Raw genomic sequence first — 113,515 nt, forward strand, 5'->3', positions numbered from 1 at the left:
ACACCTTTGCAGCATGCCCGCTGAATCCCTGCACGGCCTTTCGCTACACTTCGTTTCACAGTTGCTTGTTTCCTTCGTCCGAAGGAGTCTGCGAGTATTCACGCGGCCGCCCGGCCGCGTTTTTTTTGCGTCGTTGGCGACAAGCGGCATGCCGCGCGCGAATGCGTCTTTCCGGAATATCGAGCATCACGAATCGTTTTTCGTCTCGCTCCGGTCGCGGCCGACGCGCGTACCGACGGTTGCCTGGACCCGACCGCGTACTCGGCATGTTGTCACGATGCGTGTAATACGTTATTGCGCGAACCCCGGTCGACACGCGCTGTCCCGCGCAGGAAAATGATCGCGTGCTGTCGTGACTGGAAAGTGAACCGTGCCGGCCCGTCTCCCGATGCCCTGCCCGCCCCGCCCCGTCCGTGTTCGCCCGCTGCTGGCGAGTCTCTGCTCCGTCGCTGCCCTCTACGGCGCGCCCGTCGACGCGCAGGAATTCTCGCTGTTCGCCGGCCCGCTGTGGGGCGGCGGGCAGCGCACGTATTCGTGGGCGTTCGATTACCAGGAAGGCTTGAGCGCGCATACCGCGCTCGGCTTCACGTGGTACAACGAAGGCCATATTCCGAATCACCATCGCGATGGCCAGGCGGTGCAGTTCTGGGGCCGCATGCCGCTCGAGCATCGCCGGCTGGTGCTGTCGGCCGGCGCGGGCCCGTATCGTTACTTCGACACGGTGCCGGCCGGCGAAGGCGGCGGTGACTCGCGCAGTTATTCGAACACGCATGGCTGGGGTGTGCTGATGAGCGTGCGTGCCGCGTACTACACGTCGCACCGCTGGATCGCGCAGCTTCAGGTCAACCGCGCGCAGGTGTTCAGCGGCCCCGACACGACGTCCGTGATGTTCGGCATCGGCTACCAGCTCGATGCGCCCGACACGCCGGGCCCGCGCGACACCGCACTGCCGCGCACGCGCAAGGTCACGCACAACGAAGTCACGGCGATGCTCGGCGAGACGATTCTCAACAGCCGCTCGTCGCCGTCGACGCTCGGCGGCAGCGTCGAATACCGGCGCGGCCTCGCGCGTTCGATCGACTGGACCGCGACATGGATGTACGAAGGCGCGAAGCAGGCGGTTCGCCGCAACGGGATCGCGTCCGAGCTGTGGCTCACGCGCGCGTTCCTGAACGACAAGGTCACGCTGTCGGCCGGCGCCGGCGCGTATTTCACCGTCAACCAGCGCAACCGCGAAGGCCAGCCGGGCCCCGGCGACGGCCGCCTGTCCGGCATCGTGTCGATCTCGGCCAGTTACCGGCTCTCCGACCGCTGGCTCACGCGCATCACATGGAACCGCGTGGTCACGCGCTACGACCGCGACACCGACGTGATCCAGGCCGGTCTCGGCTACCGGTTCTGACGGGCGCACGCACCGAGCGCCGTCCGCGTCACGCGCGGTAACCCGGATCGATCCGGTCGACGATCCGCTGCAGCGCGTCGAACGCGTCCTGCCCCGCGCCATGCTTCGGATCGAAATTCAGCGAATCGCGCACGCACCCTTCGAGCACGGGCGGCGCGATCGGCAGCGCATCGCCGATCGCGTGCGTCGCGACCTGTACCTCGCACGCACGGTTGAGCAGCCACATCAGCGAAAACGTCTGCGCGAGCGTCGCGCCGATCGTCACGGGTCCGTGGTTGCGCAGCAGCAGTACGGGCCGCCCGCCCGCGCTGTCGACGATGCGCCTGCCTTCGTCGAGATGCACGGTGATGCCCTCGAAGTCGTGGTACGCGATCTTCCCGTACAGCTGCGCCGAATAGAAATTCGAGAACGACAGCCCGTCGCGCGAACAGCACACGGCCATCGTCGGCGTCGTGTGCACGTGCATCACGCAGTGCGCATCGGGCAGCGCCGCATGGATCGCGCTGTGGAACGTGAAGCCGGCCGGATTGATCGGCCAGTCGGAATGGCCGATCACATTGCCGTCGATGTCGATCTTCACGAGGTTCGACGCGCACACCTCGCGGTAATGGAGCCCGAACGGATTGATCAGGAAATGACCGTCCTCGCCCGGCACGCGCAGCGAGATATGGTTGTAGATCAGCTCGGTCCAGCCCAGATAATCGAAGATGCGGTAGGCGGCCGCGAGCTGCACACGCGCCTGCCATTCGGCTTCGGAGAAGCGCGCGGGACGCGTGAACGGCTGGTTCGGTACACGTTGCATGGGGAACTCCGGTTGCGGCGGCGCGCGGCCACGGCGAGCGGCGGTGCGCATCGTCCTCGTCTGCCGGCGCCGCAAGCGACGCGTGCGGCGCGTATGGCGCACGTACGGCGCGCCGTTCCGGACCGCATTGCGCGAGCGATCCGCCGGCACGCTTCACGACACCCATATAGTTGCGCGCACAACCATATCATCTTTCCCCGCGCACCGGTATCGCGGGTTTTGCCGGAGCCGTTCCCGCCCTTACAACTGGTCGTCGACCGGCAGCAGCGTGAAAATGCCCGTCATCACGTTGCGCAGCAGCCCCGCATGCGGGTCGACGTGATAGGTGGTCGTCTGGCCGCCTTCGGTGCCCGTCCATTCGAGCGCGGGCGGGCTGCCGTCGGTCCGCTTCGCGAGCGTGACGCGGTAGCTTTCGTCCGGCTGCGTCACACGCGCGAAGATCGCCGCGGCCTGCTGCGCGAGCACCGGGCTGTGGATCACGAGCGCGAGCTCGGTGTTCAGGTACGCGGAACGCGGGTCGAGGTTCAGCGAGCCGATCACGAGGATTTGCCGGTCGATCACGTACGCCTTCGCATGCAGGCTCGCGCGCGAGCGCGACCCGAACAGCCGCGCGGGCTGCTGGTCCGGCTGCGACTTGAATTCGTACAGCTCGACGCCGCGCTGCAGCAACGGCACGCGGTACGGCGCATAGCCGGCCTGCACCGCGACCGCGTCGGTCGCCGCGAGCGAATTCGTGACGATCGCGACGCGCACGCCGCGCGCGGCCGTATCGCCGAGGATCTTCACGCCGGCGTCGTGCGGCACGAAGTACGGCGAAAACGCGAGGAATTCCTTCTGCGCGCCGCGCGTCAGCTCGGCCAGGCGCTGCATCGGCGGGCTCACGTAGGTGCCGGTCGGCCGCGCGACCTTGGTCGGCGCATCGACCTTGAATTCGGCCGGCGCCCACACGAGTTCGAGTTCGTCGCGCGCGATCTGCCGTGCGAGCGGCGTCGCGTTCAGCGGCTTCGCGTTGTACGGATCGGCGTTCTTGCGCCAGTGGTCGCGCAGCTCGTCGCGCATCGCATCGAGATCCTTCGGATCGAACCTCTGATGATTGAGCACGCGCAACGGATAGCTGCTCGCGCTCGCCCAGTAGTCGTCGAAGCTCTTCGAGATGTCGTGGGTCACGGGGCCGGCCGCCAGCACGTCGAGATCGCGGAACTGGAGCGTCGGGCTCGCGCTGAAGTATTCGTCGCCGAGATTGCGGCCGCCGACGATCGCGAGCTGGTTGTCCGCGATCATCGCCTTGTTGTGCATCCGGCGCGTGAAGCTGTCGATTCGCGTGAAGAAGTTGGTCGTGCGCTCGACCACGCCGCGCTGCGATGCGCCGAACGGGTTGAACACGCGGATCTCGATGTTCTGGTGCGTATTGAGCGCAGCCATCACGCGGTCGATATCGTCGAAGTTCAGGTCGTCGACCAGCATCCGCACGCGCACGCCGCGATCGGCCGCGTACAGCGCCGCGCCGAGCAGCAGCTTGCCGGTCGTATCCTCGGTCGCGATGTAGTACTGCATGTCGAGCGTCTTCGTCGCCGCCCGCGCGAGCGCGATGCGCATCTGCAACGCGGTGGCGCCGTCGGCCAGCAGCCGGAAGCCCGACTGCCCAGGATGCGCGGCTTCCGGTGCGGCCAGCGCGGCGCGCAACGGCGTCGCGGTATCGGCCGACAACGCGTGGGAGACGGGGCGATCGAGCGAGGTGGCGGGCGGATGCGTCGCGCACGCGGCGAGCGGCAGCAGCGCGCAAACGACCAGCGCGCGGGCCTGGCGGCATGCGGCGCGCCACGACGGCGCGGCCGATGCGCGCCGGATCAGGGACGTGAGCACGAAAGCTTCCTCGACAGTCGGATCAATGGGCACGTCATCGCCGCGGCGCGCGGCTGACAGGCGGCTGCGGTCGATTCTAGAGGGCGCCCGACGAACCGGTCAATCGGGAGGCCCCGCAGGCCATCGCAGCCGCTGGTCCGACCAATCTCATGACGCGTCGCCGCTGCGCTCGAAATGGCTGCGCACGTAGTCGATGTGCGTCTGCATCGCGGTGCGCGCCTCTTCGGGGCGGTGCGCGCAAATCGCGTCGCACACCACCCGGTGCTGCAACAGGAGCAATTCGGATGCCTGCTCGTCCTCCGTCGTCATCCCGGCCACGTTGATCGAAATATGCTCGCGCAACATTCCGATCACGCTCGTATGCAGGTGCAGGAACATCGTGTTGTGCGACGCGAGCGCGATCGCCTCGTGCAGCTTCGCATCGGTCGCGGCTTCGACGGCCGCATCGTCGTTCGCATGCGCGGTTTCGAGCTCGCGCAGCAGCGCGCGGATCCGGCGCCGGTCGTTCGCATCGGCCCGCAGCGCGGCGAAATAGGCGGTCGCGCCTTCCAGCACGCGGCGGAATTCGAGGATGTCGTCGCGCAGCGCCGGATGATCGGCGACCAGTTGGCCCCACGGCGACGCGATGCCGGCGCGCAACTGGTCGGTCACGTAAACGCCCGCGCCGCGCCGGCTCTGCAGCAGCCCGCGCGCGACGAGCCGCTGGGTCGCCTCGCGCACCGTATTGCGCGCGACGCCGTACTGCTGCGCGAGCACGCGCTCGGCCGGCAGCCGCGCGCCGGCCGGCCACGTGCCGTCGAGCAGCGCCGTCTCGATCTTGCGCATCACCACTTCGGTCCGGCCCCGTGCCGTCATCGCCGCCATCGTCGCGTCTCCTCGCGGAATGCGTGCCGCCCCCGATTGGCCCAACCAATTTGAGCTGCGGCGCGGACGGGGGAATTATGCAGCGAAATCGACGCTCCGCACGCCGGGCCGTCGCCTCTGGAGCGAGACATGAATCCACGGCCTTACCCCACCGCCCCCACGCACGTCTATCTGTTCGCGACCTGCCTGGTCGACCTGTTCGTCCCCGAAGCAGGGCTCGACGCAGTCCGCCTGCTGGAACGCGAGGGGCTGACCGTCCACTATCCGCGCGGCCAGAGCTGTTGCGGGCAGCCGGCCTACAGCAGCGGCAATCCCGACGAAGCGCGCCGCGTCGCGGCCGCGCAGCTCGACCTGTTCGCGCAACCGTGGCCGGTGATCGTGCCGTCCGGTTCGTGCGCGGGCATGATCCGGCACCATTGGCCGGCGCTGTTCGCCGACGATCCCGTTCACGGCCCGAAAGCACGCGCGATCGCGGAGCGGACCTACGAACTCGCCGAATTCCTCGTCCATGTGCTCGACGTGCAACTCGACGCGGTCATGACCGACGCCGGCCCCGACGAACGCGTCGTGCTGCACACGTCGTGCGCGGCACGGCGCGAGATGGGCACGCGCGTGCACGGCGTCGCGCTCGTCGACGCGCTGCCGGGCGTGACGCGCATCGAACACGAACGCGAATCGGAATGCTGCGGCTTCGGCGGCACGTTCTCGCTGAAGCATCCGGACATCTCGGGCGCGATGGTGCGCGACAAGGTCGCATCGGCGTGCGCGACGGGCTGCGACCGGCTCGTGTCGGCCGACTGCGGCTGCCTGCTGAACATCGGCCACGCCGCGGCCAAGGCCGGCGCGGCGCTGCCCGTCGAACATCTCGCGAGCTTCCTGTGGCGCCGCACGGCCGGCGCCGGCTCGCTGCGCGGAGAGTCGAAATGAGCGCACGCGACGCGATCCTCGCGCGGCTGCGCGCCGCCGCACCGGGCGTCGCGACGAACGCCGCGCCTGCGCTCGATGCGCGCATCGACGCGCATTACGACACGCGCCGTGCATCGGCCGGCCGCGCCTCCGATGCACGCGTGCAGGCGATGCAGACGGCGCTCGCCGCGTCGCACGCCGAAGTCTGGTGCGCGAGCGCCGACGCATGGCCCGCGCAGCTCGCCGCGCGCCTGGCCGACGCCGGCGTGCGCCGCCTGCTGCTCGACCCGGCCCGCGCCGAATCCGCGGCGCTCGCCCGCGCGCTGCCCGGTACGGTCGCGCCGGTGCCGTTCGACCGGCCGATCGACGCGTGGAAAACCGAACTGTTCGACACGATCGACGCGGGCTTCACCGTCGCACGCTCGGGCATCGCGGCCACCGGCACGCTGGTGCTCGCGCCCGATGCCGGCACGCCGCGCACGGTGTCGCTGGTGCCGCCGCTGCACATCGCGCTCGTGCATGCGAGCACGCTGCATGCGGACCTGCACGCCGCCGTGCACGCGGAGCACTGGCAAGCCGGCATGCCGACGAACCTCGTGCTGGTATCGGGCCCGTCGAAGACGTCCGACATCCAGCAGACGCTCGCCTATGGCGCGCACGGCCCGCGCCGCCTGTGGGTCGTGATCGTCACCGATTCGGCCGCGCCGCCGGCCGCCCCCGCTTGCGAGGACCTGCCGCGATGAGCGACCACCCGCTGCAATTCGTCTCCCCCGGCGACTTCAAGACCCGTGCGCGCGCCGCGCTCGACGATCCGGCGCTGCGCCGGAGCTTTCGCGGCGCGATGGACTTCCTGCAAGGCAAGCGCGCGACGCAATTCCCCGACGACACCGAGCTGCAGCACCTGCGCGATCTCGGCGAAGCCGTCCGGCAGCACGCGCTCGCGCAACTGCCCGCGCTGCTCGAACGGCTGGAGACGAAGCTCACCGCAGCCGGCGTGCACGTGCACTGGGCCGAGACGGCCGCCGACGCGAACGCGATCGTGCTCGGCATCGCGCAGGCGAAGAAGGCGCGCCGCGTGATCAAGGGCAAGTCGATGGCGAGCGAGGAAATCGAGCTGAATCATTACCTCGCGGAACACGGTGTCGACTGCATCGAATCCGACATGGGCGAATTCATCGTGCAGCTCGCGGGCGAGAAGCCGTCGCACATCGTGATGCCGGCGATCCACAAGACCCGCGGCGACATCGCCGAACTGTTCGAGGCGCACCTCCCCGGCACGCGCTACACGGAAGACGTCGACGAACTGATCCAGACCGGCCGGCGCGCGCTGCGCCGCGCGTTCGCGGAAGCGGACATCGGCCTGTCGGGCGTCAATTTCGCGGCGGCCGACACGGGCACGCTGTGGCTCGTCGAGAACGAAGGCAACGGCCGCCTGTCGACGACGGTGCCCGACACGCACGTGGCGATCATGGGGATCGAGAAGGTCGTCGAGAAGCTCGAGCACATCGTGCCGCTGTCGAGCCTGCTCACACGCTCGGCCACCGGCCAGGCGATCACGACCTACTTCAACCTGATCTCGGGCCCGCGCCGCGACGGCGAACGCGACGGCCCGCGCGAGCTGCACCTCGTGCTGCTCGACAACGGCCGCACGCAGGCGTACGCGGACGAACAGTTGCGCGCGACGCTGCAATGCATCCGCTGCGGCGCGTGCATGAATCACTGCCCCGTCTATACGCGCATCGGCGGCCACGCGTACGGCACGACCTACCCGGGCCCGATCGGCAAGATCATCTCGCCGCACCTGCTCGGCCTCGACGCAACGGCCGACCTGCCGACCGCGTCGACGCTGTGCGGCGCATGCGGCGAGGTGTGCCCGGTGCGCATCCCGATCCCGCAATTGCTCGTGCGGCTGCGCACCGAAGCGAACCGCAAGCCCGACGAACCGGTCGCGCATCCGCTGCGCGGCCAGGGCGCGAACTACCACCGCGCGGAAGAACTCGTGTGGCGCTTCTGGTCGGGCGCGTTCGCGCATCCGCGCGCGTACCGCGCATTCCGCTGGGCCGCGACCCGCCTGCGCGCGCTGACGCCCGCGAAACAACTGGGCTGGACGCAGCACCGCACGCCGCTCGAACCGGCGCCGCGCAGCCTGTCCGACCTGCTGCGCGCCCGCGGCCAGCCCGAATAGCGCATCCGCTTTCAAACCCGTACCCCGATAAATCCATGGAGGAGACAACCATGCAGGTTTGGCATCAGATCTACACCCCGCTCGGCAGCCTCGGGCTGTCGGCACTCGTCGCCGCGATTCCGATCGTCTTCTTTTTCGTCGCGCTCGCCGCGCTGCGGATGAAGGGCCACGTCGCGGCCGCGATCACGCTGCTGCTGGCGCTCGGCGTCGCGATCGTCGCGTACGGCATGCCCGTGCCGCAAGCGCTCGCGGCGGCCGGCTTCGGCTTCGCGTACGGCCTGTGGCCGATCGCGTGGATCATCGTCGCGGCGGTGTTCCTGTACAAGATCGTCGTGAAGACCGGCCAGTTCGACATCATCCGCGCGTCGGTGCTGTCGATCACCGACGACCAGCGGCTGCAAATGCTGCTGATCGGCTTCTCGTTCGGTGCGTTCCTCGAAGGCGCAGCCGGCTTCGGCGCGCCCGTCGCGATCACGGCCGCGCTGCTCGTCGGCCTCGGCTTCAAGCCGCTGCATGCGGCCGGACTGTGTCTGATTGCAAACACCGCGCCGGTGGCGTTCGGCGCGATGGGCATCCCGATCATCGTCGCCGGGCAGGTGACGGGCATCGACGCATTCCACATCGGCGCGATGGCCGGCCGCCAGCTGCCGCTGCTGTCGCTCGCGGTGCCGTTCTGGCTCGTGTTCATGATGGACGGGCTGCGCGGCGTACGGCAGACGTGGCCGGCCGCACTCGTCGCGGGCGGCAGCTTCGCGGTCACGCAGTACTTCACGTCGAACCACATCGGGCCGGAGCTGCCGGACATCACGTCGTCGCTCGTCAGTCTCGTGTCGCTCGCCGCGTTCCTGAAGGTCTGGCAGCCGAGCAGCGCGAAGCAGACGGCAGGCGCAATCGTCGCGTCCGGCGGCGGCGCGGCGCTCGCCGGGTTCGGCGCGGGCGGCAACGGGGCGGGCACGAGCCGCCAGGCGTCGCCGTACACGTTCGCGCAAACCGTGCGCGCGTGGTCGCCGTTCCTGATCCTGACGGCCGTCGTCACCGTGTGGAGCATCGCGCCGTTCAAGGCGCTGTTCGCCGCGCACGGCGCGCTTGCTTCGACCGTGCTGAAGTTTCACGTGGCCGGGCTCGACCAGCTCGTCGTGAAGACCGCGCCGATCGCCGCGACGCCGAAGGCGCTCGACGCGGTGCTGAAGATCGATCTCGTGTCGGCGGTCGGCAGCGCGATCCTCGTGACCGCGCTGATCTCGATGGCGCTGTTGCGGATGAAGCCGCGCGACGCGCTCGTCACGTTCGGCGAGACGCTGAAGGAACTGACGCGCCCGATCCTGTCGATCGGCCTCGTACTCGCGTTCGCGTTCGTCGCGAACTACTCGGGGATGTCGTCGACGCTCGCGCTGATGCTGGCCGCGACCGGCGGCGCGTTCCCGTTCTTCTCGCCGTTCCTCGGCTGGCTCGGCGTGTTCCTGACCGGCTCGGACACGTCGTCGAACGCGCTGTTCTGCTCGCTGCAGCAGGCCACCGCCCATCAGCTCGGCGTGCCCGAGACGCTCGCGGTCGCCGCGAACACGACGGGCGGCGTGACCGCGAAGATGATCTCGCCGCAGTCGATCGCGGTCGCGTGCGCGGCGACGGGCCTCGTCGGCAAGGAATCCGAGCTGTTCCGCTTCACGGTGCGGCACAGCCTGCTGTTCGCGGTGATCGTCGGACTGATCACGCTCGTGCAGGCGTACGTGCTGCCGGGGATGGTGCCGTAAGGCGCGACGTGCACGCCGAACAAACAAAAAACCCACGCCCGAACGAGCGTGGGTTTTTCACTTCACCTGCCGATCGCCGGCGCGGACGGCCGGCGATCCGTTGCGCGATCAGCTGCCCTTCGCGATGCGATCCTGGATGTGCTGCGCACGGCTCGACGACGACGGATGCGAGCTCATCATCGAGCTCTTGCCGCCGTCCAGCTGCGCGAGCTTCTGGAACGCGGTGACGAGGCCCTTCTGGTTCATGCTCTTCTGCTTCATCAGGTCGAACGAGTAGTCGTCGGCCGCGCTTTCCTGCGTCTGCGAGAACTGCGCGTTGATGAACTTCTCGGTGATGTCGCCGAGCTGCGAGCTCGTCAGCGCCGCCACGCCCGGCGAAGCCGCGCCGGCCGCGGTACGCGCCGCGCTCACCGCATATGCCGTCTGCATCGCCTTCTTCGAGTGGCCGAGTGCGACGTGGCCCATTTCATGGCCGATCACGCCGCGCAGCTCGTCGTCGTTCATCATGTCCATCAGGCCGCTGTACACGCGCACGCAGCCGTTGCCCATCGCCCACGCGTTGACGTCCTTGGTCATGTAGACCTTGTAGTTGATCTTCTGGCCGTTCAGCGTCATGTCGCCGAAGCCCTTCATCACCTTCGTCAGGCGCTTCGCGTACGCGCTGTTCGCCGGCGCGATCTTCGATTCGGCGTCGCTCGACTTGCACGACTCGTTCGACAGCGCGGCGATGTCGCTGTCCGACAGCGTCGCCGCCTTGTACAGGTTGGTCCCCGCCGACGTCAGGCTGTTCGCGTCAAGGTTTTGCACCCCGCCGCATGCGCTCAACAGAAACGCCACGCCACATGCCGCCACCGCTTTCTTGAGTTGCATCCCGGAATCCCTCGATAGTTGTATTTGGGAGCGGCGATTTTGCATAATCCGGCAGAAAATTACCAGTTGTTTACATCAGATGACACGCTCATTACTCAGCGGATCGACATGATGCGGCGATCCGGCCCCGGATTGACGGCGAACGGCGTGGCAATCGCCGCGCCCGGCACGGCGACCGGGGAACGGAAGCGGACCGACCTGCGCTCAGGCCGTCTGGTCGCGGCGCCGCGTCAGGCGGCGCGCGACGAGCATCGGCAGCCGCATCGCGAAGCCGGTGAACAGGCGCAGGTGCATCCACGCGAGCAGCGCGTTGTCGCGGCCGTAGTGAAAATGCGACACGCCGCCTTCGTGGCGGCCGAAATAGCGCACCGGGGCGTCGATCCGGATCGGGCGCACACCGGCCCAGCACAGCCGCACGGCCGCTTCGGGATCGAAGTCGAAGCCGCGCATCCACGGCTGGCGCCGCATGATCGCCGCCAGCGGCGCGACCGGATACACGCGAAAGCCGTACAGCGAATCGCCGATCCCGGCCCACAGCGTCTCGAGGTCGGCCCACGCGTTCGACAGCCGGCGCCCCTGCACGCGCAACCGCGGCGCGCTCGCGTCGAACTTCGGCACGCCGAGCACCATCGCGTCGGGCGCGGCCTGCGATGCCGCCATGAAAACGGGAATCAGGTCGGCCGGATGCTGGCCGTCCGAATCCATCGTCAGCACGTGCGTGAAGCCGCTCGCGGCGGCCGCGTCGAGCCCCGCGAGCACCGCAGCGCCCTTGCCGCGATTCTCCGGCAGCACGATCACGCGCAGGCCGGGATCGCGCTCGGCCATCGCCTGCAGCCGTTCGGCGCTGCCGTCGGTGCTGCCGTCGACGACGACCCACACCGGATTCCACTGCGCGCGCGCATTGCGCACGGTCGTGTCGACCTTGGCGCCCGGGTTGTAGCTCGGAATCAGGACGAGATGGGTGGACGACGCGTGCAGCTTGGACATGGAAACAGCCGATGGGGAAGACGGGGAGCCTGACAAAAGTGTATGACTTGCCGGCGAACGCCGGCACGCGTCGTCGACGCCGGCCGCGGGCCGGACCGGCTGCCCGATCGCGAGGCTCTCGCGCTTCATGACAGCCACTCCATCGCATGACCGGCGCTGGCCTCGATCTCGACCAGCAGGTCGTCGCGACACACGTCCGCATGCACGAACAGCGGCCGCACGTGGGGACCGGCCGCGTCGCGCAGCACGCGGCCGATCGCGGCCAGCGCCGCGGTATCGCCGGCGTCGCGCACGTAGACGCGATAGCTCAGGTCGGCGAGCGAGAACGGGCCGTGCCCCTGCCGCGCGGCCTGCTCGAGCACGGCCGCGAGGTTCGCGACCGTCTCGCGCGTCTGCGCGACGACGTCGCCGCGATGCACGGTACGGTGCCCGACGATGCTCGCGGTGCCCGATACGAACAGCACCGGCGCCGCATGGCCGTCGGCCCACGCGGCGGCGCGCGCGAACGTCGGCGCACGCGGGCCGTACTGCGCCGGATAGTGATACGCGCTGACTTGGCGCGGGTTCTCGATGGAATCGGCCGGCGTACGGCTCGCGAGGAAATGAATCGCGAGCGGCGCGGCCGGCGATGCATCGCCCCCGACCGGCACGACCGAGCCGAGCGCGCACGCAGCCGGCACGCTGCCCGTGAGCGCGCGTCGGCACGCGTCGAACGCACGCTGACGGCCGATATTGAACTGACGATAGCGCTCGAGCCCGCCCTGCACCGCATTGATCGCCGGCACGGTGTTCCAGATCCGCAGCGGATGCGGCATGCCGAGCGTATCGAGCAGGCCGAACAGCGCGCGGTACGCGTCGAACGTCGCGCGTTCGAGCGGCGTGCCGTCGTCGTGCGGCGCGTCGTACGCCGCGTCCGTCTCGTGCACGACGAGGCTGCCGAACACGAGCCCCGCCGTTTCGCTGTAGCGGTAGTGCAACGCACCGTGCCGCGCGCCGCGCAGGTCGTGCGCATCGCATTGCCACAGTTCGCAGACGGCATCGCCCGGCGCGACCTCGGTGCCGAGCAGCGCCATCTGTACCGGCGCGACCGGCAGGCCGGGCGCGGCATCGGTCAGCATCCGCGCCATTGAGTCGGCGCGCGACTCGTCCGGTGCTCCCGCCGCGCCGATGCACACCGCGCCCAGCGCGCCGGGAAACACGCGATCCAGTTCGTCGCCCCGGCTGCGCGCGTCGTGCAGCAGCGCGACGAGCCGCGCGTCGCGCATCTGGACGAGCCGCAGCGCGGGCTCGCCGCCGTGCGCGAACGGCGCGGCGGAGGGCAACAGCGGACTCGGACGCCGTTCGGCGTGGGCTGGATGCACGGACACTTCGATTTCCTCACTATGCGGCGCAGGCCGCGCGGCAACGCGGCACCGCACCGTGTTGCGTTACGTCAGGCCAACGCGGCGCGCGTCGTCACGCGAGCCCGCCGTTGACGGACAACACCTGCCCCGTCACATAGGCCGCGGCGTCGGATACCAGGTACGCGACCATCGCCGCGACTTCGTCGGGCCGGCCCGCGCGCTGCGCGGGCACGAGCTGCTTGATGCGTTCGGCGGGAAACGCCTGTTCGGCCATCGGCGATGCGATGATGCCGGGCGCCACCGCGTTCACGGTGATGCCGCGCGACGCGAGCTCCAGCGACAGAGACTTCGTCGCGCCGATCAGCCCGGCCTTCGCGGCCGCGTAGTTGGCCTGCCCGCGATTGCCGGTCACGCCGGCCACCGACGCGATGTTGACGATCCGGCCGTGCCGCGTGCGGATCATCGGCAGCAGCAGCGGCTGCGTGACGTTGAAGAAGCCGTTGAGCGTCACGTCGATCACGCCGTGCCATTGCCGGCGCGACATGCCGGCCATCGGCGCGTCGTCGTGAATGCCCGCGTTGTTGACGAGGATCTGCACCGGCGCATCGTCGATGAACGGCTGCAGCGCCGCGAGCGTCGCATCGGCGTCGGTCACGTCGAACGCGATCGCGTGCGCGGCGCCGCCGGCCGCGACGATCTGCTGCGCGACGGCCTCCGCCTGCGCGAGATGGCGGTTCGCATGCACCCACACTTCATGGCCGGCCTGCGCGAGCGCCGTGCAGATCGCCTGCCCGAGTGCGCCGCTGCCGCCCGTCACGAGCGCCCGCATCGAATTGCTCCGTTCATCGCGTTCTCACCTCGATCGACGCGGCCGCGCGTCGTCCGTCGAGCGCCGCCGTCACTTCGTGCGATGGGCGGCGACGTAGGCCGCCAACGCACCGAGCGTCGCAAAGATCTTTTGGTTGTCCGGATTGTCCGAGCGCAGTTCGAAGCCGTATTTCTTCGAAATCAGCAGCGCGATTTCCAGGATGTCGATGGAGTCGAGCCCGAAACCTTCGCCATACAGCGGAGTGTCGGCCGTCACTGTGTCGAGCGGGACGTCTTCGAGATTCAATTCGCCGATGATCAGCGTGGCGAGCTCTTGTTCCAGTGCGTTCATCATGGGTGCGTGCAGGCGGCCCATCGCGGCGGGAGGTGCACGGAAACGGCAACCGTCGGGCACGCCCGGCGCGTGCAAAATCTCCGTCCCTCCGGCGTCTGCCGGCTTCCCCGCCTGCGTTATCGGGGGATCGTTTGTAAAAGTTACGCGGATTCTAGACGAAGGGTATCGGGTCGTATACCGCGAATGGTTACAAGACTGGCGAGCCGTCGCCGCGGCCCGTTTCGGGCGCGAATACACGAGACGCTTGAGCCGCTTTGGACGGAAATGGACCGACCCCGCGAAATCGTTCGTCCGGTGCCATACAATCGGTTACAAAACCCGGTCGCGGCCACCCCGAACGCGCGCTGCCGCGGCCCTAAAATGAGCGTGCCCGGACCGCGTGCCGGCCACCATTCATATGATGTTTGACGGCCCGACCATCGCGTCCGGCCACGATCCGCCCGATGTTTCCAGTCATGCCGCATCCGCCCTTGCGCTCCGTTCCGGTTCGCCCGCCCGTCAGCCGCTGCAGCCCGGTCGCCGAGCGCTGCGCGCGCCGCGCGCCCGGAGGCCGCCGATGAGCCGGCTGCTGGCCGTCGTGCGCGGTGTCGCAGCAGTCGGCGCCGTAGCCGCCTACCAGGCCGGCGCGCACTACGCGAGCGCCACGCCCGGCGCGCATGGCTTCGGCCTCGCGATGGCGCTCGTGCCGCCGCTGCTGCTCGCGCTGGGCGCGGCGCTGCGCTCGCCACGGCGCGCGTGGCTCGTGCCGGCCTGGCTGCTGGTTGCCGCCGCGCTGTGGGCCGCGCGCGCGCCGCTCGCGCAGCATTTCGAATGGGGCCTGTATCTGGAGCACGCGAGCTTCAACGTCGCGATGGCGCTGCTGTTCGGCCGCACGCTCGCGGCCGGCCAGGTCCCGCTGTGCACGCGCTTCGCGGCGATGATCCACGGCACGGTCACGCCGGCCGTCGCGCGCTACACGCGGCGGATCACGCTCGCGTGGACGCTGTTCTTCGTCGCGATCGCCGCCGTGTCGACGCTGCTGTTCGCGACCGCGCCGATCGTCGCGTGGTCGACCTTCGCGAACTATCTGTCGCTGCCGCTCGTCGCCGTGATGTTCGCGGTCGAGCATGCGTGCCGGCGTTTCGCGCTGCCGCACGAGCCGCGGCCGCGGATGGTCGACGCGGTGCGCGCGTATCGCGCGTCGACCCACGCATCGCAGGGCTCGCGATGAATTCATGACCGGCGCGGCCGCGCCGGCCTTCGTTCCCGTCTTGACCGATTTATGCCGACTCACCCGCTGGTATTCCATTCCTCGCCGGACCAGACGATCGCCTGGCGCGACGGCTCGCCCGTCACCGTGCGCGCCTTCGTCGCCGACGTCGCGCGCGTGGCCGCCGCGCTGCCCGCCGGCGGCCACGTGTTCAACGTGTGCCGCGACCGCTATCGCTTCGCGGTCAGCCTGTGCGCGGCGCTCGTCGCCGGCAGGATCAGCCTGCTGCCGTCGACGCACACGCCGGAAATGGTTCGCCAGCTCGCGTCGTTCGCGCCCGACGCGTTCTGCCTGCACGACGCGCCCGATTGCACGATCGACCTGCCGCGTTTCGCGTATCCCGACGCCGCGCCGGGCGAACCGGCGAGCGACGCGCCGTTCGCAGTCCCGCAGATCGATGCGGCGCGGATCATGGCCTACGTGTTCACGTCCGGCTCGACCGGCCAGCCGGTGCCGCACCGCAAGACCTGGGGCTTCCTGGTCGCCTGCGTGCGCGCGGCGGCCGATCGCCTCGGGCTGCTCGACGGCCGCGCGGCCACGCTGATCGGCACGGTGCCCGCGCAGCACATGTACGGCTTCGAGTCGACGGTGCTGCTCGCGCTGCTCGGCGGCCTCGCGTTCAGCAACCGCCAGCCGTTCTACCCGGGCGACATTCGCGACGAACTCGACGCGATCCCGCAGCCGCGCGTGCTCGTCACGTCGCCGATCCACCTGCGTGCGCTGCTGTCGGCCGGCCATGCGCTGCCGCGCGCGGCGCTCGTGCTGTCGGCCACCGCGCCGCTGTCGGAAAAACTCGCGCGCGAAGCCGAGGCCGCGCTCGACGCGCCGCTCGTCGAGATCTACGGCAGCACCGAGACCGGCCAGATCGCGACCCGTCGCACGTCGCAAGGCGCGGCGTGGGCGCTGTTCCCGGACATCCGGCTCGACGCACGCGACGAACCGGGCGGCGACGACAGCGGGCCCACCGTATGGGTATCGGGCGGGCACGTCGAGGCGCCGGTGCCGATGGGCGACGCGCTCGAACTGCTCGGCGACGGCCGGTTCCTGCTGCACGGACGCAAGGCCGACCTCGTCAACATCGCCGGCAAGCGCACGTCGCTCGCGTACCTGAACCATCAGCTCAACGCGATTGCCCAGGTGGTCGACGGCGTGTTCTTCATGCCCGACGAAGCCGGGCCCGCGCACGGCGACACGGCGCGCGAACCGGTCACGCGGCTCGTCGCGCTCGTCGTCGCGCCGACGCTCGCGGCCGCCGATCTGCAACGCGCGCTGCGCGAGCGGATCGATCCCGCGTTCATGCCGCGCCCGCTCGTGTTCGTCGATGCGCTGCCGCGCAACGAAACGGGCAAGCTGCCGCGCGACGTGCTGGCCGCGCTCGTCGCGCATCATGCACGTGCGACGGCCGCGACGGCTGCAACGGCTGCAACGGCCGCGCCGGCCGGGCGCGACCCGGCCGGTCCGCCCGCGCTCGCGTTCACGATTGCCGCCGACCATCCCGCGCTGCCCGGCCACTTCCCCGGCCATCCGGTCGTGCCCGGCGTCGTGCTGCTCGATCACGCGATCCAGACGATCGGTGCGGCGCTGAACCGTCCGCTGCATGCGTGGCGGCTCGGGTCCGCGAAATTCCTGAGCCCGGTCGCGCCTGGCGAGCCGCTCGCGCTCGCGTACGACGCCGCGGCCAGCGGCGCGATCCGCTTCACGGTGCGCGCCGGGTCGCGCGAGGTCGCGACCGGCGTGCTGTCCGCACCGCCGGCCGCGCAGGACGGCGTGCAGCGATGAAGCGCACCGCATGGGCCGAGCGCCAGGAGCGCAGCAATGCGAGCCTGCTGCGCGCGATGACGTGGATTTCGCTGCGCTTCGGCCGACAGCGCGCGCGCATCGTGCTGCACCTGATCGCGACGTATTTCGTGCTGTTCTCGCCGGCCGCGTGCGCGGCGTCGCGCGACTACCTGCGCCGCGTGCTCGGCCGCCCCGCGCGCTGGCGCGACGTGTACCGGCACGTGTTCACGTTCGCGGCGACGATTCACGATCGCGTCTACCTGATGAACGGACGCTTCGACCTGTTCGACATCCGGCTGCATGGCGAAACGCTCGTCGACACCGCGCTCGCGGATGGGCGCGGCGCGTTCCTGATGGGCGCACACCTCGGCAGCTTCGAGGTCGTGCGCGCGATCGGCCGTACGCGTCCGGACCTGCGTGTGGTCGTCACGATGTACGAGCAAAACGCGCGCAAGATCAACGCGACGCTCGCCGCGGTGAACCCGGCCGCACAGCCGGAGGTGATTCCGCTCGGGCAGGTCGACTCGATGCTGAAGGTGCGCGAGCGTCTCGACGCGAACTGCATGGTCGGCATGCTCGCCGATCGCACGCTGCTCGACGACGCGGCCGCGTCGCTGCGGCGCGTGCCGCTGCTCGGCGCGCCGGCCGCGTTTCCGCTCGGGCCGCTTTACATGGCCGCGATGCTGAGGCGCCCGGTGATCTTCATGACGGGCCTCTATCGCGACGGCAACCGCTACGACGTGCACTTCGAAACGCTCGCCGATTTCTCCGGCGTGCGGCGCGACGCGCGCGCGGCGGCGGTCGACGCGGCGCTCGCGCGCTACGTCGCGCTGCTCGACAAGTACTGCCGCATGGCGCCGTACAACTGGTTCAACTATTTCGATTTCTGGAAGGGCGGCGATGCCGCGGCCACGCGCCGCGAGACGGTGCACGCCGGCGCCGACCTGACCGCCGCGAGGGATTCCGACGCATGACCGCCGTTCGCCGCCGCCCGTTCCCGTTCTCGTCGCACCGCATCGTCCGCGTGGCCCGCGTGCTCGCCGCCACCGCCGCCGCGATCGTGCTGGCGATGCCCGCGCACGCAACCGATGCCGGCTCGGCGTGGACCCTCGACCGGCTGATGTCGACGCTCGCGCAGCACAAGTCGGGCCGCGCGACCTTCACCGAGACGAAGACCCTGTCGATCGCCACGCAGCCGATCGAATCGTCGGGTGAACTGATGTTCGTCGCGCCCGACCATCTGGAAAAACACACGCTGAGCCCGAAGCCCGAACACCTCGTCGTCGACGGCGACATGCTCACCGTCGAGCGCAACAACCGCAAGTACACGCTTGCGCTCGCGCGCTATCCGGAGCTCGGCGCGTTCATCGACAGCATCCGCGCGACGCTCGCCGGCAACCGCTTCGCGCTCGAACAGGTGTACAAGGTCGCCCTTTCCGGACGCGGCGACGATTGGACGCTGACGCTCACGCCGCTCGATTCGCGGATGCGGAAGGTCGTCAGCACGATCACGCTCGACGGCACGCGCGACGTGTTGCGCAGCGTCGCGATCCGGCAGGCCGACGGGGACCGTTCGGTGATGCGCCTGCAACCCGTCGCGGCGAACGCGAACTGATGGACGATCGTACGCACCCCTCCCCCGTCGTCCGCCGCGTGCCCGCATGGCGGCAGCGCGCGGTGCTCGTATGGCTGCTCGCGCTCGTCGCGTGCGGTGTCGCGATCGGGCGCGCGCACTTCACGGCCGACCTGTCCGCGTTCCTGCCGAATGCGCCGAGCGCCGGGCAACGCGTGCTCGTCGACCAGTTGCGCGACGGTATCGTGTCGCGTCTGATCCTCGTCGCGATCGACGGCGGCGACGCGCGCACGCGCGCCGCGCTGTCGCGGCGCGTGGCCGGTACGCTGCGCACCGATCCGCAGTTCGCGGCGGTGCGCAACGGCGAAACCGCGAACGACGCACGCGACCGGCAATTCATCTTCGACCATCGCTATCTGCTGAGCCCGGCCGTCACGCCGCAGCGCTTCAGCGCCGACGGCCTGCACCAGGCGCTCGGCGACAGCCTCGACCTGCTGGGTTCGTCGGCCGGCCTCGTCGCGAAGGCGATGCTGCCGCGCGACCCGACCGGCGAAGTCGCCGCGCTCGTCGACGGGCTCGACAGCGCGGCCGAACCGGCGAGCCGCGACGGCGTGTGGGCGTCGCGCGACGGCACACGCGCGGTGCTGGTCGTGCAGACGGCCGCCGCCGGCTCCGATACCGACGCGCAGGCCCGCGCGATCGACGCCGTGCGCCGCGCGTTCGCGGCCGCGACGCAGGCCGTGCCGAACGCGAACGCCGCGACGCTCGCCATGACGGGCCCCGGCGTGTTTTCGGTCGCCACACGCGACACGATCCGGCACGACGTCGAACGATTGTCGACGGCAAGCGTCGTGCTGATCGTCGCGCTGCTGCTCACGCTGTACCGTTCGCCGCGCACGCTCGCGCTCGGCCTGCTGCCGGTGCTGACCGGCGTCGCGGCCGGGATCGCGGCGGTCGGCGTCGCGTTCGGCACGGTCCACGGGCTGACGCTCGGTTTCGGCACGACGCTGATCGGCGAAGCCGTCGACTATTCGATCTACCTGTTCGTGCAATCGGCGCAGGCCGGCACGCACGGCGCGGCGCGCCCGGCCGACGCGACGCGCGCGTGGGTCGCCGCGTACTGGCCGACGATCCGGCTCGGCGTGCTGACGTCCGTGTGCGGCTTCGCGTCGATGCTGTTCTCCGGCTTCCCGGGCCTCGTGCAACTCGGGCTCTATTCGATCGTCGGGCTGACGGCCGCCGCGCTCGTCACGCGCTTCGTGCTGCCGCACCTGCGCGGCGAGCGTGTCGCGATCCGCGACGTATCGCGCGTCGGCGCCGTGCTCGCGCGCGCGGCCGACGCCGCGCCGCGGCTGCGCTGGCCGCTCGCGGTGCTCGTGGTCGCCGCGTGCGCGACGCTCGCGCTGCATCGCGACGGCCTGTGGAGCCGCGAGCTTGCCGCGCTCAGCCCGGTGCCCGCGCCGGCGCAGGCGCTCGACGCCCGGCTGCGCGCCGATGTCGGCGCGCCCGACGTGCGCTACCTCGTCGTGATCGCCGCGCCGACCGAACAAGCCGCGCTCGAAGGCGCGGAAAAAGTCGCCGCGCAGTTGCAACCGCTCGTCGACCGGGGCGCGCTCGGCGGTTTCGAAAACCCCGCACGCTACCTGCCGAGCGATGCCGCGCAGCGCGCGCGCCAGGCAAGCCTGCCGGATGCGGGCACGCTCGCCGCACGGATGCGCGATGCCGTCGCGCACCAGCCGATCGCGGTGAAGCCCGACCTGTTCGCGCCGTTCCTCGCCGACGTCGATGCGGCACGCCACGCGCCGCTGCTCACGCGCGCGGACCTGCGCGGCACATCGATGGCGCTCGCCGTCGATGCCCTGCTGACCGAGCGCGACGGCCGCTGGAGCGCGATGCTGCCGCTGCGGACACCGGACGCCACGCGCGCCGCGCAGCCGTCGTCGAGCCTCGACGCCGCGCCGATTCGCGCGGCCGTCGCGCGCGCGGGCGTGCCCGATGCGCTGTTCGTCGACATGAAGGCCGAAGCCGATCGCCTGTACGTGAGCTACGTGCACGAGGACATCCGGCTGTCGCTCGCGGGTTTCGCCGCGATCGCCGTGCTGCTGGTGATCGCGCTGCGCTCGCCGCGCCGCGCCATGCGCGCCCTCGCCCCGCTCGTCGCGGCCGTGCTGGTCGTGACGGCCGGCTTCGCGCTCGCCGGCGTGCCACTGACGATCCTGCACCTCGTCGGGATGCTGCTGATCGTCGCGGTCGGCTCGAACTACGCACTGTTCTTCTGCCGGCGCGACGACGCGCAGCCCGTCACGCCATACACGCTCGTGTCGCTGCTGATCGCGAACCTCGCGACGGTCGCCGGCTTCGGGCTGCTCGCGCTGTCGCGCGTGCCGCTGCTCGAAACCTTCGGGCTGACCGTCGGCCCCGGCGCGATGCTCGCGCTCGCGTTCGCGGCGATTCTCGCGCCGCGCGCGGCGGGGACGGCGGCGCTCGGCAAGCGTGAACGAGGAGGCCGCGCATGAACGTGCCGCCTGTCATTTCGCCGCGCGATGCCGGCGACGCACGGCGCTGGAAGCCGACGCCGCTGATCGCGGGCGCCGCCGCGCTGCACGCGGGTGCGGCCGCGGCCGTGATCGCGCAACCTGCCGCGTGGCCGTGGGCCGTCGGCGGCGTGGTCGCGTCGCATCTCGCGGTGACTGCGGCCGGCCTGTGGCCGCGCAGCACGTTGCTCGGCCCGAACTGGACACGCCTGCCGGCCGGCGCGGGCCGCCGCATCGCGCTGACCATCGACGACGGTCCCGACCCGGACGTCACGCCCCGCGTGCTCGACCTGCTCGACCGTTACGACGTGCGCGCGACGTTCTTCTGCATCGGCGATCTCGCGCGCCGCCATCCGCGGTGGATCGAGGCGATCGTCGCGCGCGGCCATGCGGTCGAGAACCACAGCCAGCGGCACCGCCATACGTTCTCGCTGTCGGGGCCGGCCGCGCTGCGGCGCGAGATCGCGGCGGCGCAGCAGACGCTGACCGACATCGCCGGCACGCGCCCGCTGTTCTTCCGCGCACCGGCCGGCCTGCGCAATCCGTTTCTCGAACCGGTGCTGTGCGAATTCGGCCTGCAACTGGCGAGCTGGACGCGGCGCGGCTTCGACACGCGGGCGCACGACGCCGCGACCGTCACGCGCCGCCTGCTGCACGGGCTCGATGCGCGCGACATCCTGCTCGTGCACGACGGCCACGCGGCGCGCGATGCGCGCGGCGAACCGGTCGTGCTCGACGTGCTGCCCGCGGTGCTGCGCGCGGCCGCCGACGCGCAGTTGCACTGGACCACGTTGCGCGCGGCGCTCGCGCCCGAACCGCCCGGCCAGCCGGGCGTTCCGGCCCCCCCGTTTGATAAAATCTGAACTCGAGCGGCGCGCGTGCCAGCCCTGCTGCAGCGCCCGTTCCGGCCACCGGATGCGACCCTCGTGAACCCTCTCCTGCTCTCGCACTTCACCGCCACCAGCTGCATCGGCCGCGGCCTCGACGTGACCCTCGATGCGTTGCGCCACGCCCGCGGCGGGCTCGCGCCGTGCCACTTCGAGCGTGCGGATCTCGACACGTGGATCGGCGCGGTGGACGGCGTCGATGCGCAGCCCGTGCGCGCCGATCTCGCCGACTTCGAATGCCGCAACAACCGCCTCGCGCAACTGGGCCTCACGCAGGACGGCTTCGATGCGTGCGTCGCGGCGGCGGTCGCGCGCTACGGTGCCGCACGCGTCGGCGTGTTCGTCGGCACGAGCACGGCCGGCATCCTCGAAACCGAACGCGCGTACCAGCACCGCGACCCGACGAGCGGCGCGCTGCCGGCCGACTTCCGCTATGCACACACGCACAACCCGTATTCGCCGGCCGCGTTCGTGCGCGCGTATTTCGCGCTGCGCGGGCCGGCGATGGCGATCTCGTCCGCGTGCTCGTCGGGCGCGAAGGTGTTCGGCTCCGCGCGCCGCATGATCGAGGCAGGGTTGATCGACGCGGCCGTCGTCGGCGGCGTGGATTCGCTGTGCCTGACCACGCTGTACGGCTTCAATTCGCTCGAACTGCTGTCGCGCCGGCCGTGCCGGCCGTTCGATCGCGCGCGCGACGGCATCTCGATCGGCGAAGCCGCCGCGTTCGCGCTCGTCGAACGCGTCCCCGCCGCGGTCGACGGCGACGCGATCCTGCTGCTCGGCATCGGCGAATCGAGCGATGCACACCACATGTCGTCGCCGCATCCGGAAGGGCTCGGCGCGCACGCCGCGATCGAGCAGGCGCTCGCTTCCGCCGGCCTCGGCGCGCACGATATCGACTACGTGAACCTGCACGGCACCGCGACGCCGAGCAACGATGCAGCGGAAAGCCGCGCGCTCGGCGCGCTGTTCGCCCGCACGCCGTGCAGCTCGACGAAGGGCGCGACCGGCCACACGCTCGGCGCGGCTGGCGCGCTGGAGGCGATCGTCGCCGCGCTCGCGCTGCGCGAGCAGTTCGTGCCAGCCGGCGTCAACACGACGCAGCCCGACCCGGCGCTCGCAGCCGATTACGTGCTCGCGAGCCGCGACACGCGCGTGCGCGCCGTCCTCTCCAATTCGTTCGGCTTCGGCGGCACGAATTGCAGCCTGATCCTCGGCCGCGCCCAGAGCGTGGCCGGTCGCGCCCGCCGTTGAGGCCCGCCATGACGCTCACCGCCTTCATCGAAAGCATCGGCCTCGTCGGGCCGGGATTGAACGACTGGCCGCATGCCGCCGACGTGCTCGCGGGCCGCGCGCCCTACGTGCCGGCCCGCACCGAGCTGCCGCCGCCGGCCGGGCTGCCGTCCGCCGAACGGCGCCGCACGGGCCCCGTCGTGCGCGCCGCGCTCGCGGTCGGCCACGAAGCGGTGGCCGCGAGCGGCCGCGACGCCGCGACGCTCGCGACCGTGTTCAGCGCGTCCGGCGGCGACGGCCAGAACTGCCACGCCATCTGCGAAACGCTGGCCGGCGACGATCGCCAGCTGTCGCCGACCCGCTTCCACAATTCGGTGCACAACGCGCCGGCCGGCTACTGGAGCATCGCGACCCGCGCGACGGCGACGTCGAACGTGCTGTGCGCGCACGACGGCAGCTTTGCCGCCGGCCTGCTCGAAAGCCTGTGCCAGGTCGTCGTCGATCGCGTGCCGAGCCTGCTGATCGCGTACGACACCGACTATCCGGAACCGCTGCGCACGGTGCGGCCGATCGGCGACGCATTCGGCGTCGCGCTCGTGTTCGCGCCGGAAGCGAGCGAACGCGCGCTCGCCCGCATCGACGTGCAGCTCACCGATGCGCCCGCGACGACGCTCGCGCACGCCGGACTCGACGCACTGCGCGCCGGCAATCCGGCCGCCCGCGTGCTGCCGCTGCTCGATGCGCTCGCCGCGCGGCGCAAGACGCGCGTCGTGCTCGACTACCTGGACGATACGCGCGTGCAGGTCGACGTCGCGATCTCCGATTCCTTCACGGAGCGCGTGCGATGACCGCTCCGGTCGGATTGACCCCACCGCTCGACCACGCGTGGATTGCCGCGCACATTCCGCACGCCGGCGCGATGTGCGTGCTCGATTCGGTCGACGCATGGGACGCCGAACGAATCCGCTGCACCGCGACGCGCCACCGCGATCCGCATAACCCGCTGCGCGCGCACGGGCGGCTCGCGTCGGTCTGCGGCATCGAATACGCGGCGCAGGCGATGGCCGTGCACGGCGCGCTGCTCGGCGCGTCCGAAGCGCGCCCGCGCGTCGGCTATCTCGCGAGCGTGCGCAACGTCGACGCGTTCGTCGACCGGCTCGACACGTTCGAAGCGCCGCTCATCGTCGACGCGCAACGGGTGAGCGGCGACGGCCGCTCGGTGCTGTACGACTTCGCGCTGCGCTGCGGCGAGCGCGTGCTGCTGTCCGGCCGCGCGGCGGTGATGCTCGACGCATCGGCCGCCGGCGCGTTTCAACCGGCGCCTGCCGGCAACACGAATCCTCGATGACGAGGCTTACCTCAAGGAAACCGGTCGTGAAAGTTCGTCAGTTCATTGGCGCCGCGCTCGTTCTGGCGCTGCTCAGCCCGCTCGCACACGCGGACATGTCGGAAGTGAAGCAGGACATCAAGCGCGATTCGAAGGAAGCCGCGCACAAGACCGGCGAGGCCGCACGCAGCTTCGGCCACGCGACCGCGAGCGCCGCGAAGGCGGTCGGGCACGGCGTCGCCCACGCGTCGCGCGAAGGCTGGGAAGCCACCAAGCGCACGACGAAGCGGATCTTCCACAAGAACGACTCGGGCGAGTCGGCTGGCAAGAGCGAAAAGAACGACTGATCGCGCGTCCCGCGCGCTACCGACGGCATGCGAGCGGGACGTGACCGCTCATCGGCCGCTCGACTGTCGTTCACCGCTCACGACGCGGCCGGCGCCGCGGTCAGCGTGCCCGGCGCATGCGGCGCAGCGACCTCGCCGGCCTGCGCGCGAAGCACTTGCCGTACGCGCCGAACCGGCAATCGCGATGATCGAAGTTCCGCAGCAGCCGCGCGCGGCGCCGTTCGAGCCAGTAGAGCGAGATCGCCATCGTCAGCGCGATGGCCAGCGCCGAGCCGCCGATCACCAGCCCGATCCAGGTGTCGCCCATGCGTTCTCCGGAATGCGAGGCCGAAGCGGCGCGCCTGCCGCCGCTCCGGCGCGGGATAGGGGGAAACGCGGCCCGCGCGGGCGCGAACGCCGAGCGGGCCGCCGCACGTCACTGCATGTGCTGACCGCCGTTGATCGCGATGTTGGAGCCCGTCACGAAGCCGGCCTCCTCCGAGCACAGATAAGCGACCAGCGCCGCGACTTCCTCGGGCTTGCCGAGCCGGCCCGCCGGGATCTGCGGGAGGATCTTCGTGTCGAGGATGTCCTGCGGGATCGCGGTGACCATCTTCGTCGCCAGATAGCCCGGCGACACCGTGTTCACCGTCACGCCCTTGCGCGCGACCTCGAGCGCGAGCGATTTCGTGAAGCCGTGCATGCCGGCCTTCGCGGCCGCGTAGTTGGTCTGGCCGACCGAACCCTTCGAGCCGTTCACCGACGAGATGTTGACGATGCGGCCCCAGCCGCGCTCGACCATGCCGTCGCAGACCGGCTTCGTCATGTTGAACACGGAATCGAGGTTCGTGCGGATCACCGCGTCCCAGTTGACCTTGTCGAGCTTGCGCAGCGTCATGTCGCGCGTGATGCCTGCGTTGTTCACGAGAATGTCGACCGGGCCGACGTCCTGCACGATCTTCTCGATACATTGCTGGCACGAGTCGTGATCGGCCACGTCCACCGGGTACGCATGGAATTCCCGGCCGGCCGCATGCATCTCGGTCAGCCAGCGGTCCGCGCCGGCGTTGTTCGGCGAATACGTGACGACTACCCGGTGACCCGCGTCGTTCAACCGGATGCTGACCGCCTCGCCGAGGCCGCCCATCCCACCTGTCACAACTGCGATTCGCTTAGTCATACTATGAATTACCGACAAAAAAGTAATCGATGAAAGGCGGGCGGCGGCATCGCACACGCTGCCGCCCCACCGCTTCGATGCGCCTCCGCCCGCGTCGCGGGCCAGCACGCACCGGCACCTCGCGCGTGTTGTTGTCTGCCTGTGTTGCGCGAAAACCGCCTGGCTCGCCCGCGACGCCGATTCGCGCCGGAGCGAACCGTATCGTCAGCCGCTGCTCAGATGCGCTCGACCGCAAGCGCGACGCCCATCCCGCCGCCGATGCACAGCGACGCCAGCCCGCGCTTCGCGTCGCGCTTGACCATCTCGTGCAGCAGCGTCACCAGGATCCGGCAGCCCGACGCGCCGATCGGGTGGCCGATCGCGATCGCCCCGCCGTTCACGTTCACCTTCGACGTGTCCCAGCCCATCTGCTTGTGCACCGCCAGCGCCTGCGCCGCGAACGCTTCGTTGATCTCCATCAGGTCCAGGTCGCCCGGCGTCCAGCCCGCGCGCTCCAGCGCACGGCGCGACGCCGGCACCGGCCCCATGCCCATCACGCTCGGATCCACGCCCGCGTTCGCATACGCCTTGATCCGCGCCAGCGGCGTCAGGCCCAGCGCCGCCGCCTTCTGCGCCGACATCACCAGCACCGCCGCCGCGCCGTCGTTCAACCCCGACGCGTTCGCCGCCGTCACCGAGCCGTCCTTCGCGAACGCCGGCTTCAGCCCGGCCAGCGACTCCGCCGTCACGCCGTGACGCACGAACTCGTCGGTCGCGAACTGCAGCGGCTCGCCCTTGCGTTGCGGGATCGACACCGGCACGATCTCGTCGTCGAAACGCCCGGCCTTCTGCGCGGCTTCCGCCTTGTTCTGCGACAGCGCCGCGAACGCGTCCTGCTCTTCGCGCGTGATCCCGTATTCCTTCGCGACGTTCTCCGCCGTGATGCCCATGTGGTACTGGTTGTACACGTCCCACAGCCCGTCGACGATCATCGTGTCGACCAGCTTCGCGTCGCCCATCCGGAACCCGTCGCGCGAGCCCGGCAGCACGTGCGGCGCCGCGCTCATGTTCTCCTGGCCGCCCGCGATCACGATCTCCGCGTCGCCCGCGACGATCGCGTTCGCCGCCAGCATCACGGCCTTCAGGCCCGAGCCGCACACCTTGTTGATCGTCATGCCCGGCACCGCGCTCGGCAGCCCCGCCTTGATCAGCGACTGCCGCGCCGGGTTCTGCCCCGAGCCGGCCGTCAGCACCTGGCCCATGATCACTTCGCTGACCTGGTCGGGCTTCACGCCCGCACGCTCCAGCACCGCGCGGATCACCGTCGCGCCCAGTTCCGGCGCCGCAATCTTCGCGAGCGAGCCGCCGAATTTGCCGACCGCGGTCCGCGCGGCCGATACGATCACTACGTCCGTCATGTTCAGTTCCTGCATCGAAATCAGTTCGTCGGGGTGACGCCGGCACGCGGCGGTCGCGCGTGGCGATGGCGGGCGTCGATTCAACCGGTGCGATGGCGGTCGCACGCCGCCGCATGGCGGGCGGCCTCCGTCCGCACCGGCGGCACGGCACACCGCGGCACGGGCAACCGTGCACGGGCGTCTGGCGGCGACCCGGACGTTTGCCGGCCCCCCGCGTGGCACACGCGGCGGCCGACGCCATCCGGCGCCGATCAATCGTGTCGCGCTCGCACGCGACACGCATTCACGCGGTTACGCAGCCGATTCGCGCGCAGCCGCTGCGTCCTTGCGGGCGGCCGCCGCCGTCTGCTTCGCGCCGCGCGTGGCCGTTTCGCTGACCGCATCGAAGCCGCTCTGCGCGGCTTCGATCGCCTGCCCCGTCGCTGCGCGCACGGAGTCGGCCGCGGCGCTCGCCGCGGACAGCGCCGAATTCAGCACGGCCACCACCGGCGCCGAGCCGGCCGGCGCATGCTTCGACAGTTCGCCGAGCACGTCCTTCAGGCGTTTGTCGTTCTGTTCGTACTGCGCCTGCGCGACCTTCGCCCATTCGGACTGCGTCGACACCGCGATGTCGAACAGATGGCGGCCGTACGACGCGACCTTGCCGGCCGCGTCCTGCGGCGCCACGACCTGCTGCACGAAGCCCGCGGCAGGGTTGTTGCTGCTGAACGCGTGCTTCAGCTTGTCCTCGTATTCATCGAGCGCCGTCCGGGCCGCTTGCAGGTTGAGTTCGACGACAGCCTCGAAACCGTGGATCGCCGGACGGGCGATCGCAAACCACGCGGCGATACCGGATTGATAATCGGCGGCGAGTTTTTCGGGGGCAAATACGGACATCGGGCACGCTCCTGTTGGCAATGCGAGAGACGACGTAAAGAAAAATGGAAGCTTGATCGACCGCTGCTTCCTTATTGACAGCCCGCACCTGTTTGCACACGGGCAGTGGAAGGAAGTCATTCTAGATCGATTAATTGTCAATTAAATAGCATTAATGATAGGTGTAAACCCTTATTACCCTTTTGATCGACCGACGAAGCCGCAGGAGCGTCGAAATCTCAGACAAGACGTCGCCCTCACCGATCCGCCATGCGTTTTTACCTTTTTGCAGCATAGCGCATCATGACGTGGCGCAATATTTGCCAATTCATTATTCCGCTTATTAGAAAACCGGCCCCCATTGAAAATGGAGCAATTATTTATGTAATATTTTTTCCGGATTTGTTATGAAATCGTTTTCTCGATTATTAATGACGAAATCAATAATCGGACGAATTGCCGGTCGCAACAAAAACAAGGCCGCTCGAAGCGGCCTCGGTCGATGCGGTCACGCGCGCGATCAGCCGGCCAGTTCGCGATGCAGCGCGCGGAACTCCTGCGCGAGCTTGTGCGCCGGTTCGAGATGGATCACCGGCATCGACTGCTGATGCGATTCGCGGATCTTCACCGATGCGGACAACCGCGACGCGAGCACCGGCAGCCCTTCGTCGACGAGTTCGTCGACCAGCCGTTGCGGCAGGCTCGCGCGCGGCTGGAACTGGTTGATGACGATCCCTTCCACCTCGAGCGCCGCGTTGTGGTCCTGCTGGATTTCCTTCACGTTCTCGAGCAGCGTGTACAGCGCGCGGCGCGAGAAATCGTCGCAGTCGAACGGGATCAGGCAACGCTCGACCGCGATCAGCGCCGAGCGCGTATAGAAATTCAGCGCGGGCGGCGTGTCGATGTACACGGCGTCGTACATGTCGAGCTCGTTCAGCGCGTCGCGCAGCTTGTAGATCTTGTAGCGCGATTCGAGCTTGCCGTGCAGCGTGTCGAGATCCGGATGCGCGGGCATCACGTCGAGCCCGTCGAACGGGGTCGCATGGATGAACGACGCGACGTCGACCGGACGGAAGTTGAAGGTCAGCGCGGTTTCGAAGAAGCCGGCGACCCCCGGTTGCGCATCGGCCGCGGCGTCGCCGAGCAGGTAGCGTGTCGAGTTCGCCTGCGCATCGAGATCGATGACGAGCGTGCGCAGGCCTTCGCTCGCGCTGATCGCCGCCAGGTTGCAGACGATCGTCGACTTGCCCACGCCGCCCTTCTGGTTGAATACGACCCGCCGCATGGTGCCTCCTCGATCGAAACGTCGAAACGGCCAGCTTAGCCGATCAATAATGGCGACCGCGTGACGCAGGTCGAATCGGGCGCGATTGGGACGGGACGTCTACGCGGCACGCGTCAGAGACGCGGCACCGCGCCCGACACATACCGGTTGCCGGGCACGCTCCACCGCCACGGCAGATCCCGGCCGACGCGAATGCCGATGCGCGGCCCGCCCGCCAGATCGACCGGCGGCGCCATCCCGTCGTCGACGATCGCGAACCCGTCGCGCCCGCCGACCAGGTCGACGCCGTCCTGCGCACCGCCGATCCCCATCGCCTGCGCCAGCCGGGCCGGCCCGCGGCACAGGTCGCGATCGCGCGTGCGCGGCGGCCGCGCCGCCCGCATCTGGTCGAGCCCGTGCAGCGGCTCCAGCGCACGGATCAGCACGCCCGTTCCCGCGCCGTCCGGGCCGCACACGCAGTTGCAACACCAGTGCATGCCGTACGTGAAATACACGTAGAAGTGCCCGGGCGGCCCGAACATCGTCGCGTTGCGCGGCGTCTTGCCGCGATAGGTGTGCGCGGCCGGATCAAGCGCGCCCGCATACGCTTCCACTTCGACGATACGGCCGGCCCGGCCGTCCGCCGCCGCGAGGATCTTGTTGAGCAGCTGCGGCGCCACCTCCGTGGCCACGCGGTTGAAGAATGCGCGCGGCACGATGGCGCCCGGCCATGGCGCCGGCGTCTTACCGCGTCGCATCGTGCCGCTCCGTCATCGCCGCGAGATGAAGCTCGCGATACGCATCGACCAGATCGTCGAGCCCGAATGCGAGGTTTCTGCCGCTGGGGTTCGGCAGCACCCACACGCGCGCATGCCCGATGCGGGCCGGCTGCAACCCCCACGCGACTTCGCGTTGCCCCGACAGCGCCGAATACGCCGCCTTGCCGAGAAACGCGACGAAGCGCGGCGCATGCTGCGCGACCTTCTGCTCGAACCCGGCGGCCGCGGCTGCGAATTCAGCGCGCGACAGCTGATCGGCGCTCGCGGTCGGCCGCGGCACCACGGCCGTCAGCCCGCAGCCGTAACCGAGTATCGCCCGATCGTCCTGAGGCGAAAGTTCCGTCGGCGTGAAGCCCGCGAGATGGATCACACGCCAGAAGCGGTTGTTTCGCCCCGCGAAGTGATGGCCGGTCGCGGCCGCGAGCAGGCCGGGATTGATTCCGCAGAACAGGACGTCGAGATGGGGTGCGATGAGGTCGGGAAGTGCGTCAGCCACGTTTCATCCGGAGAGCGGCGTGCAGGCACGACGTAAACGAAGCAAGGCCCGAAAACCCGGGCCAAGCGATTGGCTTGACTCGGACGTTCGGGCCCATCGTGATGCGAGGGGTGCGACTGGCGATCAGAACGGAATGTCGTCATCCATCTCGTCGAAGCCGCCGCCTGCCGGCGCGCTCGGACGGCTCTGGCCGCCGCCACCCGCACCGCCACGCGCAGCGCCGCTGGCACGGCCGCCGCCGCCACGTTCCGCCTGCTCGCCGCGACCGCCGCCGCCACCACCGTAGCCGCCGCCATAACCGCCTTCGTCACCGCCGCCACCGCCGCCGCCCGAACCGCCGCGGCCGCCGAGCATCTGCATCTGTTCGGCGACGATTTCGGTCGAGTAACGGTCCTGGCCGTCCTGGCCCTGCCACTTGCGCGTGCGGATGCGGCCTTCGATATAGACCGACGAACCCTTCTTCAGGTATTCGCTGACGATCTCCGCCAGACGGCCGAAGAACGCGACGCGATGCCACTCGGTCATTTCCTTGAAATCGCCGCTTGCCTTGTCCTTGTAGCGGTCGGTCGTCGCGAGACGGATGTTCGCAACCGCGTCGCCGCTCGGCAGGTAACGGACTTCAGGATCGGCGCCGAGATTGCCGACGAGGATGACCTTGTTGACGGATGCCATGTGTTTCTCCAGTAAATTCGATGCCGGGCCGCCCGCGTGTATCGCCGGAACGGCCCGCCGGACAGGCCGGCGCGCGGCCGATGCCCGCCCGAAACAAGATTCAGGCCTTGCGCGGCGGCGCTTTCATGCTGGCCGCGATTATAAGCCACGCGGCAACGAGCCCCGAGCACGTATAAAACACCGTGTTCGCGCCGCCGTGCTTCAGCAGCCAGCCGCCCACGATGCCGCCGAGCGCGAGCCCGATCGACTGCGTGGTGTTGTAGACGCCCGTGGCCGCGCCCTTGCGCGAACCCGGCGCGAGCTTCGACACGAGCGACGGCTGCGACGCTTCCAGGATGTTGAACCCGAGGAAGTACACGAACAGGATCGCCGCCACAATCAGAATGGTATGCGGTGCGCTGCCGAGCAACAATTGGCCGATCAGGATAGCCAGAATGCCGCCGAGCAGCACCGGCTTCATCTTGCCCCGTTTTTCCGCGACGATGATCGCCGGCACCATCATCACGAACGCGAGCCCCATCACCGGCAGGTAGACCTTCCAGTGCGCGGCGACCGGCAGCCCGCCGTCCACCAGGAGGCGCGGCACGACGAGGAACAGCGCCGTCTGCGTCGCATGCAGCACCAGCACGCCGAAGTTCAGGCGCAGCAGTTCGACGTTGTGCAGCACTTCGGCGAACGGCGCGGGCACGTGCACGGGCTTCGCCGCGTCGGGCACGATCCACAGCACGACGCCGATCGCGAGGATCGACAGCACGCCGACGATCGCGAACAGCCCGCTCATCCCGACCCAGTGGAACACGATCGGCGCGCCGACGATCGCGACCGCGAACGATACGCCGATCGAGCCGCCGACCATCGCCATCGCCTTCGTGCGGTTCTGCTCGGAGGTCAGGTCGGCGATGAACGCGAGCACCGCCGACGACACGGCGCCCATCCCCTGGATCACGCGGCCGACGATGATCCACGTGATGTCGTGCGCGAACGCGGCGACGAAGCTGCCGAGCGCGAAGATCACGAGGCCCGTGGCGATCACCGGCTTGCGGCCGAACTTGTCGGACGCCCAGCCGTAGAAGATATAGAACAGCGACTGCGTGACGCCGTAGGCCCCGAGCGCGATCCCGACGAGCAGCACGTTGTCGCCGCCCGGGATGGTTTTCGCGTAGACCGAGAACACCGGCATGATCATGAACAGGCCGAGCATGCGCAACGCGAAGATCGCCGCGAGCGACGTGGTCGCGCGCAGTTCGGGCGCAGTCATGCGGGAAGACGTGGCGGACGGATTGGACATCGGGAATGAATTTCGAATGATCGGAATGTCCGCCCGGCGGCGGGCGGCGGAAGATCAGGACCGGCGGCCAGGCGGCCTTTCGGACGACACGTCGGGGCCGGATGCAGGCGGCCTGCGGGCCGCGCGGAACGTGCGGCGCGACCGCTTTTCCCGGCGCAGGTGTCGCCTTGCTGCCACCTGCTGTAAAGGCTGGGGGCCGTAAACGACGGTCTCGAAAAGCCGTTATAGTAGCAGGTTTGGTTCCCTCCATTTTCGCCAGGTTCATGGAACAGATCCGTATCCGTGGGGCACGCACCCACAACCTGAAAAACGTCAATCTCGACCTGCCGCGCCACAAGCTGGTCGTGATTACCGGGTTGTCCGGGTCGGGCAAGTCGTCGCTCGCGTTCGACACCCTTTATGCCGAGGGCCAGCGCCGCTACGTGGAAAGCCTGTCCGCGTACGCCCGCCAGTTCCTGCAGCTGATGGAGAAGCCCGACGTCGACCTGATCGAGGGGCTGTCGCCGGCGATCTCGATCGAGCAGAAGGCGACGTCCCACAACCCGCGTTCGACCGTCGGCACGGTCACGGAAATCCACGACTACCTGCGACTTTTGTACGCACGTGTCGGCACGCCATACTGTCCCGACCACGATATCCCGCTCGAGGCGCAGAGCGTGTCGCAGATGGTCGACGCGGCGCTCGCGCTGCCCGAGGAAACCAAGCTGATGATCCTCGCGCCCGTCGTCGCGAACCGCAAGGGCGAGCACGCCGAGCTGTTCGAGGAGATGCAGGCGCAGGGCTTCGTGCGTTTTCGCGTGCGCTCGGGCGGCGGCGCCGCGAACGAAGGCGTCGCGAAGATCTACGAGGTCGAGTCGCTGCCGAAGCTGAAGAAGAACGACAAGCACACGATCGACGTCGTCGTCGATCGCCTGAAGGTGCGTCCGGACATGAAGCAGCGGCTCGCCGAATCTTTCGAGACGGCGCTGCGCCTCGCCGACGGCCGCGCGGTCGCGCTCGAGATGGATACCGATCGCGAACACCTGTTCAGCTCGAAGTTCGCGTGCCCGATCTGCTCGTACTCGCTGCAGGAGCTCGAACCGCGCCTGTTCTCGTTCAACAACCCGATGGGCGCGTGCCCGGAATGCGACGGCCTCGGCCAGATCACGTTCTTCGACCCGAAGCGGGTCGTCGCGCACCCGTCGCTGTCGCTGGCCGCCGGCGCGGTGAAGGGCTGGGACCGCCGCAACCAGTTCTACTTCCAGATGCTGCAGAGCCTCGCGGCGTTCTACGAATTCGACATCGACGCCGCATTCGAGGATCTGCCCGAAAAGATCCGCAAGGTGCTGCTGTTCGGTTCGGGCAAGCAGACGATCCCGTTCTCGTACATCAACGAGCGCGGCCGCACGACGATCCGCGAGCACGTGTTCGAAGGGATCATCCCGAACCTCGAACGCCGCTATCGCGAAACCGATTCGGTCGCGGTGCGCGAAGAGCTGTCGAAGTACCAGAACAACCAGCCGTGCCCGTCGTGCGATGGCACGCGCCTGCGCCGCGAGGCGCGCCACGTGCGGATCGGCACCGGCGACCATGCGCGCGGCATCTATGAAATCAGCGGCTGGCCGCTGCGCGACGCGCTCGGCTATTTCGACGGGCTGACGCTCGACGGCGCGAAGCGCGAGATCGCCGACAAGGTGATCAAGGAAATCGTCGCGCGCCTGACGTTCCTGAACAACGTCGGCCTCGACTACCTGTCGCTCGAGCGCAGCGCCGAGACGTTGTCGGGCGGCGAAGCGCAGCGGATCCGGCTCGCGTCGCAGATCGGCTCGGGGCTCACGGGCGTGATGTACGTGCTCGACGAGCCGTCGATCGGCCTGCACCAGCGCGACAACGACCGCCTGATCGCGACGCTCAAGCACCTGCGCGATCTCGGCAACTCGGTGATCGTCGTCGAGCACGACGAAGACATGATCCGCACGGCCGACTACGTCGTCGACATGGGCCCCGGCGCGGGCGAGCACGGCGGCGTCGTGGTGGCCGAAGGCACGCCGAAGCAGGTGCAGTCGAATCCGCAGTCGCTGACCGGCCAGTACCTCGTCGGCAAGCGCGTGATCGAGTATCCGGACGAGCGCATGTCGCCCGATCCGGAGCGGATGCTGCGCATCGTCGACGCGCACGGCAACAACCTGAAGCACGTCGATCTCGAGCTGCCGGTCGGGCTCTTGACCTGCATCACCGGCGTGTCGGGCTCCGGCAAGTCGACGCTGATCAACGACACGCTGTATCACGCGGTCGCGCGCCACCTGTACGGCTCGTCGGCCGAGCCGGCGCCGCACGAGGCGATCGAGGGTCTCGAGCACTTCGACAAGGTGATCAACGTCGACCAGTCGCCGATCGGCCGCACGCCGCGTTCGAACCCGGCCACGTACACGGGCCTGTTCACGCCGATCCGCGAGCTGTTCTCGGGCGTCCCGACGTCGAAGGAGCGCGGCTACGATCCGGGCCGCTTCTCGTTCAACGTGAAGGGCGGCCGCTGCGAATCGTGCCAGGGCGACGGCGTGCTGAAGGTCGAGATGCACTTCCTGCCGGACGTGTACGTGCCGTGCGACGTGTGCCACGGCAAGCGCTACAACCGCGAAACGCTCGAAGTGCAGTACAAGGGCAAGAACATCAGCGAAGTGCTCGACATGACGGTCGAGCACGCGTACGAGTTCTTCAGCGCGGTGCCGGTGATCGCGCGCAAGCTGAAGACGCTGCTCGACGTCGGCCTCGGCTACATCCGCCTCGGCCAGTCGGCCACGACGCTGTCGGGCGGCGAGGCGCAGCGCGTGAAGCTGTCGCTGGAGCTGTCCAAGCGCGACACCGGCCGCACGCTGTACATCCTCGACGAGCCGACCACCGGCCTGCACTTCCACGACATCGCGCTGCTGCTCGAAGTGATCCACCGGCTGCGCGACCAGGGCAACACGGTCGTGATCATCGAGCACAACCTCGACGTGATCAAGACCGCCGACTGGGTGATCGACCTCGGCCCCGAAGGCGGCGCCGGCGGCGGCCAGATCATCGCGCAGGGCACGCCCGAGCAGGTCGCGAAGACCAAGGCGAGCTTCACCGGCAAGTACCTCGCGCCGCTGCTGAAGCGTCCGACCCGCAAAGTCGCGACCGGCTGACGCCGGCTCCGCCCTTCCCGCGCGCGGCCGCCCGGTCGCGCGCCCGTCGCGGACGGCCGCGCCCCCTCGTTTTCCCTTCTGCGTTTACACCACGCGCCAAACGGCCCGTTTGCGGACCATAATGGCAGCTATACTTTACGGCCGTAAGGTTCGCCATCCGCACCAATCCGGTGCGGCGCCGGGCGACCCGCGTTCTGCCGCGTGCTCCGCGGCACGACACAGGGACAACAGGAATCGACGATGGAGAAGCAACAAGAGTCGCGCGACACGCAGAACCGCGAACCGCACCTGCGCAGCGTGCGGCTGACGAGCGACTTGAGCCTGCCGAAGCTGTCGGCGCTCGAGATCGGCAGCTATCTCTTCGCGCTCGTCATGATGTGGCTCGTCCTCGAGCTCAAGCTGCTCGGCGGGATGCTGGCCGGCCTGCTCGTCTATCAGCTGATCCACACGATCGCCCCCGCGATCGAACGCCATACCACCAGCATGCGCGCGCGCTGGGTCGCCGTCGTGCTGTTGTCGATCGCGATCGTCGGCGCGCTCACCGGCCTGACGCTCGCCGTCATCGAGCATTTCGAGCACACGGTGCCGAACCTGCAGAGCCTGCTCGGCCAGCTGATGCAGATCGTCGAGCAGACCCGCGCACGCACGCCGGCCTGGATCGCCAATCTGCTGCCCGTCGACGTCGAACAGATGAAGACGAAGGCGGCCGTGCTGATGCACTCGCACATGGACCAGCTCCAGCAAAGCGGCAAGAGCGTCGCGCGCGGCTTCGGCCACGTGCTGTTCGGGATGATCATCGGCGCGATGATCGCGATCGGCGTCGAGCAGGGCAAGGTGCGCCGGCCGCTGTCGACCGCGCTCGTCACGCGCGTGTCGCGCTTCGCCGACGCGTTCCGCCGCATCGTGTTCGCGCAGATCAAGATCTCGGCGATCAACGCGGCATTCACCGGCATCTACCTGCTCGTCGCGCTGCCGATCTTCCATCAGCGGCTGCCGCTGTCGAAAACGCTCGTGCTCGTCACGTTCATCGTCGGCCTGCTGCCCGTGATCGGCAACCTGATCTCGAACACGCTGATCGTCGCGGTGTCGCTGTCGGTCAGCATGGGCACCGCGATCGCGTCGCTCGCGTTCCTCGTGGTCATCCACAAGCTCGAATACTTCCTGAACGCGAAGATCATCGGCGGCCAGATCGAGTCGCGGGCCTGGGAACTGCTGCTCGCGATGCTGATCATGGAGGCCGCGTTCGGGCTGCCGGGCGTGATCGCCGCGCCGATCTTCTATGCGTACCTGAAACGCGAGCTGTACTTGCTGCGGCTGATCTGAGCCGCGCGCTCGCCACGGCAAACAAAAACGCCGCGCCCCGTGAAGGGCGCGGCGTTTTCGCTTGCGAAGCCAGCCTTTCGGAGCCGACGGATCAGCGGAACACGACCGTCTTCGTCCCGTTCAGCACGATCCGGTGCTCGACGTGCCACTTCACCGCCCGCGCGAGCGTCACGCATTCGACGTCGCGGCCGATCGCGGTCAGCTGGTCGGGCGTCATGCTGTGGTCGACGCGCTCGACTTCCTGCTCGATGATCGGGCCTTCGTCGAGATCGGTCGTCACGTAGTGCGCGGTCGCGCCGATCAGCTTCACGCCGCGGTCGAACGCCTGGTAGTAAGGCTTCGCGCCCTTGAAGCTCGGCAGGAACGAATGGTGGATGTTGATCGCGCGCCCGGCGAGCTGCTCGCACATGTTCGGCGACAGGATCTGCATGTAGCGCGCGAGCACGACCAGATCGGCCTGGTGCTCGTCGATCACTTCCAGCACGCGCGCTTCCTGCGCGGCCTTCGCGGCATCGGACGAACCGCCGATCAGCGGGAAGTGATGGAACGGAATGTTGTAGCTCGCCGCGAGCTGGTAGAACTCCTTGTGGTTCGACACGATCGCCGGAATCTCGATCGGCAGCTGGCCGGTGCGATAGCGGAACAGCAGGTCGTTCAGGCAGTGGCCGATCTTCGACACCATGATCACGACGCGCGGCTTCACGGCCGCATCGTGCAGCTCCCAGCGCATCGAGAACTGTTCGGCGAGCGGCGCAAATTCCTTGCGAAGCGTGTCGAGCGCCGACGCGGCATCCTCGCCGCCGCCGTCCTGCTCGAAGTGCACGCGCATGAAGAACTCGCTGGTGCGGCTGTCGCCGAACTGCGCGGAATCGAGGATGTTGTTGCTGCGCTCGAACAGGAAGCCCGAGACCGCATGGACGATGCCGTGCCGGTCGGGGCACGACAGTTTCAAGATAAAGCTGTGATCGGTCGGCATGACCGCTACTCCCATTGTTTCCATATTCGTCAAATTGCCCGTTCGCGCCGCTCGGTGCGCGTCGCGGCGCACGTCATGCGGCCGGCACGAACAGCGCGTCGATGCCGGCGGCGTCGGCCGCCGATATCCAGCGGTGGCGCAGCAGCGTGTCGAGCGTCGCGAGGCTCGCATCCATCGTCGCGCGGCCTTCGCGCAGCCAGCCGATCACCTCGGGCACACCGGCCAGCAGGTGCTCGGCCACTTCGCCGTCCTGGTTGCGCGGCGCGAAGTCGTGCGGCAGCGGCAGGTCGTACACGAAGATCAGTTCCGACTGCGTGCCTTCCGGCAGTGAGTTCAGCACCTGCACCGTGCGGCCCGCGATCGCGCGCGCCGCCAGGTCGGCCGGAATCCCGGCTTCTTCCCAGCATTCCTTCGCGAGCGTCTCGTAAACGCCGAGCCCCCAGCCGATCCCGCCGGCGACGACGTTGTCGAGCATGCCGGGGTCGGTCGCCTTGGTCGCGCTGCGACGGCCGAGCCACATCTTCGGCGCAGCCGCGGCAGGCGGCTCGCCCGGCGTAACCGCATATTCTACGATGCCGTTCACGTGCACCGCATAGGTCTGCGTGCCGAAGAAGCGCGACGCGGCGCGCTCGATGTACGCGAGCGGCGGATCGTCGAAGCGGTTGCGGATCGCGTAAATCTCGTCGCGCCAGCCGGGAATCGCGCCTTCGGCCGCCAGCGCGCCGATCGCGCCGGCCAGCGCCATGCTGCGCGCGTCGACCGAATCGTAGCGCGACGACAGCACGACCCGCTCGGCGGTCAGCTCGAACACGTCGGGCCAGCGCGCGAGCTTCGCGACGTCCTGGCGGCGCACCCAGCCGACCGCCTGGCCGGCGATCTCGAAACGCAGGTGCGCGGCCGGATCGAAGCGGCGCGCGGCCGCGATGCACGGAAACGTCATCGCGCTCAGTCCTTCAGCGCGACACGGATGCCGATCGCGATGAACGTCGCGCCGGCGATCCGGTCGAGCCACACGCCGGCCTTCGGGCGGCGCTTCAGCCATGCGCCGATCATGCCCGCGCCGACGCCGAACAGCGAGAAGACCGCGGCCGTCTGCAGCATGAACAGCGCGCCGAGCTCGAACATCTGCAGCGTCACGCCCTGCGCGCCGTGCGGATCGACGAACTGCGGCAGGAACACGACGAAGAACAACGTGACCTTCGGGTTCATCAGGTTGCCGATCACGCTCTGCCGGAAGATCGTGGCGAGCGGCTGCGGCGGGCGCGCATGCGCGTTCGCGAGCCCCTGGCTGCGCAGCGCCTTGATGCCGATCCACACGAGGTACGCGGCGCCCGCGAGCTTCAGGATCTGGAACGCGACCGGCGACGAACGCAGCACGGCCGCGACGCCGAGCGCCGCGAGCGTCGTGTGGAACAGGATTCCCGCCGTGAAGCCGAGCGCGGCGACGAAGCCGGCCGCGCGGCCCTGCGAGATGCCGCGTGCGAGCACCTGCAGGTTGTCGGGACCCGGCGCGAACGTGATCGCGATCGACGTGGCGAGAAACAGCATGAAGTTGGGCATCGTGACCTCGCTGCGGAATGTGAACCAAGCGTGAATCAAGGCAAGCCGCGACGGCCGGCCCCGACGGACCGGCGTTCAGTGGCCGGAGAATTCGGTGACGGTATAGACTGGCAGTCCGGCGTTGCGCAGCAGCGTCGAGCCGCCGAGATCGGGCAGGTCGATGATCGCCGCGCCTTCGACGACCACCGCGCCGAGCCGCTGCAGCAGGTTGCGCCCCGCCATCATCGTGCCGCCGGTCGCGATCAGGTCGTCCATGATGATCACGCGGTCGCCGGGGCGGCACGCATCTTCGTGGATCTCGACCGTCGCGCTGCCGTATTCGAGGTCGTACGATTCCGAACGCGTCTTGTACGGCAGCTTGCCGACCTTGCGGATCGGCACGAAGCCGACGCTCAGCTCGTACGCGACGATCGGCGCGATGATGAAGCCGCGCGCGTCGAGGCCCGCGACGTAGTCGAGCTTCGCGTCGACATAGCGTTCGACGAACAGGTCGACGAGGATGCGCAGCGCTTTCGGGCTCTGCAGCAGCGTCGTGATGTCGCGGAACTGCACGCCCGGCTGCGGCCAGTCGGGCACCGTGCGGATCTGGCTGTGGATGAAGGCGACCGGATCGAGCGGTGCGCCCGACGACGAATGCGGCATGAAACTCTCCGAAAAAAACGGTGCGCGAAGATCGGGCACCGTTTCTGATCAATACGGGTCAGGTTGTGAATCGCGGCTCACGCGGCCGCGGCCGGCGGATCGCGTCGATGGCGCGACAGCCGCTCCTCCGCGAGCGCGAGCGCCTCGGGTAGCCCGCGCAGCACCACGATGTCGCTCGCGCGCAGCTTGGTCTGCGGATCGGGTTCGACGCCGCGGATGCCGTGCCGGCGGATCGCCGTGACTTCCAGCCCGAGCGCGTACAGCCCGAGTTCTTCCAGCGAACGTCCGACCGCGTCCGCACGCGCGTCGACCGGCACCGATTGTAGCCGCACCTGCTCGTGATCGTCGTCGTCCGCATCGTCCGCGCCGCGGAAATAGCCGCGCAGCAGGCTGTAGCGCTCGTCGCGCATCTCCTCGACGCGCCGCACGACCTTGCGCATCGGCACGCCCACCAGCACCAGCGTGTGCGACGCGAGCATCAGGCTGCCCTCGACGATCTCCGGAATCACCTCGGTCGCGCCGGCCGCGAGCAGCTTCTCGAGATCGGCGTCGTCGACGGTGCGCACGATCGCCGGCAGCGTCGGCTCCAGCTCGTGCACGTGATGCAGTACGCGCAGCGCCGACGGCGTGTTCGCGTAGGTGATCGCGACGGCTGCCGCCCGGTGGATACCGGCCGCGAGCAGCGACTCGCGGCGGGCCGCGTCGCCGAACACGACCGATTCGCCGGCCGTCGCGGCCGCGCTGACGCGATCAGGGTCGAGGTCCAGCGCGACGTACGAAATGCCTTCCTGCTCGAGCATGCGCGCGAGGTTCTGGCCCGCGCGGCCGTAGCCGCAGATGATCACGTGGCCGCGCTGCTTGAGGCTTTGCGTCGCGATCCGCGTCATCTGCAGCGACTGCTGCATCCATTCCGTCGACGATAGCCGCATCACGATGCGGTCCGCGTTCTGGATCAGGAACGGCGCGGCGAGCATCGACAGCAGCATCGACGCGAGGATCGCCTGCAGCAGCGTCGAATCGACGAGATGCCGGTCGAGGATCAGGTTCAGCAGCACGAAGCCGAATTCGCCGGCCTGCGCGAGGCCGATCCCCGTGCGCATCGCGACGCCCGGCGTCGCGCCGAACAGCCGCGCGAGCCCGGCGATCATCGTCGCCTTGAACAGGATCTGCCCGACGAAGAAGCCGAGCACGATCAACGGATGCTCCCAGATCACGCGCGGATCGAGCAGCATCCCCGTCGTCACGAAGAACAGGCCGAGCAGCACGTCGCGGAACGGCTTGATGTCCTCCTCCACCTGATGGCGGAACGGCGTCTCGGAAATGAGCATCCCCGCGATGAACGCGCCGAGCGCGAGCGACAGGCCGAAGCGGTCGGTGATGAACGCGGCGCCGAGCGTGACGAGCAGCAGGTTCAGCACGAACAGCTCCTGCGAGCGGCGCCGAGCGACGACGTTGAGCCAGCGCGTCATGAAGCGCTGGCCGATGACCAGCAGCAGCGCGAGCGCGATCACGATCTTGACGGCCGCGAAGCCGAGCGTGAGCGCGAGATCCTTCGACGATTCGGCGCCGAACGCGGCGATCACGATCAGCAGCGGCACGACCGCCAGATCCTGGAACAGCAGCACGCCGAAGATGTTGCGGCCGTGCTCGGTCTCGATCTCGAGCCGCTCGGCGAGCATCTTCGACACGATCGCCGTCGACGACATCGCGAGCGCGCCGCCGAGCGCGATGCTGCCCTGCCACGTGATGTGCACCCAGTGCTCGAACAGCGCGCCGAGCACGAGCGCGAGCACGAGGGTCGCGACGACCTGCAACAGGCCGAGGCCGAACACGAGCCGCTGCATCGCCCTCAGCTTCGCCAAGGAGAATTCGAGGCCGATCGAAAACATCAGGAACACCACGCCGAATTCCGCGAGGTGCTCGGCCCGTTCGAGATCCGCGGCGACGCCGAATGCGTGCGGGCCGACCAGGATGCCGACGGTCAGGTAGCCGAGCATCGGCGGCAGGTTCAACGAGCGGAATACGACGACGCCCACCACCGAGGCCAGCAGCAGCAGCAGGGTCATTTCGAGCGGGGAAATCACAGGCGAAGCATCCTCGTTCGTCGGGGCCACGGCAAGGCGGGCGCGGGTGGTGGCGGTGGACAGGCGACCTCGGACGAGTCCGAAGGCGCGGCGCGGCGAACAAACGCCTTTGCTATACTCCGCGCATGATAGCGAAAATCAATGATGATCGGGCGCTCGCGCTCGCCCGCGACGTGCTCGACATCGAGGCGGACGCCGTGCGCGCGCTGCGCGACCAGCTCGACGGCGGCTTCGTCGAGGCCGTGGCGCTGCTGCTCGGCTGCCGAGGCCGCGTCGTGGTCTCCGGGATCGGCAAATCGGGGCATATCGCCCGCAAGATCGCGGCCACGCTGGCCAGCACCGGTACGCCGGCCTTCTTCGTCCACCCTGCCGAGGCCAGCCACGGCGACCTCGGGATGGTCACCTCCGACGACGTCTTCATCGGCATCTCCTATTCCGGCGAATCGGAAGAACTCGTCGCGATCCTGCCGCTCGTGAAGCGGATCGGCGCGAAGCTGATCGCGATCACGGGCCGCGCGGGGTCGAGCCTCGGCACGCTCGCCGACGTGCACCTGAACGCCGCGGTGTCGAAGGAAGCGTGCCCGCTGAACCTCGCGCCCACCGCGAGTACGACCGCCGCGCTCGCGCTCGGCGACGCGCTCGCCGTCGCCGTGCTCGACGCGCGCGGCTTCGGCTCGGAAGACTTCGCACGCTCGCACCCGGGCGGCGCGCTCGGCCGCCGCCTGCTCACCTACGTGCGCGACGTGATGCGCTCGGGCGACGACGTCCCGTCCGTCGGGCTCGATGCCACGCTGTCGGACGCGCTGTTCCAGATCACCGCGAAGCGCCTCGGCATGACGGCCGTGGTCGACGCCGGCGGCAAGGTCGCCGGCATCTTCACGGACGGCGACCTGCGCCGCGTGCTCGCACGCGACGGCGACTTCCGCACGCTGCCGATCACCGAAGTCATGACGCGCAACCCGCGCACGATCGCGCCGGATCATCTGGCCGTCGAGGCCGTGGAACTGATGGAGCGCCACCGGATCAACCAGATGCTGGTCGTCGATGCCGACGGCGCGCTGATCGGCGCGCTGAACATGCACGACCTGTTTTCGAAGAAGGTGATCTGATGAGCGCAGCGCTGACTGCGGCCGAACGCGCGAGCCGCGTGAAGCTGATGATTTTCGACGTCGACGGCGTGCTGACCGACGGCGGCCTGCTGTTTACCGCGGCCGGCGACGCGATGAAGTCGTTCAATTCGCTCGACGGCCACGGCGTGAAGCTGCTCGGCGAAGCCGGCATCGCGACCGCGATCATCACGGGCCGCCGCTCGGAGATCGTCGCGGCGCGCGCGAAGGAAATGAAGATCGCGCACCTGTTCCAGGGCGTCGAGAACAAGCTCGCCGTGTTCGCCGACCTGATCGCGTCGCTCGGCCTGACGGCCGACGCATGCGGCTACATGGGCGACGACTGGCCCGACCTGCCGGTGATGCTGCGCTGCGGCTTCGCGACGGCCCCCGCGAACGCGCACCCCGAGGTGATCGCCCGCGCGCACTGGGTCGCCGAGGCCCGCGGCGGCCACGGCGCCGTGCGCGAGGTCTGCGATGCGATCCTGCGCGCGCAGCGCCGCTACGACGCGCTGCTCGCCGCCGCCTGCGGAGCCTGACCGATGAGCACGCATTTCCGCTGGACCCAGATGCTGCCGCTCGCCGCGGTCGCCGCGCTCGCGGGCGTCACGTGGTGGCTGCTGCAGGCCACGCTGCCGCCGCCCGGCGAGGGCGTCGCGCAGCCGAAGCGCCACACGCCCGACTATTTCGCGGACAACTTCTCGGTCACCGAGCTCGACCAGACCGGCACGACCCAGTACCGGCTGACGGCCGCGAAGCTGGTTCATTACGAAGACACCGAAGGCAGCGACCTGACCGATCCGGCCATGCGCGCGTTCCAGCCCGGCAAGCCGGTCGTGACGACCACCGCGAAGCGCGGCACCGTCAACGGCGACGTGTCGATCGTCGATTTGTACGACGATGCGCGCATCCTGCGTGCGGCCGGCGGCGGCGATCCGCAGATGCAGGCCGATTCCCAGCATTTCCGGATCTTCGTCAATGACGATGTGATCCAGACCGAAAAGCCGGTTAAACTTCAGCGCGGCCTGTCGCTCGTCAACGCGACCGACGGCATGAAGTACAACAACGTCACCCGGGTCATCGAGCTTTACGGCAACGTGCGCGGCACGATTGCCGCGGCGGACACGTCCGGCGGCTCGAAAGGTCAACCCAAGTGACGCATCCCTCACGTGACTGCATGAACGAACCGTTCCCTCGACTGATTTCCGGCGGCGCTGCGCGCGCCGTCCGCGCCGCGCTCGCCGCGACGCTCGTGGCGCTCCCGCTCGTCGGGCTGGCGCCGCTCGCCCATGCCGAGAAGGCCGACCAGAACAAGCCGATCAACGTCGAGGCCGACAACCTGACCTACGACGATCTGAAGCAGGTCACCGTCGCGACCGGCAACGTCGTGATCACGAAAGGCACGATCATCATCAAGGGCGATCGCGTCGAAGTGCGCCAGGACCCGGAAGGCTATCAGTACGCGACGTCGTTCGGCAGCGGCAAGAAGCACGCGACGTTCCGCCAGAAGCGCGAAGGCCTCGACGAGTACATCGACGGCGACGCCGAGCGCATCGACTACGACGGCAAGCAGGACCTGACCACGCTGACCACCGCCGCGACCGTGCGCCGACTGCAGGGCACGTCGACGGTCGCCGACACCGTGCACGGCAGCGTGATCACGTACGACGGCCAGCGCGACTTCTACACCGCGAAGGGCGGCAAGGACGTCGCGGCGCCGGGCAACCCGAACGGCCGCGTGCGCGCGATGCTGTCGCCGAAGAACGGCGGCCCCGCGCCGCTGAACGGCGCGCCGGCCAAGCTGTCGCCGTCGACCACGATCCAGGGAGCACCGGGCCAATGAACGCGCTTCCGAACCGCCAGCCGGCCGGCACCACGAGTTCGCTCGTCGTCCGCAATCTGAAGAAGCGCTACGGCTCGCGCACGGTCGTCAAGGACGTGTCGCTCGACGTGAAGAGCGGCGAAGTCGTCGGCCTGCTCGGCCCGAACGGCGCCGGCAAGACCACGTCGTTCTACATGATCGTCGGCCTCGTGCCGACGGACGCGGGCGAAATCTCGCTGAACGGCAGCTCGATCGGCCTGCTGCCGATCCACAAGCGCGCGTCGCTCGGCCTGTCGTACCTGCCGCAGGAAGCGTCCGTGTTCCGCAAGCTGACCGTCGAGGAAAACATCCGCGCGGTGCTCGAGCTGCAGTACGGCGAGGACGGCAAGCGACTGTCGAAGGACGCGATCTCGTCGCGCACCGAAGCGCTGCTCGACGAGCTGCAGATCGGCCACCTGCGCGAGAATCCCGCGCTGTCGCTGTCGGGCGGCGAACGGCGCCGCGTCGAAATCGCGCGCGCGCTTGCGACCAACCCGAGCTTCATCCTGCTCGACGAACCGTTCGCCGGCGTCGATCCGATCGCGGTGCTCGAGATCCAGAAGATCGTCAAGTTCCTGAAGCAGCGCAACATCGGCGTGCTGATCACGGACCACAACGTCCGCGAAACGCTCGGCATCTGCGACCACGCGTACATCATCAGCGACGGGTCGGTGCTGGCCGCCGGCGCGCCGAGCGAAATCATCGAAAACGAAAGCGTGCGCCGCGTGTACCTCGGCGAACACTTCCGCATGTAACGTCCTCCTCGTGGCTGGCTGCACCCCGCCCGGCATCGCCGCGCGGGGCTGCGCCCCGCTTTGCATCCACGCCCGCGGCCCTGCCCGCGGCCGGGCGGCGCGCCGCGCGTAATCGCGGATGGCTCAATGCGCCTGGGTCGTGGCAAACTGCCGGTATGACTCCCTCCTTGCCATGAAAGCCAGCCTTCAACTCCGCCTGTCGCAACATCTTGCGCTGACGCCTCAGCTGCAGCAGTCGATCCGGCTCCTGCAGTTGTCGACGCTCGAATTGCAGCAGGAAGTCGCGATGGCCGTCGCGCAGAACCCGCTGCTCGAGAACGACGACGAATGGATCGCGAGCCCGCTGCGCGTCGCGGCCGACGGATCGCTGATCGCGCAGACGCCGCCCGCACCGAACACCGAGCCGGCCGCGACGAACGGCAGCAGCACGTCCAGCGATCGCGCGGAGCGCGACGAGCCGGCCGGCGCCGACGAATACGACGGTTACGGGTCCGGCGACGGCAACGACGGCCCGCAGTGGAATCTCGACGAATACGGCCGCTCGAGCGGCGCGTCCGACGACGACGACCTGCCGCCGCTGCAGGTGCAGGAAGCCGCGACGTCGCTGCGCGACCACCTGTCCGCGCAATTGCGCGTCACGCAGGCCGGCCCGCGCGATCGCGCGCTCGTGATGTTCCTGATCGAGTCGCTCGACGACGACGGCTACCTGACCGCCACGCTCGACGAAGTGCTCGCCGACCTGCCGCCCGAACTGGAAATCGACTGCGACGAACTGAACGCGGCGCTCGCGCTGCTGCACAGCTTCGACCCGGCCGGCGTCGGCGCGCGCTCGGCCTCCGAATGCCTGAAGCTGCAGCTGCTGCGCCTCGATCCGTCCCCCACGCGCACGCTCGCGCTCGAGATCGTGTCGCAGCATCTCGAACTGCTCGCGGCACGCGACTTCACACGGTTGCGCAAGCACCTGAAGGCGACCGACGACGCGCTGCGCGATGCGCACGCGCTGATCCGCTCGCTGGAGCCGTTCCCCGGCGCCGCATACGGCAAGGCCGAGGCCGACTACGTCGTGCCCGACATCATCGTGAAGAAGGCCGGCCAGGGATGGCTCGCGGAGCTCAATCCGGAGGTCGTGCCACGCCTGCGGATCAACAACCTGTACGCGAACATCCTGCGCAACAGCCGCGGCGATCCGTCGGCCGGATCGCTGAAGCAGCAGCTCCAGGAAGCGCGCTGGTTGATCAAGAACATCCAGCAGCGTTTCGACACGATCCTGCGTGTCGCGCAGGCTATTGTCGAGCGTCAGAAGAATTTCTTTGCGCACGGTGAAATTGCCATGCGCCCCTTGGTTTTGCGGGAAATAGCTGATACGCTGGGCCTACACGAGTCGACTGTCAGCCGTGTGACAACCGGGAAGTACATGCTGACCCCGTTCGGGACGCTTGAATTTAAGTACTTCTTCGGATCTCACGTCTCGACCGACACCGGTGGCGCCGCCTCGTCGACCGCCATCCGAGCCCTCATCAAGCAACTGATAGGAGCTGAAGACCCAAAATCGCCACTTTCGGACAGCCGCATTGCCGAGCTGCTGGCAGAACAGGGTTTCGTGGTCGCGCGCCGCACGGTTGCGAAATATCGCGAAGCCCTCAAGATCCCGGCAGTGAATCTGCGCAAGTCTCTTTAAGCCTGCTGCCTGCCCGGCGGCAGGCGTGTCCCGACCACCGCGCACACGGGGAACAGGCCGGGCGACCTGTCCGCGATACGCCGCCTTCGCGCGGCACGGGCAAGTCGACCGGAGCGCCGCCTCGATGCGGCCGGGTGGTCACTCGCTTGGAGAAGCACTATGAACCTGAAGATCAGTGGACATCATCTCGAAGTCACGCCTGCAATTCGCGAATACGTGATCACCAAGCTGGACCGGGTGCTACGGCATAGCGATCAGGTGATCGATGGCACTGTGATCCTCTCGGTCGACAACCACAAGGAAAAGGACAAGCAGCAGCGCGCGGAAATCAACCTGCACCTGAAGGGCAAGGACATCTTCGTCGAAAGCGCGAACGGCAACCTGTATGCCGCGATCGATCTGTTGATCGACAAGCTGGATCGTCAGGTCGTCAAGCACATGGAGCGCCTGCAAACGCATGCGCACGATCCGATCAAGCTTCAACCGTCGATCGACCAGATCGAACTGCCGCCGCAATAACCGTCACCGCAACACGCACGCCGCCCGGTTCGCCGGGCGTTTTTTTTGCCACGCCAAGCGCGAGTGCGACCGGTCCGCCCGTGCTGCGCCACGCACGCGGCTGTGCTCTATAATGTTCCGGTTATCGCCGGGGGGTGTTGGATGCGGTAGCGGTGTTGCAGGTTGCCATGCCACATGCCTTGATATCGCCGAACATGGAAAATCAGTCCGCCGCCGCAAGGAGACCCCAGGCCGCCCAATCGCCTGCCAACATGAATCGCCTAGCCAAAATCCTGCCCATAGAGAACGTCGTCATCGACCTCTCGGTCACCAGCAAGAAACGCGTCTTCGAACAAGCCGGGCTGATGTTCGAGAATCAGAACGGCATCGGCCGCAGCACCGTCACGGACAACCTGTTCGCGCGCGAGCGCCTCGGTTCGACCGGGCTCGGCGAAGGTGTCGCGATTCCGCACGGTCGCATCAAGGGCCTCAAGCACCCGCTCGCCGCGTTCGTCCGCCTCGCCGATCCGATCCCGTTCGAAGCGCCCGACGGCCAGCCCGTCGGCCTCCTGATCTTCCTTCTCGTCCCCGAGCAAGCCACCCAGCAGCACCTCGAGATCCTGTCGGAAATCGCGCAACTGCTGTCCGATCGCGACGCGCGCGAGCGTCTGCACAACGAAACGGATATCGCCGAGTTGCATCGCCTGCTCACTCAGTGGCAACCTTGAGTTGTTCCGGGCGGAATATTTCCCCGTACGAGGCGGCACGTGCCGCCGTCCAGGGCCGCCCGGCGCCGGCCCGGCATGGCGACGTCCGTCGCCGCGCGCCCGCACCGGCCCATTGGAGTGACGAGAGTCATGGATACGTCCAGCATCAACGCCCAGAGCATCTTCGACGACAACGCGGCTACGCTTAAACTGAGCTGGCTGACGGGGCATGAAGGCTGGGAACGCGGCTTTTCGGCCGACACAGTCGGCAACGCAACGTCGAGCGCCGACCTCGTCGGCCACCTGAACCTGATCCACCCGAACCGGATCCAGGTGCTCGGCGAAGCCGAGATCGACTACTACCAGCGCCAGACCGACGAAGACCGCTCGCGTCACATGGCCGAGCTGATCGCACTCGAACCGCCGTTCCTCGTCGTCGCCGGCGGCGCCGCGGCGCCGCCCGAACTGGTGCTGCGCTGCACGCGCTCGTCCACCCCGCTGTTCACGACGCCGATGTCGGCCGCCGCGGTGATCGACAGCCTGCGGCTCTACATGTCGCGCATCCTCGCGCCGCGTGCGACGTTGCACGGCGTGTTCCTCGACATCCTCGGCATGGGCGTGCTGCTGACCGGTGATTCCGGCCTCGGCAAGAGCGAACTCGGCCTCGAGCTGATCAGCCGCGGCCACGGCCTCGTCGCCGACGACGCGGTCGATTTCGTCCGTCTTGGCCCCGATTTCGTCGAAGGGCGCTGCCCGCCGCTGCTGCAGAACCTGCTCGAAGTGCGCGGCCTCGGCCTGCTCGACATCAAGACGATCTTCGGCGAAACCGCGGTGCGGCGGAAAATGAAGCTGAAGCTGATCGTCCAGCTCGTGCGCCGCCCCGACGGCGAATTCCAGCGCCTGCCGCTCGAAAGCCAGACCGTCGACGTGCTCGGCTTGCCGATCAGCAAGGTCACGATCCAGGTCGCGGCCGGCCGCAACCTCGCGGTGCTCGTCGAGGCGGCCGTCCGGAACACGATCCTGCAGTTGCGCGGAATCGACACGTTGCGCGATTTCATGGATCGGCAACGACTCGCGATGCAGGATCCCGACAGTCAGTTCCCCGGCAAACTGGTGTAACCCGCGCGCGCCGGCCGCGCAACGCCGACGCGTCGAGCCGGTGCTATGATGAAACGTCAGGATTCTCTGTTCCCATGCGCATCGTCCTCATCACCGGCATCTCCGGCTCAGGCAAGTCCGTCGCGCTGAACGCGCTCGAAGACGCAGGCTATTACTGCGTCGACAACCTGCCGCCGCACGTGCTCCCCGAACTCGCCCGCTACCTCGCGCAGGACGGCCAGCGCCGGCTCGCGGTCGCGATCGACGCGCGCTCGAGCGCGTCGCTCGATGAAATGCCCGGCCTGATCCGCGAGCTGTCCCGCGAGCACGACGTGCGCGTGCTGTTCCTCAACGCGAGCACCCAGGCGCTGATCCAGCGCTTCTCCGAAACGCGCCGCCGCCATCCGCTGTCCGGCTCGCGGTCGCACGATGCGGACGTCGGCCTGCTGTCGTCGCTCGAGGAAGCGATCGAGCGCGAGCGCGAGCTCGTCGCGCCGCTCGCCGAATTCGGCCACCAGATCGATACCAGCACGCTGCGCGCGAACGCGCTGCGCACCTGGGTCAAGCGCTTCATCGAGCAGAAGAACAACGACCTGATGGTGATGTTCGAATCGTTCGGCTTCAAGCGCGGCGTGCCGCTCGACGCCGACCTGATGTTCGACGTGCGCGCGCTGCCGAATCCGTACTACGACCATGAGCTGCGCCCGCTCACCGGGCTCGACCAGCCGGTCATCGCCTTTCTCGACGCACTGCCGATCGTCCACCAGATGATCGACGACATCCATGCGTTCCTGATGAAATGGCTGCCGCACTTCCGCGACGACAACCGCAGCTACCTGACCGTCGCCATCGGCTGCACGGGCGGCCAGCATCGCTCGGTGTTCATCGCGGAAACGCTCGCCGCGCGCCTCTCGCGCGACGCGAACGTGATCGTGCGGCATCGTGACGCGCCAGTGGATGTCGACGCGTCGTCGCGGCTCGTCTCCGAGGTCGACCGACCCTAGCGACACCGCCCCCACGCCCGCGCGCCATGTCCTCCCTATCGACCACCCTGATCGACCTGCCGCTGTTTCCGCTGCACACGGTGCTGTTTCCCGGAGGACTGCTCCCGCTCAAGGTGTTCGAGGCGCGCTATCTCGACATGTCGCGCGCCTGCCTGCGCGACGATGCACCGTTCGGCGTGTGCCTGCTCAAGAGCGGGCCCGAAGTCGCGCAGGATGGCGCGGTGTCGGTGCCCGAAACCATCGGCTGCATGGCGCGCATCACCGAGTGCGATACCGGCGAATTCGGGATGCTGTATCTGCAGGCGGTCGGCACGCAGCGTTTCGAGCTGCTGTCGTATCGCGTCGAAGGCAACGGGCTGCTGGTCGGCATCGCGGAGCCGCTGCCCGACGACATCCCGCTCGAAGGCGAACAGGCGCTCGCGCAGTTCGGCTCGTGCGCCGAGGTGCTCGAGCGCATCATCGACGCGCTGAAGAAATCCGATCCGCAGAAAATGCCGTTCGGCGAACCGTTCCGCCTCGACGATCCGAGTTGGGTATCGAATCGCCTCGCGGAACTGCTGCCGCTCGACCTGCGCGCGCGGCAGAAGCTGATGGAGTTTCCAGACGTCGGCGCGCGCATCGACGCCGTGCACCACGTGCTCGACCGGCACGGCTGGCTGTAGCTACCGCGCCCGCCCAAACGCCGTTCCGGCGCGCGACGCTCCGCGCCTTCCCGAATGCGGCCCGCGTCGCGCCCTTCCCCGTTCGTTACAGCAGCGGCCCGCTCAGCGCATCGAGCAGCTTGCGCACGGGCGCCGGCACGCCGTACGCGTCGAGCCGGCTCAGCGGCACCCATGCGGTGTCCGCGTCCCGCGCCTGCGACGGCAGGCCGCCGCCGTCCGCCAGATCGCTCAGCCGCGGCTCGATCTCGAGCCGGAAATGCGTGAACGTATGCGTGAGCGGCGCGAGCGGCACCGTGCCGCCGCCGCCGAAGCCACGCGCGAGATCCGCGAGCGCGGCATCGCCGTCTGCTTGCGGCAGGCTCCAGAGGCCGCCCCAGATGCCGGTCGGCGGCCGTCGCTCGAGCAGCACCGCGTCGCCGTCGCGCAGCACGAGCATCCAGGTCTTGCGGGTCGGCACGGCCTTCTTCGGCCGGGCGGCCGGCAGTTCGCGCTGGCGGCCGGTCGATTGCGCGACGCAGTCGCCCGCGAACGGGCAGCGTGCGCAGTCGGGCTTGCCGCGCACGCACAGCGTCGCGCCCAGATCCATCAGTCCCTGTGTATACGCGCTCACGTCGGCCGCGTTCGCGGCATCGGGCAGCAGCGATTCGGCGAGCGCCCACATGTCGTTCTCGACGCGCTTCTCGCCCGGAAAGCCCTCGACGCCGAATACCCGTGCGAGCACGCGCTTCACGTTGCCGTCGAGGATCGTCGCGCGCGCGCCGTATGCAAACGACGCGATCGCGGCGGCCGTCGAGCGGCCGATGCCGGGCAGTTCGGCCAGCGCGTCGGGCGTCGCCGGAAACGCGCCGCCGTGCTCGGCGACGACGACCTGCGCGCAGCGGTGCAGGTTGCGCGCGCGCGAGTAGTAACCGAGCCCCGCCCACAGCGCCATCACGTCGTCGGTCGGCGCGGCCGCGAGCGCGGCGACGTCGGGGTAGCGGTCGAGAAAACGTGTGTAATACGGAATGACGGTCGACACCTGCGTCTGCTGCAGCATGATTTCCGACAGCCAGATCCGGTACGGATCGCGGGTGTTCTGCCAGGGCAGGTCGTGGCGGCCATGCTCGCGCTGCCACGCGACGAGACGCGTGGCGAACGTGCGGTGCAGCGGCGTGACGGGGAACGGAGCGGGGGCGATGCGGGGCGGCTTCAAGTTGTCTGATCGTGGAAAAGGGTTTCAACGCTGGCACGTCGGGCAGAAATAGGTCGACCGCTGGCCCTGCACGATCTGGCGGATCGATGTGCCGCATACGCGGCACGGCTGGCCGGCGCGATCGTAAACGAAGCAGTCGAGCTGGAAGTAGCCGCTTTCGCCGTTGCTGCCGACGAAATCGCGCAACGTGCTGCCGCCGCGCTCGATCGCGTCGGCGAGCGTCGCGCGCACCGCGTCGGCCAGCCGCTCGTAGCGCGGCAGCGAAACCTTGCCGGCGGCCGTCGTCGGCCGGATGCCGGCGCGAAACAGGCTCTCCGACGCATAGATGTTGCCGACGCCGACGACCATGTCGCCCGCGAGCAGCGCCTGCTTGACCGACACCGTCCGGCCGCGCGTGCGCGCATGCAGCAGCGCGCCGGTGAACGCCGGCGAGAACGGCTCGACGCCGAGGCTCGCGAGCAGCGGATGCGCGTGCACGTCACCGGCTTCGCGCGGGTGCCACAGCACGGCGCCGAAGCGGCGCGGATCGCGGAACCGCAGCACGAATTCGTCGAAGATCCAGTCGATGTGATCGTGCTTCGCGGCGACCGGCACGCCGGCCGCGGGCAGCACGCGCAGCGTGCCGGTCATCCCGAGATGGACGATGAACCAGCCCGCATCGACTTCGAACAGCAGGTACTTGCCGCGGCGCTCGACGGCGAGCACCTCGCGCGCGCGCAACTGCTCGGCGAGCCCCGCCGGCACGGGCCAGCGCAGCATCGCGGTACGGACGTCGACACGCTCGACGCGGCGGCCCGCGACAAAGGGCTCGATGCCCCGGCGCGTGACTTCGACTTCTGGCAACTCTGGCATGTTTTGCGGGTCTGAGGCTACGGTCTGCTTACATGGGGAACGCGCATGCGCCGCCGCGAAAACGGCCGTTTTCGCGGCGGCCCCGAATTAAACACGGGAATGCCCGAAATCGCCGGCCTGGCAGCACGCGAGGCGGGCGATTTCGGGCATTCGCATGGGGGTTCCGCAGGTAAACGGACCCTATCACGATCGTGCGTGTATTGTAGCGAGCGCGTTACAATCGGTTGAAACATCGAACGGATTTCCATGACCCTGCCCTCGAAGCTGCTTCAGGAGCGCCCCGCCGCCGTGCGCGGCGCGCGCGCCTTCCCGGTCCGTCGTGCACTCGGCGCCGCGCTGTTTGCCGCCTGGACCCTCACCGCCTTTCCGGCCCATGCGCAGGATCCGGCATCGGACGACGCGGCGCCGCAGGGTGCGTTCGAGCATGTGATGCCGGACGAGCAGAAGAATCTCCCCGGCGTGCCGCTGACGAGCCAGATCGTCTACCAGGTGCTCGCCGCCGAGGTCGCGCTCCAGCGCAACCAGCCGGCGCCGGCGTACCAGACCTATCTCGCGCTGGCCCGCGACACGCGCGATCCGCGCATGGCGCAGCGCGCGACCGAAATCGCGCTCGGCGCGCAGAGCCCGGCCGACGCGCTGTCCGCCGCGAACCTGTGGCGTCAGTACGCACCGGATTCGAACCGCGCGTCGCAGGTCGACGCCGCGCTGCTGGTGCTCGCCGGCAAGCCGGCCGACGCGCAGCCGATGCTCGCGCGCGAGCTGGCCCGCGCGACCGGCGACACGCGCGGCCCGGCGATCCTCGCGCTGCAGGCGCTGCTCGTGCGCGGCCCCGATCGTGTCGGCGGCCTTGCGGTGCTGAAGGACATGCTGAAGAACGACATGAATCGCCCCGAGGCGCAGCTCGCGATCGCGCGGCAGCAACTCGCGGTCGACGACAAGGACGGCGCGGCGCAATCGCTGAAGCAGGCGCTGCAGATCCGCCCCGACTACCTGCCGGCGGCGCTGATGCTGTCGCAGATGGGCCCGGCGGAACGCGCGGCGGGCATTGCGTCGTTCGAGAAGTATGTTCAGCAGAATCCGAAGTCGCGCGACGCGCGGCTTGCGCTGTCGCAGCTCTATCTCGCCGACGATCGCCTCGACGACGCGCAGAAGCAGTTCGAGACGATGCGCAAGCTCGACGCGAAGGATCCGACGCCGCTGATGGCGCTCGCGCTGATCAAGATCCAGCAGAAGAAACTCGACGAGGCGACCGGCTACCTGAAGCAGTACGTGCAGCTCGGCGACAAGCAGCCGAACCTTGACGTCGGCCAGGGCTACATCTACCTCGCGCAGATCGCGATCGACCAGAACAACGACGCGCAGGCGTCGCAATGGCTCGACAAGGTCGACCAGACGAGCCAGCACTACCTGCCCGCGCAGATCACGCGGGCGCAGCTGCTGCAGAAACAGGGCAGGACCGACGAGGCGCGCAAGGTGCTCGACAACCTGCCGATCTCCGATCCGCGCGACGCGGCCGTGGTCGCGCGCACCGATGCGTCGATCCTGTTCACCGCGAAGCGCTATCCGGAAGCGGAAGCGCGGCTCGGGCAAGCCGTCCAGGACTTCCCGGACGATCCCGACCTCCGCTACGACTACGCGATGGCGGCCGAAAAGACCGGCCACTACGCGACGATGGAAAAGCAGTTGCGCGAGCTGATCCGTACGCAGCCCGACAACCCGCAGGCCTACAACGCGCTCGGCTATTCGCTCGCCGACCGCAACCAGCGCCTGCCCGAGGCCAGCAAGCTGATCGACAAGGCGATGGCGCTCGCGCCGAACGACGCGTACATCATGGACAGCCTCGGCTGGGTGAAGTACCGGATGGGCGACACGGCCGGCGCGACGAAGGTACTGCAGCGTGCATACGAACTGCAGCCGAACGCGGAAATCGGCGCACATCTCGGCGAAGTGCTGTGGAAGAGCGGCGCGCAGGACGACGCCCGCAACGCGTTGCGGGCCGCGCAGAAGCTCGAGCCCGACAACGAAACGCTCGTGCAGACGCTCAAGCGCCTGCAGATCAACGGCCTTTGATGCGGATGTCCCCGATGTTTTCCCTGTCCTCCCGCGCGCGGCGCACGCTGGCCGCGGCCGGCGCGGCGCTCGCGCTCGCCGGCTGCGCGAGCACGCCGCCGGCGGCCAACGCGCCGACGGGCGCCGCGCTGCAGACGGCGGCGACGCATGCGTACCATGGCCGCTTCGCGGTGCGGTACGACGATCGTCTCGGCAACCCGCAGAACGTGTACGGCAACTTCGACTGGCAGGAGCACGGGGACGACGTGTCGCTCGAACTGCGCAGCCCGCTCGGCCAGACGCTCGCGGTCGTGAAATCGTCGCCGCGCGCGGCGTCGCTCGAATTGCCGAACCGCCCGATCCAATATGCGCCGGACGTCGGCGACCTGATGCAGAAAACGCTCGGCTTCGAACTGCCGCTCGCGGGCCTGCGCTACTGGCTGCTGCCGATCGCCGCGCCCGCGACGCCCGCGGAAACCGTGCGCGACCCGGCCGACGGCACGCGCATCAAGCAGCTGCGCCAGGACGGCTGGACGATCGACTACCTTGCCTACGCGGATGCCCCGGCCACGGGCGTCAAACGCGTCAACCTCGTGCGCGCGACGCCGCCGCTCGACATCAAGCTCGTGCTCGATCAGTGAGCACGCGCGCCTAGCCCCGATACCCGCATGACCGATTCGACCCGCTCGCTGCGCAACTGCCTGGCGCCCGCGAAACTCAACCTGTTCCTGCACATCACCGGCCGTCGTTCGAACGGCTATCACGATCTGCAGAGCGTATTCCAGCTGCTGAACTGGGGCGACACGCTGCATTTCACGCGGCGCGACGACGGCCGCGTCGCACGCGTCACCGACGTGCCCGGCGTGCCCGAGGAAAGCGATCTCGTCGTGCGCGCGGCGAACCTGCTGAAAGCGCATACGGGCACCGCGCACGGCGTCGACATCGAAATCGACAAGATCCTGCCGATGGGCGCCGGCCTCGGCGGCGGCAGCTCCGACGCGGCGACGACGCTGCTTGCGCTGAACCGCCTGTGGCAACTCGATGTGCCGCGCGCCGAACTCCAGTCGCTCGCGGTCAAACTCGGCGCCGACGTCCCGTTTTTTATTTTTGGAAAAAATGCGTTCGCAGAGGGTATCGGAGAAGAATTAGCTGAGGTACAATTGCCGACTCGCTGGTTCTTGGTTGTGACGCCACGCGTTCATGTCCCGACCGCTGAAATATTTTCAGATGAGTTGTTGACAAGAGATACGAAGCCCGTCACAATTGCTGACTTTCTTGCACAGCAAACCAGCGATGCGGAATGGCCAGATAGCTTCGGCCGGAACGATATGCAGGAAGTTGTAACAAGGAAGTACGCGGAAGTTGCGCAGGCGGTCAAATGGTTGTATGATGTGACCCCCGCGAGGATGACCGGCTCCGGAGCAAGCGTGTTTGCAGCGTTTCACAGCAGGCACGAGGCAGAAGCGGCGAAAGCCAAGCTGCCCGCCAGTTGGAACGGCGCAGTTGCCGAGAGTCTGAACGAGCATCCGCTCTTCGCTTTCGCGTCATGAAGTTTTACTTTGCCGAACGGCCTACACAAGTTCGGTGAAGTTATCAGTTAAGTGTAGGGGAGTCGCCAAGTTGGTCAAGGCACCGGATTTTGATTCCGGCATGCGAGGGTTCGAGTCCTTCCTCCCCTGCCAAAAATTTTCCCGCATTTCCCGCCCAAGCCTGAAGCAGGTGCACGATGAGCAGCCACAGCCATGATGGCCTGATGGTCTTTACTGGCAACGCGAATCCCGCGCTCGCCCAGGAAGTCGTCAGTATCCTTGGTATTCCCCTCGGCAAAGCGATGGTCAGCCGTTTCTCCGACGGCGAGATCCAGGTCGAGATCCAGGAAAACGTGCGCGGCAAGGACGTCTTCGTCCTGCAATCCACGTGCGCACCGGCGAACGACAATCTGATGGAACTGATGATCATGGTCGATGCGCTCAAGCGCGCATCCGCCGGCCGGATCACCGCTGCCATCCCCTACTTCGGCTACGCCCGTCAGGATCGCCGCCCGCGTTCGGCGCGCGTCGCGATCTCGGCGAAGATCGTCGCGAACATGCTGGAAATCGCCGGCGTCGAGCGGATCATCACGATGGATCTGCACGCCGACCAGATTCAGGGTTTCTTCGACATCCCGGTCGACAACATCTACGCGACGCCGATCCTGCTGGGCGACCTGCGCAAGCAGAACTACGCGGATCTGCTCGTCGTGTCGCCGGACGTCGGCGGCGTGGTGCGTGCCCGGGCACTCGCGAAGCAGCTGAACTGCGATCTCGCGATCATCGACAAGCGTCGTCCGAAGGCGAACGTCGCCGAAGTGATGAACATCATCGGTGAAGTCGAAGGCCGCACCTGCGTGATCATGGACGACATGGTCGATACGGCGGGCACGCTTTGCAAGGCTGCACAAGTGCTGAAGGATCGCGGCGCGAAGCAGGTTTTCGCCTACGCGACACACCCCGTGCTGTCGGGCGGCGCCGCCGAGCGTATCGCTGCATCGGAACTCGACGAACTGGTCGTCACCGATACGATTCCGCTGTCGGCCGAATCGCTGGCGTGCTCGAAGATCCGCTCGCTGACGAGCGCGAGCCTGCTGGCCGAGACGTTCTCGCGGATTCGCCGCGGCGATTCGGTGATGTCGCTGTTCGCGGAATCCTGATCGCGAATCGACGGAACAAAGCATGCGCGGAAAGCGAAGCGGCAACGCTTCGCTTTTTGCACAATCGGACGGGATAGACGAAACCCCGGCCGTTTCATCGGGGGCCGCTTGATGGCCCCGTTTTACTGCCTGGTCGCGGGCAGCAAATGGAGAATCACATGAAAGTCGTCGCTTTCGAGCGCCAACAGCAAGGTACGGGTGCGAGCCGCCGCCTGCGCAACGCCGGTAAGACCACGGGTATCGTCTACGGTGGCGAAGCCGCCCCGCAAAAGATCGAACTGGATCACAACGCGCTGTGGCATGCACTGAAGAAGGAAGCCTTCCACTCGTCGATCCTCGACCTGGAAGTCGCTGGCCAGTCGCAACAGGTTCTGCTGCGCGACGTGCAATACCACCCGTTCAAGCAACTCGTGCTGCACGTGGACTTCCAGCGCGTCGACGCGAAGAAGAAGCTGCACACGAAGGTGCCGCTGCACTTCCTGAACGCTGAAGTCAGCCCGGCCGTGAAGCTGTCGAGCGCAATCGTCTCGCACGTCGCAACGGAAATCGAAGTCGAGTGCCTGCCGTCGGCCCTGCCGGAATTCCTCGAAGTCGATCTGTCGAAGATCGAAGCCGGTCAGTCGCTGCACGCGAAGGACATCGCGCTGCCGAAGGGCGTCGCGCTGGTCGCGCACGTCGACGCGGAAAACCCGGTTGTCGCATCGGCGACGGTCCCGGCGGGTGCCGTGTCGGACGCAGCAGAAGGCGAAACGCCGGCTGCCTAAGCGGCTGCCTGCACGCCCCATCGATCCGTTTCGCGAAACGGTCGACGCAACCCGCCGCGGCTTGCCCGGCGGGTTTTTCTTTTTCTGCGCCCAGGCGGCCGCCGCCGCCTTCGAAACGTCATGATCAAACTGATCGTCGGCCTCGGCAATCCCGGGGCGGAATACACCGCGACGCGCCACAACGCCGGTTTCTGGCTGATCGACCAGCTCGCCCGCGAAGCCGGCACGACGCTGCGCGACGAACGCCGCTTCCACGGCTTCTACGCGAAAGCGCGCCTGCACGGCGAGGAAGTTCATCTGCTCGAGCCGCAGACCTACATGAACCGCTCCGGCCAGTCGGTCGTCGCGCTCGCGCAATTCTTCAAGATCCCGCCCGACCAGATCCTCGTCGCGCACGACGAGCTCGACCTGCCGCCCGGCACCGTGAAGCTGAAGCTCGGCGGCGGCAGCGGCGGCCACAACGGCCTCAAGGACATCTCCGCGCACCTGTCGTCGCAGCAATACTGGCGGCTGCGGATCGGCATCGGCCATCCGCGCGACCTGATTCCGGAAAGCGCGCGCGCCGGCGCGAAGCCCGACGTCGCGAACTTCGTGCTGAAACCGCCGCGCCGCGAGGAACAGGACGTGATCGACGCATCGATCGAACGCGCGCTCGCCGTGATGCCGATGGTCGTCAAGGGCGAACTCGACCGCGCGACGATGCAGCTGCATCGCAACTGACCGCACCGCGCACCGGCCCGGTGCATCGGCGGTCCGGCGCAACCTGGCGGCCTCGCCCGCCCCACCGAGACGCACACATGCGGTAATCTGGACGTTTTGCCCGACAGGAGCCAAGCGGTGAGCCGTTACTGGAGCGACGTCGTTCAGCAATTGGTGCCTTACGTGCCGGGCGAACAGCCCGCGCTCGCGCACCCCGTCAAGCTGAACACCAACGAGAATCCCTATCCGCCGTCGCCGCGCGTCGTCGCGGCGATCGCACGCGAACTCGGCGACACCGGCGACACGCTGCGCCGCTATCCCGACCCGGTCGCACGCGCGCTGCGCGAGACGGTCGCGGCCCATCACCGCATCCAGCCGGAACAGGTGTTCGTCGGCAACGGCTCCGACGAGGTGCTCGCGCACGCGTTCCAGGCGCTGCTCAAGCACGACCGGCCGCTGCGCTTTCCCGACATCACGTACAGCTTCTACCCGACCTACGCGCGCCTGTACGGCGTCGAGACCACGGTCGTGCCGCTCGCGGACGATTTCTCGATCCGCGTCGACGACTATCTCGACGACGCCGGCGGCGTGCTGTTTCCGAACCCGAATGCGCCGACCGGGCGCGCGCTGCCGCTCGCGGACGTCGAGCGGATCGCGGCCGCGAATCCGTCGTCGGTCGTCGTGATCGACGAAGCGTACGTCGACTTCGGCGCGCAGTCGGCCATTACGCTGATCGACCGCCATCCGAACCTGCTCGTCGTGCATACGACGTCGAAGGCGCGCTCGCTCGCGGGCATGCGCGTCGGCTTCGCGTTCGGCGATGCGGCGCTGATCGACGCGCTGAACCGCGTGAAGGACAGCTTCAACTCGTATCCGCTCGACCGGCTCGCGCAAGTCGCCGCGCAGGCCGCGTATGAAGACACCGACCATTTCAACGCCACCTGCCGGCGCGTGATCGACAGCCGCGCGCGGCTCACGCATGCGCTCGGCGCACTCGGCTTCGAGATCGTGCCGTCGGCCGCGAATTTCGTGTTCGCGCGCCATCCCGGGCACGATGCGGGCGCGATCGCGGCGAAGCTGAAGGAACGGGAAATTTTCGTGCGGCACTTCCGGCTGCCGCGGATCGACCAGCATCTGCGCATCACCGTCGGCACCGACGCCGAATGCGATGCGCTCGTCGCGGCGTTGCGCGAGCTGCTGGGCTGACACGGAAGAACCGGCGCCGGGCGGCGCCGATCTGAAAGGAAGCGCGATGCGCGCGCCCGTCAATCGAAGCGCGCGCGTCAGCGCAGCATCACGATGCGTCGTCGCCCTTCACGGCGATCAACGCGTGGTACTTCTCCATCAATTGCGCGTGCGATTCGTCATGCTGCGGATCGCGCGGGATGCATTCGACCGGACACACCTGCTGGCACTGCGGTTCGTCGAAATGGCCGACGCACTCGGTGCACTTGTTCGGGTCGATCACGTAGATATCCGGGCCCATCGAAATCGCGCCGTTCGGGCACTCGGGCTCGCACACGTCGCAATTGATGCACTCGTCGGTAATCATCAAAGCCATACTGATCTCACTTCTTCAGGCCGGCGGCCGGCTTCGCGACGAAACCGGCCGGTGCCGCGTCACGCGGCAGGGCCTCCCATCGCAGTGACTTTCTCGGTCAGCCACTTCTCGACGGACGGAAACACGAATTTGCTGACATCGCCGCCCAATTGCGCGATTTCGCGCACGATCGTTCCCGAGATGAACTGATACTGGTCGGACGGCGTCATGAACATCGTCTCGACGTCGGGCAGCAGATAGCGGTTCATCCCCGCCATCTGGAACTCGTATTCGAAATCGGACACGGCGCGCAGCCCGCGCACGATCACGCGCGCATTGTTGACGCGGACGAAATCCTTCAGGAGGCCGGTGAAACTCATCACCTTCACGTTCGGATAATGGCCGAGCACCTCGTTCGCAATCGTCAGACGTTCTTCGAGCGAGAAAAACGGCTTCTTCGCGCGGCTGTCGGCAACGCCCACCACCAGCGTATCAAAAATGCTCGACGCACGCCGCACGAGGTCTTCGTGCCCGCGCGTCAGCGGATCGAACGTACCGGGATACACGGCGACTACCATGTCGCTCCTCCTGTCATCACGCAAACGGGATGGCAGCCGTGCGATGCACGCGCCGCTGCCGAGATGGGCATGCGTCGCCTTTGCGGCGCGCCGCCTCGTATGGAACGCGCATTATTCATCATTTTCGCGCCGCAGCAAATGATAGTGAACCGCACCGGCCTTGCCGTGCTTCACGACCTGCCAGCCCGCGAGCGCGTCGTGCGCGGCCGGATCGAGTTCCGCCCCCGTTTCGACGTACAGCGCGCCGTCCGCCGCGACGAGCGGCGCGGATAGCGCGATCGCACGCTCGAGCACGGCCAGGTCGTCGAACGGCGGATCGAGGAACACGACGTCGAACGCGCCCGGCGTGAGCCCGGCCGCAAGCCGCAGCGCATCGGCTTCGGCGATCTCGACCGAACGGGCGCCGAGCTTGTCCTTGATCGCACGCAGCTGCTGCGCGGCGCGCGGGTGGCGCTCGACCATCACGACGCTCGCCGCGCCGCGCGACGCGGCCTCGAAGCCGAGCGCACCGGTGCCCGCGAACAGGTCGAGGCAGCGCCAGCCGTCGAGATCCTGGCCGAGCCAGTTGAACAGCGTCTCGCGTACGCGATCGGGGGTCGGGCGCAGGCCGTCGAGATCGAGCACCGCGAGCGGCGTGCGTTTCCAGTCGCCGCCGATGATGCGGATCGTGTGCGGCTTGCCGCGACTGGAAGGGGCCGCCGGGCGGCCGGAAGAGGAACGGGACATACGGGATATCGACAACGGAGGGACCGGGCGCGCGCAGGGGGCGCCGCCAAACAGGCGCACGTTACCACAGCGGCGACGCGCACTGACGCGAGTGCCGCGCCGCACTGATAAAATGCACGGTTTCGGCCGCCGAGCGCCGCGCCCACGCGAACGCAGAACGGCCCGTCCGGCGCCCCGCCCTCGGCGGCGGCCCGCCCTCTTCCCGACGTCAGACCATGTTCAGTTTCTTCAAACGATTCAAGAAAACGCAGGAGCCCGATCCGGCGGAATCGCAATCGGCCGACGCGCAGCAAGCGGACGAAGCGTCCGACGCCGACGCGCCGGCGGCCGACGTGCCGCAGGCGACCGCGCAACCGGCCGCGCCGGCCGTCGTGATGACGGTCACGCCGACCAACGACGGTCGCGACGAAGTGGTCGAGACGGTCGAGATCGTCCCGCCGCCGCTGCAGGACGCGTCCGCAAAGCAGTCGTGGCTCGCGCGCCTGAAAACGGGGCTTGCGAAGACGGGCTCGAGCATCACCGGCGTATTCGTCAACACGAAGATCGACGAAGACCTGTACGAGGAGCTCGAAACCGCGCTGCTGATGTCCGACGCGGGCGTCGACGCGACCGAATACCTGCTCGGCGCGCTGCGCGAGAAGGTGCGCGCGGGCCGGCTGACCGATCCGCAGCAAGTGAAGAATGCGCTGCACGACCTGCTCGTCGAGCTGCTGACGCCGCTCGAGAAATCACTGATGCTCGGCCGCGCGCAGCCGCTCGTGATGATGATCGCCGGCGTGAATGGTGCGGGCAAGACGACCAGCATCGGCAAGCTCGCGAAGCATCTGCAGAGCTTCGACCAGTCGGTGCTGCTGGCCGCCGGCGACACGTTCCGCGCGGCCGCGCGCGAGCAGCTGGCGGTCTGGGGCGAGCGCAACAACGTGACGGTCGTGCAGCAGGAAAGCGGCGATCCGGCCGCGGTGATCTTCGACGCGGTCAGCGCCGCGCGCGCGCGCAAGATCGACGTGATGATGGCCGACACGGCCGGCCGCCTGCCGACGCAGCTGCACCTGATGGAAGAGCTGAAGAAGGTGAAGCGCGTGATCGCGAAGGCGCACGACGGTGCGCCGCACGAAGTGCTGCTCGTGATCGACGCGAACACCGGCCAGAACGCGCTCACGCAGGTGAAGGCATTCGACGACGCGCTGGGCCTGACCGGCCTGATCGTCACGAAGCTCGACGGCACCGCGAAGGGCGGGATTCTCGCGGCGATCGCGCGGCAACGGCCGGTGCCCGTCTACTTCATCGGCGTCGGCGAGAAGGTCGAGGACCTGCAGCCGTTCAGCGCGGTGGAATTCGCGGACGCGCTGCTCGGCTGAACGCCGCCGGCTCGCATCGCGCGGGGCGCCTTCGGGCGCCCTTTTTCATGCGCGCCCGATCATGCTCGCCACGGGGCCGCCGCGCTCATTCGGCGCTCATTCGGCGTCCGGCTGCACGCCCGGCTCGGCGGCCTTGAACGCATCGATCGTCGCCGCATGGTCGACGATCCGCTGGATCGTCGGGAAACGCGTCGTGTCGATCGAGAAGCGGTTCGCGTTGAACACCTGCGGCACGAGGCACACGTCGGCGAGCGTCGGCGTGTCGCCGAAGCACAGCTTGCCGGTGCGCGGATCGTTCGCGAGACGCGTCTCGAGCGTGTCGAAGCCCGCCTCGATCCAGTGCCGGTACCATGCGTTCTTGGCGTCCTCGGACACCTTCAGCGTGTGCTTCAGGTACTTGAGCACGCGCAGGTTGTTGAGCGGATGGATTTCGCACGCGATCTGCAGCGCGACCGATCGCACGTACGCGCGATCGACCGGCTGCTTCGGCAGCAACGCCGGCTCGGGATGGGTTTCGTCGAGATATTCGATGATCGCGAGCGACTGCTGCAGCGTCGCGTCGCCATCGACCAGCGTCGGCACGACCCCATCCGGATTCAGCGCGCGATACGCGTCCTTCAGTTGCTCGCCGCCGTCGCGCAGCATGTGCACGGGCGCATAGTCGAACGGCAGCCGCTTCAGGTTCAGGGCGATCCGCACGCGGTACGACGCGGAACTGCGGAAATAGCTGTAGAGCTTCATGGGATGTCTCTCTTTTGATCGTATTCGGCCGGCGGCGGCACGGGCGCGGCGCAGCCGGTGCGCGCGCCGCCGGGAACCAGAGTGTAGCGCGGCACGGTGCGCGGCCGCGCCCGTGCGATACTCGGGGCATTCCTCACCGCTCACCGCGCGGCCCGATGCCGGCCGCCCGCCCCACGTTCCGATGACCGCTTCCCACGATCCCGCCGCCGCTCCATTCCCCTGCGCCCGCTTCATCAAGGAAATCGGCCGCGGGCCGAACGGCGCGCGCGCCCTGTCCGCCGAGGACACGTTCGAGCTTTATCGCGCGATGCTCGATGCGCGCGTGTCGGACGTCGAACTCGGCGCGATCCTGATCGCCTATCGGCTGAAAGGCGAATCCGCCGACGAACTGGCCGCGATGCTCGCCGCCGCGCAAGCGTCGTTCGAACCCGTGCACGTACAGGACACCGCGTTCCGCCCGGTGTCGATCCCGAGCTACAACGGCGCGCGCAAGCAGCCGAACCTCGTGCCGCTGCTCGCGCTGCTGCTCGCGCGCGAAGGCGTGCCGGTGCTGGTGCACGGAGTGGAGCGCGATCCGGGCCGCGTGACGAGCGCCGAGATCTTCTCGGCGCTGTCGCTCGCGCCGTCGACGTCGCACGATGCGATCGAGGACACGCTCGCCGAGCGCCGCGTCGCGTTCGCACCGATCGACGTGCTGGCGCCCCGCATCGCGCACCTGCTGTCGATGCGCCGCGTGCTCGGCGTGCGCAACTCGACGCATACGCTCGTGAAGATCCTGCAGCCGTTCGCGCCGGCCGGGCTGCGGCTCGTCAACTACACGCACCCGCCGTACCGCGACAGCCTCGCGCAGCTGTTCCGCGATCATCCGGACGCCGCGCGGGGCGGCGCGCTGCTCGCGCGCGGCACCGAAGGCGAAGCGGTGGCCGATACGCGGCGCCAGGTGCAGGTCGACTGGCTGCACGACGGCGTGTGCGACACGCTGATCGACGCCGAACGTTCGTCGACCGACGCGCCGCCCGTCGCGCTGCCCGAGTCGCGCGATGCGGCGACCACGGCGGCATGGACGGACGCGGTGCTGCGCGGCGAGGTGCCGGTGCCCGACACGGTCGCGCGACAGGTCGCGACAATCGTGCAGATCGTGCGCGTCGCGCGCTGACGGCGCGACGACGACCTGGCCCTTTATCCCGACATTTGACACGCGAGCGCATCCTGGCATAGAGTGGCCGTCATGCGTTCCTTTCCGAACACCCTCCGAATTACCTCCGGCCGCCTAGCGCGGCCGCTATCGCTACGACTAGCCTAAGGCTGTCGTAGCGCCGTGTGCTGTTCGCACGGTCCTCCCAGCAGTTCCTCGCCGTACCCCTCTCGCAGTTTTTACAACCCGAAGTCGTCAGCATTCGTCCGTCCATCCGTCGGCCGATTCGCGAAGATCATCCGCATCCGCGGCGCCATCGCGCGCCGGATGCGAGGCAGCGCCAACCGGCGCCCGTGCCGTGCGTCTTCGCTCGCGACTTGAGACCCGAGGTCCAGAAGATGATGCGCAATCCGCAAGACAAGTACCGTCCGTTCGAGCCCGTCCGCCTCAATGGCCGCCGCTGGCCGGCCCGCACCATCGAGCGTGCGCCCGTGTGGATGAGCACCGATCTGCGCGACGGCAACCAGTCGCTGATCGAACCGATGAGCATCGAGCAGAAGCTCGAGTTCTTCAACATGCTGGTCGCGATCGGGTTCAAGGAGATCGAAGTCGGTTTTCCGTCGGCGTCGCAAACCGACTTCGATTTCGTCCGCAAGCTGATCGACGACAAGCGGATTCCCGACGACGTGACGATCGAAGTGCTCGTGCAGTCGCGCGAAGACCTGATCGCGCGCACGTTCGATGCGCTCGAAGGCGTGCCGCGCGCGATCGTGCACCTGTACAACGCGGTCTGCCCGTCGTTCCGCCGCATCGTGTTCGGGATGTCGAAGGACGACGTGAAGGCGCTCGCGATCGACGGCACGCGCATCATCAAGGCACACGCCGCCGCGCGCCCCGACACGCACTGGACGTTCCAGTATTCGCCGGAAACCTTCAGCATGACCGAGCTGACGTTCGCGCGCGAGATCTGCGACGCGGTCGCGCAGACGTGGCGCCCGACCCGCGACCACAAGATGATCGTCAACCTGCCGGCCACCGTCGAAGCCGCGACCCCGAACGTGTTCGCCGACCAGATCGAATGGATGGACCGCAATCTCGCGTATCGCGACAGCATCGTGCTGTCCGTGCATCCGCACAACGATCGCGGCACCGCGGTCGCGGCGGCCGAACTCGCGCTGCTTGCGGGAGCCGACCGCATCGAAGGCTGCCTGTTCGGCAACGGCGAGCGCACCGGCAACGTCGATCTCGTCACGCTCGCGTTGAACCTCTACACGCAAGGCATCGACCCGGGCCTCGATTTCTCCGACATCGACGCGGTGCGCCGCGTCGTCGAGCGCTGCAACCAGATTCCCGTGCATCCGCGCCACCCGTACGCGGGCGACCTCGTATTCACCGCGTTCTCGGGCTCGCACCAGGACGCGATCCGCAAGGGCTTCGCGCAGCAACGCCCCGACGCGGTCTGGGAAGTGCCGTACCTCCCGATCGACCCGGCCGATCTCGGCCGCAGCTATGACGCGGTGATCCGCGTGAACAGCCAGTCCGGCAAGGGCGGCGCGACGTTCCTGCTCGAACGCGGGATGGGCTTCACGCCGACGCGCCGCGTCCAGATCGAGTTCAGCCATGCGGTGCAGACGCTCGCCGACGCGTCGGGCGAGGAAGTGACGGGCGACGCGATCTGCGCGCTGTTCGCGCGCGAATTCTTCGAGACCGACGGCCCGGCCGCGCGCCACGGCAACGGCGCGCGTTGGCAAAACCGCGAGATCGCGACGGCGCCTGCCGCCGATGCGACGCCGGACGACGCGGCGCGACATTTCGCCGCGGCATTTGCGGCGGCCGCCGGCGCCGCGATCGAGGTCGCGTCGTGCGAGCACACGCGCGCCGCGGACGGCCGCATCGCGGTATCGGTCGGCTGCCGGGTCGGCGACGCGCCGCTGCGGCATGGGGTCGGCGTGCACGCCGATGCGGCCGTCGCGGCGCTCGATGCGGTCGTCGGTGCGATCAACCGCTCGGCATGGCACTGCGCGGACCACCGCGCGGCGGCCTGACCGCCGGGCTGCGATGCCGGGTTGAAACGTCAGCGAGCGGTGCGTGACCGCCCGTGCGCCGCGCGATCCGCGCCGCACGAGGCAGCAAAAAGCGGCTCAGAAGGCCGCTTCGATCGACACATGAAAAGGGGCGCCACCCGCGCTCAAGTTTCGGTCGCGCACCGCGTCGCCTGCCACGCGAACAGGCACCAGCGGCCCTGGTCGTGCGTGTGGACGGACGTATAGGCAATCGGAAAGACGAGGCCGCCGTTGTTGGTTTCCATCTCGATCAACGCGCGCCCGGTGACGACGCAGGTGGCGTCGCCGACCGGCAGCACGTCCTGCGACTGGATTTCGATCTGGCGATAGCGGCGGCGACCGGCGACGATGGCGTCGATGAACTGCTGCTTGGTTTCGCGTTTGCCGTTGGTGTGGACGAAAAACACCTTGTCCGACAACAGCGCGTCGAGCGCCTCGCCGTCGCCGTCCACCATCGCCCGGAACCGATCGCGCTCGAGCGCGCGGATCGCATCGACCACCTTCGCCATCGCCTGACTCCTCGGCAACGCGCCCGCCGTGCGCCGGCGTGCGGATCAGAAGTTGTACTGCACGTAGAACTGGTGGAAATTTATACCAGGATTCGGCTCTTTGATACCCGCGTTAGACACATGTTGGAAACGGTAACCCACCTGATACTGTTGCCGTTCGCCGAACTGCGCGCCGACGCCGACGACGTCCGCGAACTGGAACGATGTCGACAGCGACAGATTGTTCGAGATCGTTGGATGCGTGAGGAACCGGATGCCGGCGCCGGCTTCGACGAACGGACGAACCTGGCCCGCGCTCTTGATGAAACGGAACATCGGCGTCGCGCCGAATTCACCGATGTTGGCGTGCACGTTGCCGCCGGTGTGCCAGTAGCCGACATGGCCTTCCATCACGAACGCGAAGTGCCAGCCGCCGATTTCCCACCAGTTCCAGCCCGGATCCCAGACCACGCCGAGATCGGCCTTGTCGATCCCGTGGCGATCGGAAAAGCCGCCGCCCGCCTGGATCCCCCATCGGTCCGCGAAAGCCGCACCCGATCCGCCCAGAAGAGACGCTGCCAGCATCGCATGCAGCACCAGCCGGCTGCGGGGCCGGCGATTCTTCTTATTGTTCATCTGACACTCCAACTTTGTGGGTTGAATGGAGCCTGCGGCAACGGCCGGGGCCCGAGCGAACTGAATGGTATGGTAAAGGACTTTTCGAATCGGCATCACGAAGCGAAATGGCTTGCTTCCAAAACGACAAAAATCGAAATCGTCTACTGATTCCTATCAGAAACAACGGCTTACGGAACTTCATGGCCGAGCCCCTGTCGCAGAATAGACTATCGGTTCGACCCATCCGATAGAAAAATGGGGAACTCCGATGCCCCCGCCCGCTCTAAGGAATTAGCACTCGTATTGCGGGAGTGCTAAGATGACCACGGAATCTCATCCGAGACCGGGGTTTGTCCCTGATTCCAAAGGAGTTTTTAGTGAGCAACGCCCTGACCCTCCCGAACACCCTGAGCCCGACGCCGGCCAAGGCCGAATCGGCAGGCTCGCTGGCGCTCGCAGCCCAATCGATGTTGCCCGGCCAGCTCGGCAACATCGACGCGTACATCCAGGCCGTCAACCGCATTCCGCTGCTGACCGCCGAGGAGGAACGCCGGTATGCAACCGAATTCCGCGAAAACAACGACCTCGACTCGGCGCGCCGCCTGGTGCTGTCGCACCTGCGTCTCGTCGTGTCGATCGCGCGTAACTATCTCGGCTACGGCCTGCCGCACGGCGACCTGATCCAGGAAGGCAACATCGGCCTGATGAAAGCGGTGAAGCGGTTCGATCCGACGCAAAACGTGCGCCTGGTGTCGTATGCGATTCACTGGATCAAGGCCGAGATCCACGAGTACATCCTGCGCAACTGGCGCATGGTGAAGGTCGCGACGACGAAGGCGCAGCGCAAGCTGTTCTTCAACCTGCGCAGCCACAAGAAGAGCATGCAGGCGATGACGCCCGAGGAAATCGACGGCCTCGCGCAGGAGCTCAACGTCAAGCGCGAAGAAGTCACGGAGATGGAAACGCGCCTGTCGGGCGGCGACATCGCGCTCGAGGGCCAAGTGGAAGACGGCGAGGAATCGTACGCGCCGATCGCCTACCTGGCCGATTCGCACAACGAGCCGACCGCCGTGCTCGCCGCGCGCCAACGCGACATGTTGCAGACGGACGGCATCGCGCAGGCGCTCGACGCGCTCGATGCGCGCAGCCGCCGCATCATCGAGGCGCGCTGGCTGCAGGTCGACGACGACGGCTCCGGCGGCTCGACGCTGCACGATCTCGCTGCCGAATTCGGCGTGTCGGCCGAACGCATCCGCCAGATCGAGGCGAGCGCCATGAAAAAGATGCGCACCGCCCTCGCCGAATACGCCTGAATCCCGGCGACCTAAAGCGCCTCATCGAAAACCGCTGCCCGACCGGCAGCGGTTTTTTTTCGTCCGGTTTCCCCGTGCTTTTCGGCCGTTTCGCTCTCCGTTTTTGCGTCGATTAATTGAACTGATTCATCGGGCATTACGCCATTTGCGGCGCCCTTCCGCATAACCTTGATCCACCTCAATTTTTACCCCCTGTTTCGCGACGGTCTGCCGCAGCGCAGCACTCGGCATCGGAAAGCAGTCCTTTTAAAATTGGCATGTCAGGCGCAAAAGGATTAAAACAGCTTCACGGCCGTCATAAATCCGACGTAAAGTCGCCCCCAATCCGACGTAAATCGATTCAGGATAATCGCCTTGATCTCGATCAATAAAGAGCCTGCGCCGCCTTCGCGGCCGGCCGGCACGATCGGCTGGCGCGCACGCATCGCCGCATGGGCACGCGGACCCACCCTCGCCCGCGACATCACCCTGGTGCTGATCGTCAAGCTGACCCTCCTGATGTCGCTCAAATACGCATTCTTCAATCATCCGCAGGCCGAGCACATGTCGTTGCCGCCTGCCGCCGTGGCCGAGAAGCTGCTCTCGGTGCCGGCGCCTGCATCTACCGAGGGAGACCATCATGATAAGTAGCGAAGTCGTCGATCTGTCACGTCTGCAGTTCGGCATTACGGCGCTCTACCACTTCCTGTTCGTGCCGTTGACGCTCGGCCTGTCCTGGCTGCTCGTCATCATGGAAGCCGTCTACGTGATGACCGGCAAACAGGTCTACAAGGACATGACCCAGTTCTGGGGCAAGCTGTTCGGCATCAATTTCGCGATGGGCGTGACGACCGGCATCACGCTCGAATTCCAGTTCGGCACGAACTGGTCGTACTACTCGCACTATGTCGGCGACATCTTCGGCGTGCCGCTCGCGGTCGAAGGCCTGATGGCGTTCTTCCTCGAATCGACGTTCGTCGGCCTGTTCTTCTTCGGCTGGAACCGCCTGTCGAAGGTCAAGCACCTGATCGTCACGTTCCTCGTCGCGCTGGGCTCGAACCTGTCCGCGCTGTGGATCCTCGTCGCGAACGGCTGGATGAACAACCCGGTCGGCGCCGAGTTCAACTACCAGACGATGCGCATGGAGTTGACCAGCCTGTTCGACGTGCTGTTCAACCCGGTCGCGCAGGTGAAGTTCGTGCATACCGTGTCGGCCGGCTACGTGACGGCCGCGATGTTCGTACTCGGCATTTCGTCGTGGTACCTGTTGAAGAAGCGCGACATCGACTTCGCGCTGCGCTCGTTCGCGGTCGCGGCCGGCTTCGGCCTCGCGGCCACGCTGTGCGTGATCGTGCTCGGCGACGAATCGGGCTACACGACCGGCGAAGTGCAGAAGATGAAGCTCGCCGCAATCGAATCGGAATGGGAAACCCAGCCGGCGCCGGCGTCGTTCACGCTGATCGGCATCCCGAACCAGAAGGAAGAGCGCACCGACTACGCGATCAAGATCCCGTACGCGCTCGGCCTGATCGCGACGCGCTCGATCGACGAGCCGGTGATCGGCCTGCGCGAGCTCGCGAAGCACAGCGAGGAACACATCCAGAGCGGGATGGTCGCGTACGGCGCATTGCAGAAGATCAAGGAAGGCGACAAGAGCGACGCGACCCGCGCGCTGTTCGACCAGCACAAGCAGTATCTCGGCTACGGACTGATGCTCAAGCAGTTCACGCCGAACGTGATCGATGCGACGCCGGAGCAGATCAAGGCCGCCGCGAAGAAGACGATCCCGCCGGTCGCTCCCGTGTTCTTCTCGTTCCGGATCATGGTGTTCCTCGGCTTCCTGTTCCTCGCGACCTTCGTCGCCGCGTTCTGGTTCTGCGCGCGCCGGCAACTGCTGCAGGACAACCGCCGCTGGTTCCTGCGTTATGCGCTGTGGGCGATCCCGCTGCCGTGGCTCGCCGCGGAATTCGGCTGGGTCGTCGCCGAGCTCGGCCGTCAGCCGTGGACGATCGCGGGCATCCTGCCGACGCATCTGTCCGCATCGAGCCTGACGTCGACGGACCTGTACCTGAGCCTCGCCGGTTTCATCGCGTTCTACACGGTACTGTTCGTCATCGAGATCAAACTGATGTTCAAGTACGCGCGCCTCGGCCCGTCGTCGCTGCATACCGGCCGCTATCACCACGAACTCGCCGCCGCCGGCGAGCGGGCCGCAGTCTGAGCACGCCCTCGCAACCGAACAAGGAATCGCTATGGACTATGCAACTCTCAAGCTGATCTGGTGGGTGCTCGTCGGCGTGCTGCTGATCGGCTTCGCCGTCACCGACGGCTTCGACATGGGCGCGACCGCGCTGCTGCCGTTCCTCGGCAAGACCGACGACGAGCGCCGCATCATCGTCAACACGGTCGGCGCGACGTGGGAAGGCAACCAGGTGTGGCTGATCACGGCCGGCGGCGCGATGTTCGCGGCCTGGCCGCTCGTCTACGCGGCGTCGTTCTCCGGCTTCTACTTCGCGATGCTGCTCGTGCTGTTCGCGCTGTTCTTCCGGCCGGTGGGCTTCGACTACCGCAGCAAGCGGCCGGACCCGCGCTGGCGCGCGGGTTGGGACTGGGGCCTGTTCGTCGGCGGCTTCGTGCCGGCGCTCGTGTTCGGCGTCGCGTTCGGCAACTTGCTGCAGGGCGTGCCGTTCAAGTTCGACAGCGACCTGCGCGTGACCTACTACGGCGGCTTCTGGGCGCTGTTGAACCCGTTCGCGCTGCTGTGCGGGCTCGTCAGCCTCACGATGCTCGTCGCGCACGGCGCCGCGTTCATCAAGATGAAGACCGACGGCGCGATCGCGCGCCGTGCGTCGATCGCGCTGCGCGTCGCGTCGTTCCTCGCGGTCGTGCTGTTCGTGCTGGCCGGCGTGCTGGTGGCCTCCTACATCGGCGGCTTCCACATCACGCATGCCGCGCCGACCGACACCGTCGCGAACCCGCTGCTCAAGGACGTCGCCGCGGGTTCCGGCCTGTGGCTCGCGAATTACGGCGACTATCCGTGGATGATCGCCGCGCCCGTCGTCGGGATCGCGGGCGGCGTGCTCGCGCTGCTGCTCGCCGGCTCGAAGCAGGAAAAGACGGCGTTCTTCTGCACGGGCCTGATGATCGTCGGCGTGATCCTGACCGCGGGCTTCTCGATGTTCCCGTTCATCATGCCGTCGTCGCTCGACCCGCGCAGCAGCCTGACCGTATGGGACTCGACGTCGAGCCACATGACGCTGCAGGTGATGCTGTTCGCGGTGATCGTGTTCCTGCCGATCGTGCTGCTCTACACCGGCTGGGTGTATCGCGTGATGCGCGGCAAGGTCACGCACCAGGCGCTCGAAGAGAACAAGCACTCGATGTATTGACGCATTGAACCCGGTCGGGGCGCGCGGGCGCCCTCGCCTACCGTTTCGCAAGGAGTCTGACCATGTGGTATTTCAGCTGGATTCTCGGTATCGGCGTCGCGCTGTCGTTCGGCATCGTCAACGCGATGTGGCTCGAAGCGCGGCAGAAGACGCAGGAAGCGTCCGTGCGGGCGCGCCGCGACTGAACGCGTGACGCATGCGGCCGCTCGATCGCGCGGTCGCCGTCCGGAAGGAAAGAACCTCGCTTCGCGCGAGGTTTTTTTTCGCCCTGGCCGCGCCGGGAGGCGGCGTACATCGATGCCAATTTAGCGCCAGATTGATACCACTTGAATACCAATAAAAGGTTTCATAAGATCGTTGGACACGGCCGCTGACAGGCCGATTCCTTCTGGGTGGGGGAGACATGCGATTTCCGTGTGTGGCGTGCGCCTGCGCGCCGTTTCGACTTCCGCGTGCCGCGGCGCGCCCCATCGGCGCGCGCCGTGGCCAACTAGGCGCCGCCGGCCACGGCCGCCTCGTCGCCGCGGCGAACGCCGTGGGCCGCCGATGAATCCGCGCACGCCGACGCCCCGATCCGATCGGCACGCGTGCCCGCCTCCCGTTCCGTAACGCACGCTTTCGCGTGCCGAATGCGCGCGGTGCAGCCGCATCGCCCCGCGCACGGGTATCTCCCGCAGCTCCACTGAAAGACCCGATCGCAGCGACGTCGCGTCACGACGCCGCCATGTCCTCTTTTTCTCAGGAGTTCGAATTGAAGCGCACCTTGCCATCCCTCATTGCCGGCCTGCTGATCGCGGTGCTGTCGCCCGCTGCGATCGCCGCGGCACCTGCGCCGGCCGCCGTTGGCGCGCCCGCCGGCACCGCGCAAGCGGCCAGCCTCGCGACGCAGCTGTCGAACGGCCTCGCGTTGCGCGTCGCCGTCGACAACAACCACGCGGGCGCGGCCGGCGTGCCGTGCGCCGATCTCGGCGCCGACGGCGCCGCCTGCGCGACGGGCCGCCTGATCCTGCAGAACCGCGGCCACCAGGCGATCGCCGACGGCGGCTGGAAGCTCTACCTGCACAGCATCCGCCGCCTGCTGCGGATCGATCGCCCCGGCTTCGCGCTGCGGCGGCTCACCGGCGACCTGTACGAACTGACGCCGCAGCCGGGCTCGGTGCGGCTCGCGCCCGGCGAGCGCATCGAGCTGCCGTTCGTCGCCGAATACTGGCTGCTGCGCTACAGCGACGTGATTCCGCGCCCGTATGTCGTCGTCGACGGCGCGCCGCCGGCCGTGCTGCGCTACAACGACACCGACAACGAGCTGCGCTACGTCGAATCGCTGCCGGCCGACGCGCAGAACAACTCGACCGGCAATGCGCCGCCGGTGGCCGCACGGCCCGATCCGGGCCGTGCGTTGCCGAGCGTGAAGCGCGAACTGCCGCTGCCCGGCACGCTCGAGCTGCGCGGCGTCGAACTCGCGCTGCCGGATCTGCCTGACGCGCAGGTCGCGGCGCTGCGCGAGCGCGCGACGACCCTCGGGCTCGACGGCGCACGCGTGCCGGTGCGCGGCTTCGTCGCACCGCGCCGGCTGCCGGCCGACCTCGCGACACCGGGCGGCTACCGGCTCGCGATCGGGCCGCGCGGCGTGCTGATCGAAGGCTACGATCGCGCGGGCCTCTACTACGGCGTACAGACGCTCTACTCGCTCGCGCCGGCCGGCGGCGGCCCGATTCCGGCGATGCTCGTCGAGGACGCGCCGCGCTTCACGCATCGCGGGATGCACGTCGACCTCGCGCGCAACTTCAAGCAGCCGGCGACACTGCGTCGCCTGATCGACCAGATGAGCGCGTACAAGCTCAACCGCCTGCACCTGCATCTGTCCGACGACGAAGGCTGGCGCATCGAGATTCCCGGCCTGCCCGAGCTGACCGAGATCGGCTCGCGCCGCTGTCACGACCCGGGCGAGACGCGCTGCCTGCTGCCGCAGCTCGGCTCCGGCCCCGACAACCGCTCGGGCGGCGGCTACCTGACGCGCGACGACTACGTGGCGCTCGTGCGCTACGCGGCCGCGCGCTTCGTGCAGGTCATCCCCGAGATCGACATGCCCGCGCACGCCCGCGCGGCCGTCGTGACGATGGAGGCGCGCTACCGGCGGCTGCACGCGGCCGGCCGCGAGCAGGAAGCGAACGCGTATCGGCTGCTCGACCCGCAGGACACGACGAACCTGACGACGGTGCAGTTCTACGACCGGCGCAGCGACCTGAACCCGTGCGTGCCGGGCGCGCTCAACTTCGCGTCCAGGGTGATCCGCGAGATCGCGGCGATGCACGCGGACGCGCAGGCGCCGCTGCAGACCTGGCACTACGGCGGCGACGAAGCGAAGAACATCTTCCTCGGCGGAGGGTTCCAGCCGCTGAACGGCACCGACCCGAACAAGGGGCGCATCGACCTGGCCGCGCAGGACAAGCCGTGGGCGCGTTCGCCCGCGTGCACGGCACTGCTCCAGCGCGGCGAGATCAAGTCGATCGACGAGCTGCCGACGCGTTTCGCGAAACAGGTGAGCGCGGCCGTCAACGCGAACGGGATCGGCACGATGGCCGCGTGGCAGGACGGCATCAAGCACGCGAACGGGCCGCAGGATTTCAGCACGCGCCACGTGATGGTGTCGCTGTGGGACACGATCTTCTGGGGCGCGTCGGACAGCGCGCGCGACCTGAGCGGCAAGGGTTACCAGACGGTGCTCGCACTGCCCGACTACCTGTACTTCGACTTCCCGTACACGCTCAATCCGCGCGAGCGCGGCTACTACTGGGGCTCGCACGCGACCGACGAGTACAAGGTGTTCTCGCTCGCGCCGGAGAACCTGCCGCAGAACGCCGAAGTGATGGGCGACCGCGACGGCAACGCGTTCGAGGTGACGGGCACGGCCCCCGCGCCGCGCATCGAAGGCATGCAGGGCCAGGCGTGGGGCGAGGTGATGCGCAACGACACCTTCCTCGAATACATGACCTACCCGCGGCTGCTCGCGCTCGCCGAACGCGCGTGGCACCGGGCCGACTGGGAGCTGCCGTATGCGGCCGGCGTGCGCTTCAAGCGCGGCGACACGCACCACGTCGACGTCGCCGCGCTGCAGCGCGACTGGGCCGGCTTCGCGACGCTGCTCACGCAACGCGAATTGCCGAAGCTCGAGCGCGCCGGCGTCGGCTACCGGAAGCCGACCTTCACGCTGACGAATCCGTGAACGGCTGAAGGCATCCGGTCTGCGCGGGGCGGGCAAGCGCATCGCCCACCCCAAAGAAAACGGCTTGCGACGCGTACGTCGCAAGCCGTTGTTCTTTTGACGGCCGGCCCGGATCCGCCACGCGGATCGATCAGGCCGGCTTCACCGCATCACGCCGGTTGCGCAGCCGCCCCGCCGCCCGACGGCGGCAGGCGCGCGCCGAGCTGTTCGGCATAGCGTGCCGCCGCGTTGCCGCAGACGATGTGGAACGTGTCGAGCGACACCCATGCGACGTCGAGCGTGCCGAGACGCTCGCGATCGACCGCCGACGGATCGCGCACGACCACGCGCAGGCGCGTGGTGGCCACCGCGTCGAGCGACACGACGTTGGTCGCGCCGCCGAACACCGCGAGCCAGCGGGCCGGCTCCGGATCGAGCGGGCCGGCGGCCGCGCCCGTGACGGGCTGCGCGGCGACCGGCGCCGACGCTGCCGCAGCGGTCGCGCCGGCGCCGATCGCGGCACGCATCTCGTCGGCGATGATGTCGGCCTCGGGCCCGATGATCACCTGCACGCTGTTGCCGCCACGCTTGAGCACGCCGCGTGCGCCGATCGACTTCAGTTCCGGCTCCGATACCTTTTCCGGATCGACGACGGTCAGGCGCAGGCGCGTCGTGCACGCGTCGACGACCGACAGGTTGGCCGCTCCGCCCAGCGCGGCGATGTAGCGTTGCGCACGCGGTGCGGCAGCCGTGGCCGTCGCGCCCGCGCCCGGTGCGACGAAGCCGCCTGATGCGTACGAGTCCGCGGCCGCGTCGGTCGATGCCGGCTCACGGCCCGGCGTGGCCATGTTGAACTTGCGGATGAAGAAACGGAACAGCCCGTAGTACGCGACGCCGTACGCGATACCGAGCGGAATCGCGATCCAGCCCTTCGTCGACAGCCCGTAGTTCAGCACGTAGTCGATCGCGCCGGCCGAGAACGTGAAGCCGAGCTTCACGCCGAGGATCTGGCAGATCGCGAGCGACAGCCCCGTCAGCACCGCGTGGATCACGTACAGCACCGGCGCGAGGAACATGAAGCTGAATTCGATCGGCTCGGTCACGCCGGTCAGGAACGACGTCAGCGCCATCGAGAACAGCAGGCCGCCGACCATCGCGCGGCGCTCCTTCGGCGCTTCGTGCAGCATCGCGAGACATGCGGCCGGCAGGCCGAACATCATGATCGGGAAGAAGCCGGCCATGAAGGTGCCCGCGGTCGGGTCGCCCGCGAAGAAGCGGTGCAGGTCGCCGTGCACGATCTCGCCGCCGGCGGGCGGCGTGAAGTTGCCGAATACGAACCACGCGAGCGAGTTGATGATGTGGTGTAGGCCGGTGACGAGCAGCAGGCGGTTCAGGAAGCCGAACACGAACGCACCGATCGCGCCCGCCGTCGTCAGCCACTGGCCGGCCGCGTCGATCGCATGCTGGATCGGCTGCCACACGTACCCGAACGCGATGCCCAATATCACGCAGACCAGCCCCGTGATGATCGGCACGAACCGCTTGCCGCCGAAGAACGCGAGGTAGTCCGGCAGCTTGATGTCTTTATAGCGGTTGTACAGCAGGCCCGCGACGACACCCGCGATGATCCCGGACAGCACGCCCATGTTCAGCTTGGGATCGATGTCCTTCATGATCGCGGTTTCGATCAGGTAGCCGATCGCGCCCGCGAGCGCCGCCACGCCGTTGTTGTCCTTCGCGAAGCCGACCGCCACGCCGATCGCGAACAACAGCGGCAGGTTGTCGAAGATCGCGCCGCCGGCGTCGGCAATCATCTTGATGTTGAACACGTCCGGCTGGCCGAGCCGCAGCAGGATGCCGGCGACCGGCAATACCGCGATCGGCAGCATCAGCGCCCGCCCCAGGCCCTGTATTTTCAGAAACGGATTCCCGTCCATTCGATCCTCCAATCCATGTCTCGTCGTTAAGCGTCGTTGACCTAATTGCTTTCGTAGTAAAACGGGTCGCGTGCCCGCCGCCGACGTTCAGTCGAGCGGCCAGACCTCGCGGCTTGCTGCCCTTACCGCCTGTGCCGAATCGAGCGCGAGCAGGTCCTGCGCGCGCTGACGGCACAACTGGTAATCGAGACGGCGCACACGCGCCTTGATGCCCGGCACCGACACCGGATCGACCGACAGTTCGGTCACGCCGAGGCCCACCAGGACCGGCACCGCGAGCGGATCGCCGCCGAGCGCGCCGCATACGCCGACCCACTTGCCGTGCTTCGCGGCGCCGCGCACCGCGATGTCGATCAGGCGCAGCACGGCCGGATGCAGGCCGTCCGACTGCGCGGCGAGATCGGCCTGGCAGCGGTCCATCGCGAGCGTGTATTGCGTGAGGTCGTTGGTGCCGATCGACAGGAAATCCGCGTGCCGCGCGAGCTGGTCGGCCAGCAGCGCGGCCGACGGCACCTCGATCATCACGCCGACCTCGATCGGCTCGGTGCGGCCCTGCGCGCGCGCGAATTCGTCGATGCGCTTTTTCAACCGCACGAGTTCGCCCGCGTCGGTCACCATCGGCAGCAGGATGCGCACCGCGCCGAACGGCTTCACCGCGAGCAGGCCCTGCAACTGATCGTCGAGCAGATCGGGGCGCACCTGCGCGAGACGGATGCCGCGCAGGCCGAGCGCCGGGTTCGGTTCGGGCGGCAGCGTCAGGTAGTCGACTTCCTTGTCCGCGCCGACGTCGAGCGTGCGGATGATCGCCGTGCGGCCCTGCAGCGCGTCGACGATCGACTGATAGCTCTGCTGGTGCTCGACCGCCGTCGGCGCGGCCTGGCGATGGATGAACATCAGTTCGGTACGCAGCAGGCCGACCGCGTCCGCGCCGTTGTCGACCGCGGTGTTCGCGTCGTCGAGCGTCGCGATGTTCGCGGCGACTTCGATCGCGCGGCCGTCGACGGTCGCGGCCGCAACGCCTGCCAGTTGCCGGTTCGCCTCGCGCACGCCGTCCAGGCGCTGGCGCTCGTGCCGCGCGCGCTCGACGTCGAGCGCGGTCGGCGCGTGTTCGAGCCGGCCCGCGCTCGCATCGACGACGACCTGCGTGCCGTCCGGAATCGCGTACAGCGCATCGCCGACCGCCACCAGCGCCGGGATGCCGAGCTGCCGCGCGATGATCGCCGCGTGCGACGTCGCGCCGCCGCGCGCCATCACGAGCGCGGTCACGCGTTCGCGATCGAGCGACGACAGGTCGGACGGCGTGAATTCGTCGGCCGCGAGCACGGCTTCGTCGGGCAGTGCGCGCGCGGCGCCGTTCGTGTGACCGAGCGCGCGCAGCACGCGCTTCTCGATATCGCGCAGGTCGGCCGCGCGTTCGGCGAGCAGCGCATCGTCGAGCTTCGACAGCGTGTCGATCTGCGTGCGGATCGTCGCGCGCCACGCGAAGCCCGCGCCCTTGCCGAGGCTGATCAGGTCGCGCGCCGCGTCGACGAGCGTCGGATCTTCCAGCAGCACGCGATGTACCGCGAAAATCCCCGCCTCGCCGACCGCACCGCGCGCCGATGCGTTGCGCACCGTTTCGCCGAGTTCCGCGTCGACCGCCTTCAGCGCCTGGTCGAGGCGGCGGCTTTCCGCGGCCGGCGTGCCGGACGCCTGCTCGGGCGGCACGATGTCCGCATCGTCGAGACGCACCAGCGTGCCGACCGCGATGCCGGGCGCGGCGCACACGCCGGCGAGCGTGTTCGGGTCGATTGGTGCGCCATCGCGCGGCGCGCCGGCGTGGCGTGCGACCGTCTGCGGCGCGGGCGACGTCAGCCGCGCCGGCTTTTCCTCCACTTCGCCGTGCGCTTCGCGCAGCAGCTCGCGCTCGACCGCGTCAACGGCCTGCTGCGCATGTGCGCCGCGGCCGACCAGTTCGACCGTCGCGCCTTCGCCGGCGCCGAGACCGAGCAGGCCGACGACGCTCGCGATCGACGCCTTGCGGCCGTCGAACAGCACGTCGACGGTCGCGTCGAACCCGCGCGCGGCTTCCCGCGCCCGTGCAGCCGGCCGCGCATGCAGGCCGCCCGGCTGGGCGAGCACGATCTCGCGGCGCACTTCGTTGTGCGCGGCCGCGCCGGCCTGCGCCGCCTGCGCGGCGGCTTCGCCCTTGCCGCGCAGCGCGAGCAACGGCGTCTCGCCAGCGGTCGCGAAACCGCTCGCGCGATCGACGACCTCGAACGCGTCGGAATTCGCGATCGCGATCACTGACACGAGCGAATGGGCGTTTCGCGCCACCGCGTCCTGGTCGAACTCGATCAACAACGCGCCGGCTTCGACGCGCGCGCCGGCTTCGACGTGCGCGATGAAGCCCTGCCCGTTCAGCTCGACGGTGTCGATGCCGATGTGCAGCAGCACTTCCGCGCCGTGCGGCGTCGTGATCGTCACCGCATGGCCGGTGCGCGCGAGATGCGACACGACGCCCGCGCACGGCGCGACGAGCCGGCCCTCGAGCGGGTCGATGCCGATGCCGTCGCCGAACATCCCGCCGGAGAACACCGGATCGGGTACGTCGGCCAGCGGGACGATCGGCCCCGTCAACGGGCTAAGCAGGACGATCTGATCGTGGTTGGGGCTCTTCAACTGGGATTCCTCGGCGCGTCTCATCGGCTTTCTCGACTATCAGTGCGTTTCGGTGACTTTGTTCAGGTGGCGCGGCGTGTCGGGATTGCGGCCGCGCGCGACGGCAAGATCCGCCGCCATCACGTAGAACGAAAGAATGGCGGCGATCGGGTCAAGCGCCGAATGGGCCGACTGCGCGAGCGGCAGCACGGTGCCCGATACGCCGGGCGTCGATACGCCGGGCGTGCCGGCGGGCGCCGCGAGCAGCACGGCGGCGCCGCGTGCACGCATGTCCGCGGCAAGCTGCAGCAGGCCGGCCTGCTCGGGCCCCGGCGGCGCGAACACGAGCAGCGGATAGTCGCGATCGATCAGTTCCATCGGACCGTGGCGGACTTCGGCGCTCGAGAATGCCTCGGCCTGGATGCCGGAGGTTTCCTTCAGCTTCAGCGCGGCTTCCTGCGCGATCGCGAGGCCGAGGCCGCGACCGATCACGATCATCCGCTCGACGCCCGCGAGCGCGGCGACGGCCTGCGACCAGTCGAGCCGGCCGGCTTGCGCGAGTACGTCGGGCAGGCCGCGCAATGCGGTGATCAGCGCGGCGTCGCGCTGCCAGTACGCGACGATCTGCGCGGACAGCGACAGCATCGCGATATAGCTCTTCGTCGCGGCGACCGACAGTTCGGGGCCGGCCAGCAGCGGCAACTGGTGCTCGCACGCGTCGGCGAGCGGCGACGGCAGCACGTTCACGGCGGCGACGGTGCGCGCGCCGGCTTCGCGCAGCGCGGCCATCGTGTTGACGAGATCGGGGCTCTTGCCCGACTGCGAGAACGCGAGCGCGAGCTGGTCCTGCACCTTCAGCGGCGCCTGCTGCAGCGTCGCGACCGACATCGGCAGCGACGCGACCGGCACGCCGAGGCGGCTCATCGTCAGGCTCGCGAAATAGCTGGCGGCGTGATCCGAGCTGCCGCGCGCGACCGTCAGCGCGACGGCCGGCGGGTGATCGAGCAATTGGCCGGCGAGCGCTTCGACGCGCGCGGTGTCGGCGAGTTGCGCGGCGACGACCTGGGCGGACTCGCGCGCTTCCTTAAGCATATTCGACAATCGATTCTCCTTCGACGTAGGTCGCGGTGAGGTTCAGGTCACGATCGAACACCGCGAGGTCGGCCCATGCGCCGCGCTCGAGGCGGCCGCGATCGGCGATGCCGAGGTAGTCGGCCGCGTAGCGCGACATCCGGTTCGACACGTCGGCGATCGGCAGGCCGAGCGACACGAGATTGCGCAGCGCCTGGTCCATCGTCAGCGTGCTGCCGGCGAGCGTGCCGTCGGCGAGCCGCACGCCGCCGAGGCACTTCGTCACGTGCTGGCTGCCGAGCCGGTATTCGCCGTCGGGCATGCCGGTGGCGGACGTGCTGTCGGTCACGACGTACAGGCGCGGGATCGCGCGCAGCGCCGCACGGATCGCGCCCGGATGCACGTGCAGCAGATCGGGGATGATTTCCGCGTATTCGGCATGCGCGAGCGCCGCGCCGACGAGGCCCGGGTTGCGGTGATGCAGCGGCGACATCGCGTTGAACAGGTGCGTGAAGCCGCACGCGCCGTGCTTGAGCGCGGCGACCGCGTCGTCGTAGGTCGCGAGCGAGTGGCCGAGCTGCACGCGCACGCCGCGCGCGGCCATCTCGCCGATGATCTCGATGTGGCCCGCGATTTCCGGCGCGAGCGTGACGACGCGAATCGGCGCGATCGACAGGTACTTCAGCACCTCGTCGAGCACGGCCGACACGGCCGCGTCCGGCTGCGCGCCGAGCTTGCCGGGGTTGATGTACGGGCCTTCGAGATGCACGCCGAGCACGCGCGCGCCGCCGGGCGTGCGGGTGCGGGCGACGATGCCGAGGTTCGCGACGACCTCCATCAGTTCGTCGCGCGGCGCGGTCATCGTCGTCGCGAGCAGGCTCGTCGTGCCGAATTGCGCGTGCGTGCGGACGATCGTTTCGATCGCGTCGCCGCCTTCCATCACGTCGGCGCCGCCGCCGCCATGCACGTGCAGGTCGATGAAACCGGGCAGGATGTACGGCGCGTCGTTCGTCGCGGGATCGACGGGCGTGCCGTCGAGCGTGGTGATGCGGCCGTTCTCGCTATCGAGCGAGCCGTGAATCCAGCCGTCGGAGGTGAGGATGTTGCCAGTCAGCATGACGTTCTCTTGATGATCGGGTGACGCAGGCATCCGCGTCGTGATTGGCCAATTCGTTGCAATTCATTGCGCGCGATTGCGTTCCATCGCGATTGCGCGGGGTGCGCGGGCAGTCTCGCGCGTCAGCGTTTCAGTTCGGCGACGAAGTCGTAGTAGTCGTCGCGGCAATACGTTTCGGTCACTTCGATCGCGCGTTGGTCGGCGCCGTAGCCGATGCGCGTGATCACCAGCAGCGCCGAGCCCGGCTTCACCGCCATCCATTTCGCGATCGCGTGCGTCGCGTTCGCGGCACGAAAGTGCTGCAGCGCGCGCACGACGGTCATGCCGCGCGCCTCGAGGTATTCGTACAGCGACGCGCCGAGCGCCTGCGGATCGGGCACCACCGCGGCCGGCAGCGTCGAGTGCTCGACCGCCATCACGATGCCGTCCGCGCGGCGCAGCCGTTCGAGCCGCGCGACCGTCGCGCCGGGCGCGAGGCCGAGATGCGTGAGCTCGTCGCGGCTCGCGGCGCGCAGCGTGCGCGCCAGCCACACCGAATCGGGCACGAAGCCGCGCTGCTGCATCTTCGCGGTGAAGCCGACGAGCCGCGACAGCGGATCGGCGACACGCGGCGTGATGAAGCTGCCTGCCCCGCGCGCCCGCTTGATCAGGCCCTGCTCGACCAGCAGCGCGAGCGCGCGGCGTGCGGTGATCCGCGACACGCCGACCGACACCGACAGCAGCCGCTCCGACGGTAGCGCCTCGCCGGCCCGCCACGCGCCGGCGTGAATCGCGCTCGCCAGGTTGCGGGCGAGCTGCAGATAGAGCGGCGTGTCGTCGAGGGGATCGGGTGACAGTTCGGACCAGCCGGTTTCCATGCGCCTCCGGGTGTCGGACGACGATCTCGGACCGTCGAAAGTGAACGCATTATATAACCACCATAATACCAGTCAACGAACTGGTATTAGCGTCGCGGAAATCGCCGAAAGCCTTGCGCGGCAAGCGTTTTAGTGCCGACAAAGCCTTTGTTTACAATGCAGTGCGGGATAGGGATTTACCCGAAGTGGTATGCAAAGGGACGGTTCCGGTGCACCGTTCGGCCGGGTTTCGGGTGCGAATATGAGACCGGAATAGAACCAATTTGGCCAACTGGTATGCACCTGCCGAGCAGGCCGGCGCGATGCAGGCGTCAGTGGAATTCGCGGCTCGACGTGCGCAGGCCGCCGAGCAGCGGCGTCAGATCCTCGAAATGCTGCGCGACGAGGTGCCGTACGTCGCTGACGACCTGCCACACGCCGGACGCCGCGAGCAGCCGCGAATCGAGCGTTTCGCGACGCTGCCGCGCGAGCAGCTCGGGCCGGACGATCACGTTCACGCAGCCCGTTTCGTCTTCGAGCGTCATGAACATCACGCCCTTCGCGGTGCCCGGCATTTGCCGCGCGATCACGAGCCCGCATGCGCGTGCGAGCCGGCCGTCGGGGCGGTCGCGCAGCTCGGCCGCGGACGACAGCCGCTGCGCGCGCAACGCCGGCCGCAGCAGCGCGACCGGGTGGCGGTTCAGCGTGAGGCCGGTGGTGTGGTAGTCGGCGAGGATATCGTCGGCTTCCGACGGCGCGCCGAGCGCGGGCTGCTCCACTTCGTCGATTGGCGCGGCAGCGAGCAGGTCGCGTTCGGGGGCTGCGGCGACGGCTTGCCATAATGCATCGCGGCGATGGCCGGCGAGCGTCGCGAGCGCGTTCGCGGCGGCGAGCGCTTCGAGATCGCGCCGTTCGAGCTGCGCGCGGCGCGCGAGGCTGTCGACGTTGTCGAACGGGCCAGCGGTGCGAGCGGCTTCGATGCGCCGCGCGGCGGCTTCGCCCAAGCCGCGCACGAGCGACAGGCCGAGCCGCACCGCGGGCTGGCCGTGCGGCGGCGGCTGATCGGGCAGCGCTTCCAGCGCGGCTTCCCAGTTGCTTTGCGTGACGTCGATCGGCAGCACCTTCACGCGGTGACGCTTTGCGTCCTGCACGAGTTGCGACGGCGGGTAAAAACCCATCGGCTGGCTGTTCAGCAGCGCGGCGAGGAAGATCGCCGGTTCGTGACATTTGAGCCAGCTGCTCGCGTACGCGAGTTTCGCGAAGCTGGCCGCATGGCTTTCGGGGAAACCGTATTCGCCGAAGCCCTTGATCTGCTCGAAGATCTGCTCGGCGAATTCGCGCGTGTAGTTGCGTTCGAGCATCCCGCTGATGATCTTGTCCTGATATTTCTCGAGATTGCCCTTGCGCTTCCACGCGGCCATCGCGCGGCGCAAGTCATCCGCTTCGCCAGGCGTAAAACCCGCGGCGACGATCGCGATCTGCATCACCTGCTCCTGGAAGATCGGCACACCCAGCGTGCGAATGAGCACTTCCCTGAGCGCGTCGCTCGGATACGTGACCGCACCCTCTTCTTCGCCGGCCACGATCCTGCGCCGCTGCAAATACGGATGCACCGCGCCGCCCTGAATCGGGCCGGGCCGCACGATCGATACCTGGACGACGAGGTCGTAATAGTGGCGGGGCTTCAACCGCGGCAGCATCGACATCTGCGCACGCGATTCGATCTGGAACACGCCGACCGTATCGGCACGGCAGATCATGTCGTAGGTTGCTTTGTCGTCCTGCGGAATGTGTTTCAGCGTGAACGGTTCGCCGTCCGGCTCCGGCGGCCCGCGCCATGCGGTGCGCAGGTCGAACGCGCGATGCAGCGCCGACAGCATGCCGAGCGCGAGCACGTCGACCTTCATCAGCCCGAGCGCCTCGAGATCGTCCTTGTCCCACTGGATCACGCGCCGGCCGTCCATCGCCGCGTTCTCGACCGGCACGAGCCGCGTGAGCTTGCCGCGGCTGATCACGAAGCCGCCCGAATGCTGCGACAGATGACGCGGGAAGTTGAGCAAGCGCCCCGCCAGTTCGGCCCATGTGCGAATCAGCGGCGTGTCGGGATCGAGCCCGGTCGACGCGAATTGCTGCAGCAGATCGCGGCTGCCGTCGAACCAGCGATGCCCCTTCGCGACGCGATCGACCAGCATCGGATCGACGCCGAGCGCCTTGCCGGTTTCGCGCAACACGCCGCGCGGACGATACGTCGAAACGGCGGCCGCGAGCGCCGCGCGATCCTTGCCGTATTTTTTGTAGATATGCTGGATCACTTCTTCGCGACGCTGATGCTCGAAGTCGACGTCGATGTCGGGCGGCTCGCCGCGCTCTGCGCTGATGAAGCGCTCGAACAGCGTCGTGCTCTGGTCGGGATCGACCTCGGTGATGCCGAGGCAATAGCAGACCACCGAGTTCGCGGCCGAGCCGCGGCCCTGGCACAGGATGTTCTGGCTGCGCGCGTATTTGACGATATCGTAGACGGTCAGGAAGAACGGTTCGTACTTCAGTTGGGCGATCAGGTCGAGTTCATAGCGGATCTGCTTCTCTACCTTTTCCGGAATGCCGTTCGGATAACGCCCGGCCGCGCCCGCGAAGGTTTCCTGTTCCAGATAGCACGTCGGCGTAAGCCCCTTCGGCACGATCTCGTCGGGATACTCGTAGCGCAGTTTGCCGAGATCGACGTCGCATGCATCGAGAATCGCGCACGTCTCCGCCATCTCGTTCGGCGAAAACAGTTCTGCGATTCGCTTCCGCCAACGCAGATGCTGCTCCGCATTCGGCGCGAGCGCATAGCCGCATTCAGAAACCGGCATCCCGACGCGAATCGCCGTCATCACGTCCTGCAGCGGTTTGCAGGAGCGCTTATGCATCGTCACGTCGCCAAGCGCGACGATGCGCACGCCGCGCCGTTTGCCCGCCTCGCGAATCTCGTCGCGCTGCACGCCGTCGAGCGCGCGCTGCAACTGCACGAGCCCGAGCCGCGCACGCTCGCCGAAGGTCGCGCGGAACCAGGCGACCTGCGCATCGAGCACGGCCGCACGCACCGGATACGCAGGCACGAGAATCGCGAAGCAGTCGGGCATGCCGCGCAGATGGGCGAATTTCTCAGGCGGCCTCGACAACATTCGCGACGTCAGCCGGTAAGTTCCCTTCGGCGACTCCATCCGCCGCCACGAAATCAGCTCGGACAGGTTGCCGTACCCTTCGCGGTTCTGTGCGAGCAACACGAGTCCGAACGCACCGGGCCCCGGATCCTGGCCGGGCGCGACTTCATCCGGCGTGACGTCGAAATACGAACCGATGACGAGCGGCAGCCCTTTCGCTTTCGCGGCGACATGCATGCGCGGCGCACCGGCGAGCGAGCATTCGTCGGTGATCGCGATCCCGCGATAGCCGAGTTTCGCCGCACGCTCGACCAGTTCATCCGCATGCGACGCGCCGTGCAGGAACGAAAAGTTCGAGCGGCAGAACAACTCCGCGTAATCGGGCAGCAAACTGAATTCCGCAGCCATCTCCGCTCACCCGAACAAACCGTGCAGGAACCAGCGCGGGGCAGCCTGACTGCTCGTCCGCTCCTTGAATACCCAGTAGCACGCGCCCTCTTCGTCCTGCGCGACGTGGTAATCGCGTGCGATCAACTGCCCGTCGAACCACCCGGCTTCGATTCGCTCGGCCGACGACATCATCCGCAGCGGCGTATGAAATACCGGCCGCTCGCCGCGCATCAGAAGCGGCAGCGGCTCGGCGAGCAGCCACGCGGGACGCGGCGGCGCGGCGGGCGGACCGGCAACAGGCTTGCCCGCTTGCGCATCGAGCGGCAACCAGCGGTTCGCGACCTCGGGCCGGTAATCGGCGACAGGCGCCGCGCGCAATACGTTGTCCGCGCCGAGCCGCGCGACCAGCAACTCGAGCAACCGCTCGCGGGTTTCCCGCGTACCGCCCGGCTCGGGAAAAAGATCGTCGGCCGGCGGCGCGACCGATTCGACGCGCGTGGCCTTCAGCCGCACCGCGATCACCGCGGCCGGCAACTCGACGCGCGCGAGCCGCTCGCCGAGCAGCCGCATGAAATGCGCTTCGTCGCGCACGGGCGCCGCGAACGCGAGCTCGAGCGGCGTCGGCGGTACGGCCTGGCGGCCGCGCTCGTGCTCGAGATCGAACGTCATCGCGGCCAGCGACAGTTGCCGCGCGGCCAGCCAGCCGCACAGCTGCACGACGAGCCGCCGTGCGGCGAACAGCACGGCTTCCGCGTATTCGACGCGCTCCGGCAATTCGAGCCGCACGTCGAACACGGGCGGCACCGCCATCCACGCGAGCGGCTCGACCGCTTCGCCGTATGCACGATCGAGCGCGGCCAGCAGCGCGGGACCGCAGCGCCGCTGCAGCCCCGCGCGCGGCAGGCGGCGCAGATCGGCAAGCGTGCGGCAGCCGAGGCCGTCGAACCAGCCCGCATATGGACGCGCGTCGGGCAGCAGCACACTGGGCAGCCGATCGAGCGCGCGAACGAGCGACGCGTGACGCGCGACGCGGCGCCGGATGCGCGAGCGCGCCGACGTGCGCGCGAGCAGCCACGCGCCGCGCCCGGTCGGCGCGGCGGACAGGCGCGCCGCATAGCCGAGCGCCGCGAGCGTCGCCCGCACCTGGCGGCACAGCGACGGCAGCCCGCCGAACAGGCGCAGGCTCGGGCCGACGTCGACGATCAGCGTCGCTTCGTCGTCGAGCGCGACGCACGGCGAGAAGCGCAACAACGCGAGCGCGACCGCGCGCAACGCATCGGCTTCGCGGGCGGGATCGCGTTCGACGAGATGCGTCGCGGGCGCGAGCGTGAGCACGCCGCCGCGCTTCATGCCCGCGCGTACGCCCTGCCGGCGCGCGGCCGCATCGGCGATCAGCACGACACCCTGCTCGAGCACCGCACAGCCGGTCTCGCCGGCCGCCGCGTCAGACGGCGGCGGGGCGCACACGTCGAGCGGCAGGCGCGGCAGATGGATGCCGAGCAAGACGCGCATAGCGGCTCTCCACGATGGGCGACGGCAAATCGAGCACGAACGGCTCGCTGCGCGCGGGCCCGCGACGCTTGACGATGTCGAGCGACACGCCGCCCGGCACTGGATGCAGCGCGACGCGCAGCACGGCCGGCGACGGCTGCCGCGCGGCCGACAGCGGGCGCAGCATCACGAACAGCGTGTCGCCGGTGCGCGCGGCCGCGAGATGCAGGCGCCGCAGCGCATCGGGCCGCGCGTCCTGCCAGAGCAGCAGCGCGCCGCAACAGCCCGTCTTGAGCGCCTGCTCGGCGGTCCACAGCGCATCGGTGCGGCTCCCGGCGCGCAGCCACAGCAGCGTGTCGGCCGGCACGCCGAGACTGGCAAGCGCGGCGGCATGCGGCGACTGCGGCGGCGCGACGAGCGCGAGCGGCCGCCGCGCGCTGACGGCGCGGGCGAGCGCGGGCGCGAGCAGCCGCATCTCGCCGCAGCCCGGCTGCGCGGCCAGCAGTTCGACGAGGCCGCCGACCGGCCAGCCGCCGCCCGGCAGTTCGGCCGACAGCGGCGCGAAGCCCGTGTCGATCGTGCGCGGACCGCCGCGCGCGAGTTGCGAGCCGCGCCAAAGGGACGGATGAAGGGACTCGGGAGCAATGGAGGATGCGAGCATGATGCCAACCCACAACTGTATGGATATACAGTATATGGCAATGCGCGCGCGCCGCACAGCAGCGGTGTAAAACCGGTTTTCGTCGGAAGAAATCAGGGAGAAGCCGGGGCGTCCGTCCTGCCACGGCGCACCGGCCCGCATCGGCGCAACGCGTCAGCCGCGTCGAGCGCTTTACGTTATGCTGTCCGCCGACCCGACCCACACCATTGGAGGGGACTTGAAACGAACGATTCGTGCGATCGCATGCGCGACCGTCGCGCTGGCGCTGCCGGGCGCAGCCTTCGCGCTGACCGACGGCAGCGCGCAATACGACGATTGCATGCTCAATGCGCTGCGCGAAAGCCGTAACGGCGCGGCGGCCCAGTTGATCCAGCGCTCGTGCGACGCGCTGTACCGCAACAACGCGATGCTGCTGCCGCGCGAACGGCGCTTTCACGAGTGCGTCGTGCAGTCGCTGCCCGGCGTGCGCGACAACTACGCGATCCAGCAGATCATGTCGATCTGCTCGCGGCGTGGGGAGATGTGAGCGGGGGCTGAACGCCACGCTGTCGGCCCTCCTTTACGCGCACCGATATGAAAAAGGGGCTGCGCGATGTTTGCAGCAACGCCGGACAGTGCCCCCCGTCAGGTCGTAGACAAACTCGGTGAGCGGTCAGTCGTAGAGCCAGCGCCCCGCTTTTGCCGATGCGATCAGCACTCGAACATTCAGATCCGGAACACGATGGATCACTTTTTTCTTAAACGGATTGATCAAGTCAAGAAACGAAGAATCGTCTTCCGGATAATATTTTTTAATATCGAACCCACTTATATCAACATTAAATTTCGCCGAATACTCCCACATCAGATCCTCGACCTCACAATCATCAAAACGCAAGTCCAGATCCAAATCGGTACTTTCCGTTATCTCATCGGCCATGAATGATATAGAGAATCCGGACTTTTTCCTTATAAATTCAATCACCCTTTTTTCAAGATCCACCATAACCTACCCCCTCTCCTGCAACTCTATTGTAGTGAGCGACCGTCTTGCCGGCAATAATAGAAATATCACTTGCAAGAATCACCCAACCAAGCACAGGAATCGTTCTTCCTACGAAGGTTCCGATGTTTCCAAGCAACCTGATTTTCAAATTTCGCACGGGTCCGCCTACCAGTGTTGGCAATCTCCAACCAAACGGGAATTGAGCCTTTTGAAAAATTCTTCTTGAGTATTTGCTTGCACGCGAAGTCCCCTGTATCGCGCCGCCCGGCTTTACCCTGGTCGGCAAATTACTTCTACCAAGCAAGATCATACCGACCGACACGACATCATCGACGCCCAACCGATTCATCGTTTCGTCAACCATGATCCAGAAGAACAACTCTCCCGCAGTCAGATTGGCCATCCCGTAGTAATGGCAAGTCCCATTCAATTTCTCGACAGCACCCATTCAGCGTCCTCGTTCGTAGTTTTTAAAAATATTTTTTAGTCTAACGAAGACGCACGATTACCGTACCGACAAATCCGGCCGACCTATTGGCCGACCGCACCGCAACGGTGATGGAATTTCATGCCGAATGAATCGTTATTCGGCTCGGCACAAGCAATGACGGAGTGCAGCGGGATGCCAGAGAGAGAAAATGCATAGCGATTCCGAATTCGAGCAGTCGCGCACACGTTCCATACCAACGTGTCGAACCGTTACCAAACGGCTTTCATCCATGAACGCCGATGCAATTGCGGCGTGTAATCTTCACACTACTCCTGCATCTCGAAAAGCATTCCGCTCGCACACAAAAAAAAGGCCTGCACACGTGCAGGCCTTCATTCGATCAACCGATCGCGTTCAGAACGACGCGACCATCGAGCCCTTGAACTGCTTCTTGATGAATTCCCTCACTTCCGGCGACTGGTACGCCTTGACCAGCTTCTTCACCCACGGCTGATCCTTGTCCTTCGCACGCACGGCGATCAGGTTCGCGTACGGGCTCGTCAGCGCTTCGAGCGCGATCGCATCCTTGGTCGGCTGCAGGTTCGCGGCCAGCGCGTAGTTCGTGTTGATCACGGCCGCGTCGACGTCCGACAGCACGCGCGGCAGTTGCGCGGCGTCGAGTTCGGAGATCTTCAGCTTCTTCGGGTTCTCGGCGATGTCGAGCACCGTCGCGTTGTTGCCGCCCGTGCCGGCGCCAGCCTTCAGCTTGATCACGCCTTGGGTCTGCAGCAGCAGCAGCGCACGGTTTTCATTCGACGGATCGTTCGGCACCGCGAGCTTCGCGCCCTGCGGCAGATCCTTCAGCGACTTGAACTTCTTCGAATACACGCCGATCGGCGAGATGTAGGTCAGGCCCGCGCTGACGATCTTGTAGCCGCGCTGCTTCACCTGGCTGTCGAGGTAGGGCTGATGCTGGAAGCTGTTCGCGTCGAGGTCGCCCGAATCGAGCGCCGCGTTCGGCTGCACGTAGTCGTTGAACTCGATGACCTTCACGTTCAGGCCTTCCTTCTCCTTCGCGACCTTCTGCACGACTTGCCACACTTCCGCATCCGGGCCGGCGACCGTGCCGACCTTGATCACCTTGTCGTCGGCGTGCGCGCCTGCCGACAGCGTCAGCGCGGCGCCGGTGGCCAGCACGGAAAATACCTTCAGGAGACTGCGACGCTTCATCTGTTTCTCGCTTTCTTGCTTACTTGAAATGGGGCGCGATACGGGTATGCCCGGACTCGCAGGAAGGGGCAAATGGTGTCACAGGATCGGCGGGAAGTGAAATACATCCCGCTCATATGGGTATGCACCAGCGCAGTGCCGGCGGCCGCTGGCCGATTCGGCCGTTAGTTGCACTTTCTCGTCGACGCATCGGCCCATCGGCCGACACCCGTCACGCCGCCACCACCTCGTCGATCACCCTCGCGCCGCCGAATGCCGGTTCGGCCGCCCTGCCGCCGGCCCCGCGCGCCGACGGGCCGCCGGTCTTGCCGACCCGGAACGCGCCGACCGTATCGCGCAGCCGCGCGGCCTGTTCCTGCAGCGACGCGGCCGCCGCCGCCGCTTCCTCGACCAGCGCCGCGTTCTGCTGCGTCACCTGGTCCATCTGCGTGACCGCGCGCCCGACCTGCGTGATGCCGCTCGCCTGCTCCTCGGACGCGGCCGCGATCTCGCCCATGATGTCGGTCACGCGCGCGACCGCCTGCAGGATCTCGCCCATCGTCGTGCCGGCCTGACCGACCAGCGTCGAGCCGTTGCGCACCCGCTCGACCGAATCGACGATCAGCGCGCGGATTTCCTTCGCGGCCGTCGCGCTGCGCTGCGCGAGCGAACGCACCTCGCCCGCGACCACCGCGAAGCCGCGGCCCTGCTCGCCCGCGCGCGCGGCCTCGACCGCCGCATTCAGCGCGAGGATATTGGTCTGGAACGCGATGCCCTCGATCACGCCGATGATGTCGGCGATCTTGCGCGAGCTGTCGTCGATCTCGCCCATCGTGCCGATCACGCGGTTCACGACGTCGCTGCCGGTGCGCGCGATGTCCGACGCGTTGTTCGCGAGCCCGCTCGCCTGCCGCGCGTTGTCCGCGTTCTGCTTCACCGTCGCGGTCAGTTGCTCCATGCTCGCGGCCGTTTCCTCGAGCGATGCGGCCTGCTCCTCGGTGCGCTGCGACAGGTCGTCGTTGCCGGCCGAGATCTGGCGGCTCGCCGACGCGATCGCTTCGGCCGACTGGCGAATCCCGCCGATCGTCGCCTCCAACCGCGCCTGCATGTCGTGCATCGCGGCCATCATGCTCGTGCGGTCGCCGGCGCGCACCGGCACCGGCTGCGTGAGGTCGCCCTGCGCGATGCGCGTCGCGAGCGCGGCCGCTTCGTCCGGCTCGCCACCGAGGCTGCCGCGCACGTTGCGAATGATCACCAGCATCGCCGCGCTGATCACGAAGCCGATCACGAACACCACGGCCAGGTGGCCGAGCAGCGTCCGGTAATAGACGGTGTCGATGTCCTTCAGGAACACGCCGCTCGAAATGTTCCAGTCCCACGGCGCGAATCGCGTGACGTAGCTGATCTTCGGCACGGCCGTCTCGCTGTGCGGCAACCGCCCGCGGTATTCGGCGAACCCGCTGCCGGTCGCCTTCGCCGCGTTCAGGATCGTCACGAACAGCGGCTTGCCGTCCGGATCGAGATAGTCGCCGACCTGCGTGTCGACGAGCTTCGGCAGCGTCGGGTGCATCAGCACGACCGGCTTCGAATCCATCACGAACACATAGCCCGAATCGCCGTAGCGCATCGCGGCGAGGCGCGCGAGCGCGTCGCGCTTCGCGTCGGCCTCGGGCATCGTGCCGCTCTGCGCAAGCGCGTGATAGGCCTTCACGATGCCCGCCGCCGAGTCGACGAGATTCGCGATGCCGGCCTTGCGTTCGGCGAGCATCGTCGCGCGCGTCTCGTAGGCGCTCCATGCGCCGACGCCCAGAAGACCGATCCATACCAGCGCAAGCGCGAGCCACAGCTTGCGGTTCAAACTCATTCTGCTCATCTGCGTGCCTCTGTCGATGTCGATGCATCCGGCGCGCGAACGGCCTGCCGCGCGCAAACGGTTGCTCTTTCATTTACGGCACCGAGGCTTACATCTTGAATACGCGTCGCCGCAGCGAACCGGCGATCGACGGGCACGCAGCCCGTCGCGCGGGCGCCGGCGCGACAGCCCGCGTCCGCTGTGCTAAAAAGACCGGCCGGCGCCCGAAGCGCCGGCATCATTCCAGGGCCATCCATATGTACGTCATCGACATCCACTACACCGCGTCGCTCGAGCGCATCGACGACGCGCTCGAACGCCACCGCGCGTATCTGCAGCCGCAGTTCGACAAGGGCATCTTCATCGCGGCGGGACCGAAGGTGCCGCGCGAAGGCGGCGTGATCCTCGCGGCCCGCATCGATCGCGACGAACTCGACGCGATCCTCGAAACCGACCCGTTCGTCACCGAGGGGCTCGCCACCTATCGCGTGACGGAATTCCGGATCACGCGCGCCGCGTCCGGCTTCAACCTGCCGGCGCTGCCGTAACGCGGCTTCGGCACGACGCGCGCATGCCGACGCGCCGCCCGGCGGGCAGCGCATGCGCACAACGAAGCGAGAGGGAAGACGTGATGGCGCGAAACGGCCGTCACGCGAGACGCCGGGCCGCGCGCCCGGCGGCTGCCGGTCAGTCGACCAGCAGCTTCAGGTCGTGGACCCACGGGGCCGGGCCCTGGCCGTCGCGCACGAACAGGCGCAGCTTGCCATCGCGATCGAACACGTAGCTCGCGGCCGTGTGATCCATCGTATAGCTGCCGGGCGTCTTGCCGGGCACCTTCGCGTAGTACACGCGGAAATCCTTCGTGACCTTCTTGAGCGCCGCTTCGTCGGCCGGCCGCAGGCCGATAAACGACGGATCGAATGCGGGCACGTACTGGCCGAGCAGCGCCGGCGTGTCGCGTTCCGGGTCGACGGTGACGAACAGCACCTGCACGCGTTTCGCGGCATCGGGCCCGAGCTGCTTCAGCGCTTCGGACAGCTCGGCCATCGTGGTCGGGCACACGTCCGGGCAGTGCGTATAGCCGAAGAACATCACGACGGCCTTGCCCTTGAAGTCGGCGAGCGTGCGGACCTTGCCGGTCGTATCGGGCAGCGAGAAATCGCTGCCGAACTGCGTGTTGCCAGTGATGTCGAGATTCTGGAATTTCGGCGCGTTGTCGCATCCGGCGAGCAGCAGCGCTGCCGTGAATGCGCACGCGAGCATCCAGCCTTGGCGCGCGCGGCGCCCGAACCGTGATGGGAGCATTGCGTTCAAACCGTGCGGTTACACGCCGAGCAGCGGACGTGCATAGTGATCGACGAGCAGCGCGACAAACAGCAGCGACAGATAGACGATCGAGTAGCGGAAGGCCTTGCGGGCGAGTTCGTCCGAATAGTCGCGATGGATCTTCCACGCATACGCGAGGAACACCGCGCCGAGCAGCACCGCGCTCGTCAGGTAGACGGCCCCGCTCATGCCGGAAATGAACGGCATCATCGTGACCGCGAACAGGATCACCGTATACAGCAGGATGTGCAGCCGCGTGAACTTCTCGCCGTGCGTGACGGGCAGCATCGGCAGCCCGGCGTTCTCGTAATCCTTGCGGCGATAGAGCGCGAGCACCCAGAAATGCGGCGGCGTCCACACGAAGATGATCAGCACGAGGATCCACGCGTCGCCCGGCACCGCGCCGGTGACGGCAGCCCAGCCGAGCGCCGGCGGCATCGCGCCCGACGCGCCGCCGATCACGATGTTCTGCGGCGTCATCGGCTTGAGCAGCAGCGTGTAGACCACCGCGTAGCCGACGAACGTCGCGATCGTCAGCCACATCGTCAGCGGATTCGTGAACGTGTAGAGCGTCCATGCGCCGACGCTGCCGAGCACGGCCGAGAACAGCAGGATCTGCGGCGTCGTGATCTCGCCGCGCGCGGACGGACGCCACGCGGTGCGGCGCATCATCGCGTCGATCTTCTGTTCGACGAGGCAGTTGATCGCGAACGCGGCGCCGGCCAGCAGCCAGATGCCGACGGTGCCGCCGATCAGCACATGCCAAGGCACCATGCCCGGCGTCGCGAGGAACATGCCGATCACCGCGCAGAACACCGCGAGCTGCGTGACACGTGGCTTCGTCAGCGCCATGTACTGGGAAAAGCGGCTACCGGGCGATTGGGAGAGGGTGCTTTGCATGGGGACGGTCACGCCGGGGCGGCGTCGCGCGCAGGCTGCGCGACACGGCCGGGGCGACTTGAAAGGATGCGAAAGTTTAACATGACGACGAGCAGCAGCAGGATCGCGGCCCCGCCGTTGTGCGCGACGGCGACGGGCAGCGGCCACTGCAGCACGATGTTGGTCAGGCCCGTCACGAACTGCAGCAGGACGACCAGCAGCACGCCGTTCGCGGGCCGCCGCAGCGATTCGAAGCGGCGCATCTTCAGTGCGAACGCGACCAGATACGCGACCACGACGAACGCGAACGTGCGGTGCGTCCAGTGGATCGCGACCAGCGCGTCCTGCGTGATCGCGTCGCCATCCTTCGTCATCCCGAGCGCGCGCCACAGGTGGAAGCCGTGCTGGAAGTCCATCGGCGGAATCCACTGGCCGTTGCAGGTCGGGAAGTCGGTGCACGCGAGCACCGCGTAGTTGGTGCTCACCCAGCCGCCGAGCGCGATCTGCACGACCAGCAGCACGAGCGCCGCGAGCGCGGCCGCCCGGTAACGCCCGGCCTCCGGATCATGCGACGGCAGCGGCGTCTGCCGCGCCGCGAGCCAGCCGAGCGTGCCGAGCAGCGTGAGGCCGAGCAGCAGGTGGATCGTGACGATCACCGGCTGCAGCTTCATCGTGACCGTCCATGCGCCGAACGCGCCCTGCACGAGAATCAGCAGCAGCAGGCTCGTCGGCCACCACGGCGACACGTGCAGCGGGCGGCGGCGCAGCCGCGCGGCCCACGCGATCGCCACCTGCGCGATGATCAGCACGCCGATCGCCATCGCGAAATAGCGGTGGATCATCTCGATCCACGCCTTCGTCATGCTGACCGGCCCGGTCGGCATCGCCTGGTGCGCGGCCGTGATCGCGGCGTGCGCGATGAACGGCGACGACGTGCCGTAGCAGCCCGGCCAGTCGGGGCAGCCGAGGCCCGAATCGGTCAGCCGCGTGAAGCCGCCGAACATCACGAGATCGAGCGTCAGGAACGTGGTGATCCACACGAGCTTGCGGAATTTGTCGTCGTCGGCCTTCACCCACACGTACGACAGCGGCAGCAGCGCGATGCACGCGCCGATCAGGCCGAGTTGCAGTAGATACGACATCGGAATGGTGCCTCGCTCTCTCGCCTTAACCGATGCTCGACCACTTCAGCAGCTTCGTCACGTCCGACTTGATCTTGCTGGGATTCGGGTCTTTCGGGAAACGCATCATCAGGTTGCCGTTCGGGTCGACCATGTAGATGTGGTCGCTGTCCTTCGTGCCGGCATCGGCCGGCAGCCACGCGGCCACCGCGGCCGGATCGGCGACGAGCCGGCGCGTGTCCGGATATGCGTCCAGCACCTTCTGCGGCACCGCGCCCGCATCGCTGCGCAGCCACACCATCGTGATCCGGTGCCGTTCGCCCGCCTGCGTGACGCGGATCTGGCGCATGAAATAGAGCTTCTGCGCGCACGCGTCGTCGCACGCGCTGCGGTCGGTCATCACGAACAGCCAGACCCCACGCAGCGACGACAGCGGCACCGTCTTGCCGGTTTCGTCGGTGACCTGCAGATCCGCCGGAATCGGGCGCTGCGGCTCGATCAGCGTGCCGTAGTTCGTCGACCCGCCCTTCGGCTTGATCACGTAATAGGTGAAGTACGACGCGATCATCGGCGCGGCGCACACGAGACCGAGCAGCACGAGCATCCAGCGGCCGCGCTTGCGGGCCGCGGGCGACATCGGCGCAGCGGCCGGACCCTGACGGGAAGATTGCATGGACAAATCAGACCTCTCGAAACGAACCCGCGGCGCCGGCGCCGCGTCCTGGCATGACGCTCACGCGCCGGCCGACTTCTTCGCCGCACGCCGCGCGGCGTACAGGCCGAAGCCGAGCGCGGCCGCCGCCATCGCCCACCACTGAAACATGTAACCGTAATTGCGCTCGACGCCGGTCGTCGCCGCCGGCCAGTCGCGCACGAGCCTGTCGCCGTCGTCGCTCGTCTGCTGGATCACGAACGGCTGCAGCGGCAGCCCGGTTTCCTTCGCATACGCGGCGACGTCGAGGTTCTGCCGGATCTTCTGGTGCGCGGCCGACCCGCCTTCGCCGAGCTCGAACGCGCGCGACGCGTCGGCGCGCGCGATGCCGACGATCTCGACGTCGCCCGCCGGCGTCGCGAACGGCTCGATCGCCGTGCGATCGGCGATGTTGCGCGGCAGCCAGCCGCGGTTCACGAGCACGACGCCGCCGCCCGTGAGTTTAAACGGCATCACGACGTAAAAACCCGGCTGGTCGTTATACGGCCGATTGTCGAGGAACACCGCCTGCTCGGGCAGGAAACGGCCCTTTGCCCGTACGCGATGAAACTCGATCGACGCGAGCGGAACCGGCTGCGCGCCGAGGTCGACCGGCGCCGCCTGCTCGTAGCGCGCGATGCTCGCCTGCAGCGCTTCCTTCTGGTGCGCGCGGTCGCGCTGCCAGAAACCGAGCCGGATCGTGACGGCGACGACGACGAGGATCAGCAGCGCAGGCAGCCAGCGAATCTTCATCGGGCGGCCCGCCCGGCGCGTTCGCGAAAGCGAAGTGCGATAATTATCCTCTTCCTTTCGAATTGCCGTCGTCCGGTTCGCGTCATGCACATACTCGTTCCCATCGCCTTCGTCCTCATCATTGCCAGCATGGGCTCGGCGCTCTACTTCATGATGCACGACCGCGGCCATACGAAACGCATGGTCTGGTCGCTCGCCACCCGCGTCGGGCTGTCGGTGTCGCTGTTCCTGCTCATCCTGTTCGCGAACTGGATGGGCTGGATCCATTCGACCGGTTTGCCGATCGGACGTTGATGCCGTCGCCGCGCCGGCCGCCGTGACATTTAGCCGCACGGCCGCGCCACCAAGTAAAAGCGCCGCCTGACTGAGTCGCGGCGGCGCCAGGGTGGTCTCGCCCGCAGCTTCGCCGCCGCGCCCGCGACACCAATGAAAACGGCCCGCGCATCGCTGCGCGGGCCGTTTTTCCATTTACAGCCAGTAGACGACGACGTACAGGCCGAGCCAGACGACGTCGACGAAGTGCCAGTACCACGCGGCGCCTTCGAATGCGAAGTGATGATCGGGCTTGAAATGGCCGCGGATCATCCGCACCAGCACCACCGCGAGCATCGTGCCGCCGAGGAACACGTGGAAGCCGTGGAAGCCGGTCAGCAGGAAGAACGTCGAACCGTACACGCCCGAGTTCAGCGTCAGGTTCAGTTCGTTGTACGCGTGGTAGTACTCGAAGCCCTGGAGGAACAGGAAGCAGATACCGAACACGAGCGTCGCGGCCAGCCACGCGATCGCCTTCTTGCGATGATCGTCGCGCAGCGCGTGGTGCGAGATCGTCAGCGTCACGCCCGACGACAGCAGGAACGCGGTGTTCAGCGTCGGGATCGGCCACGGGCCCATCGTCTTGAAGTGACCGGCGAGCGCGGCGGGGCCTTCGTTCGGCCACACGGCGGAGAAGTCCGGCCAGATCAGCTTGTAGTCGAGGCTGCCGAGCTGGTGCAGCGCGATTTCACGCGCATAGAACAGCGCGCCGAAGAACGCGCCGAAGAACATGACTTCCGAGAAGATGAACCAGCTCATGCTCCAGCGGTACGACTTGTCGACGTTCTTGCCGTAATGACCGCCTTCCGATTCGGCGATCGCGTCGCCGAACCAGTGATACAGCGTGAAGAGCAACCACAGCAGGCCGAGCAGCGCCGTAAAGGGCGCCCAGTCGTGACCGTTGATCCACAGCGCTGTCGACCCGAGCATGACCAGCAGGCCGATGGCCGCGCTGATCGGATGCTGCGACGGATGCGGCACGAAATAGTACGGGGTCTGGTTTTGACCGCTCATGCTTGATTCTCCACTTCAGTCCAATTTGTGTACCGGAAACCGCTCCGGCTTTATTTCTTGCGCGGCGAGACCGCCACCGCTCTTTCTCGCACGCCGCGCCGTGGCGCCGCGCACTGCATTCTTTCGTGGCCGCGAGCCGCTACTCAACCCACGACCGCACGCACGATCAGGATCAGCACGCCGATGAACATGCCGGCCGCGATCAACGCGACGATCAGCACGTGCAGCGGATTGAGCTGCGTCGCGTCGGCCTCCAGGTCGCGCCGCTTGCGCACCCCGAAGAACGACCACAGCACCGCTTTCAGCGCCTGACCGAACGTTCCGCTCCGCTTGACTTCCGTCATCGCCCCGCCTCCTTCGTCATGCGTCCGGCTTCGCCGCACCCTGCGCCGCCGCCGTACTGCGCTGCGCCGGTGCCGGCGTGGCCGGGGTATTCAGCTCGAAGAACGTGTACGACAGCGTGATCGTCTTCACGTCCTTCGGCAATTTCGGGTCGATCACGAACACCACCGGCATCTTGCGCGACTCGTTCGCGGTCAGCGTCTGCTGCGTGAAGCAAAAGCACTCGATCTTCTTGAAGAACTCCGTCGCCTGCTTCGGCGCGTAGCTCGGGATCGCCTGCGCCACGACCGGCCGGCCTTGCCCGTTCGTCACGTCGTACACGATCGTCGTCAGTTCGCCCGGATGCACGTCGAGGCTGTTGTGCTCCGGCTTGAACCCGAGCGGCCCGCGTGCGTTCGCATCGAACTCGACCGACACCGTGCGGCTGGTGTCGACCTGCGAGTTCTTCACCTCGCGCGCGCTGACATCGCGCTGCACCAGGTTGTTGATGCCGGTGATCTGGCAGATCGCCCGATACATCGGGATCAGCGCGAAGCCGAAACCGAACATCAGCCCGGCCACGACGAAGAGCTTCACCAGCATCGAACGATTGAACGCGCGATCCACGGCGCCCTCTTCCGGCTTCGACATACGACGACTTCCTCGCTACTGCGTCAGTTGCTGCATCAGTGGGTGGACAGCCACCACTGCTTGATCACGACACCCACGAAAAAAACGGCGGCGATGACGAGCAGGGTGAGGCCGAGCCGCTTGTTGCCCGCGCGAATCTGCTCGGGCGTTCGTCTTTCTGATGGATTCCGGGTCATCTGAAACTTCGCTGAAACTTCCGTTCCGCGCCCGCCGCGCCTGCCTGCACGGCAGGCAGCGGCGGAACGCTCGGTGAAACTTACTCGACGTGCGGCGGTTGCTCGAACGTGTGGAACGGAGCCGGGCTCGGCACCGTCCACTCGAGGCCCGTCGCGCCATCCCACGGCTTGTCCGACGCCTTTTCCAGATCGCCGCCGCCACGGTAGGCCGGCAGCGCGACCGCGAACAGGAAGTACACCTGCGCGAGGCCGAAGCCGAATGCGCCGATCGTCGCCACCTGGTTGAAGTCCGTGAACTGCGCCGGGTAGTCCGCATAGCGGCGCGGCATGCCCGCGAGACCGACGAAGTGCATCGGGAAGAACGTCAGGTTGAAGAAGATCATCGACGCCCAGAAGTGGATCTTGCCGCGCGTCTCGTTGTACATCCAGCCCGTCCACTTCGGCGCCCAGTAGTACCAGCCCGAGAACAGCGCGAACAGCGAACCGGCCACCAGCACGTAGTGGAAGTGCGCGACCACGAAGTAGGTGCCGTGATACTGGATGTCGAGCGGCGCCATCGCGAGCATCAGGCCCGTCAGGCCGCCGAACGTGAACACGAACAGGAAGCCGATCGCGAACAGCATCGGGGTTTCGAACGTCATCGAGCCGCGCCACATCGTCGCGAGCCAGTTGAACACCTTCACGCCCGTCGGCACCGCGATCAGCATCGTCGCGTACATGAAGAACAGCTGGCCGGTGACCGGCATGCCCGTCGCGAACATGTGGTGTGCCCAGACCATGAACGACAGGATCGCGATCGATGCCGTCGCGTACACCATCGAGCTGTAGCCGAACAGCGTCTTGCGTGCGAACGCCGGGATCACCTGCGACACGATCCCGAACGCCGGCAGAATCATGATGTACACCTCGGGGTGGCCGAAGAACCAGAAGATGTGCTGGTACATCACCGGGTCGCCGCCGCCTGCCGCGTTGAAGAACGACGTGCCGAAGTGGCGGTCGAACAGCACCATCGTGATCGCGCCTGCCAGAACCGGCATCACCGCGATCAGCAGGTACGCGGTGATCAGCCACGTCCACGCGAACATCGGCATCTTCATCAGCGTCATGCCCGGTGCGCGCATGTTCAGGATCGTCACGACGATGTTGATCCCGCCCATGATCGACGACGCGCCCATGATGTGGACCGCGAAGATCGCGAAGTCCATGCCCGGGCCCATCTGCGTCGACAGCGGCGCGTACAGCGTCCAGCCGGCGGCCGTCGCGCCGCCCGGCGCGAAGAACGAACCGACCAGCAGCACGGCCGCGACCGGCAGCAGCCAGAAGCTGAAGTTGTTCATCCGCGCGAACGCCATGTCGGATGCGCCGATCTGCAGCGGAATCATCCAGTTCGCGAAGCCGACGAACGCCGGCATGATCGCGCCGAACACCATGATCAGGCCGTGCATCGTCGTGAGTTCGTTGAAGAACTCCGGACGCATGATCTGCAGGCCCGGCTCGAACAGCTCCGCACGGATGCCGAGCGCCATCACGCCGCCCGACAGGAACATGATGAACGAGAACAGCAGGTACAGCGTACCGATGTCCTTGTGGTTGGTGGCGAACAGCCAGCGACGCCAGCCGTGCGGGGCTTCGTGCGCGTGGTCGTCGTGCGCGTGGTCCGCGGCTACGTCGTGCCCGATGCTAGACATGAGAATCTCCTAATGCGAATACGTCGACTAACTCAGCGACACGTCAAGCCGCCGGGCCGATCTCGACACGCCGGGCTTCCTTCGCGTCAGCCCCGCCCGTGATCGTTTCCGGCTTTTTGAGAATAATGTGGTCTTCCGCCACGCCTGCTGCCTTCAGCGCATCGCGCACGGCCTGCGCCCGATGCTTCGCCAGTTCGGCGTTCGCGTCGGCCGAGCCCGTCTTGTCGGTGAAGCCCGACAGCGCGAGCTTCGCGTCCGGATGCGCCTTCGCATAGTCGGCCGCGGCGGCGATCGCCGCCTTCGCGTCGGCCGGCAGCACGCTCTTGCCCGTCTCGAAGTAGATCGTCGACAGCGCGGCCGATGCCGCTGCCGCCGGCTGCTCGGCGCCCGACGCGGCTTGCGCCGGCGCTGAAGCCGCTTCGGCCGGTGCCGCTGTCGCGCCCGCCGTGTCTTCCGGCAGCTTGCCGTTGCGTGCGTCGGCCACTTGCTTCGGCTGCAGCAGGTCGTTCTTGTGGTTGCCCCACGAGTTGCGTTCGTACGTGACGACCGAAGCGATGTCGAGGTCCGACAGCGACGCCCACGACGGCATCGCGCCCTTGCCGTGCAGCACGCGCTCGACGTGCGCGGCGATCGGGCCGTTCACGATCGGGCTGCCGTCCATCGCCGGGAATGCGCCGAGGCCCTTGCCGTTCACCTGGTGGCAGGCCGCGCAGTTCGCCTTGTAGACTTCCTCGCCGTGCGCGACGAGTTCGGCCATCGTGTAGACCTTGTTCGGATCGACTGCCGCGCCGGCCAGCTTCGCCTTCTGCGCGGTGACCCACTTCGCGTAGTCGTCGTCCGACAGGACTTCGACGACGACCGGCATGTACGCGTGTTCCTTGCCGCACAGCTCGGTACAGAAACCGCGGAACGTGCCGACCTTGTCGGCCTTGAACCACGTGTCGCGCACGAAGCCGGGGATCGCATCCTGCTTCACGCCGAACGCGGGCACGTACCACGAGTGGACGACGTCGTTCGCGGTCGTGATGATGCGGATCTTCTTGTTGACCGGCACGACGAGCGGATTGTCGACTTCCTGCAGATAGGTGTCGGTGATCGGCTTCTTGCCCATCACTGCGTCGCGCGGGGTGGTCAGCGTCGACAGGAAGCCGATGCCCTCGCCCGGGCCCTTCACGTAGTCGTAGCCCCACTTCCACTGGTAGCCGGTGACCTTGATCGTGAGATCGGCGTTCGTCGTGTCCTTCATCGCGACGACGGCCTTCGTCGCCGGCAGCGCCATCAGCACGACGATGACGAACGGCACGATCGTCCAGATGATCTCGACGGTCGTGCTTTCATGGAAATTGGCGGCCTTGTGGCCCTTGGATTTGCGGTGCGCGAAGATCGAATAGAACATCACGCCGAACACGCCGACGAAGATCACCGTACACAGGATCAGCATCATCGTGTGGAGATCGTAGAGCTCCTCGGCGATCTTCGTGACAGGCGGCTGAAAGTTGATCTCGTTGACACGGGGGCCGCCCGGGCTATCACCGACCGCCAGGGCCGCACCGGCAAAGAGCAATCCGCTGCATGCCAGCACGCCCGCGAGGGCTCGCTTGATTGTTTTCATAGCATCCTTACCCAAAATTTCCATTCAAACCCTCCCCCGTCGCAAGCCGCCGGCCTGTTCCGGCCGATGACTGCGCCTCGTCAGCCGCAGCGCCTGAGCGACACGCGCAGTTCGTCGGCGAACTGCGCACGCTTGTACTGCGCGAGATGCTGCCCGATTACGACGGTCTGCCCACGCGATACCAGTCGAATCGGATCGCGTGGCGTCGCACCCGGCTCGACCCGCACCCAGCGCGGGTTGAATTCGATCTGCGTGAGCCGCTCCGCATCCATCCGCTCGATCACGAGCCGGTGCGGGAACAGCCTGATGCGCTCGTAATCGACCGCATGGCGAGCATGGATCGCAAACGCGACACCCACCGCCAGCAACTCGATGCCGGTGAAGGGCATGACGAGCCAGGCCCCTCTCCACATCAGCAACGCCGCGATCGCCAGCGAGAAGCCTGCGAGCGACGCGTAAAACAGCACGAACTGGCGTGGCGACACCGAACAGTTGCGTTTCATCAGCCAGTCTTCGAGGACCGGTTCGCTGTCCGCCGTCTTCGCCAAAACGCTCGCTGCTTCCATCGCCGCCTCACGCGAATGGCATGCGATGCATGCCTGCATCGGACTCGCCGCCCCGTATTGCGGGGACCCCGGGACGACAAGCTGACGCATTATAGGCGGGTTCAATGGCATCCACAAGCAAGCGCCTATCGCCCGCCAAGCCAAGCGCGACAAGCTTCCCGGCCGTTTTTGCCGCCAATTCGACCCCGCTTTGCGCCGCTAATTTCGGACATAACAAAACCCCTCTTTACCGATTCTTCGGACGCCCCTTGCCGATATCCTCGATGCGCACGATCCCGTGCCCTTCCGCGGTCGTGCGCGGCACGGCCTTCCATGCGTGGCCGTAGATCACCTCGAACGTGAGCGGGATCGTGCCGTCCTCGCGCCGGCGCGCGTCCAGCGCATCGCCGAGCGCCGCGCGAAAGCGCCGCGTCGCGTGCTGCGGGGCCGTGCGCTCGAACGGATAGGCGCCCCAGCGGCGCACGTCGGCGAGCAGCGAATCGGGGGATTGGTAGGTGACGGTCAGCACTTCCTGGTCCATCACGGGAATCTCGAAGCCGCTCTCGACGAGCATGTCGCCGAGGTCGTGCATGTCGACGAAATCGATCACGCGCGCCGCGGGCGGCGCGACGCCGAGCGACGCTTCGGCGTCCGCGCAGGCCGCGCGCAGCTCGCGCAGCGTGTCGGGGCCGAGCGTGCTGAACATCAGCAGCCCGTTCACGCGCAGCACGCGCTGCCATTCGGGGAAGACGGTATCGGGACGCGAATGCCAGTGGAGCGCGAGATTCGACCAGATCAGGTCGAACGCGCCGCCCGGGAACGGCAGCGTAGCGAAGTCGGCCTGCGCGACGCGCGGGCCGCGTTGGCCCAGCGCGCGGCCGAGCGACGCCGGCAGCCAGCGGCGCCAGGTGGTCTGCTCGACCTCGCGCTGACCGGCCCGCGCGAGCATCGCACCGGACAGGTCCACGCCGAACACCGGCGCTTCCGGAAAGCGCGCGCGCAGCGCCGGCAGGTCGTCGCCCGGGCCGCAGCCCGCATCCAGCACGGCCGCGGGGCTCACCTTGATGTATTCGAGGCGCTCGTTCATCCGCTGCGCGATCTCGCGCGGCAGGAACGCAACCGCATCGAACGTGGCGGCACGGCGGTCGAAGATCCGCCGCAGGCGCCTGGCGTCATTGGCCGGACGGCCGGTTGAAGTCGAAGCTGGGGACATGTCGGGCACACTGGCGAAGAGCCCGAAGTATACTCGCTCGCCTCGCAAGCTTCATCGAGGCGGCATGCCTGGAGTGTTGCGATGGTCCGCGGTTCCGCCGAGCGCACGATGCGCGTCGTTTTGTCGCAGATTCGAGCACTGGTCGTGCGCGTTGCCGCGGTCACGCTGCCGAATCGCTGCGCGTTGTGCGGCAATTTGTCACACACCGTGATTTGCGGCGCCTGCGATGCCGCGTACTGGAATGAAGCGCGGCTGCGCTGCGAGGTTTGCGCCGTGCCGCTCGGTGTCGGGCACGCGCGCCGGCCCCACGGTGGCCGCCCCGGCGCCGGTCGCGCGGCCGCGTACCTGTGCGACGCATGCCGCACCGCGCCGCCGCCGTTCGACGCGACGCTCGCGCTCGCCGATTACCGCCCGCCGCTCGACGGGCTCGCGCGCGGCCTGAAGTTTCACGCGCGGCTCGCGCTCGGCGGCGAATTCGCGGCCCGGCTTGCGCGGCTGGTCGACGATACGCGCGGCGCCAGCGGCTTCGATCTCGTCGCGCCGGTGCCGTTGTCGCACCGGCGGCTCGTCGCGCGCGGCTACAACCAGGCGTGGGCGATCGCGCGTCCGCTCGCGCGCCGGCTCGGCGTGCCAGCGGACGCGGCCTTGCTCGCGCGCGTCGCCGACACCGCACCGCAGTCGCGGCTCGACCGGCACGCACGGCGCGACAACGTGATGGCGGCTTTCGCGGTGGCAGGCGGCGTCGCCGGCCGCCACATCGCGCTCGTCGACGACGTGATGACGTCCGGCGCGACGCTCGCGGCGGCCGCGCACGCGCTGAAGGCGGCGGGCGCCGCGCGCGTGACGAATCTGGTTGCGCTGCGCACCGCCAGGGATTAATTAGATAGAGAGGCCGGCCGCCCGCAAGCGGCCGTCACGAACCGGCCGGCTGGGTGCACGCGTGTATTGCGTGGGCCCGGCCGGCCCAGCCAAACCGAAACATGTTCAACGTCGTCCTCGTCGCCCCCGAAATTCCGCCGAACACCGGCAACGTGATCCGCCTGTGCGCGAACACCGGCGCGCACCTGCACCTGATCGAGCCGCTCGGCTTTCCGCTCGACGACGCGCGGATGCGCCGCGCCGGCCTCGACTATCACGAGTATGCGCAGATGCGCGTGCACCGCGACTGGGACGCGTTCGTCGCGTCCGAAACGCCCGATCCCGCGCGGATGTTCGCGTTCACGACGCGCGGCTCGGGCCGCTTCCACGATCACGCGTTCCTGCCCGGCGACTGGTTCGTGTTCGGCTCGGAAACGCGCGGCCTCCCCGCCGAGCTGCTCGAACGCTTCCCGAACGAACGGCGCGTGCGCCTGCCGATGCGGCCGGACAACCGCAGCCTGAACCTGTCGAACACGGTCGCGGTGGTCGTGTTCGAGGCGTGGCGCCAGGCCGGCTTCGAAGGCGGCGCCTGAAACTTGCCGAGCGCGGCCCGCCGCACCAGATGCGTCAGGTTCGCGCGAGCCGCGCGCGGTACAGGTCGTAGATGTCGGAAGAAAAGCACGCGAACACCACGCGTGCGAGGTTCGGCGCCTGCGCCAGCATTTCGGTGACGGTGCCGACCGCGATGTCGACGGCCTCTTGCGCCGGATAGCGGTAGATACCGCAACTGATCGCCGGAAACGCGATCGACGTCGCGGCGACTTCCTCGGCCAGCTCGATCGCGCGCCGGTAGCACGACGCGAGCAGGTCGGCCTCGCCGCGCGCGCCGCCGTACCAGACCGGCCCGACCGCGTGGATCACGTAGCGCGCCGGCAGCCCGTGGCCGCGCGTGAGCTTCGCGTCGCCGGTGTCGCAGCCGCCGAGCGTGCGGCACTCGGCGAGCAGGCCGGGGCCGGCCGCGCGGTGGATCGCGCCGTCGACGCCGCCCCCGCCGAGCAGCGAGCCGTTCGCCGCGTTGACGATCACATCGACGTCGAGCGTCGTGATGTCGACGCGTTGCGCATCGAGCGTGGTGGAATGGATCTGCAGCATGACACCCTCGCGGAACGCCGGAGACGATTCAAGCGTAGTCCGATTTGGCGCCGCGCGCCCGGCGCAACCGCGCCGAGCGGCGCCCGCCCGTGCTACTCGGCGCGCGCGTCGCGGCGCAGCAGGCCGCTGACGGCGTCGCGCGGCGCGATCCCGTCGAACAGCACGCCGCACACGGCTTGCGTGATCGGCATTTCGATCGACTGCGCGCGCGCGAGCGCCAGCACGGCCTGCGCGCAGCGCACGCCTTCGGCCACATGGCCGAGCGCACCGAGGATGTCGTTCAGCGTGCGGCCGGCCGCCAGTTGCAGCCCGACCGTGCGGTTGCGCGACAGGTCGCCCGTCGCGGTGAGGATCAGGTCGCCGAGGCCCGTGAGGCCCGTGAAGGTTTCCGCGCGGCCGCCGAGCGCCACGCCGAGCCGCGACATTTCGGCGAGGCCGCGCGTGATCAGCGCGGCGCGCGCATTCAGCCCGAGGCCGAGACCGTCGGAAATGCCGGTCGCGATCGCCAGCACGTTCTTCACCGCGCCGCCGACCTCGACGCCGACCACGTCGTCGCCGGTATAGATCCGCATCGCGCCGTGATGGAACGCGGCGAGCGTGCGCTCGCGGCACTCGGCCGACGCGCTCGCCACCGTCAACGCGACGGGCAGCGACTGCCCGACCTCGCGCGCGAAACTCGGGCCCGACAGCACGCCGTTGCTCCGCTGTTCGGGCAGTTCGGCCGCGATCACCTGGTGCGGCAGCAGGTGCGTGTCGGCCTCGAAGCCCTTGCAGACCCAGACGACGTGCGCGGGCACGCAACCCGCGTCGCGCATCGCGTGACACAGCGTGCGCAGCCCGGCCACCGGCGCGGCGATCACGCACAGCGCGTCGTCCGCGGCGCCATGCGCGAGCGCGGCGCCGAGATCGGCGTCGTAGCGCAGCGCAGCAGGCAGCGCGATGCCGTCGAGATAGCGGGAATTTTCGTGCCGGGCCTGCAGCCCGGCGATGAGCGCGGCGTCGCGCGCCCACAGAAGCGTATCGTGCCGCGCGGCCAGATGGCCCGCGAGCGCGGTGCCCCAGGCACCGGCGCCGAGAACGGCTACTTTCATACCCAGCACCGGTCCGAGCGAAACGTCAGTTCAGCGTCGTGCCATTCGGCGCGCCGTTCGGTGCACCTGCCGCGCCGGCCTGCTGCTGAAGCTGCGCGAGACGCTGCTCGTACAGCGCCTGGAAGTTGATTTCGGCCAGGTGGATCGGCGGGAAGCCGGCGCGCGTGATCGCGTCGGCGATGTTCGAGCGCAGGTACGGGAACAGGATCGTCGGGCACGCGATGCCGACGAGCGGATCGAGCTGTTCGTCCGGAATGTTGCGGATGTCGAAAATGCCGGCCTGCTTCGCTTCGATCAGGAACGCGACCTTGTCCTTCACCTTCGCGGTGACGGTACCCGACACGACGACTTCGAACACGCTTTCCGCGAGGCGGTCGGCCTTGACGTCGACTTCGACTTCAACCGACGGCATGTCCTGCTCGAGGAAGATCGCCGGCGAATTCGGCTGCTCGAGCGACATATCCTTCAGGTAGACGCGCTGGATGTTGAAGAACGGTTGGTTTTCGACGTCGGACATGGTGTTTCCCTAAAAGTGGTGACGGGGCGGCCCGGCTTCTCGCCGGCCGCCACGGATGAATCCTGCGCGCCCAAGCCGCGGCGCGGCCGGCGGCCATTCTGCCCTAATCAGGCCGCTTGCAGAAGCGGCACGAGGCCGCCTTCGCGGTCGAGCTTCGACAGATCGTCGTAACCGCCGACGTGCGTGTCGCCGATATAGATCTGCGGCACCGTGCGGCGCCCCGTGCGCGTCATCATTTCCTCGCGGCGGGCCGGATCGCGATCGATCAGCACCTTTTCGATCTGCTCGACGCCGCGCAGCTTCAGCAGGCGCTCGGCCTGCATGCAATACGGACACACCTGCGTGCTGTACATCAAAACCTTGTTCACTTCGCCACTCCTTGTTTGACGACCGGCATCCCGGCCTGCTGCCAGGCGGCCACGCCGCCCTCGAGCACGTGCACCTCGGCGTAACCGGCCGCCTCGACCTCGCGCGCCGCCTTCTGCGACTGCTGGCCGTTCTGGCAGACGAGCAGCACCGGGGTGCTCTTGTTCTTCGCGACCTGCGCAATTTTCGCGCCGATCTCGCCCGCCGCGATCTGGCGCGCCGACGGCAGGTGGCCGGCGGCGAAATCCGACGCGGCGCGCAGGTCGATCACGACCGCGTTGCGGCGATTGATGAGCTGCGTCGCCTCCGCGGCCGACAGGCCGCCGCGGCCGCGGCGCAAGGCCGGCCACGCCAGCAGGCCGCCGGAAACCAGCAGGATCGCGATAAGGGCCAGGTTCGTGTAATGGGTAAAGAACGTCACGGAATGCCGCCGGAAAAAGAGAAATCGGATGAGGACAATCCCGCCATTATAAAATAACCGCCTTGCGCGATGGCGGGCCCGGTCCGGGTGCCGCGCGACGCGCCCCGCTTCCCTATCACTACCGACCGCAAGATCCATGTACAAACTCGTTCTCATCCGCCACGGCGAATCGACGTGGAACAAGGAAAACCGCTTCACCGGCTGGGTCGACGTCGACCTGACCGAACAGGGTCGCAACGAGGCCTACCAGGCCGGCGAATTGCTCAAGGAGGCCGGCTACACATTCGACATCGCGTACACGTCGGTGCTCAAGCGCGCGATCCGCACGCTGTGGCACGTGCAGGACAAGATGGACCTGATGTACCTGCCGGTCGTCCACTCGTGGCGCCTGAACGAGCGCCACTACGGTGCGCTGTCGGGCCTGAACAAGGCGGAAACGGCCGCGAAGTTCGGCGACGAGCAGGTGCTCGTGTGGCGCCGCAGCTACGACACGCCGCCGCCCGCGCTCGAGCCGACCGACGAGCGCGCGCCGTTCGACGACCCGCGCTACGCGAAGGTGCCGCGCGAGCAACTGCCGCTCACCGAATGCCTGAAGGACACGGTCGCGCGCGTGCTGCCGCTGTGGAACGAGTCGATCGCGCCGGCGGTGCGCGCCGGCAAGCAGGTGCTGATCGCCGCGCACGGCAACTCGCTGCGCGCGCTGATCAAGTACCTCGACGGCATCTCGGACAGCGACATCGTCGGCCTGAACATCCCGAACGGCGTGCCGCTCGTGTATGAACTCGACGAGAACCTGAAGCCGATCAAGCACTATTACCTCGGCGACCAGGACGCGATCGCGCAGGCGCAGGCCGCCGTCGCGAAGCAGGGCAAGGCGGGCTGACGCCCGGCGCGGCGGCCGAGGTGGCCGAGGTGGCGTTCCGGCGCGGCGCGCCGGGCTCCGGCCTCGGCCCGCACGCCGCGCGAACCTTCGCGGCCCTGCCGCGGTCGAAACCGCTTTCGAACCCCGCAGCGCGCCCGGCGGCGCCCCGGCCGGGCCCTCAGCGGCCTTTTCGACGCTTTTCGCGCCGTTCCACTGAGTAATCGGACGAACAGTTATACTTGTCCGCTACATCCCCGCTACCGCCACGCGCTTCCCGACCGCACCAGACTCTCTATGCGAATGAATTTGAAGAACATCGGCCTGATTGCCGCGGGCCTCGCCACGGGCGTGTTCGCCACGCTGCAGGTTTCCGCATCGGCCGAGCAGACCGCCACGGCGCCGCTTCCCCTCGACCAGCTCCGCCTGTTCGCGGAAGTATTCGGGCAGATCAAGCGCGAGTACGTCGAACCGGTCGACGACAAGAAGCTGCTGACGGCCGCGATCAAGGGCATGGTGTCGAGCCTCGATCCGCACTCGTCGTTCCTCGACAAGACCGACTATGACGAGCTGCAGGAGCAGACGAAGGGCCGCTTCGCGGGCCTCGGCATCGAGATCTCGCAGGAAGACGGCCTCGTCAAGGTGATCTCGCCGATCGAGGATACCCCCGCATTCCGCGCCGGCATCCGTCCGGGCGACCTGATCACGCGCATCAACGACAAGCCGGTACGCGGC

Annotated in this window: 111 protein-coding genes and 1 tRNA gene (1 of these 112 cut by a window edge); 52 read left to right on the forward strand and 60 right to left on the reverse strand. The window is 67.9% G+C overall.

The genetic code is table 11. The features are described 5' to 3' along the window. Positions 1–388: 388 nt before the first annotated feature. The gene (locus tag CFB81_RS14155) at positions 389–1,402 is read left to right on the forward strand and encodes a hypothetical protein (protein WP_089435634.1); all 1,014 of its coding nucleotides are present in this window, start codon (positions 389–391) and stop codon (positions 1,400–1,402) included. A gap of 28 nt (positions 1,403–1,430) precedes the next feature. On the opposite strand, the gene CFB81_RS14160 is transcribed toward CFB81_RS14155, so the two are convergent. From CFB81_RS14160 to CFB81_RS14170, 3 genes are all read right to left on the reverse strand, one after another. Then, a complete protein-coding gene (locus CFB81_RS14160) occupies positions 1,431–2,204 on the reverse strand; it encodes a class II aldolase/adducin family protein (RefSeq protein ID WP_089435848.1) in 774 nt (257 codons plus the stop codon). Positions 2,205–2,444: 240 nt separating this feature from the next. After that, complete coding sequence (locus tag CFB81_RS14165; protein WP_089435635.1) at positions 2,445–4,067, reverse strand: phospholipase D family protein; 1,623 nt, start codon at positions 4,065–4,067, stop codon at positions 2,445–2,447. Between the two features lie 147 nt (positions 4,068–4,214). Further along, positions 4,215–4,931 carry a FadR/GntR family transcriptional regulator gene (locus CFB81_RS14170; protein ID WP_050016675.1) on the reverse strand — a complete coding sequence of 239 codons (717 nt, stop codon included), beginning with the start codon at positions 4,929–4,931 and terminating at the stop codon, positions 4,215–4,217. A gap of 129 nt (positions 4,932–5,060) precedes the next feature. Between CFB81_RS14170 and CFB81_RS14175 the strand changes: the two genes are divergently transcribed. From CFB81_RS14175 to CFB81_RS14190, 4 genes are read left to right on the forward strand one after another with little or no spacing between them, the layout of a single operon-like run. Next, positions 5,061–5,858, forward strand: a complete 798-nt coding sequence (locus CFB81_RS14175) for a (Fe-S)-binding protein (RefSeq protein ID WP_089435636.1) — start codon at positions 5,061–5,063, stop codon at positions 5,856–5,858. Continuing rightward, complete coding sequence (locus tag CFB81_RS14180) at positions 5,855–6,580, forward strand: lactate utilization protein C (RefSeq protein WP_089435849.1); 726 nt, start codon at positions 5,855–5,857, stop codon at positions 6,578–6,580. Before CFB81_RS14175 ends, CFB81_RS14180 begins: the two co-directional genes overlap by 4 nt. Next, positions 6,577–8,022, forward strand: coding sequence for a LutB/LldF family L-lactate oxidation iron-sulfur protein (locus tag CFB81_RS14185; protein WP_089435637.1), 1,446 nt, complete (start codon positions 6,577–6,579; stop codon positions 8,020–8,022). The genes CFB81_RS14180 and CFB81_RS14185 overlap by 4 nt, the downstream gene beginning before the upstream one ends. Before the next feature lie 50 nt (positions 8,023–8,072). Further along, positions 8,073–9,773 (forward strand): lactate permease LctP family transporter, encoded by a 1,701-nt coding sequence (locus CFB81_RS14190; protein ID WP_089435638.1) that lies wholly within the window; start codon positions 8,073–8,075, stop codon positions 9,771–9,773. A gap of 108 nt (positions 9,774–9,881) precedes the next feature. Here the strand turns inward: CFB81_RS14190 and CFB81_RS14195 are convergent, their stop codons facing one another. The 5 genes from CFB81_RS14195 to CFB81_RS14215 all read right to left on the reverse strand — a co-directional run bounded on the left by CFB81_RS14195 (position 9,882) and on the right by CFB81_RS14215 (position 14,156). Next, complete coding sequence (locus CFB81_RS14195) at positions 9,882–10,643, reverse strand: M48 family metalloprotease (protein WP_069621790.1); 762 nt, start codon at positions 10,641–10,643, stop codon at positions 9,882–9,884. A 204-nt stretch (positions 10,644–10,847) separates the two neighbouring features. Beyond that, the gene (locus tag CFB81_RS14200) at positions 10,848–11,630 is read right to left on the reverse strand and encodes a glycosyltransferase family 2 protein (RefSeq protein WP_069621791.1); all 783 of its coding nucleotides are present in this window, start codon (positions 11,628–11,630) and stop codon (positions 10,848–10,850) included. Between the two features lie 125 nt (positions 11,631–11,755). Then, complete coding sequence (locus CFB81_RS14205) at positions 11,756–13,048, reverse strand: endoribonuclease L-PSP (RefSeq protein WP_089435639.1); 1,293 nt, start codon at positions 13,046–13,048, stop codon at positions 11,756–11,758. Between the two features lie 37 nt (positions 13,049–13,085). After that, positions 13,086–13,802 (reverse strand): 3-oxoacyl-ACP reductase FabG, encoded by a 717-nt coding sequence (gene fabG, locus CFB81_RS14210; protein WP_089435640.1) that lies wholly within the window; start codon positions 13,800–13,802, stop codon positions 13,086–13,088. 69 nt (positions 13,803–13,871) lie between these two features. After that, a complete protein-coding gene (locus CFB81_RS14215; RefSeq protein WP_084044082.1) occupies positions 13,872–14,156 on the reverse strand; it encodes a phosphopantetheine-binding protein in 285 nt (94 codons plus the stop codon). A 535-nt stretch (positions 14,157–14,691) separates the two neighbouring features. On the opposite strand from CFB81_RS14215, the gene CFB81_RS14225 reads away from it, so the two are divergent. From CFB81_RS14225 to CFB81_RS14270, 10 genes are all read left to right on the forward strand, one after another. Beyond that, a complete protein-coding gene (locus CFB81_RS14225) occupies positions 14,692–15,345 on the forward strand; it encodes a hypothetical protein (protein ID WP_089435641.1) in 654 nt (217 codons plus the stop codon). Positions 15,346–15,396: 51 nt separating this feature from the next. After that, positions 15,397–17,163, forward strand: a complete 1,767-nt coding sequence (locus CFB81_RS14230) for an acyl-CoA synthetase family protein (protein WP_089435642.1) — start codon at positions 15,397–15,399, stop codon at positions 17,161–17,163. Then, complete coding sequence (locus CFB81_RS14235; RefSeq protein WP_089435643.1) at positions 17,160–18,137, forward strand: acyl-CoA synthetase; 978 nt, start codon at positions 17,160–17,162, stop codon at positions 18,135–18,137. The genes CFB81_RS14230 and CFB81_RS14235 overlap by 4 nt, the downstream gene beginning before the upstream one ends. Then, positions 18,134–18,778 (forward strand): outer membrane lipoprotein carrier protein LolA, encoded by a 645-nt coding sequence (locus CFB81_RS14240; RefSeq protein WP_089435644.1) that lies wholly within the window; start codon positions 18,134–18,136, stop codon positions 18,776–18,778. The genes CFB81_RS14235 and CFB81_RS14240 overlap by 4 nt, the downstream gene beginning before the upstream one ends. Continuing rightward, positions 18,778–21,252, forward strand: coding sequence for an MMPL family transporter (locus CFB81_RS14245; protein ID WP_089435645.1), 2,475 nt, complete (start codon positions 18,778–18,780; stop codon positions 21,250–21,252). The genes CFB81_RS14240 and CFB81_RS14245 overlap by 1 nt, the downstream gene beginning before the upstream one ends. Further along, entirely contained in the window at positions 21,249–22,133 is an 885-nt protein-coding gene (locus tag CFB81_RS14250) for a polysaccharide deacetylase family protein (RefSeq protein ID WP_089435646.1), read from the forward strand. The genes CFB81_RS14245 and CFB81_RS14250 overlap by 4 nt, the downstream gene beginning before the upstream one ends. A gap of 63 nt (positions 22,134–22,196) precedes the next feature. Then, a complete protein-coding gene (locus CFB81_RS14255) occupies positions 22,197–23,411 on the forward strand; it encodes a beta-ketoacyl-[acyl-carrier-protein] synthase family protein (protein ID WP_089435647.1) in 1,215 nt (404 codons plus the stop codon). Positions 23,412–23,419: 8 nt separating this feature from the next. Continuing rightward, the gene (locus tag CFB81_RS14260) at positions 23,420–24,238 is read left to right on the forward strand and encodes a beta-ketoacyl synthase chain length factor (protein WP_089435648.1); all 819 of its coding nucleotides are present in this window, start codon (positions 23,420–23,422) and stop codon (positions 24,236–24,238) included. Then, positions 24,235–24,738: a hotdog family protein gene (locus tag CFB81_RS14265; protein ID WP_089435649.1), complete on the forward strand. Its 504-nt coding sequence runs from the start codon at positions 24,235–24,237 to the stop codon at positions 24,736–24,738. Before CFB81_RS14260 ends, CFB81_RS14265 begins: the two co-directional genes overlap by 4 nt. Next, positions 24,735–25,064 (forward strand): hypothetical protein, encoded by a 330-nt coding sequence (locus tag CFB81_RS14270; RefSeq protein ID WP_069620301.1) that lies wholly within the window; start codon positions 24,735–24,737, stop codon positions 25,062–25,064. The genes CFB81_RS14265 and CFB81_RS14270 overlap by 4 nt, the downstream gene beginning before the upstream one ends. A gap of 100 nt (positions 25,065–25,164) precedes the next feature. Here the strand turns inward: CFB81_RS14270 and CFB81_RS14275 are convergent, their stop codons facing one another. The 9 genes from CFB81_RS14275 to CFB81_RS14315 all read right to left on the reverse strand — a co-directional run bounded on the left by CFB81_RS14275 (position 25,165) and on the right by CFB81_RS14315 (position 32,974). After that, complete coding sequence (locus CFB81_RS14275) at positions 25,165–25,371, reverse strand: hypothetical protein (RefSeq protein ID WP_069620300.1); 207 nt, start codon at positions 25,369–25,371, stop codon at positions 25,165–25,167. A 108-nt stretch (positions 25,372–25,479) separates the two neighbouring features. Then, positions 25,480–26,223, reverse strand: a complete 744-nt coding sequence (gene phbB / locus CFB81_RS14280) for an acetoacetyl-CoA reductase (protein ID WP_069620299.1) — start codon at positions 26,221–26,223, stop codon at positions 25,480–25,482. 215 nt (positions 26,224–26,438) lie between these two features. Next, on the reverse strand, positions 26,439–27,620 hold the full coding sequence (locus CFB81_RS14285; RefSeq protein WP_069620315.1) for an acetyl-CoA C-acetyltransferase: 1,182 nt from the start codon (positions 27,618–27,620) through the stop codon (positions 26,439–26,441). Between the two features lie 291 nt (positions 27,621–27,911). Further along, positions 27,912–28,496, reverse strand: a complete 585-nt coding sequence (phaP, locus tag CFB81_RS14290; RefSeq protein ID WP_069620298.1) for a TIGR01841 family phasin — start codon at positions 28,494–28,496, stop codon at positions 27,912–27,914. Positions 28,497–28,995: 499 nt separating this feature from the next. Continuing rightward, the gene (locus tag CFB81_RS14295) at positions 28,996–29,760 is read right to left on the reverse strand and encodes a ParA family protein (RefSeq protein WP_069620297.1); all 765 of its coding nucleotides are present in this window, start codon (positions 29,758–29,760) and stop codon (positions 28,996–28,998) included. Positions 29,761–29,873: 113 nt separating this feature from the next. After that, a complete protein-coding gene (locus CFB81_RS14300; RefSeq protein ID WP_089435650.1) occupies positions 29,874–30,497 on the reverse strand; it encodes a DNA-3-methyladenine glycosylase in 624 nt (207 codons plus the stop codon). Continuing rightward, positions 30,484–31,014, reverse strand: coding sequence for a G/U mismatch-specific DNA glycosylase (gene mug / locus CFB81_RS14305; protein ID WP_069620295.1), 531 nt, complete (start codon positions 31,012–31,014; stop codon positions 30,484–30,486). Before mug ends, CFB81_RS14300 begins: the two co-directional genes overlap by 14 nt. 123 nt (positions 31,015–31,137) lie before the next feature. After that, positions 31,138–31,686, reverse strand: coding sequence for a single-stranded DNA-binding protein (locus CFB81_RS14310; protein WP_089435651.1), 549 nt, complete (start codon positions 31,684–31,686; stop codon positions 31,138–31,140). 100 nt (positions 31,687–31,786) lie between these two features. Beyond that, positions 31,787–32,974: an MFS transporter gene (locus CFB81_RS14315; protein ID WP_021162585.1), complete on the reverse strand. Its 1,188-nt coding sequence runs from the start codon at positions 32,972–32,974 to the stop codon at positions 31,787–31,789. Between the two features lie 263 nt (positions 32,975–33,237). Between CFB81_RS14315 and uvrA the strand changes: the two genes are divergently transcribed. Continuing rightward, the gene (gene uvrA, locus CFB81_RS14325) at positions 33,238–36,123 is read left to right on the forward strand and encodes an excinuclease ABC subunit UvrA (RefSeq protein WP_069620293.1); all 2,886 of its coding nucleotides are present in this window, start codon (positions 33,238–33,240) and stop codon (positions 36,121–36,123) included. Positions 36,124–36,363: 240 nt separating this feature from the next. Further along, entirely contained in the window at positions 36,364–37,446 is a 1,083-nt protein-coding gene (locus CFB81_RS14330; RefSeq protein ID WP_069620292.1) for an AI-2E family transporter, read from the forward strand. A 91-nt stretch (positions 37,447–37,537) separates the two neighbouring features. Here the strand turns inward: CFB81_RS14330 and purU are convergent, their stop codons facing one another. From purU to CFB81_RS14355, 5 genes are all read right to left on the reverse strand, one after another. Further along, the gene (gene purU, locus CFB81_RS14335; RefSeq protein ID WP_069620291.1) at positions 37,538–38,422 is read right to left on the reverse strand and encodes a formyltetrahydrofolate deformylase; all 885 of its coding nucleotides are present in this window, start codon (positions 38,420–38,422) and stop codon (positions 37,538–37,540) included. A 73-nt stretch (positions 38,423–38,495) separates the two neighbouring features. Beyond that, a complete protein-coding gene (locus CFB81_RS14340) occupies positions 38,496–39,362 on the reverse strand; it encodes an NUDIX hydrolase family protein (RefSeq protein ID WP_089435652.1) in 867 nt (288 codons plus the stop codon). Positions 39,363–39,367: 5 nt separating this feature from the next. Then, positions 39,368–39,982, reverse strand: a complete 615-nt coding sequence (locus tag CFB81_RS14345) for a LysE family translocator (protein WP_069620289.1) — start codon at positions 39,980–39,982, stop codon at positions 39,368–39,370. Between the two features lie 75 nt (positions 39,983–40,057). Next, positions 40,058–40,624, reverse strand: coding sequence for an adenine phosphoribosyltransferase (locus CFB81_RS14350; RefSeq protein ID WP_069620288.1), 567 nt, complete (start codon positions 40,622–40,624; stop codon positions 40,058–40,060). Positions 40,625–40,701: 77 nt separating this feature from the next. Further along, positions 40,702–42,708, reverse strand: a complete 2,007-nt coding sequence (locus CFB81_RS14355; protein WP_069620287.1) for a monovalent cation:proton antiporter family protein — start codon at positions 42,706–42,708, stop codon at positions 40,702–40,704. 125 nt (positions 42,709–42,833) lie between these two features. Between CFB81_RS14355 and kdsD the strand changes: the two genes are divergently transcribed. From kdsD to CFB81_RS14410, 11 genes are all read left to right on the forward strand, one after another. Next, positions 42,834–43,817, forward strand: a complete 984-nt coding sequence (gene kdsD / locus CFB81_RS14360) for an arabinose 5-phosphate isomerase KdsD (RefSeq protein ID WP_050014887.1) — start codon at positions 42,834–42,836, stop codon at positions 43,815–43,817. Beyond that, the gene (locus CFB81_RS14365) at positions 43,817–44,353 is read left to right on the forward strand and encodes an HAD family hydrolase (protein WP_069620286.1); all 537 of its coding nucleotides are present in this window, start codon (positions 43,817–43,819) and stop codon (positions 44,351–44,353) included. The genes kdsD and CFB81_RS14365 overlap by 1 nt, the downstream gene beginning before the upstream one ends. Before the next feature lie 3 nt (positions 44,354–44,356). Continuing rightward, the gene (gene lptC, locus CFB81_RS14370) at positions 44,357–44,971 is read left to right on the forward strand and encodes an LPS export ABC transporter periplasmic protein LptC (protein WP_012329238.1); all 615 of its coding nucleotides are present in this window, start codon (positions 44,357–44,359) and stop codon (positions 44,969–44,971) included. A gap of 20 nt (positions 44,972–44,991) precedes the next feature. Continuing rightward, the gene (lptA, locus tag CFB81_RS14375; RefSeq protein ID WP_050014883.1) at positions 44,992–45,657 is read left to right on the forward strand and encodes a lipopolysaccharide transport periplasmic protein LptA; all 666 of its coding nucleotides are present in this window, start codon (positions 44,992–44,994) and stop codon (positions 45,655–45,657) included. Continuing rightward, the gene (gene lptB / locus CFB81_RS14380) at positions 45,654–46,430 is read left to right on the forward strand and encodes an LPS export ABC transporter ATP-binding protein (protein ID WP_069620285.1); all 777 of its coding nucleotides are present in this window, start codon (positions 45,654–45,656) and stop codon (positions 46,428–46,430) included. The genes lptA and lptB overlap by 4 nt, the downstream gene beginning before the upstream one ends. Before the next feature lie 172 nt (positions 46,431–46,602). Beyond that, on the forward strand, positions 46,603–48,108 hold the full coding sequence (locus CFB81_RS14385; RefSeq protein ID WP_069620284.1) for an RNA polymerase factor sigma-54: 1,506 nt from the start codon (positions 46,603–46,605) through the stop codon (positions 48,106–48,108). Between the two features lie 159 nt (positions 48,109–48,267). Then, positions 48,268–48,627, forward strand: a complete 360-nt coding sequence (hpf, locus tag CFB81_RS14390; protein ID WP_006477786.1) for a ribosome hibernation-promoting factor, HPF/YfiA family — start codon at positions 48,268–48,270, stop codon at positions 48,625–48,627. 194 nt (positions 48,628–48,821) lie between these two features. Continuing rightward, on the forward strand, positions 48,822–49,334 hold the full coding sequence (locus CFB81_RS14395; protein WP_069620283.1) for a PTS sugar transporter subunit IIA: 513 nt from the start codon (positions 48,822–48,824) through the stop codon (positions 49,332–49,334). A 129-nt stretch (positions 49,335–49,463) separates the two neighbouring features. After that, complete coding sequence (gene hprK, locus CFB81_RS14400; protein WP_006483133.1) at positions 49,464–50,432, forward strand: HPr(Ser) kinase/phosphatase; 969 nt, start codon at positions 49,464–49,466, stop codon at positions 50,430–50,432. Between the two features lie 74 nt (positions 50,433–50,506). Further along, entirely contained in the window at positions 50,507–51,415 is a 909-nt protein-coding gene (rapZ, locus tag CFB81_RS14405) for an RNase adapter RapZ (protein ID WP_069620282.1), read from the forward strand. 26 nt (positions 51,416–51,441) lie between these two features. After that, positions 51,442–52,077, forward strand: a complete 636-nt coding sequence (locus tag CFB81_RS14410; RefSeq protein ID WP_059575655.1) for an LON peptidase substrate-binding domain-containing protein — start codon at positions 51,442–51,444, stop codon at positions 52,075–52,077. An 85-nt stretch (positions 52,078–52,162) separates the two neighbouring features. Here the strand turns inward: CFB81_RS14410 and mutY are convergent, their stop codons facing one another. Next, on the reverse strand, positions 52,163–53,269 hold the full coding sequence (mutY, locus tag CFB81_RS14415) for an A/G-specific adenine glycosylase (RefSeq protein ID WP_050014871.1): 1,107 nt from the start codon (positions 53,267–53,269) through the stop codon (positions 52,163–52,165). 24 nt (positions 53,270–53,293) lie between these two features. Then, positions 53,294–54,121: a bifunctional DNA-formamidopyrimidine glycosylase/DNA-(apurinic or apyrimidinic site) lyase gene (gene mutM / locus CFB81_RS14420; protein ID WP_050014869.1), complete on the reverse strand. Its 828-nt coding sequence runs from the start codon at positions 54,119–54,121 to the stop codon at positions 53,294–53,296. 246 nt (positions 54,122–54,367) lie between these two features. Between mutM and CFB81_RS14425 the strand changes: the two genes are divergently transcribed. From CFB81_RS14425 to hisC, 8 genes are all read left to right on the forward strand, one after another. After that, a complete protein-coding gene (locus tag CFB81_RS14425) occupies positions 54,368–56,191 on the forward strand; it encodes a tetratricopeptide repeat protein (RefSeq protein WP_089435653.1) in 1,824 nt (607 codons plus the stop codon). Beyond that, positions 56,191–56,811: a lipoprotein insertase outer membrane protein LolB gene (gene lolB, locus CFB81_RS14430; RefSeq protein ID WP_069620279.1), complete on the forward strand. Its 621-nt coding sequence runs from the start codon at positions 56,191–56,193 to the stop codon at positions 56,809–56,811. The genes CFB81_RS14425 and lolB overlap by 1 nt, the downstream gene beginning before the upstream one ends. A gap of 27 nt (positions 56,812–56,838) precedes the next feature. Continuing rightward, a complete protein-coding gene (ispE, locus tag CFB81_RS14435; RefSeq protein WP_089435654.1) occupies positions 56,839–57,720 on the forward strand; it encodes a 4-(cytidine 5'-diphospho)-2-C-methyl-D-erythritol kinase in 882 nt (293 codons plus the stop codon). 55 nt (positions 57,721–57,775) lie between these two features. Continuing rightward, a tRNA-Gln gene (locus tag CFB81_RS14440) sits at positions 57,776–57,852 on the forward strand. A 44-nt stretch (positions 57,853–57,896) separates the two neighbouring features. Then, positions 57,897–58,859: a ribose-phosphate pyrophosphokinase gene (locus CFB81_RS14445; RefSeq protein ID WP_069620277.1), complete on the forward strand. Its 963-nt coding sequence runs from the start codon at positions 57,897–57,899 to the stop codon at positions 58,857–58,859. A 158-nt stretch (positions 58,860–59,017) separates the two neighbouring features. Next, positions 59,018–59,623: a 50S ribosomal protein L25/general stress protein Ctc gene (locus CFB81_RS14450; protein WP_069620276.1), complete on the forward strand. Its 606-nt coding sequence runs from the start codon at positions 59,018–59,020 to the stop codon at positions 59,621–59,623. 120 nt (positions 59,624–59,743) lie between these two features. Further along, positions 59,744–60,343, forward strand: coding sequence for an aminoacyl-tRNA hydrolase (gene pth, locus CFB81_RS14455; RefSeq protein WP_089435655.1), 600 nt, complete (start codon positions 59,744–59,746; stop codon positions 60,341–60,343). A gap of 117 nt (positions 60,344–60,460) precedes the next feature. Next, positions 60,461–61,528, forward strand: a complete 1,068-nt coding sequence (gene hisC / locus CFB81_RS14460) for a histidinol-phosphate transaminase (protein ID WP_089435656.1) — start codon at positions 60,461–60,463, stop codon at positions 61,526–61,528. 88 nt (positions 61,529–61,616) lie between these two features. Here the strand turns inward: hisC and CFB81_RS14465 are convergent, their stop codons facing one another. From CFB81_RS14465 to rsmD, 3 genes are all read right to left on the reverse strand, one after another. Next, positions 61,617–61,883 (reverse strand): YfhL family 4Fe-4S dicluster ferredoxin, encoded by a 267-nt coding sequence (locus CFB81_RS14465; protein ID WP_006477774.1) that lies wholly within the window; start codon positions 61,881–61,883, stop codon positions 61,617–61,619. Positions 61,884–61,942: 59 nt separating this feature from the next. Then, complete coding sequence (coaD, locus tag CFB81_RS14470) at positions 61,943–62,440, reverse strand: pantetheine-phosphate adenylyltransferase (RefSeq protein ID WP_006477773.1); 498 nt, start codon at positions 62,438–62,440, stop codon at positions 61,943–61,945. A gap of 111 nt (positions 62,441–62,551) precedes the next feature. Next, the gene (gene rsmD / locus CFB81_RS14475; protein WP_069620274.1) at positions 62,552–63,166 is read right to left on the reverse strand and encodes a 16S rRNA (guanine(966)-N(2))-methyltransferase RsmD; all 615 of its coding nucleotides are present in this window, start codon (positions 63,164–63,166) and stop codon (positions 62,552–62,554) included. Between the two features lie 215 nt (positions 63,167–63,381). Between rsmD and ftsY the strand changes: the two genes are divergently transcribed. Next, the gene (gene ftsY / locus CFB81_RS14480) at positions 63,382–64,524 is read left to right on the forward strand and encodes a signal recognition particle-docking protein FtsY (RefSeq protein WP_069620273.1); all 1,143 of its coding nucleotides are present in this window, start codon (positions 63,382–63,384) and stop codon (positions 64,522–64,524) included. Positions 64,525–64,620: 96 nt separating this feature from the next. On the opposite strand, the gene maiA is transcribed toward ftsY, so the two are convergent. Beyond that, positions 64,621–65,265 carry a maleylacetoacetate isomerase gene (gene maiA, locus CFB81_RS14485; RefSeq protein ID WP_089435657.1) on the reverse strand — a complete coding sequence of 215 codons (645 nt, stop codon included), beginning with the start codon at positions 65,263–65,265 and terminating at the stop codon, positions 64,621–64,623. A gap of 181 nt (positions 65,266–65,446) precedes the next feature. On the opposite strand from maiA, the gene ybiB reads away from it, so the two are divergent. Together ybiB and leuA are read left to right on the forward strand one after the other, a co-directional pair. Further along, positions 65,447–66,421, forward strand: coding sequence for a DNA-binding protein YbiB (gene ybiB, locus CFB81_RS14490; protein ID WP_089435658.1), 975 nt, complete (start codon positions 65,447–65,449; stop codon positions 66,419–66,421). A 377-nt stretch (positions 66,422–66,798) separates the two neighbouring features. Continuing rightward, positions 66,799–68,445 carry a 2-isopropylmalate synthase gene (gene leuA, locus CFB81_RS14500; protein WP_089435659.1) on the forward strand — a complete coding sequence of 549 codons (1,647 nt, stop codon included), beginning with the start codon at positions 66,799–66,801 and terminating at the stop codon, positions 68,443–68,445. Between the two features lie 143 nt (positions 68,446–68,588). Here the strand turns inward: leuA and CFB81_RS14505 are convergent, their stop codons facing one another. Both CFB81_RS14505 and CFB81_RS14510 read right to left on the reverse strand, forming a co-directional pair. Continuing rightward, on the reverse strand, positions 68,589–68,972 hold the full coding sequence (locus CFB81_RS14505; RefSeq protein WP_069620269.1) for a nuclear transport factor 2 family protein: 384 nt from the start codon (positions 68,970–68,972) through the stop codon (positions 68,589–68,591). Between the two features lie 45 nt (positions 68,973–69,017). Continuing rightward, positions 69,018–69,587 (reverse strand): acyloxyacyl hydrolase, encoded by a 570-nt coding sequence (locus tag CFB81_RS14510; protein ID WP_069620268.1) that lies wholly within the window; start codon positions 69,585–69,587, stop codon positions 69,018–69,020. A gap of 359 nt (positions 69,588–69,946) precedes the next feature. Here CFB81_RS14510 and rpoH point away from each other — a divergent pair, with 359 nt between their 5' ends. The 6 genes from rpoH (at position 69,947) to CFB81_RS14550 (ending at position 77,473) form a co-directional block, all read left to right on the forward strand. Beyond that, positions 69,947–70,882: an RNA polymerase sigma factor RpoH gene (rpoH, locus tag CFB81_RS14520; protein WP_069620267.1), complete on the forward strand. Its 936-nt coding sequence runs from the start codon at positions 69,947–69,949 to the stop codon at positions 70,880–70,882. A gap of 348 nt (positions 70,883–71,230) precedes the next feature. Beyond that, entirely contained in the window at positions 71,231–71,512 is a 282-nt protein-coding gene (gene cydP / locus CFB81_RS14525; protein WP_179235975.1) for a cytochrome oxidase putative small subunit CydP, read from the forward strand. After that, complete coding sequence (locus tag CFB81_RS14530) at positions 71,502–73,082, forward strand: cytochrome ubiquinol oxidase subunit I (protein ID WP_069620265.1); 1,581 nt, start codon at positions 71,502–71,504, stop codon at positions 73,080–73,082. The genes cydP and CFB81_RS14530 overlap by 11 nt, the downstream gene beginning before the upstream one ends. Before the next feature lie 31 nt (positions 73,083–73,113). Further along, a complete protein-coding gene (gene cydB / locus CFB81_RS14535; protein ID WP_089435661.1) occupies positions 73,114–74,250 on the forward strand; it encodes a cytochrome d ubiquinol oxidase subunit II in 1,137 nt (378 codons plus the stop codon). 62 nt (positions 74,251–74,312) lie between these two features. Beyond that, positions 74,313–74,435 carry a cytochrome bd-I oxidase subunit CydX gene (gene cydX / locus CFB81_RS14540; RefSeq protein WP_060733353.1) on the forward strand — a complete coding sequence of 41 codons (123 nt, stop codon included), beginning with the start codon at positions 74,313–74,315 and terminating at the stop codon, positions 74,433–74,435. Between the two features lie 539 nt (positions 74,436–74,974). Then, positions 74,975–77,473: a family 20 glycosylhydrolase gene (locus CFB81_RS14550; RefSeq protein WP_373452647.1), complete on the forward strand. Its 2,499-nt coding sequence runs from the start codon at positions 74,975–74,977 to the stop codon at positions 77,471–77,473. Between the two features lie 149 nt (positions 77,474–77,622). Here CFB81_RS14550 and nagE read toward each other — a convergent pair whose 3' ends face one another. The 8 genes from nagE to imuA all read right to left on the reverse strand — a co-directional run bounded on the left by nagE (position 77,623) and on the right by imuA (position 90,738). Continuing rightward, positions 77,623–79,389 carry an N-acetylglucosamine-specific PTS transporter subunit IIBC gene (gene nagE, locus CFB81_RS14555; RefSeq protein WP_089435663.1) on the reverse strand — a complete coding sequence of 589 codons (1,767 nt, stop codon included), beginning with the start codon at positions 79,387–79,389 and terminating at the stop codon, positions 77,623–77,625. Between the two features lie 87 nt (positions 79,390–79,476). Next, positions 79,477–82,074 (reverse strand): phosphoenolpyruvate--protein phosphotransferase, encoded by a 2,598-nt coding sequence (gene ptsP / locus CFB81_RS14560; protein WP_069620261.1) that lies wholly within the window; start codon positions 82,072–82,074, stop codon positions 79,477–79,479. A 15-nt stretch (positions 82,075–82,089) separates the two neighbouring features. Then, positions 82,090–83,121 carry an SIS domain-containing protein gene (locus tag CFB81_RS14565; protein ID WP_069620260.1) on the reverse strand — a complete coding sequence of 344 codons (1,032 nt, stop codon included), beginning with the start codon at positions 83,119–83,121 and terminating at the stop codon, positions 82,090–82,092. Further along, entirely contained in the window at positions 83,114–84,217 is a 1,104-nt protein-coding gene (gene nagA / locus CFB81_RS14570) for an N-acetylglucosamine-6-phosphate deacetylase (RefSeq protein WP_069620314.1), read from the reverse strand. Before nagA ends, CFB81_RS14565 begins: the two co-directional genes overlap by 8 nt. Positions 84,218–84,339: 122 nt before the next feature. Further along, positions 84,340–85,074, reverse strand: a complete 735-nt coding sequence (locus CFB81_RS14575) for a GntR family transcriptional regulator (protein WP_089435664.1) — start codon at positions 85,072–85,074, stop codon at positions 84,340–84,342. Positions 85,075–85,385: 311 nt separating this feature from the next. After that, positions 85,386–88,604, reverse strand: coding sequence for an error-prone DNA polymerase (locus CFB81_RS14580; protein WP_089435665.1), 3,219 nt, complete (start codon positions 88,602–88,604; stop codon positions 85,386–85,388). Between the two features lie 6 nt (positions 88,605–88,610). Next, positions 88,611–90,098 (reverse strand): DNA polymerase Y family protein, encoded by a 1,488-nt coding sequence (locus tag CFB81_RS14585; RefSeq protein ID WP_089435666.1) that lies wholly within the window; start codon positions 90,096–90,098, stop codon positions 88,611–88,613. Continuing rightward, positions 90,031–90,738: a translesion DNA synthesis-associated protein ImuA gene (gene imuA, locus CFB81_RS14590; RefSeq protein ID WP_069620256.1), complete on the reverse strand. Its 708-nt coding sequence runs from the start codon at positions 90,736–90,738 to the stop codon at positions 90,031–90,033. The genes CFB81_RS14585 and imuA overlap by 68 nt, the downstream gene beginning before the upstream one ends. A gap of 217 nt (positions 90,739–90,955) precedes the next feature. On the opposite strand from imuA, the gene CFB81_RS14595 reads away from it, so the two are divergent. Beyond that, complete coding sequence (locus tag CFB81_RS14595; protein WP_069620255.1) at positions 90,956–91,264, forward strand: VF_A0006 family four-cysteine protein; 309 nt, start codon at positions 90,956–90,958, stop codon at positions 91,262–91,264. A 126-nt stretch (positions 91,265–91,390) separates the two neighbouring features. Here CFB81_RS14595 and CFB81_RS14600 read toward each other — a convergent pair whose 3' ends face one another. From CFB81_RS14600 to CFB81_RS14615, 4 genes are all read right to left on the reverse strand, one after another. After that, positions 91,391–91,723 (reverse strand): DUF1493 family protein, encoded by a 333-nt coding sequence (locus CFB81_RS14600; protein ID WP_089435667.1) that lies wholly within the window; start codon positions 91,721–91,723, stop codon positions 91,391–91,393. Then, the gene (locus tag CFB81_RS14605; protein WP_089435668.1) at positions 91,710–92,171 is read right to left on the reverse strand and encodes an STM2901 family protein; all 462 of its coding nucleotides are present in this window, start codon (positions 92,169–92,171) and stop codon (positions 91,710–91,712) included. The genes CFB81_RS14600 and CFB81_RS14605 overlap by 14 nt, the downstream gene beginning before the upstream one ends. Before the next feature lie 396 nt (positions 92,172–92,567). Then, complete coding sequence (locus CFB81_RS14610; protein WP_089435669.1) at positions 92,568–93,383, reverse strand: MetQ/NlpA family ABC transporter substrate-binding protein; 816 nt, start codon at positions 93,381–93,383, stop codon at positions 92,568–92,570. Between the two features lie 211 nt (positions 93,384–93,594). After that, entirely contained in the window at positions 93,595–95,235 is a 1,641-nt protein-coding gene (locus CFB81_RS14615) for a methyl-accepting chemotaxis protein (RefSeq protein WP_089435670.1), read from the reverse strand. 236 nt (positions 95,236–95,471) lie between these two features. Between CFB81_RS14615 and CFB81_RS14620 the strand changes: the two genes are divergently transcribed. Then, positions 95,472–95,762, forward strand: a complete 291-nt coding sequence (locus tag CFB81_RS14620; protein ID WP_069620253.1) for a YciI family protein — start codon at positions 95,472–95,474, stop codon at positions 95,760–95,762. A gap of 139 nt (positions 95,763–95,901) precedes the next feature. Here the strand turns inward: CFB81_RS14620 and CFB81_RS14625 are convergent, their stop codons facing one another. Genes CFB81_RS14625 through CFB81_RS14645 form a run of 5 tightly spaced genes read right to left on the reverse strand, consistent with a single transcriptional unit; the run spans position 95,902 to position 99,984 of the window. Then, entirely contained in the window at positions 95,902–96,519 is a 618-nt protein-coding gene (locus CFB81_RS14625) for an SCO family protein (protein WP_050014818.1), read from the reverse strand. Between the two features lie 18 nt (positions 96,520–96,537). Beyond that, positions 96,538–97,440, reverse strand: coding sequence for a heme o synthase (gene cyoE, locus CFB81_RS14630; RefSeq protein WP_069620251.1), 903 nt, complete (start codon positions 97,438–97,440; stop codon positions 96,538–96,540). A gap of 8 nt (positions 97,441–97,448) precedes the next feature. After that, positions 97,449–98,561, reverse strand: a complete 1,113-nt coding sequence (locus tag CFB81_RS14635; RefSeq protein ID WP_069620250.1) for a heme A synthase — start codon at positions 98,559–98,561, stop codon at positions 97,449–97,451. A gap of 25 nt (positions 98,562–98,586) precedes the next feature. Then, complete coding sequence (locus tag CFB81_RS14640) at positions 98,587–99,213, reverse strand: cytochrome C oxidase subunit I (protein WP_069620249.1); 627 nt, start codon at positions 99,211–99,213, stop codon at positions 98,587–98,589. 60 nt (positions 99,214–99,273) lie between these two features. After that, the gene (locus CFB81_RS14645; RefSeq protein WP_069620248.1) at positions 99,274–99,984 is read right to left on the reverse strand and encodes an SURF1 family protein; all 711 of its coding nucleotides are present in this window, start codon (positions 99,982–99,984) and stop codon (positions 99,274–99,276) included. 84 nt (positions 99,985–100,068) lie between these two features. On the opposite strand from CFB81_RS14645, the gene CFB81_RS14650 reads away from it, so the two are divergent. Beyond that, positions 100,069–100,278 (forward strand): twin transmembrane helix small protein, encoded by a 210-nt coding sequence (locus tag CFB81_RS14650; RefSeq protein ID WP_006477735.1) that lies wholly within the window; start codon positions 100,069–100,071, stop codon positions 100,276–100,278. A 174-nt stretch (positions 100,279–100,452) separates the two neighbouring features. Here the strand turns inward: CFB81_RS14650 and CFB81_RS14655 are convergent, their stop codons facing one another. The 8 genes from CFB81_RS14655 to CFB81_RS14690 all read right to left on the reverse strand — a co-directional run bounded on the left by CFB81_RS14655 (position 100,453) and on the right by CFB81_RS14690 (position 107,516). Beyond that, positions 100,453–101,310 (reverse strand): cytochrome c oxidase subunit 3, encoded by an 858-nt coding sequence (locus tag CFB81_RS14655; protein ID WP_039346195.1) that lies wholly within the window; start codon positions 101,308–101,310, stop codon positions 100,453–100,455. A 143-nt stretch (positions 101,311–101,453) separates the two neighbouring features. Next, positions 101,454–101,654, reverse strand: coding sequence for a DUF2970 domain-containing protein (locus CFB81_RS14660; protein ID WP_069620247.1), 201 nt, complete (start codon positions 101,652–101,654; stop codon positions 101,454–101,456). Between the two features lie 16 nt (positions 101,655–101,670). Next, positions 101,671–102,282 (reverse strand): cytochrome c oxidase assembly protein, encoded by a 612-nt coding sequence (locus tag CFB81_RS14665; protein WP_069620246.1) that lies wholly within the window; start codon positions 102,280–102,282, stop codon positions 101,671–101,673. 35 nt (positions 102,283–102,317) lie between these two features. Further along, entirely contained in the window at positions 102,318–102,458 is a 141-nt protein-coding gene (locus CFB81_RS36100) for a cytochrome oxidase small assembly protein (protein WP_089435671.1), read from the reverse strand. 80 nt (positions 102,459–102,538) lie between these two features. Then, positions 102,539–104,146 carry a cytochrome c oxidase subunit I gene (gene ctaD, locus CFB81_RS14675; RefSeq protein WP_050014798.1) on the reverse strand — a complete coding sequence of 536 codons (1,608 nt, stop codon included), beginning with the start codon at positions 104,144–104,146 and terminating at the stop codon, positions 102,539–102,541. 43 nt (positions 104,147–104,189) lie between these two features. Further along, complete coding sequence (coxB, locus tag CFB81_RS14680) at positions 104,190–105,782, reverse strand: cytochrome c oxidase subunit II (RefSeq protein ID WP_089435672.1); 1,593 nt, start codon at positions 105,780–105,782, stop codon at positions 104,190–104,192. A 56-nt stretch (positions 105,783–105,838) separates the two neighbouring features. Next, positions 105,839–106,363, reverse strand: a complete 525-nt coding sequence (locus CFB81_RS14685; protein ID WP_069620244.1) for a DUF2244 domain-containing protein — start codon at positions 106,361–106,363, stop codon at positions 105,839–105,841. Between the two features lie 187 nt (positions 106,364–106,550). Further along, positions 106,551–107,516 (reverse strand): methyltransferase domain-containing protein, encoded by a 966-nt coding sequence (locus CFB81_RS14690; protein WP_069620243.1) that lies wholly within the window; start codon positions 107,514–107,516, stop codon positions 106,551–106,553. Between the two features lie 81 nt (positions 107,517–107,597). On the opposite strand from CFB81_RS14690, the gene CFB81_RS14695 reads away from it, so the two are divergent. Beyond that, positions 107,598–108,395 carry a ComF family protein gene (locus CFB81_RS14695; RefSeq protein ID WP_089435673.1) on the forward strand — a complete coding sequence of 266 codons (798 nt, stop codon included), beginning with the start codon at positions 107,598–107,600 and terminating at the stop codon, positions 108,393–108,395. A gap of 101 nt (positions 108,396–108,496) precedes the next feature. After that, positions 108,497–108,967, forward strand: coding sequence for a tRNA (uridine(34)/cytosine(34)/5-carboxymethylaminomethyluridine(34)-2'-O)-methyltransferase TrmL (gene trmL, locus CFB81_RS14700; protein ID WP_089435674.1), 471 nt, complete (start codon positions 108,497–108,499; stop codon positions 108,965–108,967). Positions 108,968–109,001: 34 nt separating this feature from the next. Here the strand turns inward: trmL and CFB81_RS14705 are convergent, their stop codons facing one another. The 5 genes from CFB81_RS14705 to CFB81_RS14725 all read right to left on the reverse strand — a co-directional run bounded on the left by CFB81_RS14705 (position 109,002) and on the right by CFB81_RS14725 (position 111,921). Beyond that, on the reverse strand, positions 109,002–109,526 hold the full coding sequence (locus CFB81_RS14705; protein WP_069620240.1) for an O-acetyl-ADP-ribose deacetylase: 525 nt from the start codon (positions 109,524–109,526) through the stop codon (positions 109,002–109,004). Between the two features lie 92 nt (positions 109,527–109,618). Next, positions 109,619–110,617, reverse strand: a complete 999-nt coding sequence (locus CFB81_RS14710; RefSeq protein WP_069620239.1) for an NAD(P)H-dependent glycerol-3-phosphate dehydrogenase — start codon at positions 110,615–110,617, stop codon at positions 109,619–109,621. A 25-nt stretch (positions 110,618–110,642) separates the two neighbouring features. Beyond that, positions 110,643–111,134, reverse strand: coding sequence for a protein-export chaperone SecB (gene secB, locus CFB81_RS14715; RefSeq protein WP_006481561.1), 492 nt, complete (start codon positions 111,132–111,134; stop codon positions 110,643–110,645). A 107-nt stretch (positions 111,135–111,241) separates the two neighbouring features. Next, positions 111,242–111,502 (reverse strand): glutaredoxin 3, encoded by a 261-nt coding sequence (gene grxC, locus CFB81_RS14720; protein ID WP_006477722.1) that lies wholly within the window; start codon positions 111,500–111,502, stop codon positions 111,242–111,244. Further along, on the reverse strand, positions 111,499–111,921 hold the full coding sequence (locus CFB81_RS14725; protein WP_069620238.1) for a rhodanese-like domain-containing protein: 423 nt from the start codon (positions 111,919–111,921) through the stop codon (positions 111,499–111,501). Before CFB81_RS14725 ends, grxC begins: the two co-directional genes overlap by 4 nt. A 136-nt stretch (positions 111,922–112,057) precedes the next feature. Here CFB81_RS14725 and gpmA point away from each other — a divergent pair, with 136 nt between their 5' ends. Together gpmA and CFB81_RS14735 are read left to right on the forward strand one after the other, a co-directional pair. Beyond that, entirely contained in the window at positions 112,058–112,804 is a 747-nt protein-coding gene (gene gpmA, locus CFB81_RS14730) for a 2,3-diphosphoglycerate-dependent phosphoglycerate mutase (protein ID WP_089435675.1), read from the forward strand. A gap of 273 nt (positions 112,805–113,077) precedes the next feature. Then, on the forward strand, positions 113,078–113,515 hold the beginning of the coding sequence (locus CFB81_RS14735; RefSeq protein WP_069620236.1) for a S41 family peptidase. The gene runs 1,116 nt beyond the window's last position; the window shows 438 of its 1,554 coding nt (coding positions 1–438); the start codon lies at positions 113,078–113,080; its stop codon lies beyond the right edge, outside the window.

Source organism: Burkholderia sp. AU28863 (assembly GCF_002223195.1).
GTDB classification, from domain to species: Bacteria; Pseudomonadota; Gammaproteobacteria; order Burkholderiales; family Burkholderiaceae; genus Burkholderia; species Burkholderia sola.

Coding starts and splice junctions, on each gene's coding strand:
- CFB81_RS14260 (WP_089435648.1), top strand. CDS start 23,420: ATGACGCTCACCGCCTTCATCGAAAGCATCGGCCTCGTCGGGCCGGGA.
- rapZ (WP_069620282.1), top strand. CDS start 50,507: ATGCGCATCGTCCTCATCACCGGCATCTCCGGCTCAGGCAAGTCCGTC.
- CFB81_RS14620 (WP_069620253.1), top strand. CDS start 95,472: ATGTACGTCATCGACATCCACTACACCGCGTCGCTCGAGCGCATCGAC.
- cydB (WP_089435661.1), top strand. CDS start 73,114: ATGGACTATGCAACTCTCAAGCTGATCTGGTGGGTGCTCGTCGGCGTG.
- CFB81_RS14640 (WP_069620249.1), bottom strand. CDS start 99,213: ATGCAATCTTCCCGTCAGGGTCCGGCCGCTGCGCCGATGTCGCCCGCG.
- cydX (WP_060733353.1), top strand. CDS start 74,313: ATGTGGTATTTCAGCTGGATTCTCGGTATCGGCGTCGCGCTGTCGTTC.
- CFB81_RS14575 (WP_089435664.1), bottom strand. CDS start 85,074: ATGGAAACCGGCTGGTCCGAACTGTCACCCGATCCCCTCGACGACACG.
- CFB81_RS14450 (WP_069620276.1), top strand. CDS start 59,018: ATGAAAGTCGTCGCTTTCGAGCGCCAACAGCAAGGTACGGGTGCGAGC.
- ispE (WP_089435654.1), top strand. CDS start 56,839: ATGACCGATTCGACCCGCTCGCTGCGCAACTGCCTGGCGCCCGCGAAA.
- CFB81_RS14530 (WP_069620265.1), top strand. CDS start 71,502: ATGATAAGTAGCGAAGTCGTCGATCTGTCACGTCTGCAGTTCGGCATT.
- CFB81_RS14650 (WP_006477735.1), top strand. CDS start 100,069: ATGCACATACTCGTTCCCATCGCCTTCGTCCTCATCATTGCCAGCATG.
- imuA (WP_069620256.1), bottom strand. CDS start 90,738: ATGCTCGCATCCTCCATTGCTCCCGAGTCCCTTCATCCGTCCCTTTGG.
- CFB81_RS14610 (WP_089435669.1), bottom strand. CDS start 93,383: ATGAAGCGTCGCAGTCTCCTGAAGGTATTTTCCGTGCTGGCCACCGGC.
- CFB81_RS14240 (WP_089435644.1), top strand. CDS start 18,134: ATGACCGCCGTTCGCCGCCGCCCGTTCCCGTTCTCGTCGCACCGCATC.
- CFB81_RS14505 (WP_069620269.1), bottom strand. CDS start 68,972: ATGGCGAAGGTGGTCGATGCGATCCGCGCGCTCGAGCGCGATCGGTTC.
- CFB81_RS14295 (WP_069620297.1), bottom strand. CDS start 29,760: ATGCGGCGGGTCGTATTCAACCAGAAGGGCGGCGTGGGCAAGTCGACG.
- CFB81_RS14645 (WP_069620248.1), bottom strand. CDS start 99,984: ATGAAGATTCGCTGGCTGCCTGCGCTGCTGATCCTCGTCGTCGTCGCC.
- CFB81_RS14230 (WP_089435642.1), top strand. CDS start 15,397: ATGCCGACTCACCCGCTGGTATTCCATTCCTCGCCGGACCAGACGATC.
- CFB81_RS14225 (WP_089435641.1), top strand. CDS start 14,692: ATGAGCCGGCTGCTGGCCGTCGTGCGCGGTGTCGCAGCAGTCGGCGCC.
- pth (WP_089435655.1), top strand. CDS start 59,744: ATGATCAAACTGATCGTCGGCCTCGGCAATCCCGGGGCGGAATACACC.
- CFB81_RS14410 (WP_059575655.1), top strand. CDS start 51,442: ATGTCCTCCCTATCGACCACCCTGATCGACCTGCCGCTGTTTCCGCTG.
- CFB81_RS14445 (WP_069620277.1), top strand. CDS start 57,897: ATGAGCAGCCACAGCCATGATGGCCTGATGGTCTTTACTGGCAACGCG.
- CFB81_RS14660 (WP_069620247.1), bottom strand. CDS start 101,654: ATGACGGAAGTCAAGCGGAGCGGAACGTTCGGTCAGGCGCTGAAAGCG.
- CFB81_RS14705 (WP_069620240.1), bottom strand. CDS start 109,526: ATGCTGCAGATCCATTCCACCACGCTCGATGCGCAACGCGTCGACATC.
- fabG (WP_089435640.1), bottom strand. CDS start 13,802: ATGCGGGCGCTCGTGACGGGCGGCAGCGGCGCACTCGGGCAGGCGATC.
- kdsD (WP_050014887.1), top strand. CDS start 42,834: ATGATAGCGAAAATCAATGATGATCGGGCGCTCGCGCTCGCCCGCGAC.
- CFB81_RS14710 (WP_069620239.1), bottom strand. CDS start 110,617: ATGAAAGTAGCCGTTCTCGGCGCCGGTGCCTGGGGCACCGCGCTCGCG.
- CFB81_RS14345 (WP_069620289.1), bottom strand. CDS start 39,982: ATGCCCAACTTCATGCTGTTTCTCGCCACGTCGATCGCGATCACGTTC.
- CFB81_RS14190 (WP_089435638.1), top strand. CDS start 8,073: ATGCAGGTTTGGCATCAGATCTACACCCCGCTCGGCAGCCTCGGGCTG.
- CFB81_RS14160 (WP_089435848.1), bottom strand. CDS start 2,204: ATGCAACGTGTACCGAACCAGCCGTTCACGCGTCCCGCGCGCTTCTCC.
- ctaD (WP_050014798.1), bottom strand. CDS start 104,146: ATGTCTAGCATCGGGCACGACGTAGCCGCGGACCACGCGCACGACGAC.
- CFB81_RS14235 (WP_089435643.1), top strand. CDS start 17,160: ATGAAGCGCACCGCATGGGCCGAGCGCCAGGAGCGCAGCAATGCGAGC.
- ptsP (WP_069620261.1), bottom strand. CDS start 82,074: ATGAGACGCGCCGAGGAATCCCAGTTGAAGAGCCCCAACCACGATCAG.
- rsmD (WP_069620274.1), bottom strand. CDS start 63,166: ATGTCCCGTTCCTCTTCCGGCCGCCCGGCGGCCCCTTCCAGTCGCGGC.
- hprK (WP_006483133.1), top strand. CDS start 49,464: ATGGATACGTCCAGCATCAACGCCCAGAGCATCTTCGACGACAACGCG.
- CFB81_RS14185 (WP_089435637.1), top strand. CDS start 6,577: ATGAGCGACCACCCGCTGCAATTCGTCTCCCCCGGCGACTTCAAGACC.
- ftsY (WP_069620273.1), top strand. CDS start 63,382: ATGTTCAGTTTCTTCAAACGATTCAAGAAAACGCAGGAGCCCGATCCG.
- CFB81_RS14195 (WP_069621790.1), bottom strand. CDS start 10,643: ATGCAACTCAAGAAAGCGGTGGCGGCATGTGGCGTGGCGTTTCTGTTG.
- CFB81_RS14605 (WP_089435668.1), bottom strand. CDS start 92,171: ATGGGTGCTGTCGAGAAATTGAATGGGACTTGCCATTACTACGGGATG.
- trmL (WP_089435674.1), top strand. CDS start 108,497: ATGTTCAACGTCGTCCTCGTCGCCCCCGAAATTCCGCCGAACACCGGC.
- CFB81_RS14465 (WP_006477774.1), bottom strand. CDS start 61,883: ATGGCTTTGATGATTACCGACGAGTGCATCAATTGCGACGTGTGCGAG.
- CFB81_RS14270 (WP_069620301.1), top strand. CDS start 24,735: ATGACGAGGCTTACCTCAAGGAAACCGGTCGTGAAAGTTCGTCAGTTC.
- CFB81_RS14265 (WP_089435649.1), top strand. CDS start 24,235: ATGACCGCTCCGGTCGGATTGACCCCACCGCTCGACCACGCGTGGATT.
- hpf (WP_006477786.1), top strand. CDS start 48,268: ATGAACCTGAAGATCAGTGGACATCATCTCGAAGTCACGCCTGCAATT.
- CFB81_RS14340 (WP_089435652.1), bottom strand. CDS start 39,362: ATGACGTTTCCGTGCATCGCGGCCGCGCGCCGCTTCGATCCGGCCGCG.
- CFB81_RS14655 (WP_039346195.1), bottom strand. CDS start 101,310: ATGAGCGGTCAAAACCAGACCCCGTACTATTTCGTGCCGCATCCGTCG.
- phbB (WP_069620299.1), bottom strand. CDS start 26,223: ATGACTAAGCGAATCGCAGTTGTGACAGGTGGGATGGGCGGCCTCGGC.
- CFB81_RS14510 (WP_069620268.1), bottom strand. CDS start 69,587: ATGAACAATAAGAAGAATCGCCGGCCCCGCAGCCGGCTGGTGCTGCAT.
- CFB81_RS14585 (WP_089435666.1), bottom strand. CDS start 90,098: ATGCGCGTCTTGCTCGGCATCCATCTGCCGCGCCTGCCGCTCGACGTG.
- coxB (WP_089435672.1), bottom strand. CDS start 105,782: ATGGAAATTTTGGGTAAGGATGCTATGAAAACAATCAAGCGAGCCCTC.
- CFB81_RS14155 (WP_089435634.1), top strand. CDS start 389: ATGCCCTGCCCGCCCCGCCCCGTCCGTGTTCGCCCGCTGCTGGCGAGT.
- CFB81_RS14600 (WP_089435667.1), bottom strand. CDS start 91,723: ATGGTGGATCTTGAAAAAAGGGTGATTGAATTTATAAGGAAAAAGTCC.
- CFB81_RS14245 (WP_089435645.1), top strand. CDS start 18,778: ATGGACGATCGTACGCACCCCTCCCCCGTCGTCCGCCGCGTGCCCGCA.
- CFB81_RS14250 (WP_089435646.1), top strand. CDS start 21,249: ATGAACGTGCCGCCTGTCATTTCGCCGCGCGATGCCGGCGACGCACGG.
- CFB81_RS14635 (WP_069620250.1), bottom strand. CDS start 98,561: ATGTCGTATCTACTGCAACTCGGCCTGATCGGCGCGTGCATCGCGCTG.
- CFB81_RS14365 (WP_069620286.1), top strand. CDS start 43,817: ATGAGCGCAGCGCTGACTGCGGCCGAACGCGCGAGCCGCGTGAAGCTG.
- lptB (WP_069620285.1), top strand. CDS start 45,654: ATGAACGCGCTTCCGAACCGCCAGCCGGCCGGCACCACGAGTTCGCTC.
- CFB81_RS14685 (WP_069620244.1), bottom strand. CDS start 106,363: ATGCAGGCATGCATCGCATGCCATTCGCGTGAGGCGGCGATGGAAGCA.
- CFB81_RS14580 (WP_089435665.1), bottom strand. CDS start 88,604: ATGGCTGCGGAATTCAGTTTGCTGCCCGATTACGCGGAGTTGTTCTGC.
- nagA (WP_069620314.1), bottom strand. CDS start 84,217: ATGCTGACTGGCAACATCCTCACCTCCGACGGCTGGATTCACGGCTCG.
- purU (WP_069620291.1), bottom strand. CDS start 38,422: ATGCCGACCGATCACAGCTTTATCTTGAAACTGTCGTGCCCCGACCGG.
- CFB81_RS14275 (WP_069620300.1), bottom strand. CDS start 25,371: ATGGGCGACACCTGGATCGGGCTGGTGATCGGCGGCTCGGCGCTGGCC.
- gpmA (WP_089435675.1), top strand. CDS start 112,058: ATGTACAAACTCGTTCTCATCCGCCACGGCGAATCGACGTGGAACAAG.
- lptA (WP_050014883.1), top strand. CDS start 44,992: ATGAACGAACCGTTCCCTCGACTGATTTCCGGCGGCGCTGCGCGCGCC.
- coaD (WP_006477773.1), bottom strand. CDS start 62,440: ATGGTAGTCGCCGTGTATCCCGGTACGTTCGATCCGCTGACGCGCGGG.
- mutM (WP_050014869.1), bottom strand. CDS start 54,121: ATGCCAGAGTTGCCAGAAGTCGAAGTCACGCGCCGGGGCATCGAGCCC.
- uvrA (WP_069620293.1), top strand. CDS start 33,238: ATGGAACAGATCCGTATCCGTGGGGCACGCACCCACAACCTGAAAAAC.
- cyoE (WP_069620251.1), bottom strand. CDS start 97,440: ATGCAAAGCACCCTCTCCCAATCGCCCGGTAGCCGCTTTTCCCAGTAC.
- CFB81_RS14215 (WP_084044082.1), bottom strand. CDS start 14,156: ATGGGCCGCCTGCACGCACCCATGATGAACGCACTGGAACAAGAGCTC.
- CFB81_RS14285 (WP_069620315.1), bottom strand. CDS start 27,620: ATGACGGACGTAGTGATCGTATCGGCCGCGCGGACCGCGGTCGGCAAA.
- CFB81_RS14690 (WP_069620243.1), bottom strand. CDS start 107,516: ATGTCCCCAGCTTCGACTTCAACCGGCCGTCCGGCCAATGACGCCAGG.
- CFB81_RS14315 (WP_021162585.1), bottom strand. CDS start 32,974: ATGTCCAATCCGTCCGCCACGTCTTCCCGCATGACTGCGCCCGAACTG.
- lptC (WP_012329238.1), top strand. CDS start 44,357: ATGAGCACGCATTTCCGCTGGACCCAGATGCTGCCGCTCGCCGCGGTC.
- CFB81_RS14665 (WP_069620246.1), bottom strand. CDS start 102,282: ATGTCGAAGCCGGAAGAGGGCGCCGTGGATCGCGCGTTCAATCGTTCG.
- phaP (WP_069620298.1), bottom strand. CDS start 28,496: ATGTCCGTATTTGCCCCCGAAAAACTCGCCGCCGATTATCAATCCGGT.
- CFB81_RS14175 (WP_089435636.1), top strand. CDS start 5,061: ATGAATCCACGGCCTTACCCCACCGCCCCCACGCACGTCTATCTGTTC.
- CFB81_RS14625 (WP_050014818.1), bottom strand. CDS start 96,519: ATGCTCCCATCACGGTTCGGGCGCCGCGCGCGCCAAGGCTGGATGCTC.
- CFB81_RS14200 (WP_069621791.1), bottom strand. CDS start 11,630: ATGTCCAAGCTGCACGCGTCGTCCACCCATCTCGTCCTGATTCCGAGC.
- CFB81_RS14180 (WP_089435849.1), top strand. CDS start 5,855: ATGAGCGCACGCGACGCGATCCTCGCGCGGCTGCGCGCCGCCGCACCG.
- CFB81_RS14615 (WP_089435670.1), bottom strand. CDS start 95,235: ATGAGCAGAATGAGTTTGAACCGCAAGCTGTGGCTCGCGCTTGCGCTG.
- leuA (WP_089435659.1), top strand. CDS start 66,799: ATGATGCGCAATCCGCAAGACAAGTACCGTCCGTTCGAGCCCGTCCGC.
- secB (WP_006481561.1), bottom strand. CDS start 111,134: ATGTCCGACGTCGAAAACCAACCGTTCTTCAACATCCAGCGCGTCTAC.
- CFB81_RS14565 (WP_069620260.1), bottom strand. CDS start 83,121: ATGCTTAAGGAAGCGCGCGAGTCCGCCCAGGTCGTCGCCGCGCAACTC.
- CFB81_RS14425 (WP_089435653.1), top strand. CDS start 54,368: ATGACCCTGCCCTCGAAGCTGCTTCAGGAGCGCCCCGCCGCCGTGCGC.
- CFB81_RS14310 (WP_089435651.1), bottom strand. CDS start 31,686: ATGGCATCCGTCAACAAGGTCATCCTCGTCGGCAATCTCGGCGCCGAT.
- CFB81_RS14350 (WP_069620288.1), bottom strand. CDS start 40,624: ATGCCGCATTCGTCGTCGGGCGCACCGCTCGATCCGGTCGCCTTCATC.
- nagE (WP_089435663.1), bottom strand. CDS start 79,389: ATGGACGGGAATCCGTTTCTGAAAATACAGGGCCTGGGGCGGGCGCTG.
- ybiB (WP_089435658.1), top strand. CDS start 65,447: ATGACCGCTTCCCACGATCCCGCCGCCGCTCCATTCCCCTGCGCCCGC.
- CFB81_RS36100 (WP_089435671.1), bottom strand. CDS start 102,458: ATGACCCGGAATCCATCAGAAAGACGAACGCCCGAGCAGATTCGCGCG.
- CFB81_RS14170 (WP_050016675.1), bottom strand. CDS start 4,931: ATGGCGGCGATGACGGCACGGGGCCGGACCGAAGTGGTGATGCGCAAG.
- CFB81_RS14395 (WP_069620283.1), top strand. CDS start 48,822: ATGGAAAATCAGTCCGCCGCCGCAAGGAGACCCCAGGCCGCCCAATCG.
- CFB81_RS14300 (WP_089435650.1), bottom strand. CDS start 30,497: ATGCGACGCGGTAAGACGCCGGCGCCATGGCCGGGCGCCATCGTGCCG.
- lolB (WP_069620279.1), top strand. CDS start 56,191: ATGCGGATGTCCCCGATGTTTTCCCTGTCCTCCCGCGCGCGGCGCACG.
- CFB81_RS14385 (WP_069620284.1), top strand. CDS start 46,603: ATGAAAGCCAGCCTTCAACTCCGCCTGTCGCAACATCTTGCGCTGACG.
- CFB81_RS14330 (WP_069620292.1), top strand. CDS start 36,364: ATGGAGAAGCAACAAGAGTCGCGCGACACGCAGAACCGCGAACCGCAC.
- CFB81_RS14695 (WP_089435673.1), top strand. CDS start 107,598: ATGGTCCGCGGTTCCGCCGAGCGCACGATGCGCGTCGTTTTGTCGCAG.
- maiA (WP_089435657.1), bottom strand. CDS start 65,265: ATGAAGCTCTACAGCTATTTCCGCAGTTCCGCGTCGTACCGCGTGCGG.
- CFB81_RS14550 (WP_373452647.1), top strand. CDS start 74,975: ATGTCCTCTTTTTCTCAGGAGTTCGAATTGAAGCGCACCTTGCCATCC.